117 protein-coding genes, 1 tRNA gene and 1 pseudogene (1 of these 119 running past the window's edge) are annotated in these 108,484 nt (G+C 69.3%); 59 read left to right on the top strand and 60 right to left on the bottom strand.

The window, feature by feature from the left end; translation table 11 throughout:
* The first annotated feature begins 14 nt into the window (after positions 1–14).
* Positions 15–938, top strand: a complete 924-nt coding sequence (locus LOS78_RS18000; protein WP_230377681.1) for a DMT family transporter — start codon at positions 15–17, stop codon at positions 936–938.
* Here LOS78_RS18000 and LOS78_RS17995 read toward each other — a convergent pair.
* A complete protein-coding gene (locus LOS78_RS17995; protein ID WP_230377680.1) occupies positions 893–1,486 on the bottom strand; it encodes a glutathione S-transferase family protein in 594 nt (197 codons plus the stop codon). The two genes, LOS78_RS18000 and LOS78_RS17995, sit on opposite strands and share 46 nt — an antisense overlap.
* Before the next feature lie 60 nt (positions 1,487–1,546).
* On the opposite strand from LOS78_RS17995, the gene LOS78_RS17990 reads away from it, so the two are divergent.
* Complete coding sequence (locus tag LOS78_RS17990; RefSeq protein WP_028713333.1) at positions 1,547–2,245, top strand: YafY family protein; 699 nt, start codon at positions 1,547–1,549, stop codon at positions 2,243–2,245.
* On the opposite strand, the gene LOS78_RS17985 is transcribed toward LOS78_RS17990, so the two are convergent.
* The gene (locus tag LOS78_RS17985) at positions 2,223–3,644 is read right to left on the bottom strand and encodes an aminotransferase class V-fold PLP-dependent enzyme (RefSeq protein ID WP_230377679.1); all 1,422 of its coding nucleotides are present in this window, start codon (positions 3,642–3,644) and stop codon (positions 2,223–2,225) included. The two genes, LOS78_RS17990 and LOS78_RS17985, sit on opposite strands and share 23 nt — an antisense overlap.
* 73 nt (positions 3,645–3,717) lie before the next feature.
* Here LOS78_RS17985 and LOS78_RS17980 point away from each other — a divergent pair, with 73 nt between their 5' ends.
* From LOS78_RS17980 to pdeM, 5 genes are read left to right on the top strand one after another with little or no spacing between them, the layout of a single operon-like run.
* The gene (locus tag LOS78_RS17980) at positions 3,718–4,191 is read left to right on the top strand and encodes an Lrp/AsnC family transcriptional regulator (RefSeq protein WP_230377678.1); all 474 of its coding nucleotides are present in this window, start codon (positions 3,718–3,720) and stop codon (positions 4,189–4,191) included.
* A 30-nt stretch (positions 4,192–4,221) separates the two neighbouring features.
* Complete coding sequence (locus tag LOS78_RS17975; RefSeq protein ID WP_230377677.1) at positions 4,222–5,211, top strand: ligase-associated DNA damage response exonuclease; 990 nt, start codon at positions 4,222–4,224, stop codon at positions 5,209–5,211.
* Positions 5,208–6,752, top strand: coding sequence for a cisplatin damage response ATP-dependent DNA ligase (locus tag LOS78_RS17970; protein WP_230377676.1), 1,545 nt, complete (start codon positions 5,208–5,210; stop codon positions 6,750–6,752). The genes LOS78_RS17975 and LOS78_RS17970 overlap by 4 nt, the downstream gene beginning before the upstream one ends.
* Positions 6,749–9,178 (top strand): ligase-associated DNA damage response DEXH box helicase, encoded by a 2,430-nt coding sequence (locus LOS78_RS17965; protein WP_230377675.1) that lies wholly within the window; start codon positions 6,749–6,751, stop codon positions 9,176–9,178. The genes LOS78_RS17970 and LOS78_RS17965 overlap by 4 nt, the downstream gene beginning before the upstream one ends.
* On the top strand, positions 9,175–9,822 hold the full coding sequence (gene pdeM, locus LOS78_RS17960) for a ligase-associated DNA damage response endonuclease PdeM (protein ID WP_230377674.1): 648 nt from the start codon (positions 9,175–9,177) through the stop codon (positions 9,820–9,822). The genes LOS78_RS17965 and pdeM overlap by 4 nt, the downstream gene beginning before the upstream one ends.
* Positions 9,823–9,882: 60 nt before the next feature.
* On the opposite strand, the gene LOS78_RS17955 is transcribed toward pdeM, so the two are convergent.
* The 11 genes from LOS78_RS17955 to LOS78_RS17905 form a co-directional block, all read right to left on the bottom strand.
* Entirely contained in the window at positions 9,883–10,614 is a 732-nt protein-coding gene (locus tag LOS78_RS17955) for an outer membrane protein (RefSeq protein WP_230377673.1), read from the bottom strand.
* 211 nt (positions 10,615–10,825) lie between these two features.
* A complete protein-coding gene (gene gyrB, locus LOS78_RS17950; RefSeq protein ID WP_028713341.1) occupies positions 10,826–13,264 on the bottom strand; it encodes a DNA topoisomerase (ATP-hydrolyzing) subunit B in 2,439 nt (812 codons plus the stop codon).
* A gap of 230 nt (positions 13,265–13,494) precedes the next feature.
* Positions 13,495–13,830 (bottom strand): DUF1491 family protein, encoded by a 336-nt coding sequence (locus LOS78_RS17945; protein ID WP_230377672.1) that lies wholly within the window; start codon positions 13,828–13,830, stop codon positions 13,495–13,497.
* Positions 13,823–14,734 carry a GTPase Era gene (era, locus tag LOS78_RS17940; RefSeq protein WP_028716199.1) on the bottom strand — a complete coding sequence of 304 codons (912 nt, stop codon included), beginning with the start codon at positions 14,732–14,734 and terminating at the stop codon, positions 13,823–13,825. The genes LOS78_RS17945 and era overlap by 8 nt, the downstream gene beginning before the upstream one ends.
* On the bottom strand, positions 14,731–15,420 hold the full coding sequence (gene rnc / locus LOS78_RS17935) for a ribonuclease III (RefSeq protein WP_230377671.1): 690 nt from the start codon (positions 15,418–15,420) through the stop codon (positions 14,731–14,733). The genes era and rnc overlap by 4 nt, the downstream gene beginning before the upstream one ends.
* A 44-nt stretch (positions 15,421–15,464) precedes the next feature.
* On the bottom strand, positions 15,465–16,265 hold the full coding sequence (gene lepB, locus LOS78_RS17930) for a signal peptidase I (RefSeq protein ID WP_028713345.1): 801 nt from the start codon (positions 16,263–16,265) through the stop codon (positions 15,465–15,467).
* Between the two features lie 66 nt (positions 16,266–16,331).
* Positions 16,332–16,748 (bottom strand): holo-ACP synthase, encoded by a 417-nt coding sequence (acpS, locus tag LOS78_RS17925; RefSeq protein ID WP_028713346.1) that lies wholly within the window; start codon positions 16,746–16,748, stop codon positions 16,332–16,334.
* Between the two features lie 48 nt (positions 16,749–16,796).
* Positions 16,797–17,531, bottom strand: a complete 735-nt coding sequence (locus LOS78_RS17920) for a pyridoxine 5'-phosphate synthase (RefSeq protein WP_230377670.1) — start codon at positions 17,529–17,531, stop codon at positions 16,797–16,799.
* Positions 17,532–17,560: 29 nt separating this feature from the next.
* The gene (locus tag LOS78_RS17915; RefSeq protein WP_230377669.1) at positions 17,561–18,382 is read right to left on the bottom strand and encodes a 4-(cytidine 5'-diphospho)-2-C-methyl-D-erythritol kinase; all 822 of its coding nucleotides are present in this window, start codon (positions 18,380–18,382) and stop codon (positions 17,561–17,563) included.
* Between the two features lie 3 nt (positions 18,383–18,385).
* Positions 18,386–20,236 carry a tetratricopeptide repeat protein gene (locus tag LOS78_RS17910; RefSeq protein ID WP_230377668.1) on the bottom strand — a complete coding sequence of 617 codons (1,851 nt, stop codon included), beginning with the start codon at positions 20,234–20,236 and terminating at the stop codon, positions 18,386–18,388.
* A 95-nt stretch (positions 20,237–20,331) separates the two neighbouring features.
* Positions 20,332–21,978: an electron transfer flavoprotein-ubiquinone oxidoreductase gene (locus LOS78_RS17905; protein ID WP_230377667.1), complete on the bottom strand. Its 1,647-nt coding sequence runs from the start codon at positions 21,976–21,978 to the stop codon at positions 20,332–20,334.
* A 274-nt stretch (positions 21,979–22,252) separates the two neighbouring features.
* On the opposite strand from LOS78_RS17905, the gene greA reads away from it, so the two are divergent.
* Positions 22,253–22,723 carry a transcription elongation factor GreA gene (greA, locus tag LOS78_RS17900; RefSeq protein ID WP_024845767.1) on the top strand — a complete coding sequence of 157 codons (471 nt, stop codon included), beginning with the start codon at positions 22,253–22,255 and terminating at the stop codon, positions 22,721–22,723.
* 17 nt (positions 22,724–22,740) lie between these two features.
* Positions 22,741–23,688, top strand: coding sequence for a hypothetical protein (locus LOS78_RS17895; protein WP_230377666.1), 948 nt, complete (start codon positions 22,741–22,743; stop codon positions 23,686–23,688).
* Positions 23,689–23,737: 49 nt separating this feature from the next.
* On the opposite strand, the gene LOS78_RS17890 is transcribed toward LOS78_RS17895, so the two are convergent.
* Complete coding sequence (locus LOS78_RS17890) at positions 23,738–24,325, bottom strand: N-acetyltransferase (RefSeq protein ID WP_230377665.1); 588 nt, start codon at positions 24,323–24,325, stop codon at positions 23,738–23,740.
* A 98-nt stretch (positions 24,326–24,423) separates the two neighbouring features.
* Here LOS78_RS17890 and LOS78_RS17885 point away from each other — a divergent pair, with 98 nt between their 5' ends.
* Entirely contained in the window at positions 24,424–25,200 is a 777-nt protein-coding gene (locus LOS78_RS17885; protein WP_230377664.1) for an AzlC family ABC transporter permease, read from the top strand.
* Positions 25,197–25,529, top strand: coding sequence for an AzlD domain-containing protein (locus LOS78_RS17880; protein WP_028713354.1), 333 nt, complete (start codon positions 25,197–25,199; stop codon positions 25,527–25,529). The genes LOS78_RS17885 and LOS78_RS17880 overlap by 4 nt, the downstream gene beginning before the upstream one ends.
* On the opposite strand, the gene LOS78_RS17875 is transcribed toward LOS78_RS17880, so the two are convergent.
* Genes LOS78_RS17875 through LOS78_RS17860 form a run of 4 tightly spaced genes read right to left on the bottom strand, consistent with a single transcriptional unit; the run spans position 25,514 to position 29,108 of the window.
* Positions 25,514–26,161 carry a hypothetical protein gene (locus LOS78_RS17875; protein ID WP_028713355.1) on the bottom strand — a complete coding sequence of 216 codons (648 nt, stop codon included), beginning with the start codon at positions 26,159–26,161 and terminating at the stop codon, positions 25,514–25,516. The genes LOS78_RS17880 and LOS78_RS17875 overlap by 16 nt on opposite strands.
* Positions 26,162–26,184: 23 nt before the next feature.
* Complete coding sequence (locus LOS78_RS17870; RefSeq protein ID WP_028713356.1) at positions 26,185–26,337, bottom strand: aa3-type cytochrome c oxidase subunit IV; 153 nt, start codon at positions 26,335–26,337, stop codon at positions 26,185–26,187.
* A 60-nt stretch (positions 26,338–26,397) separates the two neighbouring features.
* Entirely contained in the window at positions 26,398–27,420 is a 1,023-nt protein-coding gene (locus LOS78_RS17865) for an MBL fold metallo-hydrolase (protein WP_230377663.1), read from the bottom strand.
* The gene (locus LOS78_RS17860) at positions 27,417–29,108 is read right to left on the bottom strand and encodes an acyl-CoA dehydrogenase (protein ID WP_230377662.1); all 1,692 of its coding nucleotides are present in this window, start codon (positions 29,106–29,108) and stop codon (positions 27,417–27,419) included. Before LOS78_RS17860 ends, LOS78_RS17865 begins: the two co-directional genes overlap by 4 nt.
* A 113-nt stretch (positions 29,109–29,221) precedes the next feature.
* Here LOS78_RS17860 and LOS78_RS17855 point away from each other — a divergent pair, with 113 nt between their 5' ends.
* A complete protein-coding gene (locus LOS78_RS17855) occupies positions 29,222–30,172 on the top strand; it encodes an L-threonylcarbamoyladenylate synthase (RefSeq protein WP_230377661.1) in 951 nt (316 codons plus the stop codon).
* 3 nt (positions 30,173–30,175) lie between these two features.
* Here the strand turns inward: LOS78_RS17855 and LOS78_RS17850 are convergent, their stop codons facing one another.
* A complete protein-coding gene (locus tag LOS78_RS17850; protein ID WP_028713360.1) occupies positions 30,176–30,748 on the bottom strand; it encodes a YqgE/AlgH family protein in 573 nt (190 codons plus the stop codon).
* Positions 30,749–30,856: 108 nt separating this feature from the next.
* Between LOS78_RS17850 and LOS78_RS17845 the strand changes: the two genes are divergently transcribed.
* A complete protein-coding gene (locus LOS78_RS17845; protein WP_028716227.1) occupies positions 30,857–31,639 on the top strand; it encodes a protein-disulfide reductase DsbD domain-containing protein in 783 nt (260 codons plus the stop codon).
* On the opposite strand, the gene LOS78_RS17840 is transcribed toward LOS78_RS17845, so the two are convergent.
* Both LOS78_RS17840 and LOS78_RS17835 read right to left on the bottom strand, forming a co-directional pair.
* The gene (locus LOS78_RS17840; RefSeq protein WP_230377660.1) at positions 31,636–32,445 is read right to left on the bottom strand and encodes a uracil-DNA glycosylase family protein; all 810 of its coding nucleotides are present in this window, start codon (positions 32,443–32,445) and stop codon (positions 31,636–31,638) included. The two genes, LOS78_RS17845 and LOS78_RS17840, sit on opposite strands and share 4 nt — an antisense overlap.
* A gap of 70 nt (positions 32,446–32,515) precedes the next feature.
* On the bottom strand, positions 32,516–32,917 hold the full coding sequence (locus LOS78_RS17835; RefSeq protein WP_028713363.1) for a hypothetical protein: 402 nt from the start codon (positions 32,915–32,917) through the stop codon (positions 32,516–32,518).
* Positions 32,918–33,071: 154 nt separating this feature from the next.
* Here LOS78_RS17835 and leuB point away from each other — a divergent pair, with 154 nt between their 5' ends.
* The 8 genes from leuB to LOS78_RS17795 all read left to right on the top strand — a co-directional run bounded on the left by leuB (position 33,072) and on the right by LOS78_RS17795 (position 38,132).
* On the top strand, positions 33,072–34,190 hold the full coding sequence (leuB, locus tag LOS78_RS17830) for a 3-isopropylmalate dehydrogenase (RefSeq protein ID WP_230377659.1): 1,119 nt from the start codon (positions 33,072–33,074) through the stop codon (positions 34,188–34,190).
* 60 nt (positions 34,191–34,250) lie between these two features.
* Entirely contained in the window at positions 34,251–35,204 is a 954-nt protein-coding gene (locus LOS78_RS17825; protein WP_230377658.1) for a DMT family transporter, read from the top strand.
* A 76-nt stretch (positions 35,205–35,280) separates the two neighbouring features.
* A tRNA-Pro gene (locus LOS78_RS17820) sits at positions 35,281–35,357 on the top strand.
* A 511-nt stretch (positions 35,358–35,868) separates the two neighbouring features.
* Positions 35,869–36,801 carry an IS5 family transposase gene (locus LOS78_RS17815; RefSeq protein WP_230375481.1) on the top strand — a complete coding sequence of 311 codons (933 nt, stop codon included), beginning with the start codon at positions 35,869–35,871 and terminating at the stop codon, positions 36,799–36,801.
* A 157-nt stretch (positions 36,802–36,958) separates the two neighbouring features.
* Positions 36,959–37,111 (top strand): hypothetical protein, encoded by a 153-nt coding sequence (locus LOS78_RS17810; RefSeq protein WP_230377657.1) that lies wholly within the window; start codon positions 36,959–36,961, stop codon positions 37,109–37,111.
* Positions 37,112–37,256: 145 nt separating this feature from the next.
* Positions 37,257–37,502: a type II toxin-antitoxin system VapB family antitoxin gene (locus LOS78_RS17805; protein WP_230377656.1), complete on the top strand. Its 246-nt coding sequence runs from the start codon at positions 37,257–37,259 to the stop codon at positions 37,500–37,502.
* The gene (locus LOS78_RS17800; RefSeq protein ID WP_230377655.1) at positions 37,502–37,927 is read left to right on the top strand and encodes a type II toxin-antitoxin system VapC family toxin; all 426 of its coding nucleotides are present in this window, start codon (positions 37,502–37,504) and stop codon (positions 37,925–37,927) included. Before LOS78_RS17805 ends, LOS78_RS17800 begins: the two co-directional genes overlap by 1 nt.
* Before the next feature lie 10 nt (positions 37,928–37,937).
* Positions 37,938–38,132, top strand: a complete 195-nt coding sequence (locus LOS78_RS17795) for a hypothetical protein (RefSeq protein WP_230377654.1) — start codon at positions 37,938–37,940, stop codon at positions 38,130–38,132.
* Here the strand turns inward: LOS78_RS17795 and LOS78_RS17790 are convergent.
* From LOS78_RS17790 to LOS78_RS17755, 8 genes are all read right to left on the bottom strand, one after another.
* Entirely contained in the window at positions 38,113–38,307 is a 195-nt protein-coding gene (locus LOS78_RS17790) for a hypothetical protein (RefSeq protein WP_010400642.1), read from the bottom strand. The genes LOS78_RS17795 and LOS78_RS17790 overlap by 20 nt on opposite strands.
* 461 nt (positions 38,308–38,768) lie before the next feature.
* The gene (locus LOS78_RS17785; protein ID WP_104491150.1) at positions 38,769–39,071 is read right to left on the bottom strand and encodes a type II toxin-antitoxin system RelE/ParE family toxin; all 303 of its coding nucleotides are present in this window, start codon (positions 39,069–39,071) and stop codon (positions 38,769–38,771) included.
* A complete protein-coding gene (locus LOS78_RS17780) occupies positions 39,061–39,327 on the bottom strand; it encodes a type II toxin-antitoxin system Phd/YefM family antitoxin (RefSeq protein ID WP_230377653.1) in 267 nt (88 codons plus the stop codon). The genes LOS78_RS17785 and LOS78_RS17780 overlap by 11 nt, the downstream gene beginning before the upstream one ends.
* The gene (locus tag LOS78_RS17775; RefSeq protein ID WP_104491152.1) at positions 39,328–39,624 is read right to left on the bottom strand and encodes a hypothetical protein; all 297 of its coding nucleotides are present in this window, start codon (positions 39,622–39,624) and stop codon (positions 39,328–39,330) included.
* 222 nt (positions 39,625–39,846) lie between these two features.
* A complete protein-coding gene (locus tag LOS78_RS17770) occupies positions 39,847–40,176 on the bottom strand; it encodes a hypothetical protein (protein ID WP_104491153.1) in 330 nt (109 codons plus the stop codon).
* Between the two features lie 2 nt (positions 40,177–40,178).
* Positions 40,179–40,412, bottom strand: coding sequence for a hypothetical protein (locus LOS78_RS17765; protein ID WP_104491154.1), 234 nt, complete (start codon positions 40,410–40,412; stop codon positions 40,179–40,181).
* A 3-nt stretch (positions 40,413–40,415) separates the two neighbouring features.
* The gene (locus LOS78_RS17760; RefSeq protein ID WP_230377652.1) at positions 40,416–40,901 is read right to left on the bottom strand and encodes a hypothetical protein; all 486 of its coding nucleotides are present in this window, start codon (positions 40,899–40,901) and stop codon (positions 40,416–40,418) included.
* On the bottom strand, positions 40,898–41,332 hold the full coding sequence (locus LOS78_RS17755; RefSeq protein WP_230377651.1) for a hypothetical protein: 435 nt from the start codon (positions 41,330–41,332) through the stop codon (positions 40,898–40,900). Before LOS78_RS17755 ends, LOS78_RS17760 begins: the two co-directional genes overlap by 4 nt.
* Before the next feature lie 229 nt (positions 41,333–41,561).
* On the opposite strand from LOS78_RS17755, the pseudogene LOS78_RS17750 reads away from it, so the two are divergent.
* Positions 41,562–41,978: pseudogene (locus LOS78_RS17750) on the top strand (aldehyde dehydrogenase family protein); the annotation flags it as partial.
* Between the two features lie 21 nt (positions 41,979–41,999).
* Here the strand turns inward: LOS78_RS17750 and LOS78_RS17745 are convergent.
* Positions 42,000–42,515, bottom strand: coding sequence for a rhodanese-like domain-containing protein (locus LOS78_RS17745; RefSeq protein ID WP_051416320.1), 516 nt, complete (start codon positions 42,513–42,515; stop codon positions 42,000–42,002).
* 175 nt (positions 42,516–42,690) lie between these two features.
* Here LOS78_RS17745 and pedF point away from each other — a divergent pair, with 175 nt between their 5' ends.
* The 9 genes from pedF to LOS78_RS17700 all read left to right on the top strand — a co-directional run bounded on the left by pedF (position 42,691) and on the right by LOS78_RS17700 (position 52,288).
* A complete protein-coding gene (pedF, locus tag LOS78_RS17740) occupies positions 42,691–43,377 on the top strand; it encodes a cytochrome c-550 PedF (RefSeq protein ID WP_028714065.1) in 687 nt (228 codons plus the stop codon).
* Between the two features lie 4 nt (positions 43,378–43,381).
* A complete protein-coding gene (locus tag LOS78_RS17735; RefSeq protein WP_072463921.1) occupies positions 43,382–44,173 on the top strand; it encodes a quinoprotein dehydrogenase-associated SoxYZ-like carrier in 792 nt (263 codons plus the stop codon).
* A complete protein-coding gene (locus LOS78_RS17730; RefSeq protein ID WP_230377650.1) occupies positions 44,170–45,114 on the top strand; it encodes a quinoprotein relay system zinc metallohydrolase 1 in 945 nt (314 codons plus the stop codon). Before LOS78_RS17735 ends, LOS78_RS17730 begins: the two co-directional genes overlap by 4 nt.
* Before the next feature lie 63 nt (positions 45,115–45,177).
* On the top strand, positions 45,178–47,028 hold the full coding sequence (locus LOS78_RS17725; RefSeq protein WP_072463923.1) for a PQQ-dependent methanol/ethanol family dehydrogenase: 1,851 nt from the start codon (positions 45,178–45,180) through the stop codon (positions 47,026–47,028).
* 67 nt (positions 47,029–47,095) lie between these two features.
* Entirely contained in the window at positions 47,096–47,716 is a 621-nt protein-coding gene (locus LOS78_RS17720; RefSeq protein WP_072463924.1) for a pentapeptide repeat-containing protein, read from the top strand.
* Positions 47,698–48,141 (top strand): hypothetical protein, encoded by a 444-nt coding sequence (locus tag LOS78_RS17715; RefSeq protein WP_104491160.1) that lies wholly within the window; start codon positions 47,698–47,700, stop codon positions 48,139–48,141. Before LOS78_RS17720 ends, LOS78_RS17715 begins: the two co-directional genes overlap by 19 nt.
* A gap of 41 nt (positions 48,142–48,182) precedes the next feature.
* Positions 48,183–48,911 (top strand): response regulator transcription factor, encoded by a 729-nt coding sequence (locus LOS78_RS17710; RefSeq protein WP_072463926.1) that lies wholly within the window; start codon positions 48,183–48,185, stop codon positions 48,909–48,911.
* A 39-nt stretch (positions 48,912–48,950) separates the two neighbouring features.
* Complete coding sequence (locus LOS78_RS17705; RefSeq protein WP_104491161.1) at positions 48,951–50,105, top strand: FIST signal transduction protein; 1,155 nt, start codon at positions 48,951–48,953, stop codon at positions 50,103–50,105.
* Entirely contained in the window at positions 50,105–52,288 is a 2,184-nt protein-coding gene (locus LOS78_RS17700) for a PAS-domain containing protein (protein ID WP_083539296.1), read from the top strand. Before LOS78_RS17705 ends, LOS78_RS17700 begins: the two co-directional genes overlap by 1 nt.
* A gap of 67 nt (positions 52,289–52,355) precedes the next feature.
* Here the strand turns inward: LOS78_RS17700 and LOS78_RS17695 are convergent.
* Together LOS78_RS17695 and LOS78_RS17690 are read right to left on the bottom strand one after the other, a co-directional pair.
* Positions 52,356–53,137, bottom strand: a protein-coding gene (locus tag LOS78_RS17695) for an IS5 family transposase (protein WP_085999836.1) whose coding sequence is annotated in 2 segments (ribosomal slippage) — positions 52,356–52,795 and positions 52,795–53,137 — 783 coding nt in all. Because the reading frame shifts where the segments join, the coding sequence is not laid out codon by codon here.
* 350 nt (positions 53,138–53,487) lie between these two features.
* A complete protein-coding gene (locus LOS78_RS17690; protein ID WP_256451362.1) occupies positions 53,488–54,564 on the bottom strand; it encodes a helix-turn-helix domain-containing protein in 1,077 nt (358 codons plus the stop codon).
* Positions 54,565–54,639: 75 nt separating this feature from the next.
* Between LOS78_RS17690 and LOS78_RS17685 the strand changes: the two genes are divergently transcribed.
* Entirely contained in the window at positions 54,640–54,921 is a 282-nt protein-coding gene (locus tag LOS78_RS17685; protein ID WP_230377648.1) for a transposase, read from the top strand.
* A 369-nt stretch (positions 54,922–55,290) separates the two neighbouring features.
* On the opposite strand, the gene LOS78_RS17680 is transcribed toward LOS78_RS17685, so the two are convergent.
* Positions 55,291–55,551, bottom strand: coding sequence for a hypothetical protein (locus LOS78_RS17680; protein ID WP_230377647.1), 261 nt, complete (start codon positions 55,549–55,551; stop codon positions 55,291–55,293).
* A gap of 229 nt (positions 55,552–55,780) precedes the next feature.
* Here LOS78_RS17680 and LOS78_RS17675 point away from each other — a divergent pair, with 229 nt between their 5' ends.
* From LOS78_RS17675 to LOS78_RS17630, 10 genes are all read left to right on the top strand, one after another.
* Complete coding sequence (locus LOS78_RS17675; protein ID WP_028713366.1) at positions 55,781–56,521, top strand: N-formylglutamate amidohydrolase; 741 nt, start codon at positions 55,781–55,783, stop codon at positions 56,519–56,521.
* Positions 56,522–56,749: 228 nt separating this feature from the next.
* The gene (pyk, locus tag LOS78_RS17670; protein ID WP_230377646.1) at positions 56,750–58,195 is read left to right on the top strand and encodes a pyruvate kinase; all 1,446 of its coding nucleotides are present in this window, start codon (positions 56,750–56,752) and stop codon (positions 58,193–58,195) included.
* Positions 58,196–58,235: 40 nt separating this feature from the next.
* A complete protein-coding gene (locus LOS78_RS17665) occupies positions 58,236–58,724 on the top strand; it encodes a hypothetical protein (protein ID WP_230377645.1) in 489 nt (162 codons plus the stop codon).
* A gap of 108 nt (positions 58,725–58,832) precedes the next feature.
* The gene (rpmI, locus tag LOS78_RS17660) at positions 58,833–59,033 is read left to right on the top strand and encodes a 50S ribosomal protein L35 (RefSeq protein WP_010398741.1); all 201 of its coding nucleotides are present in this window, start codon (positions 58,833–58,835) and stop codon (positions 59,031–59,033) included.
* A 12-nt stretch (positions 59,034–59,045) separates the two neighbouring features.
* Positions 59,046–59,405 carry a 50S ribosomal protein L20 gene (gene rplT, locus LOS78_RS17655; protein WP_011748559.1) on the top strand — a complete coding sequence of 120 codons (360 nt, stop codon included), beginning with the start codon at positions 59,046–59,048 and terminating at the stop codon, positions 59,403–59,405.
* 211 nt (positions 59,406–59,616) lie between these two features.
* On the top strand, positions 59,617–61,038 hold the full coding sequence (locus tag LOS78_RS17650) for a cytochrome P450 (protein WP_230377644.1): 1,422 nt from the start codon (positions 59,617–59,619) through the stop codon (positions 61,036–61,038).
* A complete protein-coding gene (locus tag LOS78_RS17645) occupies positions 61,035–62,444 on the top strand; it encodes a sodium:alanine symporter family protein (RefSeq protein ID WP_230377643.1) in 1,410 nt (469 codons plus the stop codon). Before LOS78_RS17650 ends, LOS78_RS17645 begins: the two co-directional genes overlap by 4 nt.
* A 3-nt stretch (positions 62,445–62,447) precedes the next feature.
* Complete coding sequence (locus LOS78_RS17640; protein WP_028713371.1) at positions 62,448–62,792, top strand: arsenate reductase family protein; 345 nt, start codon at positions 62,448–62,450, stop codon at positions 62,790–62,792.
* 71 nt (positions 62,793–62,863) lie between these two features.
* The gene (pheS, locus tag LOS78_RS17635) at positions 62,864–63,955 is read left to right on the top strand and encodes a phenylalanine--tRNA ligase subunit alpha (RefSeq protein WP_371824717.1); all 1,092 of its coding nucleotides are present in this window, start codon (positions 62,864–62,866) and stop codon (positions 63,953–63,955) included.
* 309 nt (positions 63,956–64,264) lie between these two features.
* Positions 64,265–64,747 (top strand): hypothetical protein, encoded by a 483-nt coding sequence (locus LOS78_RS17630; protein ID WP_230377642.1) that lies wholly within the window; start codon positions 64,265–64,267, stop codon positions 64,745–64,747.
* Between the two features lie 4 nt (positions 64,748–64,751).
* Here the strand turns inward: LOS78_RS17630 and LOS78_RS17625 are convergent, their stop codons facing one another.
* Entirely contained in the window at positions 64,752–65,063 is a 312-nt protein-coding gene (locus LOS78_RS17625) for a TM2 domain-containing protein (RefSeq protein WP_028713374.1), read from the bottom strand.
* A gap of 202 nt (positions 65,064–65,265) precedes the next feature.
* Here LOS78_RS17625 and pheT point away from each other — a divergent pair, with 202 nt between their 5' ends.
* A complete protein-coding gene (gene pheT / locus LOS78_RS17620; RefSeq protein ID WP_230377641.1) occupies positions 65,266–67,653 on the top strand; it encodes a phenylalanine--tRNA ligase subunit beta in 2,388 nt (795 codons plus the stop codon).
* Between the two features lie 59 nt (positions 67,654–67,712).
* Here pheT and LOS78_RS17615 read toward each other — a convergent pair whose 3' ends face one another.
* Together LOS78_RS17615 and LOS78_RS17610 are read right to left on the bottom strand one after the other, a co-directional pair.
* A complete protein-coding gene (locus tag LOS78_RS17615; RefSeq protein WP_230377640.1) occupies positions 67,713–68,015 on the bottom strand; it encodes a hypothetical protein in 303 nt (100 codons plus the stop codon).
* Positions 68,016–68,145: 130 nt separating this feature from the next.
* On the bottom strand, positions 68,146–68,847 hold the full coding sequence (locus LOS78_RS17610) for a glutathione S-transferase C-terminal domain-containing protein (RefSeq protein ID WP_230377639.1): 702 nt from the start codon (positions 68,845–68,847) through the stop codon (positions 68,146–68,148).
* A gap of 91 nt (positions 68,848–68,938) precedes the next feature.
* On the opposite strand from LOS78_RS17610, the gene mscL reads away from it, so the two are divergent.
* Complete coding sequence (gene mscL / locus LOS78_RS17605) at positions 68,939–69,373, top strand: large conductance mechanosensitive channel protein MscL (protein WP_028713378.1); 435 nt, start codon at positions 68,939–68,941, stop codon at positions 69,371–69,373.
* A gap of 156 nt (positions 69,374–69,529) precedes the next feature.
* Positions 69,530–69,988, top strand: a complete 459-nt coding sequence (locus tag LOS78_RS17600) for an Lrp/AsnC family transcriptional regulator (RefSeq protein ID WP_028713379.1) — start codon at positions 69,530–69,532, stop codon at positions 69,986–69,988.
* Between the two features lie 57 nt (positions 69,989–70,045).
* Here LOS78_RS17600 and rpsU read toward each other — a convergent pair whose 3' ends face one another.
* Entirely contained in the window at positions 70,046–70,252 is a 207-nt protein-coding gene (rpsU, locus tag LOS78_RS17595; protein ID WP_011748553.1) for a 30S ribosomal protein S21, read from the bottom strand.
* Between the two features lie 124 nt (positions 70,253–70,376).
* Between rpsU and LOS78_RS17590 the strand changes: the two genes are divergently transcribed.
* Together LOS78_RS17590 and LOS78_RS17585 are read left to right on the top strand one after the other, a co-directional pair.
* Positions 70,377–71,063, top strand: a complete 687-nt coding sequence (locus LOS78_RS17590; RefSeq protein WP_028716230.1) for a COQ9 family protein — start codon at positions 70,377–70,379, stop codon at positions 71,061–71,063.
* 11 nt (positions 71,064–71,074) lie between these two features.
* Positions 71,075–72,052, top strand: a complete 978-nt coding sequence (locus LOS78_RS17585; protein ID WP_036696982.1) for an NAD(P)H-quinone oxidoreductase — start codon at positions 71,075–71,077, stop codon at positions 72,050–72,052.
* Positions 72,053–72,282: 230 nt separating this feature from the next.
* On the opposite strand, the gene LOS78_RS17580 is transcribed toward LOS78_RS17585, so the two are convergent.
* Positions 72,283–72,912, bottom strand: a complete 630-nt coding sequence (locus LOS78_RS17580) for a ribonuclease T2 (protein ID WP_230377638.1) — start codon at positions 72,910–72,912, stop codon at positions 72,283–72,285.
* Between the two features lie 160 nt (positions 72,913–73,072).
* Here LOS78_RS17580 and LOS78_RS17575 point away from each other — a divergent pair, with 160 nt between their 5' ends.
* On the top strand, positions 73,073–73,825 hold the full coding sequence (locus LOS78_RS17575; RefSeq protein ID WP_028713383.1) for a DUF1013 domain-containing protein: 753 nt from the start codon (positions 73,073–73,075) through the stop codon (positions 73,823–73,825).
* A gap of 44 nt (positions 73,826–73,869) precedes the next feature.
* Here LOS78_RS17575 and LOS78_RS17570 read toward each other — a convergent pair whose 3' ends face one another.
* Together LOS78_RS17570 and LOS78_RS17565 are read right to left on the bottom strand one after the other, a co-directional pair.
* Entirely contained in the window at positions 73,870–75,342 is a 1,473-nt protein-coding gene (locus LOS78_RS17570; protein ID WP_230377637.1) for an NAD-dependent succinate-semialdehyde dehydrogenase, read from the bottom strand.
* Positions 75,343–75,621: 279 nt separating this feature from the next.
* Positions 75,622–76,605: a P1 family peptidase gene (locus LOS78_RS17565; protein WP_230377636.1), complete on the bottom strand. Its 984-nt coding sequence runs from the start codon at positions 76,603–76,605 to the stop codon at positions 75,622–75,624.
* 139 nt (positions 76,606–76,744) lie between these two features.
* Here LOS78_RS17565 and msrA point away from each other — a divergent pair, with 139 nt between their 5' ends.
* Entirely contained in the window at positions 76,745–77,329 is a 585-nt protein-coding gene (gene msrA, locus LOS78_RS17560; RefSeq protein WP_084637843.1) for a peptide-methionine (S)-S-oxide reductase MsrA, read from the top strand.
* Positions 77,330–78,199: a 50S ribosomal protein L11 methyltransferase gene (locus tag LOS78_RS17555; RefSeq protein ID WP_230377635.1), complete on the top strand. Its 870-nt coding sequence runs from the start codon at positions 77,330–77,332 to the stop codon at positions 78,197–78,199. It abuts the gene before it with no gap.
* Between the two features lie 130 nt (positions 78,200–78,329).
* Here the strand turns inward: LOS78_RS17555 and LOS78_RS17550 are convergent, their stop codons facing one another.
* Together LOS78_RS17550 and LOS78_RS17545 are read right to left on the bottom strand one after the other, a co-directional pair.
* Positions 78,330–78,524, bottom strand: coding sequence for a DUF1127 domain-containing protein (locus LOS78_RS17550; protein ID WP_028713387.1), 195 nt, complete (start codon positions 78,522–78,524; stop codon positions 78,330–78,332).
* Between the two features lie 238 nt (positions 78,525–78,762).
* Positions 78,763–79,482: a 16S rRNA (uracil(1498)-N(3))-methyltransferase gene (locus tag LOS78_RS17545; protein WP_230377634.1), complete on the bottom strand. Its 720-nt coding sequence runs from the start codon at positions 79,480–79,482 to the stop codon at positions 78,763–78,765.
* Between the two features lie 16 nt (positions 79,483–79,498).
* On the opposite strand from LOS78_RS17545, the gene ubiA reads away from it, so the two are divergent.
* The 3 genes from ubiA to LOS78_RS17530 all read left to right on the top strand — a co-directional run bounded on the left by ubiA (position 79,499) and on the right by LOS78_RS17530 (position 83,176).
* Positions 79,499–80,470, top strand: a complete 972-nt coding sequence (gene ubiA, locus LOS78_RS17540) for a 4-hydroxybenzoate octaprenyltransferase (RefSeq protein WP_230377633.1) — start codon at positions 79,499–79,501, stop codon at positions 80,468–80,470.
* A 62-nt stretch (positions 80,471–80,532) separates the two neighbouring features.
* Positions 80,533–82,815, top strand: a complete 2,283-nt coding sequence (locus LOS78_RS17535) for an OmpA family protein (RefSeq protein ID WP_230377632.1) — start codon at positions 80,533–80,535, stop codon at positions 82,813–82,815.
* A gap of 28 nt (positions 82,816–82,843) precedes the next feature.
* The gene (locus tag LOS78_RS17530; RefSeq protein WP_028713391.1) at positions 82,844–83,176 is read left to right on the top strand and encodes a hypothetical protein; all 333 of its coding nucleotides are present in this window, start codon (positions 82,844–82,846) and stop codon (positions 83,174–83,176) included.
* Between the two features lie 158 nt (positions 83,177–83,334).
* Here the strand turns inward: LOS78_RS17530 and LOS78_RS17525 are convergent, their stop codons facing one another.
* From LOS78_RS17525 to LOS78_RS17510, 4 genes are all read right to left on the bottom strand, one after another.
* Positions 83,335–84,519 (bottom strand): amino acid aminotransferase, encoded by a 1,185-nt coding sequence (locus LOS78_RS17525; protein ID WP_230377631.1) that lies wholly within the window; start codon positions 84,517–84,519, stop codon positions 83,335–83,337.
* Positions 84,519–85,379 carry a 3-mercaptopyruvate sulfurtransferase gene (sseA, locus tag LOS78_RS17520; protein WP_028716235.1) on the bottom strand — a complete coding sequence of 287 codons (861 nt, stop codon included), beginning with the start codon at positions 85,377–85,379 and terminating at the stop codon, positions 84,519–84,521. The genes LOS78_RS17525 and sseA overlap by 1 nt, the downstream gene beginning before the upstream one ends.
* A gap of 65 nt (positions 85,380–85,444) precedes the next feature.
* Positions 85,445–85,915 (bottom strand): SsrA-binding protein SmpB, encoded by a 471-nt coding sequence (gene smpB, locus LOS78_RS17515; RefSeq protein WP_028713394.1) that lies wholly within the window; start codon positions 85,913–85,915, stop codon positions 85,445–85,447.
* A 47-nt stretch (positions 85,916–85,962) separates the two neighbouring features.
* Complete coding sequence (locus tag LOS78_RS17510) at positions 85,963–86,433, bottom strand: low molecular weight protein-tyrosine-phosphatase (RefSeq protein WP_230377630.1); 471 nt, start codon at positions 86,431–86,433, stop codon at positions 85,963–85,965.
* An 88-nt stretch (positions 86,434–86,521) separates the two neighbouring features.
* On the opposite strand from LOS78_RS17510, the gene LOS78_RS17505 reads away from it, so the two are divergent.
* Positions 86,522–88,183, top strand: coding sequence for a thiamine pyrophosphate-binding protein (locus tag LOS78_RS17505; protein WP_230377629.1), 1,662 nt, complete (start codon positions 86,522–86,524; stop codon positions 88,181–88,183).
* Positions 88,184–88,338: 155 nt separating this feature from the next.
* Here LOS78_RS17505 and LOS78_RS17500 read toward each other — a convergent pair whose 3' ends face one another.
* From LOS78_RS17500 to LOS78_RS17475, 6 genes are all read right to left on the bottom strand, one after another.
* Positions 88,339–89,763, bottom strand: a complete 1,425-nt coding sequence (locus LOS78_RS17500; protein ID WP_230377628.1) for an inorganic phosphate transporter — start codon at positions 89,761–89,763, stop codon at positions 88,339–88,341.
* Entirely contained in the window at positions 89,760–90,230 is a 471-nt protein-coding gene (locus LOS78_RS17495; protein ID WP_230377627.1) for an NUDIX hydrolase, read from the bottom strand. Before LOS78_RS17495 ends, LOS78_RS17500 begins: the two co-directional genes overlap by 4 nt.
* Complete coding sequence (gene arfB / locus LOS78_RS17490; protein ID WP_028713399.1) at positions 90,227–90,658, bottom strand: alternative ribosome rescue aminoacyl-tRNA hydrolase ArfB; 432 nt, start codon at positions 90,656–90,658, stop codon at positions 90,227–90,229. The genes LOS78_RS17495 and arfB overlap by 4 nt, the downstream gene beginning before the upstream one ends.
* A gap of 66 nt (positions 90,659–90,724) precedes the next feature.
* Positions 90,725–92,776, bottom strand: a complete 2,052-nt coding sequence (pbpC, locus tag LOS78_RS17485; RefSeq protein WP_230377626.1) for a penicillin-binding protein 1C — start codon at positions 92,774–92,776, stop codon at positions 90,725–90,727.
* Positions 92,777–92,914: 138 nt separating this feature from the next.
* The gene (locus tag LOS78_RS17480; RefSeq protein WP_230377625.1) at positions 92,915–94,093 is read right to left on the bottom strand and encodes a YcjF family protein; all 1,179 of its coding nucleotides are present in this window, start codon (positions 94,091–94,093) and stop codon (positions 92,915–92,917) included.
* 9 nt (positions 94,094–94,102) lie between these two features.
* The gene (locus LOS78_RS17475) at positions 94,103–95,470 is read right to left on the bottom strand and encodes a YcjX family protein (protein WP_028713402.1); all 1,368 of its coding nucleotides are present in this window, start codon (positions 95,468–95,470) and stop codon (positions 94,103–94,105) included.
* 97 nt (positions 95,471–95,567) lie between these two features.
* Here LOS78_RS17475 and hrpB point away from each other — a divergent pair, with 97 nt between their 5' ends.
* Positions 95,568–97,976 carry an ATP-dependent helicase HrpB gene (gene hrpB / locus LOS78_RS17470; protein WP_230377624.1) on the top strand — a complete coding sequence of 803 codons (2,409 nt, stop codon included), beginning with the start codon at positions 95,568–95,570 and terminating at the stop codon, positions 97,974–97,976.
* 40 nt (positions 97,977–98,016) lie between these two features.
* Here the strand turns inward: hrpB and LOS78_RS17465 are convergent, their stop codons facing one another.
* From LOS78_RS17465 to LOS78_RS17430, 8 genes are all read right to left on the bottom strand, one after another.
* Entirely contained in the window at positions 98,017–98,565 is a 549-nt protein-coding gene (locus LOS78_RS17465; RefSeq protein ID WP_230377623.1) for an HdeD family acid-resistance protein, read from the bottom strand.
* Between the two features lie 153 nt (positions 98,566–98,718).
* Positions 98,719–99,612: a methionyl-tRNA formyltransferase gene (fmt, locus tag LOS78_RS17460; RefSeq protein WP_028713405.1), complete on the bottom strand. Its 894-nt coding sequence runs from the start codon at positions 99,610–99,612 to the stop codon at positions 98,719–98,721.
* Positions 99,613–99,636: 24 nt separating this feature from the next.
* The gene (locus tag LOS78_RS17455) at positions 99,637–100,515 is read right to left on the bottom strand and encodes a dienelactone hydrolase family protein (RefSeq protein WP_230377622.1); all 879 of its coding nucleotides are present in this window, start codon (positions 100,513–100,515) and stop codon (positions 99,637–99,639) included.
* Positions 100,500–102,137, bottom strand: a complete 1,638-nt coding sequence (locus LOS78_RS17450) for an alpha/beta-hydrolase family protein (RefSeq protein ID WP_230377621.1) — start codon at positions 102,135–102,137, stop codon at positions 100,500–100,502. Before LOS78_RS17450 ends, LOS78_RS17455 begins: the two co-directional genes overlap by 16 nt.
* A gap of 321 nt (positions 102,138–102,458) precedes the next feature.
* Complete coding sequence (locus tag LOS78_RS17445) at positions 102,459–102,695, bottom strand: Lrp/AsnC ligand binding domain-containing protein (RefSeq protein WP_028713408.1); 237 nt, start codon at positions 102,693–102,695, stop codon at positions 102,459–102,461.
* Between the two features lie 31 nt (positions 102,696–102,726).
* Positions 102,727–104,103: an MATE family efflux transporter gene (locus tag LOS78_RS17440; protein ID WP_230377620.1), complete on the bottom strand. Its 1,377-nt coding sequence runs from the start codon at positions 104,101–104,103 to the stop codon at positions 102,727–102,729.
* A gap of 57 nt (positions 104,104–104,160) precedes the next feature.
* Positions 104,161–104,811, bottom strand: coding sequence for a murein L,D-transpeptidase family protein (locus tag LOS78_RS17435; protein ID WP_028713410.1), 651 nt, complete (start codon positions 104,809–104,811; stop codon positions 104,161–104,163).
* Complete coding sequence (locus tag LOS78_RS17430) at positions 104,808–105,992, bottom strand: MalY/PatB family protein (RefSeq protein ID WP_230377619.1); 1,185 nt, start codon at positions 105,990–105,992, stop codon at positions 104,808–104,810. Before LOS78_RS17430 ends, LOS78_RS17435 begins: the two co-directional genes overlap by 4 nt.
* A 77-nt stretch (positions 105,993–106,069) precedes the next feature.
* Between LOS78_RS17430 and def the strand changes: the two genes are divergently transcribed.
* The 4 genes from def to LOS78_RS17410 form a co-directional block, all read left to right on the top strand.
* Positions 106,070–106,591 (top strand): peptide deformylase, encoded by a 522-nt coding sequence (gene def, locus LOS78_RS17425; RefSeq protein ID WP_230377618.1) that lies wholly within the window; start codon positions 106,070–106,072, stop codon positions 106,589–106,591.
* Positions 106,584–107,141 carry a peptide deformylase gene (locus LOS78_RS17420; RefSeq protein WP_028713413.1) on the top strand — a complete coding sequence of 186 codons (558 nt, stop codon included), beginning with the start codon at positions 106,584–106,586 and terminating at the stop codon, positions 107,139–107,141. Before def ends, LOS78_RS17420 begins: the two co-directional genes overlap by 8 nt.
* A gap of 54 nt (positions 107,142–107,195) precedes the next feature.
* On the top strand, positions 107,196–107,393 hold the full coding sequence (locus LOS78_RS17415; protein ID WP_230377617.1) for a hypothetical protein: 198 nt from the start codon (positions 107,196–107,198) through the stop codon (positions 107,391–107,393).
* Between the two features lie 177 nt (positions 107,394–107,570).
* Positions 107,571–108,484 carry the 5' portion of a pyridoxal phosphate-dependent aminotransferase gene (locus tag LOS78_RS17410; RefSeq protein WP_230377616.1) on the top strand. It continues 190 nt past the right edge of the window, so only the first 914 of its 1,104 coding nucleotides appear in the window; its start codon is at positions 107,571–107,573; its stop codon lies off the right edge, out of view.

The raw sequence follows: 108,484 nt of genomic DNA, 5'->3' as shown, positions 1-108,484 counted from the left end.
GCAGGGGGGGCGAGATGGATTTCAGGGCCATTCTGATGGGTTTCGGCTTCGCGGTCCTCTGGGCCTCGGCCTTCACCTCGACACGCATGATCGTCACGGCCGCGCCGCCGCTGACCGCGCTGGTCATTCGCTTCGGCCTGTCCGCCCTGGTGGCGATCCCGCTGGCCCGCGCCATGGGCCAGAGCTGGCGGCTGAGCCGCGGCGAATGGCGCACGGTGGTCCTGTTCGGCCTGTGCCAGAACGCGCTCTACCTCGGGTTCAGCTGGGTCGCCATGCAATATGTCGAGGCCTCGGTCTCGGCCATCATCGCCTCGATGATGCCGCTGGTCGTCGCCTTCCTGGGCTGGCTGCTCTATGCCGAGCGGCTGCGCCCCATCGCCGTGGCCGGGCTGGTCGCGGGTGTGGCCGGCGTCACGCTGATCATGGGGGTGCGGCTGCAGCACGGGCTGGACGTGCCCGGGGTGATCCTGTGCCTGATCGGCATGGTGGCGCTGACCTTCGCCACGCTGGCGGCGCGCGGGGCCGGGGGCAGCCGCAACATGATGATGATGGTGGGCCTGCAGATGGCGGTGGGCGCCGTCCTGCTGCTGGTCCCGGCGGTGCTGATGGAATGGGGTCGCCCGGTGGCGTGGAGCGCGGGCCTGCTCTGGGCCTTTGCCTATACCGTGGCCGTGCCGGGCATCGGCGCGACCTTGCTGTGGTTCCGGCTGGTGAACCGCATCGGCGCGGTGCGGGCGGCGACCTTTCACTTCCTGTCGCCGATCTTCGGCGTCGCCATCGCCGCGGTGATGCTGGGCGAGCGATTCGGCGCCTCGGACGTGATCGGCGCGATGATCGTGGCGGCGGGCATCCTGATGGTGCAGCTGGCCAAGCTGCCCGCCGCGGCCGCGTCTCAGCCGTCGCCCTCGGCCGCGCGTGCCATCGAGGGGCGGGACTGAATCCGCCGCGCCCAGGCGTCGACGGCGGGCGTGCGCGGCATGCTTTCGCCGAAATACAGGAACAGGCCTGCGACCAGCAGGTCGGCGGCCGACAAATCGCCGCCCAGCAGGTAGGGCTGCCCCGACAGCACCTCGTCCAGCCGCTGCAGGGCGGTGTCGTAGTCGCGCAGGGTCGCGGTCAAGGCCGGATGCTCGATCCTGAAGAAGCTCAGGATCGCGACCGGTTCCAGCACGCCCTGATACCAGCTGAGCCAGCTGAGATACTGGCCGCGCCTCGGGTCGCCCGGCAGCGGGCCCAGCCCGGCCTCGGGAAACATGTCGGTCAGGTAAAGCACGACGGCGCCGCGCTCGCGCACCCAGTCCTCGCCGTTGACCAGATAGGGCACCTTGCCCTCGGGATGCGGATTGGCCGGATCGCGCCCGCCCGAGCCGTCCTGGCGCGGGATGGTGACGGTGCGGATATCCACCTTGTCCCTGATCCCCAATTCGTCCAGCAGCACGAGGATGCTGGAAGAGCGGCTTTTCGGGGCATGGTATAGGGTCAGCATCTTGGCCTCCTTTGGTTGCGGGGGCATGATGGGGCCGGCCCCCTGACAGAAGGTGACAGCATGTCCCGCACCGACCGGCTGATGCGCCTGATGGACGCGATGCGCCGCCTGCCCGCGCCGGTGACCGCCGCGCGGCTGGCCGAGGAGACCGGCGTCTCCCTCCGCCAGCTCTATCGCGACATCGCCACGCTGCGCGCCGGCGGCGCGCTGATCGACGGCGAGGCGGGGCTGGGCTATACGCTGACCGAGGACCCCGCCCTGCCGCCGCAAAGCTTCTCGCGGCTGGAGATCGAGGCGCTGCTGCTCGCCATCTCGGGCCTGCGCACGCTGGGCGATCCCGAACTGACCCGCGCGGGCGAGGATGCCATGGCCCGCATCATCGCCACCCTGCCGGAAAGCCAGGGCCGCCATGCCATGCACGCCACCATGCGGCTGTTCCGCGAGCCGGCGCAGCGTCCCAGTCCGCAGGTGGACATGGCCCTGCTGCGTCAGGCTTTGTGGGAAGAGCGCAGCCTGATCATCGACTATCTGGACCTGCAGGGCCGGGCCAGCACGCGCGAGATCTGGCCGCTGGGCATGTCCTACAGCGACAATCACATGATGCTGCTGGCGCATTGCCGGCTGCGGCAGGATTTCCGCACCTTCCACATCCCGCGCATCCGGGCCATGCGGCCGGGCGGAGAAAGCTTCCGGCCCCGCCGCGTGGCCCTGGTGCGCGACTATGTCGCCTGCCGCGCTACTCCGCCGCCACCGGGGTGAAGATCGCCGTGGCGCGGTCGCAGCGGTAATGCGCCAGGTGATCCGGCGCGCGTTCGGCCAGGTCGCAGACGGCGTCCAGGATCGCCTCGATTTCGGCAAGCGGGGCGGCCCAGCACAGGTTCAGCCGCACGAAACCGGGCTTCTCGATCTCGTCCCCGGCCAGGATGGCGGCGCGCAGCCGGGCCGAATCCTCGGGGCCCAGCCCCAGCAGGTGATGGACGTAAGGCCCGGCGCAGGCGCAACCGCCGCGCGCCTGCACGCCGTAAAGGTCCGACAGCATCCGCGTCGCCAATTGCTGATGGACAAAGCCGCCCCGCCCGTCGCGGATGCGGAAGCTGAAGAAGGGCAGGCGCGGCGCGTCCGGATTGCCCAGCAGCTCGATCCTCGGATGGTTCCTTAGCCGCGCCATCCCCAGCGCCAGCCATTCGGCATTGCGCGCGTCGATGGCGTCCTGACCCACGGCGGCCTTGGTCAGGAAGACCAGCGCGGCGCGGATGTCGCCGATCACGTTCGGGGTGCCGCCTTCCTCGCGCGCCTCCAGCGACAGGGCATAGTCGTGGCTCTCGGGCGATACGAAACGCACCGTGCCGCCGCCGGGCAGGCTGGGGCGGTCGGCGATCACCGCCTCGCGGCGCAGGATCAGGACGCCCGAGGCGCCCGGCCCGCCGATGAACTTGTGCGGCGAGATCACCACCGCATCCATGCCCAGCCGCATGTCGATGGGCAGATAGGGCGCGCCGCCGGCATGGTCCCAGACCACCTTGGCCCCAGCCGCCTTCAGCAAGCGCGTCACCTCTGCCACGTCGGTCAGCGTGCCGGTGACATTCGAGGCGGCCGAGAAGCTGCCGATCACCGGCCCCTCGGCCCGCACCAGCGCCTGCTGCAAAGCCGCCAGATCCGGCCCGCCGGTGGCGGCTTCGGGGATGGTCACGACCTCGGCGCCGCTTTCGCGCCAGGGCAGGATGTTCGAGTGATGCTCGTAAGGTCCGATCAGCACCGTCGTGCCGGGCCCCGCGCCCAGCAGGTGCACCAGCCGGTTGATGCCCTGCGTTGCGCCCGCGCCGGTGAAGATCACCGCATGCTCTGCCCCGGCATGGGTGATCGCGCCGATCGCCTCGCGTGCGGCGCGGCGCATCCGGGTCATGGTGCCGCCGCAATGGCTGGCCTCGGTATGGCTGTTGGCATACCAGGGCAGGACGTTTTCCATCACCCAGTCCTCGATGGGCCGCAGCGCCCGGCCCGAGGCGATGTAATCGGCATAGATCATCCGCCGCGGCCCGAAAGGGCCGTCGATCACCGCGTCGCGGCCGATCACGCCGTCATGGATCACCTGCATCGGATCGTTGCCCAGCCGGGCGAGGTAGCTGTCGAAAGGCGGCATCGGGTTCCTCGTCTTCATGCGCGCATCTTGACCCGCAAAGGCCGAGGAATCATTCTTAATATCAGCCGATATCCTGTATTTTGGTTGTCAAATGAACGATAAAACTTTCTTGATTGATGAAATCGACAACCGCCTGCTGGCGCTGCTGCAGCGCGATGCCAGCCTGTCGCAACGCGAGCTGGCCGAGCGGGTGGGCCTGTCGCAGAACGCCTGCTGGCGGCGCTTGCAGCGGCTGACCGAGGCCGGGGTGCTGCAAGGCAGCCGCGCGGTCATCGACGCCGCGGCGCTGGGGCTGGGGCTGACGGTGTTCATCATGATCCGCACCCGCCATCACGACGACGCCTGGGCGCGGCGCTTTCGCGCCCGGATCGAGTCGCTGCCGCAGATCACCGAGTTCCACCGCATCGGCGGCGAATGGGACTACATGGCCAAGGCGGTGGTGGGCGGCATGGCGGGCTATGACGCGCTTTACAAGCAACTGATCGCCGACATGGATCTGGAACGCGTCACCGGCGTTTTCTCGATGGAGACGATCTTCGAGGGCCGGCCGCTGTCCCCGGCTTGATTTTCACGAAATGTTCTACATCTTCGGATCATGCGCGCCGATTCCATCCTGTTCCCGACCGAAGCCGGCCTTTTCTGCCCAGAAGGCGGCTTTCATATCGACCCGCTGAAGCCGGTCGAGCGCGCGCTGATCACGCACGGCCATTCCGACCATGCCCGCTTCGGCCATGGCGCGGTCATGGCCACGGCCGAAACGCTGGAGATCATGCGGCTGCGCATGGGCGACGGCTTCGCGGGCTCGGTCCAGGTGGCTGAAGGGGAAACCCGCATCGGCGGCGTCACCGTGGGATTCCACCCGGCCGGGCATGTGCTGGGCTCAAGCCAGATCGCCGTCGAGGCGGGGGGCTGCCGCATCGTCGTCTCGGGCGATTACGCGCGCCAGCCGAACCCGACCTGCGCGCCCTTCCAGCCGGTGCCCTGCGACGTCTTCGTGACCGAGGCGACCTTCGGCTTGCCGGTGTTCCGCTTTCCCGACCCGGCGACGCAGGTGGAAAAGCTGCTCTCCAGCATGGCCGAGTTTCCCGACCGCCCGCATCTGGTCGGCGCCTATGCGCTGGGCAAGGCGCAGCATGTCATCGCCCTGATGCGAGAGGCCGGCTATGACGCGCCCATCGCCATCCATGGCGCGTTGAAGGTGCTGTGCGATTTCTATGCGGCCCGCGGCGTCGATCTGGGCGCACTGGTGCCGGCCACCGCCGAGGATGTGGCAGCGCAGCTGGTGATCGCGCCGCCCTCGGCCTTCGCCAGTCCCTGGGTGCAGCGGTTCCGCGACCCGGTGATCGGCTTCGCCTCGGGCTGGATGGCGGTGCGGGCGCGGGCGCGGCAGCGCGGGGTGGAACTGCCCCTGGTCGTCAGCGATCATGTGGACTGGCCGGCGCTGACCGCGACGCTGGCGGAACTGGCGCCCGCCGAGGTCTGGGTCACGCATGGCGCCGAGGACGGCGTGATCCGCTGGTGCGAGCTGGCGCAGATCCCCGCCCGGCCGCTGCGGCTGGTGGGTTACGAGGACGAGGCGGAATGAAGGCCTTTGCCGCCCTGCTGGAACGGCTGGCCTTCACGCCGGCGCGCAATGCCAAGCTGCAGCTTTTGCAGCACTATCTGGAACGCACGCCGGACCCGGATCGCGGCTGGGCCCTGGCGGCGCTGACCGGCGATCTGGAACTGCGCCGGGTCACGCCCTCGCTTCTGCGCGGGCTGGCGGCCGAGCGGGTCGACGACCAGCTTCTGGCGCTGAGCTATGATTTTGTCGGCGACCTGGCCGAGACCATCGCGCTGATCTGGCCCGAGGGGGCCGAGGATGATCCTTCGCTGTCCCAGGCGGTGGCGCTGCTGCAGGGCACCGGCAAGGCGGCGCTGCCCGGCGCCATTGCCGCGATGCTGGACCGGCTGGGCCCGTCCGAGCGGCTGGCCTTCCTGAAGCTCGCCACCGGCAACCTGCGCGTCGGCGTCTCGGCCCGCATGGCGCGGATGGCGCTGGCGGGGATGGGCGCGCCCTCGGTCCCCGAGATCGAGGAGATCTGGCACGGGCTCGCGCCGCCCTATGGGCCGCTGTTCGGCTGGCTGGGCGGCGGGACGCGGCCGGACAGCGCGGCGCTGGCGCCGTTCCGCCCGGTGATGCTGTCCACGCCGACCGATCTGGACGAGCTGCGCGCGCTGGACCCCGGCGCGTATTTCGCGGAATGGAAATGGGATGGCATCCGCGTGCAGGCGGTCAGCGAAGGCGGCATGCGGCGGCTGTATTCCCGCACCGGCGAGGACATCTCGCATGCCTTTCCCGACGTCGTCGAGGCGATGGAGTTCGAGGGCAGCGCCGATGGCGAGCTGATCGTGCGCCGCGAGGGCGAGGTCGCGCCCTTCGGCGAGCTGCAGAAGCGGCTGAACCGCAAGACCGTCGGCAAGGGCCTGCTGTCCAGCCATCCGGCGGGTTTGCGGCTTTACGACCTGCTGCTGTGGGAGGGCCGCGACCTGCGCGCCGAGCCGCTGGAGATGCGCCGCGCGGTGCTGGAGGCGGTGGATTTCGGCACCCGCATCGACATCTCGCCGCTGCTGGATTTCGCCACCTGGGAGGATCTGGCCGCGCTGCGTGCCGATCCGCCCGCGGCGGTGATCGAGGGGGTGATGATCAAGCGCCGCGACAGCGCCTATGTCGCCGGCCGGCCGCGCGGGCCCTGGTTCAAGTGGAAGCGCGACCCGATGGTGGTCGATGCGGTGCTGATCTATGCGCAGCGGGGCCATGGCAAGCGTTCGGGCTTTCATTCCGATTTCACCTTCGGCCTGTGGGATGGCGGCGAGCTGGTGCCGGTCGGCAAGGCCTATTTCGGCTTTACCGATGTCGAGCTGCGCGAGCTGGACCGTTTCGTGCGCCAGAACACCGTCGAGCGTTACGGGCCCGTCCGGGCGCTGGCGCCGAAGCTGGTGGTCGAGGTGGCCTTCGAGGGGCTGAACCGCTCGACCCGGCACCGTTCGGGCGTGGCAATGCGCTTTCCCCGCATCAGCCGCATCCGCTGGGACAAGCCGGCAGCCGAGGCGGACCACTTGGAAACGCTCGAGGCGATGCTGTGATCCTGCCGGCCGCGTTCCAGGACTGGTTCGCCCGCCAGGGCTGGCAGCCGCATCCGCATCAGCTGGCGCTGCTGGCCGCCGAGGGGGACAGCCTGCTGATCGCGCCGACCGGCGGCGGCAAGACGCTGGCGGGGTTCCTGCCCTCGCTGGTGGAGCTGGCGCAGGCGGCGCGGCCGGATGGGTATTTGGAAAACAGAGAAGGCCGAAAGGGCCTGCATACGCTCTATGTCTCGCCGCTGAAGGCGCTGACCGCCGATATCGGCCGCAACCTGGCGCGGCCGGTGGCGGAGCTGGGGCTGGGGGTGCGGGTCGAGGACCGGACGGGCGATACCGGCCAGAGCCAGCGCCGCCGCCAGCGCATCGATCCGCCCGAGATCCTGCTGACCACGCCCGAGAGCCTGGCGCTGATGCTGAGCTATCCCGAGGCGCCGGCGATCTTCGGCGGCTTGCGCCGGGTGGTCCTGGATGAATTGCATGCCTTGGCGGAAAGCAAGCGCGGCGACCAGCTGATGCTGGGGCTGGCCCGGCTGCGGCGGCTTGCGCCCGGGTTGCGGGTGGCGGGACTGTCGGCGACGGTCGAGGATCCGCAGGCTTTGGCGGGATTCATGGCGGGCGCGCAGCCGGTGACGGTGGTCGAGGCCGATCCCGGCCCCGATCCCGACATCGCCATGCTGCCCACCGCCCGGCCCGCGCCCTGGTCGGGCGGCGGCGGGCATCATGCCATCCCCGAGGTGCTGGCGGCGATCCGCGAGGCCCGCACCACCATCATCTTTATCAACACCCGCGCCCAGGCCGAGCTGTTCTTCCAGGCGCTCTGGGCCCAGAATGACGAGAACCTGCCCATCGGCTTGCACCATGGCAGTCTGGCGCGCGAGCAGCGGGCCCGGGTCGAGGCGGCCATGGCGGCGGGCGAGTTGCGCGCCGTGGTCGCGACCGGCAGCCTGGACCTGGGCATCGACTGGGGCGCCGTCGATCTGGTGATCCAGGTCGGCGCGCCCAAGAACGTCAAGCGGCTGGTGCAGCGCATCGGCCGGGCGAACCACCGCTATAACGCGCCCTCGAAGGCGCGGATCGTGCCGGCGAACCGCTTCGAGCAGATCGAATGCGTCGCGGCGCTGGAGGCGGTGCGCGAACGCGACCTCGATGGCGATCCGCGCGGACCGGGGCCGTTGGACGTGCTGTGCCAGCATATCGGGCTTACCGCCTGCGCTGCGCCCTTCGACGCCGATGCGCTTTATGCCGAGGTGGTGACGGCCGGCCCCTATCGCGGCCTGACGCGGCCGGATTTCGATGCCTGCCTGGATTTCGCCGCGACCGGAGGCTATGCCTTGCGTGCCTATGACCGCTGGCAGCGGCTGATGCTGCGGGACGGGTTGTGGCAGCTGCGCGACCCGCGGGCGGCGAAGCTGCTGCGGATGAATGTCGGCACCATCGTAGAGGCCGAGATGGTGAAGGTCCGGCTGCGCGGCCGCGGCGGCGTGCCGCTGGGCGAGGTCGAGGAGGGCTTCGCCGCCAGCCTGACCCCCGGCGACAGCTTCCTGATCGGCGGCCGGGTGGTGCGCATGGACGCGATGCGCGAGATGGTGATCGAGGTCACGCCAGATCCCACCCGGCAGCCCAAGATCGCGGTCTATTCCGGCGTCAAGCTGGCCATGTCCACGCAGCTTTCGCATCGCGTGCTGGCGCTGATCGGCGATCCGGCGCGGCATGGGGCCTTGCCGGAGCAGACCCGCGACTGGCTGGATCTGCAGGCCCGGGTCTCGGCCCTGCCCGAGCCGGGGCTGCTGCTGTCGGAAAGCTTTCCCCATGCCGGGCTGTGGCATTTCGCGCTTTACGGTTTCGCCGGCCGCAATGCCCTGCAGACGCTGGGCCTGCTGCTGACCCGCGAGATGGAGGAGGAGGGGCTGGGTCCCCTGGGTTTCCTGTCCACCGATTACGCGCTGCTGGTCTGGTCGCTGGATCCGCTGCGCGATCCGCCGCCGCTGCTGGATCGGGCGCGGCTGCGGGCGGGCCTGGGCGACTGGCTGGGCGGAAATGCGGTGATGAAGCGCACCTTCCGCAATGTCGCCACCGTCGCCGGGCTGATCCAGCGCAACATGCCCGGGCAGCGGAAAACCGGGCGGCAGGCGACGTTTTCCAGCGACATCCTTTACGACACCTTGCGCAAATACGATCCCGGCCACCTGCTGCTGCGCATCACCGGCGAGGAGGCCGGGCGGGGCCTTGTCGATTTCGGCCGGATCGAGGAAATGCTGGACCGCTCGCCCCGGCGCGAGCATCGGATGCTCGACCGGGTCTCGCCCATGGCCGCGCCCTTGCTGCTGGAGGTCGGCCGGGTGCCGATCCGCGGCGAGGGGCGCGAGCGGCTGGCGCAGATCGAGGCCGAGGCGCTGATGGCCGAGGCCGGGCTGGAAGGGATCGCATGAGCGGATACGCCTTTGATTTCCATGGTTTGCGGCTTGAGGCGCGGGCCTCGGGCGCGCTGTGGTGGGCCGATGGTGGCTGGCTGATCGTGGCCGACCTGCACCTGGGCAAGTCCGAGCGTCTGGCCCGGCGCGGCGGTCCGCTTTTGCCGCCCTATGAAGGGCTGGCGACGCTGGAGCGGCTGGCGGCCGAGATCGCGGTTTTGCAGCCGCAGCGCGTCGTCAGCCTGGGCGACGGTTTCGACGATCTGGCGGCGGCCGAGGCGCTGGACCCGCTGGTGGCGGCTTCGCTGGCGCGGCTGGCGCAGGGGCGGGGCTGGCTGTGGATCGCCGGAAACCACGATCCCGGCGCGCCGTCGGGCATACCGGGGCGGGTGGCGGACAGTGCGACCCTGCGCCGCGTCGCGTTGCGGCACGAGCCGGCGGAAGGCCCTGACATCGCCGGGCATTTCCATCCCGCCGTGCGGCTGGCGGGCGAGCGCCGCCGCGCCTTTCTGATCGGGCGCGACCATCTGCTGCTGCCGGCCTTCGGCGCCTATACCGGCGGGTTGATGCATGACGATCCGGCACTGCGCGCGCTGGTGCCGCAGGGGCTGGCCGTTGCCTGCGGGGCCCGCGCCATCGCCATGCCGCTGGCCCGGCGCTGACGAAAAAGGGCCGCCCGAAGGCGACCCTTTCAATCCGTGGAGCCGGATCAGGACGGCGGATCAGAACTTGAAGTTCAGACCCAGTTTCACATTGTGGAAATCCGGGGTGGCGCGGGTCGAGGCGCCGAGGCCGTCTTCCAGGGTTTCCTTGCCGAAATTGGCATATTCGTATTCGCCGGTCAGCGACAGGCGTTCGGTCAGCTTCTTCTCGGCACCCAGGCCGACGATGTAGCCGGTCTTCGAATAGGAGTCGTTGACGGCGATCGGGCCATGGTCCCCGTCGCCCTCGACGCGGTAGTCGACCTTGGCGCGGGCGACGCCGACGATCCCGTAGACCAGGATGTCATTGCCGGTCAGATAGCCGGTCTTCATGCGCAGGGCGAGAACACTCTTGATCTCCGATTCGGCCTCGTAGCCGCCGGTCGAGAAGCTGTCCTCGATCTTGCCGCCTTCATAGCCCAGTTCGGGGCCGAAGACCCAGCGGTCCCTTTGCCAGCGATAGCCGAGACGCAGGCCGGCATTCGCCCCGCTGATCTCCAGCGAAGCGGGGGTGCCGACTTCGGGCTGGTCCACGCCGACCTCGTCGTCGCCGCCGAAGGCATAGCCCAGCGTCAGACCGGCATAGCCGCCGGCCCAGTCGCCAACCGGGGCGGCCTCGATGACCGGGGCCACGACGCCGGTGTCAACGACCGGGGGGGTATAGCCGCCCGCATTCGCAGCCAGAGCCGAGCCAAGGACCAGCGAGGCCGCGACCGCGGCGGCGCGAGGGGTCTTAACACAAACAGCGCACATGTCCACATCTCCTATAGATGGTGATGCCGGCAGGGCGCAGCGTCCCGAGGCATCGAATTTCCTAACTGCTAGCCCTGCAACCGGCAGGCTGCAAGAACGGCGTCGCGATGGGGTCACTCTGTCGCGCAATGCGCGGCATGATGGCAACAATAAACCATAGGTTGTAACAAGAAACGATGATTCGCCTGTGGCGATTTGACGACGGTGCGACTCAGATGTCCAGATTTTCCACGCTCAGCGCGTTCTGCTGGATGAAATCGCGACGCGGTTCGACCACATCGCCCATCAGCTTGGTGAAGATGTCGTCGGCCTCGCTCAGATCCTCGATTCGCACCTGCAGCATGGTCCGCGCCGCCGGGTCCAGCGTGGTCTCCCACAGCTGTTCCGGGTTCATCTCGCCCAGGCCCTTGTAACGCTGCAAGGACAGGCCCTTCTCGCCTTCCAGGAAGATGGCCTGCAACAGGCTGATCGGTCCGTGGATGGGGATGTCGCGGTCCTTGCGGATCAGATGCGCGGTCTGGCCATAGATCTCGTGCAGCGCATCGGTCATGGCGCCCAGCCGGCGGCTTTCGGCGCTGCGCAGCATCGGCCCGTCCAGGGTGCGGCTTTCCTCGACCCCGCGCAGCAGCCGGGTCAGGCGGATGCCGGCATCCTGAGTCGGGCGGCCGGTCCAGCCGCGCTCGTATTCCTCGGCGATCATGTCCAGGCGCTGCGCCACGGCATTGGCCACGCCCTGCGCATCGGCATCGACCCGGCCCTGCACCAGCGCGCCGGCGATGGCGGCCTGTTCGGTGATATGCGCCGGGTAATGCGTCGGATAGGCGCGCAGCACGCGCCGCGCGGTGCGGGCCTCTTCGACCACCCGGGCCAGGTCGGCGCCGCTGAGGGTTTCGCCATTGCCCAGCCGCAGGCTGGCGCCGTCGATGCCCTGCTCGATCAGGTAATCCTCCAGCGCCGCCTCGTCCTTCAGATAGACCTCGGACCGGCCGCGGCTGACCTTGTAGAGCGGCGGCTGGGCGATATAGAGATGCCCGGCCTCGATCAGCTCCGGCATCTGCCGGAAGAAGAAGGTCAGCAGAAGCGTGCGGATATGCGCGCCGTCCACGTCGGCATCGGTCATGATGACGATCTTGTGGTAGCGCAGCTTGTCCAGGTTGAACTCGTCCCGGCCGATGCCGGTCCCCAGCGCGGTGATCAGCGTGCCGATCTGGTCGCTGGACAGCATCCGGTCGAAGCGCGCCCGTTCCACGTTCAGGATCTTGCCGCGCAGGGGCAGCACCGCCTGGTTCTGGCGCGAACGGCCCTGCTTGGCCGAGCCGCCGGCCGAGTCGCCCTCGACGATGAACAGCTCTGACAGCGCCGGGTCCTTTTCCTGGCAATCCGCCAGCTTGCCGGGCAGGCTGGCCACGTCCATCGCCGTCTTGCGCCGGGTCAGCTCGCGGGCCTTGCGCGCCGCCTCGCGGGCCAGCGCCGCCTCGATGATCTTGCCGAGGATCGACTTGGCCTCGGCCGGGTTTTCCTCGAACCATTCGGCCAGCTTCTCGCCCACCAGCCCCTCGACCGCCGGGCGCACCTCGGAGGAGACGAGCTTGTCCTTGGTCTGGCTGGAGAATTTCGGGTCCGGCACCTTGACCGACAGCACGCAGGTCAGCCCCTCGCGCGCGTCGTCGCCGGTGAAATCGACCTTTTCCTTGCGGACCTGGGCGTTCGACTGGGCGTAATTGTTGATGACGCGGGTCAGCGCGCCGCGGAAGCCGGCCAGATGGGTGCCGCCGTCGCGCTGCGGGATGTTGTTGGTGAAGGGCAGCACCGTCTCGTGATAGCTGTCGTTCCACCACATCGCCACCTCGATGCCGATGCCGTTCTTCTCGCCCTGGATGAAGATCGGCTCGGGCATGACCGGGGTCTTGGAACGGTCGATGAACTTCACGAATTCCCGCACGCCGCCTTCATAGTAAAGCTCGGTCCGCAGCGGTTCGGCATGGCGCTCATCCTCCAGGATGATGCGCACGCCCGAGTTCAGGAAGGCCAGCTCCCGCAGCCGGTTCTCCAGCACCTTGAAGCTGAAGTCGCGGTTCGAGAAGGTGCCGTCCGGCCGGTCCTCCTTGGACGAGGCGAGGAAGCGCACCTCAGTGCCCTTCTCGCCGGGCCCGGCCTCGCCGACGACGCGCAGGTGCTCGACGGTGTCGCCGTTCTCGAAGCGGGCGTAATGTTCCTTGCCGCCCCGCCAGATGCGCAGCTCCAGCCAGTCCGACAGCGCGTTCACCACCGAGACGCCGACGCCGTGCAAGCCGCCCGAGACCTTGTAGCTGTTCTGGTCGAACTTCCCCCCGGCATGCAGCTGGGTCATGATGACCTCGGCCGCCGAGACGCCCTCGGTCGGGTGCATGTCCACCGGAATGCCGCGGCCGTTGTCGCGCACCGAGACGCTGCTGTCGGCATGGATCTTCACGCGCACGAAATCGGCATGACCGGCCAGCGCCTCGTCGATGCCGTTGTCCACGACCTCATAGACCATGTGATGCAGGCCCGAGCCGTCGTCGGTATCGCCGATATACATGCCGGGACGCTTGCGCACCGCTTCCAGGCCCTTGAGAACCTTGATGGAATCGGCGCCGTAATCGGAGGTCTGGGGGGCGGGTTCGGTCATTGTCTTCTTATCCTGCCTTGGACCCGCATCTTATAGTGTGCGCCGCACGGAATGTCACGGGAAAGCCACAAGATTTAGCGGTTCGTGCGGCATGCGCACGGCGTCACGCTTCCAGCGCACGGAAGCGGTCCAAACCCCGGCTTCTTTGCTCCCCAAATACCCATGCTGCCCGTCAAGCCGGACGAGTCCGCCGACCCTTTCACCGTTTTCCAAATACTCATTCGGGCGGTTCAAGCCAGCCCGTCCTCGTCCAGCAGGGTGCGGCCGTCGCGGCTCTCGATCTCGATCACCCACAGGTCGGGGTCGCGGGCGGCATTGCGGGCGATCTCGGCGTCGATCTCGGGCTCACCGGCCTCGTTCAGCCGCAGCCAGATCCGCCGGTCGGTCTCGAAATCCCATTCGCGGATCCACAGGCTGGCGCGGCCGTCCAGCGTGGCGCATTTCACCATCACGCTGCCCGCGGTGTCGTCGCCGTGCCGGGCGACATAGGCCGGGATGTCGGCCAGCCCCAGCCGGCGCAGATAGGCCGCGACCCAGATGCCGGCGGCCAGCCGCGGCTCAGGCATCGCCGTCGCGGAAGTCGAGGCCCATCTCGTTATAGCGCTCGGCTTCGTCCAGCCAGTTCTCGCGCACCTTCACCTGCAGGAACAGGTGGACGGGGCGGCCCATGAACTCGGCCAGCTCGGCCCGCGCCGCCTGGCCCACGGCCTTGATCGTCTCGCCGCCCTTGCCCAGGACGATGCCCTTGTGGCCGGGGCGGGCGACATAGACCACCTGCTCGACCCGGGCCGAGCCGTCCTTCTTCTCCTCCCAGCGTTCGGTTTCCACCGTCAGCTGATAGGGGATTTCCTCGTGCAGGCGCAGGGTCAGCTTCTCGCGGGTGATCTCTGCGGCGATCATGCGCATCGGCAGGTCGGCCACCTGGTCCTCGGGGTAAAGCCAGGGCCCCTCGGGCACTTCCTGCGCCAGCCAGTCCAGCAGGTCGTCGCAGCCATAGCCCTTTTCGGCCGAGATCATGAAGGTGCGGGTGAAGTCGAAAGCCGTGTTGAGCTGCTGCGACAGCGCCAGCAGCGCCTCGGACTTCACCCGGTCGATCTTGTTGATGACCAGCGCCACCGGGGTCTGGCCGGCATGCTGGCGCAGGCTGTCGATGATCGCCTGCGCGCCGTCGGTCAGCCCGCGATGCGCCTCGATCAAGAGCAGGATCACGTCGGCATCGGCCGCGCCCCCCCAGGCCGCCTTGACCATGCTGCGGTCCAGCCGCCGGCGCGGGCGGAAGATGCCGGGCGTGTCGACGAAGACGATCTGGCTCGCGCCGCGCATGGCGATGCCGCGGATGCGGGCGCGGGTGGTCTGCACCTTGTGGGTCACGATCGAGACCTTGGCCCCGACCATGCGGTTCAGCAGGGTGGATTTCCCGGCATTCGGCTCGCCGATCAGGGCGACGAAGCCCGCGCGTGTTTCGCTCATGTCGTTCTTTCGATCTGCTCGAGCAGCGCGGCGGCGGCCGCCTGTTCGATGCTGCGTTTGGTGCCCTTGCCGCGGGCGGCGGCCTCGCGGCCGTCGTCCAGCCGGACGGTGATCTCGAATTCCGGGGCGTGGTCCGGGCCCGTGCGCGCGGTCTGGAGATAGCGCGGCGGGGTCATGCCCTGCGCCTGCGCCCATTCCTGCAGCGCGGTCTTGGCGTCGCGGGCGTCGCTTTCGACATTCTTCAGCCGGCTGGACCAGAGCCTCAGCACCATGCTGCGCGCGGCCTCGAAACCGGCATCCAGATAGACGGCGGCGATCACCGCCTCCATGGCGTCGGCCAGCAGCGCCTCTTTCCGCCGGCCGCCCGACATCATCTCGGACCGGCCCAGCTTCAGCACCTCGCCCAGCCCGATCTCGCGGGCGATGGCGGCGCAGGTCTCGCCCTTGACCAGCGCATTGTAGCGCGGCGCCAGCTGGCCCTCGGTCGCGGCGCGGTCGGCCGAGAACAGCGCCTCGGCCATGGTCAGGCCCAGCACCCGGTCGCCCAGGAATTCCAGCCGCTGGTTGTCGGGCCGGGTGGCGCTGGCGATCGAGCCATGCGTGAGCGCGCGGCGCAGCAATTCGGGGCGCGAGAATTCATGCCCCAGCCGTTCCGAGAATGCGCGCAGGTCTGCAGAAATCTTCATGTCCCGATCCTGCCACGGCGCGGGGCGCCGCGGCAATTCTTCCCTTAGTTCACGGCCTTCAGGAACCGGTCCGGACGCCAGGTCCAGAAATACAGAAGCGATTTCCCGGCCGAGGAGAACATGATCCGGTCGGCGCGGCCGATCAGGTATTCGGCCGGCACCATGCCGACCCCGCCCACCGCGGCCGGCCAGCGCGAGTCGCCGGAATTGTCGCGGTTGTCGCCCAGGAAAAAGTAATTCCCCTCGGGCACGGTGAACTCGGCCGTGTTGTCGCCGGGACCGTTGTCGAAGATGTTCAGCACGTCATGCGTCAGCCCGTTCGGCAGCGTCTCGGTATGGCGGTCCTTTTCGCAGGCCGCGCCCTCGGGCACCGGCTCGTTGCGGCATTTCGGCAGGGTCTGCTGCGGGCCCTGCGGCGCGTAGGGTTCGGTGAAGGTGCCGGCGGGCTGCTGCGGCACCTCCTGCCCGTTGATCCACAGCACGCCGTTCTTCATCTGGATGCGGTCGCCGGGCAGGCCGATCACCCGCTTGATGAAATCGTCGCCCCGCGTCGGGTGGCGGAAGACCACGACATCGCCGCGCTCGGGTTCGGAACCCAGGATGCGGCCCGAGATCGGGCAGAGCGCGAAGGGGCAGGAGACCCGCGAATAGCCATAGGCCATTTTGTTCACGAACAGGAAATCGCCGATCAGCAGCGTGTCCTTCATGCTGCCCGAGGGAATCCAGAACGGCTGGAAGAACAGGGTGCGGAACACCCCCGCGATCACCAGCGCCCAGAAGATGGTCTTGACGGTTTCCCAGATGCCCCCATCCTTGCGGGCTACGCTTTTCGCCATGGATGCCATTCCCTTCATCGGCAAGTCGCGCGTTCATGGGGTGCGGGGGACGGCAAAGTCAAGCCGTGCCCGTCCTCATGCCGTCGTCTTCACGCTGTCGGGAAGCGCCTCGATCACCACGAAGGCCTGCGCCCAGGGGTGGTCGTCGGTCAGCGTCACATGCACATGCGCGCGATGGCCGGAGGGCGTCATCGCCGCCAGCCGCTCGGCCGCCCAGCCCGTCAGCTGCATGGTGGGCTGGCCGGTCGAAAGGTTCCTGACCGCCATGTCCCGCCAGCTGATGCCCATGGCGAGCCCGGTTCCCAGCGCCTTGGAACAGGCCTCCTTGGCGGCCCAGCGTTTGGCCAGGGTCGCGGCTTCCTGCCGGCGGCGGCGGGCCAGCGCCAGCTCGGTCTCGGTGAAGACCCGCTGCCGGAAGCGGTCGCCGTGGCGGTCCAGCACCCCGGCGATGCGGTCGATGTTGCAGAGGTCCGAGCCTATGCCGAGAATCATGCGCCTGGTTGGTCCTGTGGTGACATGGGTATTTGGGCAACGAAGAAATCAGGGGCGGGCCGCGTCCATGCGGCGGCGCATCTCGCGGATCGCCGGGCCGAGGCCGAGAAAGACCGATTCGGCAATCAGGAAATGGCCGATGTTCAGCTCGCGCAGTTCGGGGATGGCGGCGACAGGGCCGACCGTGTCGAAGGTCAGGCCATGCCCGGCATGGACCTCGAGCCCCAGAAGATGCGCCTGTGCCGCGCCCTTGCGCAGGGCTTCCAGTTCCAGGTCGCGTTCGGCCAGCCGCCCCTCGGTGTCGAAATCGCAATAGGCGCCGGTATGCAGTTCCACCACCGCGGCGCCGATGCGGGCGGCGGCCTCGATCTGCTCCTGCTCGTGGCCGATGAACAGCGACACCCGGCAGCCCGCCTCGCGCAGGGGGGCGATGAAATCGGCCAGGTAGCTTTCGTTGCCGGCGACGTCGAGCCCGCCCTCGGTGGTGCGCTCCTCGCGCTTTTCGGGGACGATGCAGACGGCATGCGGGCGGTGGCGCAGGGCGATGGCCTGCATTTCCGCCGTCGCGGCCATTTCCAGGTTCAGCGGCAGTTGCAGCGCAGCCATCAGCCGGTCGATATCCGCGTCCGAGATATGGCGCCGATCCTCGCGCAGATGCGCGGTAATGCCGTCGGCGCCGGCCTCTTCGGCCAGTTCCGCCGCGCGCACCGGGTCGGGCCAGGGCGTGCCGCGGGCGTTGCGGATGGTGGCGACGTGGTCGATGTTGACGCCGAGGCGCAGCATGGTTTCCCCTCTCGGATTTTTACGGCAGGTTAGAGCTTTGCCGGCGCAAGTCCAGATGCGGCCACCCACCAGCCGGGATTTGCCGCGGCGATGCGGGCGCGGGCGGCCTCGGCCGCGGCCGCGCTGGCGAAAAGCCCGAAGCAGGTCGCGCCCGAGCCGGACATGCGGGCAAGCGCCGCGCCTTCGGCCCGGATCGCGGCGAGGCAGTCCGAGATTGCCGGCATCAGGGCGATGGCCGGCGCCTCGAGATCGTTGCGGCAATCCTGCAGGAAGGCGATCAGCGCGCCGGCGTCGGGAAAATCCGGCAGCGGTTCGGGCATGGGCGGATTGTGGCGCCGTGCCAGCGCCCTGAACACGGCGGGGGTCGGCAGGCCGCGCCCCGGATTGACCAGCAGCACATGAAGCGCCGGCAGGGGCGGCAGCGGCGTCAGGATCTCGCCCAGGCCCCGCATCCGCACCGGCCGGCTGGCAAGGCAGGCGGGCAGGTCGGCGCCCAGCGTTTCCAGCCGCGCGGGCCCGGCCTCCAGCGCGCGCAGCACCGCCGCCGCATCGGCCGAACCGCCGCCGAGGCCCGAGGCCACCGGCAGGTTCTTTTCCAGGGTGATCCGCGCCTCGCGCCCGGCCAGACGCGCGGCGCGCAGGCAAAGGTTGTCGGGCTCGGCCGCGAGGCCCTGGGCGAAGGGGCCGGTCAGGCTGAGCGACAGGGGGCCCGGCGCGACCGTCACCACGTCGCCCAGCTCCAGGAACACCACCAGCGAATCGAGCAGGTGATAGCCGTCCGGGCGGCGGCCGGTGACATGCAGGGTCAGGTTCAGCTTGGCGGGGGCCGCCTCGCGCCGGGGCAGGGGCATGGTTCAGTCGGCCCGGGCAGGGTCCGGCGAGCGGGTTTCGGGGGCGCGCGGTTCGGGCAGCTTGCCGCCATTGGCCTTTTCCTCCTCCAGCACCGCATCCAGCCCGCGCTCGAGCTTGGCGCGGATGCGGCTGGCCTCGGCCTCGGTTTCCGGCTTCAGCGACAGGGCGCGGTGCCATTGGATCTCGGCCTCGCGCTTGCGGCCGACCATCCAGTAGATGTCGCCCATATGGTCGTTGACCAGCGAATCGCTGGCCATGGCTGCGACGGCCCGCTCCATCGGCGCCACGGCTTCCTGATAGCGGCCGAGGCGGAAATAGGCCCAGGCCAGCGAATCGAGGATATAGCCGTCATCCGGCCGCAGTTCGACCGCGCGCTGGATCAGCTTCAGGGCCTCGTCCAGCTTTTCGTTGCGGTCCACCAGGCTGTAGCCCAGATAGTTCAGCACCTGCGCGGAATCGGGGCGGATCTTCAGCGCGGCGCGGAAGTCGGCCTCGGCCTTGGGGAACTGGCCCGCGCGTTCCAGCGCGATGCCGCGGGCATAGAGCGGGAACCAGCGCGCCTCGGGATTGTCCTCGCCGATGAGGCTCAGCGCCTTGTCATAGGCCGGGACCGCCTGGCCGAACTTGTCCTGCTGGCGCAAGAGGTCGCCAAGCGCGATCCAGCCCTGCGCCAGCTCGGGATGGGCGGCGGTCAGCGCCAGCGCGGCCTTTTCGGCATCGGCCAGCCGCTCGGCCCGGGCCAGCGCGTCGATGCGGGTCAGCTCGGCGACGGGGCGCATGTCGCCCAGTTCGCGCAGCTTCTCGAATTCGCGCTCGGCAAGGTCGAACTGGCCGAAACCCTGCAGGAGCTGCGCCGCCAGCAGCCGCGCCTCGCCCAGGTCGGGGGCGAGATATTCGGCCAGCCGGGCATGGATCAGCGCCAGCGGGTCGGGTTCGTCGCTGGTCGCCAGAACCGAGCCGAAGGTCAGGAAGACCTGCGCGATGCCGTCCGAGGGCGTGCGGATCGAATCGAAGGGCAGCGTCTCGCCCCGGGCCATGCGGTCGCGCAGGGCGACCAGATGCGGCTCTTCCGTGAAGCCCGGCGTGGCTTCGAGCATGGCGATGGCATCCCTGTTGCGCTCAAGCTGCGACAGCACCTGCGCGCGGGCCACGACGCCCAGGATATGCGCCCCTGTGGCCGGATCGGCCAGCAGCAGCTCGGCGCCCTCGAAATCGCCGACCCGTGCCTTGGCCAGCGCCAGGTGATAGTTCACCATCGGCCCGGCGCCGCGCAGCTCGGCCAGTTTCTTGAAGGCGGAAAGCGACGCGCCCGCCCGGCCGGCGCCCAGCAGTGCCCAGGCCCGCATCATGCCGTCGACCAGCATGCCGCCGCCGGGCGCGCCGGCCTCGTCCTCGGGCGGGGGGGCGGCGTCGATGGCGGCCAGCAGCGCGTCCCAGCGACCGGCGCGAGCCATCTCGGCGCGCTGCACCAGCCGGGCCAGCTCGGTGGCGCGGCCCTGGTCGGACATGGTGCCGGCCAGGGCGGTGGCACGCTCCATCTCTCCGGCCGAGATCAGCGCGACCATGGCGCTGTCCTGCAGATAGCCGTCGCTGTCATCCTGGGCCAGCGCCTGCAGATAGTAATGCGCGGCGCGGGCATAGTCGTTCTGGATCGCCGCCATGCGCGCGGCCAGATAGGGGCCGGAAAGACCGCGCAGCTCGGGCGCCGGCGCGGCCGGGCGGTGCGCCGGCCGCTCGCCGTTCGGGGGCGCGGGCTGTTCGGCCTGGGCCAGCATGGGCGCGGCGAGGGCGCCCTGCGGCAGCGGCAGGGCGATCAGCGCGATCAGCGCCATGGGGATCAGTCTTGTGGTCACGGCTTGGGCCCATGTCTCGGCGATTGCGCCAGCGACCCTAGCCGCCGCAGCGCGGATGGGCAACGCCGCGACCGGCGCGGCGCACGCCTCTGCGATCACATATTCGGGTAGTTCGGCCCGTCGCCGCCCTGTGGCGTTGTCCAGTTGATGTTCTGGCTGGGGTCCTTGATGTCGCAGGTCTTGCAATGCACGCAGTTCTGGAAGTTGATCTGGAAGCGCGGGCCGCCCTCGCCCTCCAGCACCTCATAGACCCCGGCCGGGCAGTAGCGCGTCGCTGGCTCGGCATAGACCGGCAGGTTCACCTGGATCGGGATCGCGGGGTCCTTCAGCTTCAGGTGGCAGGGCTGGCTTTCCTCGTGATTGGTGAAGCTGAACGCCACGTTGGTCAGCCGGTCGAAGGACAGCTTGCCGTCGGGCTTCGGGTAGTCGATGGGCTGGAAATCCGCCGCCTTGCCGGTGGCCTGCGCATCGGTCTTGCCGTGCTTCCACGTCCCCAGCGGGTTCCAGCCGGTGAGGTTCGCCACCCACATGTCGAAGCCGCCGAGCGCCAGGCTGGCCCAGAGCCCCAGCTTCGACCAGAGTGGCTTGACGTTCCGGACCGGCTTCAGGTCGCGGGCGATGGGGCCCGAGCGCAGGTCGGCCTCGTATTCGGCCAGCTCGTCACCCGCGCGCCCCGCCGCGATGGCCGCCGCCGCCGCCTCGGCCGCGGCGATGCCGGACAGCATGGCGTTGTGGTTGCCCTTGATGCGCGGCACGTTCACCAGCCCGGCCGAGCAGCCCAGCAGCGCCGCCCCCGGCACGGTCAGCTTCGGGATCGACTGCCAGCCGCCCTCGGAGATCGCCCTTGCGCCATAGGCGACGCGCTTGCCGCCCTCCAGCAGCTCCGCGACCAGCGGATGGTGCTTGAAGCGCTGGAACTCCATATAGGGATAGAGATAGGGGTTGGCATAGTTCAGGTGCACGACGAAGCCGACCAGCACCTGGTTGCCCTCAAGGTGATAGATGAAGCTGCCGCCGCCGGCGTTCTTGCCCAAGGGCCAGCCCATCGTATGCGTCACCGTGCCGGGCCTGGCCTTGGCCGGGTCGATCTCCCAGATCTCCTTCATGCCGAGGCCGAATTTCTGCGGCTCATGGCCGGCCGAGAGGTCGTATTTGCCGATCAGCTCCTTCGCCAGCGACCCGCGCACGCCCTCGGCGATCAGCACGTATTTGCCGCGCAGCTCCATGCCGGGCTCGTAGCCCGGGCCGGGGGTGCCGTCGGCGTTGAGCCCCATCTCGCCGGCGACGACGCCGACGACGCGGTCGCCCTCGTAGACCAGCTGCGAGCAGGCCATGCCGGGGAAGATCTCGACCTCCAGCGCCTCGGCCTGCTCGGCGAGCCAGCGGCAGACATTGCCCATCGAGACGATGTATTTGCCGTGATTGTTCATCAGGGGCGGCATCGGCCAGTTCGGGACGCGGACCTGGCCATGCGGGCCGAGGATGTAGAAATTGTCCTCCTTCACCTCGGTGGTGACCGGGGCGCCCTTGTCCTTCCAGTCCGGGATCAGCTTGTCGAGGCCGGCGGTGTCCAGCACCGCGCCCGAGAGGATATGCGCGCCGATCTCGGAACCCTTCTCCAGCAGCACCACGGAAAGCGCGGGGTTCACCTGCTTGAGCCGGATCGCCGCCGACAGGCCCGCAGGCCCGCCGCCGACGATCACCACGTCGTAATCCATGGATTCGCGTTCGATCTCAGACATGGCTCGGCCTCCAATCCCCTGGCTCTTGACTCTGCGCCGAACACCTAACGCGTAACATTCTTGCGGGCAATCGGAACGCGACGAACAATTGCAATTCTGCGACCTTTCTGCGCGAGGTCTCGCGGATGGCCTCCGCCGGGGCTTGAAACAGGGCCCGGAACCGGCCACGATGCCTTTCGGATTTCAGCGGACGCCCCCGGCCCAAGGTCGGGGGCGTTCCAACACCTTGTTTCGCGTTGACTGGCGTCGCACCGTTGCGACCGGAAGGACTGGAATGGAAAAGATACCGATGACCCGCGCGGGCTATGACCAGCTGGACGAGGAATTGCGCGAGCTGCGCTCGGTCCAGCGTCCGGCGGTGATCCGCGCCATCGCCGAGGCGCGCGAGCACGGCGACCTGTCGGAAAACGCCGAATACCACGCCGCGCGCGAGAAGCAGAGCTTCGTCGAAGGCCGCATCAAGGAGCTGGAGATGATTCTGTCCCGCGCCGAAGTCATCGACCCGAGCCGGCTGAACGGCTCGATCAAGTTCGGCGCCACCGTCACCCTGCTCGACGAGGACAGCGAAGAGGAGCGCACCTATCAGATCGTCGGGGAGGCCGAGGCGGATCTGGAGCGCGGGCTGCTGAACATCCGCTCGCCCCTGGCCCGCGCCCTGATCGGCAAGGACGAGGGCGACAGCGTCGAGGTCGTCACGCCGGGCGGCGGGAAATCCTATGAGATCATCTCGATCCGCTATGTCTGAAGGATGGGGCCGGGCGCATGAACTCGCTTGATCCGCTGCGCAGGCTGGCCATCGAACAGGCACGCGGCCGCGTGCTGGCCGTCGGCGCGGCGTCCAGCCTGGCCTGGCTGGCGCTGGCCGGGCTGTTCGCGCTTTTCGGTCCCGAGTCGGAAGGGACCGGGGCGGCGGGCTGGCTGCTCTGGCTGGTCGGCCTGTTCCTGCCGCTGGCGCTGATCTGGCTGGCGGTCTGGGCGGCGCGCAGCTTGCTGGCGCTGCGGCAGGAGGCCGAGGAGCTGCGCGCCATGCTGGCCCGGATGCAGGACGAGGACGCTGCGGCCGAGCCCATGGCCGAGCCGCGCCCCGTCGCAGCCGCGCCCGCACCCGCCCCGGCGGCGCGGCGCAATGCCATTCCCGCGCCGCCGCGGCCGGCGGCGGACACGCGCCAGGCCACGCTGGAGCTTGATTCGCCGGCGGCGGCCGAGCTGACCCCGACCGAGCTGTTCTATGCGCTGAACTTCCCCGACGGTCCCGAGGATCGCGAGGCGATTCGCTGCCTGCGCCTGGCGCTGGCGGATCCGGGCATGGCCCGGCTGATCCGGGCGGCGCAGGACGTGGTCACGCTGCTGGCCGGGCAGGGGGTCTATATGGACGAGCTGGCGCTGGCCGAGGCCGATCCCGCGCTGTGGCGCCGCTTCGCCGAGGGCGCCCGCGGCGAGGCTGTGGCGGCGCTGGCGGTGATCCGCGACGAGGCCGCGCTGGCCACCGCGGGGACGATGCTGCGCGCAGACGAGGTCTTCCGCGACGTGGCCCATCATTTCCTGCGCCATTTCGACCGGCTGCTGAGCCGCAAGGCGCAGGACGGCGATCCGCAATTGCTGGCCGTGCTGGCCGAGACCCGCTCGGGCCGGGCCTTCACCTTGCTGGCGCAGGTGACCGGCATGCTGGGCCAGGCCGGGGCAGAGGCCGAGGCGGCGGAGGGGTCCTGAAGCCCGGGGGCGCGCGCGGGTCGCCTTGCGCCCCAGGCGGGCGGCGTGGCTAAAGCGGCAGCCGCAGCACATGGGCCGGCGCCGACCAGGGCCAGCCCAGCCTTTGCCGCGCCAGCGGGCGGAAGCCCATCGCCTGCCATGCCGCCAGCCCGTCACGGTTGCCCGCCTGCACCTCGGCGCGCAGGGCCGGATGGCCCAGTGCGCTTGCATGGGCGGCGGCGCACCGGATCAGGGCGCGGGCGATGCCCTGCCGCCGCCATTGCGGCAGCACGGCGATGCCGTCCAGCACCAGATCCGAGGTCGCCGCACCGGGACGGTAGAGCCCCGCCGCCAGATGCCGCAGCCGCCCGCGCGCCGGGCCCCAGACCGCGACGAAGCCCTCGGCGCTGGGGTCGAGAAAGCCGCCGCCCGCCCCGCGCAGCCCGACGATCCCGACCAGCCGTCCCGAGGGCGCCAGCGCCACCAGCGCCCGCTCGGCCCGCATCGCGGCGCGGATCAGCGCCACCCCCTGCCGCGCCGCCACCGGCAGCGGCAGGACCTGCGCGCCGAAATGGCGCCAGTAAAGCGCCGCCGCCGCGCCCTGCAGCTCGGGCGGGATGCCGCGCAGGATGCGGGGCGGGATCTGCGGTCCGGGCATGGCGGTCCCTTCAGGTTCTTGTATGGAGGTTCTTGTATCGGGCCGCGGTTTTGGCCAATGTGCCGCCAGCCATATCCCGAACATGAGCCGTTTTCACCATGTCCGCGCAAGCCGATCTTGCGGCCCCTTCCCGCCTGACCCCCGAGCAGAGCCGCGCCCTGCAGCGCAGCCCGGCGCAATGCCTGCGCCATGGCTTCCTGCAGGCGCTGCCCTTCATCCTTGTGCTTCTGCCCTTCGGCATGCTGTTCGGCGTGGTCGCCAGCGATGCGGGGCTGGACCTGCCGCAGATCCTGGGCTTCACCGTGCTGGTGCTGGCCGGGGCCTCGCAATTCACCGCGGTGCAGCTGATGACCGATCACGCGCCGGCGCTGGTGGTCATCGTCTCGGCCATCGCGGTCAATTTGCGCATGGCGATGTATTCGGCCTCGCTGGTGCCCTGGCTGGGCGGGGCAAGGCCGCGCGACCGGGCCTGGATCGCCTATGTGCTGATCGACCAGAGCTATGCGCTGGCGATCCAGCATTATGAAAAGCATCCCCGGCTGAGCCTTGAGCAGCGCATCGGCTATTTCCTGGGCGCGGTGCTGGCGACTTGTCCGTTCTGGCTGCTGGCCACGCTGCTGGGCGTCTGGCTGGGCAAGGCCATCCCCGAGGACTGGGCACTGGATTTCGCCATGCCGATCACCTTCCTGGCGCTGATCGCGCCGATGCTGCGCAGCCCGGCCCATGTCGCGGCGGCGCTGGTCGCGGTGCTGGGCTCGCTGGCCTTCGCCTTCCTGCCCTCGGGGCTGGGGCTGTTCGTGGCCGCGCCGCTGGCCATGCTGACCGGCGCCGGGGTCGAGGCGCTGATGGAACGCAGAAACGGAGCCCGCCCGTGACCGGCTACAGCAATGCCACCATCTGGCTGATCATCCTTGTCCTGGCGCTGGGGACCTATGGCTTGCGCTGGTCCTTCCTGGGCGTGCTCGGCGGCCGGCCGATGCCGCTCTGGGCGCAGCGGTTGCTGCGCTATACCGCTGTCGGGGTGCTGCCGGCCATCGTGGCGCCGCTGGTGGTCTGGCCGGCGGCGACGCATGGCGCGCCCGATCCGGCGCGGATGATCGCGGCGGTCGTCGCCGTGGCGGTGGGGGTCGCGACGCGCAACGTGCTGGCGGCCATCCTGTCGGGGATGGCCACGCTTTACACGGCGCTTTATCTCATCACGTGAAGGCGGCCGTCGGCGCCATAGCCGGCGATGGTGCCGCTTTTCTGGCGCAGGAGCACGTCGTGGTTGTTGGCGGGATCGCCGTCCATGTGCTTCTTGGAGGTCACGCCCGGCAGGGTCAGGAACCAGTCGCGCAGCTTGAGCACCGAGAAGCCGGTCGGCGCGGCCTCGAAGCCCGGCACGCGGCTCAGCGCCTTGCCGGTGTTGACGGCGCAGAAGCTCTTGTTCGAGGCGCCCTGCCGCTCGACCGAGCGGATCGCGGCATCGGCGACGGCCAGCGGCACGCGGACCGTGTCCTCGGCCACCCAATAGGTCGAGCGCGCGTGATAATCGATGTAGAAGTTCTTGAAGTTCGGCGTGATGCCGTAAAGCACGTCGTGCCGTTCCGGGATCGCCGGATGTTCCCAGCTGCCGGCGGGGTCGTAGATCACCCGCTGGCTGCCGTTGATCATCAGCGCGGAATGCCCGCCCTCGCCGCGCGGGATGCCGATGACGCTGAACAGCGTGATCGAGGGCGGCTCGTCCGAGACATAGCGCGCGCGCCGGATGGCCTCGTCGCTGGCCCATTTGTTGTCTGCCCCGCAAGCCGCAAGCGCGGCCGGCAGCGCCAGCGCAAGGAAGGCACGCCTTTGCATTTCTGGTCTTTCCCCGGTCAGGATCAGGCGTTGGTCAGCGCCAGGAACACCAGCACGGCGATGGCAAGGATGCTGACCCAGGTCGCAGCCTTGATGAAACCGGCAAAGGTCGCCTGCTGGGCGCGGATGTCCATTTCGCCATGCTTGTGTTCGGTGATTTCGTGATGCGAGGCCATGATCCTGTCCGTAACGATGCGATGCGTCGGGCGCAGGGATAGCGCAAGGCGGCGTCCGTGTCACGCCCCCCAAAGCACCGCGCCGGACCCGGTCTTGCCCATGGGCCACACCCGGCCGGTCGCGCGCAGGTGGTTGATATGCCCGACCGCCTCGGCCAGCGCCAGGCCGAATTCGGGCTTGGCGATCTGCCGGCGATAGAGCAGCGGGAAGCAGTCCACCACGCTGTGCGGTTGCTGGCGCAGCCCGTCCAGCAGGCGGTCCAGCGCCGCGCGCTGGTTCTCGGCCAGTTGCCGCAGCCGGGTCGGCAGGCCGCGATAGGGCAGCTTGTGACCGGGCAGCACCAGCTGCTCGGGCCGGGCGAATTCCGCCAGCCGCGCGCAGCTTTCCAGCCAGTCGCCCACGGTATCGGCCTCGGGCTCGGTCGGATAGACGCCGAGATTGGGCGAGATCGTCGCCAGCATCTGGTCGCCGCCGATCACCAGATCGTCGTCCAGAGACCACAGCGTCACATGTTCCGGCGCATGGCCATGGCCCATGCGTACGATCCAGCGCCGCTCGCCGAATGTGACCTGCTGCCCCTCCCACAGCCGGCGATAGCCGGGCGGCAGCGGGGCGCAGACATCGGCGCTGTTGAAAGGACGCTCGTGGCTGCGCTCCTCGATCAGCTCGGGCGGCATGCCGGCCCCGCGCCAGAAGGCGATCGCCTGCGGGGTCGGGCGTTCCTGCACGTCGAGGATGCCCATCCGCGCCGTCAGCCAGGCCGAGCGCGAGGTCCAGAGTTCGGCCCCCTGCGCCTGAAACCAGCCGGCAAGGCCCATGTGGTCGATATGGTGATGGGTGGCGATCAGCCGGCTGACCGGCGCCCCGGCCAGCGGGCCCTGCAGGATGCCCTGCCAGATGCCGCGGGTGCGGCGGGTGTCCAGCCCGCTGTCCACCAGCGTCCAGCCATCCGCGTCGCGAAGGGCGTAGACATTGACCGTATCGGGCTTGAACGGCAGCGGAAGCTGGAACCAGAACACGCCGGGGGCGATCTCATGCGCCTCGCCCTCGGCCGGCGGGTTATGGGTCTCGCTGCGTATCACCCGGCCATTTGACCCAGCAGCGCGGCATCGTCAAGCGCCGCCAGATCGGCCAGCCCGGCCCGCGCAGCCGCCAGATCGGCGGCGAAATGCGGCAGGATGCGGGTGATGTAGATCCGCGCCAGCGCCTTGCTGCCGCCGCCGGTCGCGGCGCGCAGGTGGTAATGCGCCCCCAGCACCCGGGCAAAGGCCGACAGATAGGGCACCGCGCCGGCGAAACGGTCGTCCATGCCCAGCTCCAGCAACTCATGCGTGGCCTCGCGCAGGGTCTCGGCGGCTTGCCAGAGCTGGTTGGCCAGCTCGGGCTCGGCCGATTGCGCGGCCTTGGCGCCGTCGAGGATCTCGTCCAGCAGCGCCATGGCCGCCGCGCCGCCGTCCGAGAGCTTGCGCCCGACCAGGTCCATGGCCTGGATGCCGTTCGTCCCCTCGTAGATCGCGGTGATGCGCACGTCGCGCAGATACTGGGCGGCGCCGGTTTCCTCGATATAGCCCATGCCGCCATGCACCTGCACGGCGGTATCGGCGACGCGGATGCCGATATCGGTGCCATGCGCCTTGGCGATCGGGGTCAGGAAGGCTGCGCGCGCGGCCCATTCGTCCGAACCGGTGGCCCGCGCCATGTCCAGCGCCACCGCGCAGCCCAGGCAGATGGCGCGCGCCGCAAAGACCTCGGCCCGCGATTCCGCCAGCATCCGGCGCACGTCGGGATGGCGGATGATCGGGCCCATCTGCACCCGCTCGGCGGCATAGGCCACGGCCTGCTGCAGCGCCGCCTCGGCCTGGGCCACGCCCTGCACGCCGACGCCCAGCCGGGCGCAGTTCATCATGGTGAACATGGCGGCCATGCCCTTGTGCTCTTCGCCGACGATCCAGCCCTTCGCGCCCTCGAAGCTCATGACGCAGGTCGGGCTGCCGTGGATGCCCAGCTTGTGCTCCAGGCTGACGACGCGAAGGTCGTTGGCGAGGCCGGGCTTGCCCGCCTCGTCGGGGATGAACTTGGGCACCATGAACAGGCTGATGCCGCGGGTGCCCGCGGCCCCGTCGGGCAGGCGCGCCAGCACCAGATGGCAGACGTTTTCCGTCACGTCGCTGTCGCCCCAGGTGATGAAGATCTTCTGCCCGGTGATGCGATAGCTGCCGTCCCCGGCCCGCTCGGCCCTGGTGGTCAGCGCGCCCACGTCCGAGCCCGCCTGCGGTTCGGTCAGGTTCATGGTGCCCGACCATTCGCCCGAGATCAGCTTGGGCAGATACAGCGCCTTGAGCTCGTCGCTGCCGTGATGCTCCAGCGCCTCGATCTGGCCCTGGGTCAGCAGCGGATTCAGCTGCAGCGCCAGGCAGCCCGAGGCGATCATCTCGTTCACCGCCATGTTCAGCGCCTGGGGCAGGCCCATGCCGCCATGTTCGGGGTCGGCGGCAAGCCCGATCCAGCCGCCCTCGGCCAAGGCGCGGAAGGCCTCGGCATAGCCGGGGGATGAGCGCAGCTTGCCGTTCTCCAGCCGCGCGGGGGTCAGGTCGCCGGCGCGGTTCACCGGCGCGACGACTTCGGTCGCCAGCTTGCCGGCCTCGGTCAGGATGGCGGACATGGTCTCGGCCGTCGCCTCGGCGAAGCGGTCGGTGCCGGACAGGTCCGGAAACGACACGACCCGGTTCAGGATGAACGCGATCTGATCGACGGGGGCTTGATAGGCCATCCGCACTCTCTCCCTCTGGCGCCTTGGCAAATCCGGCTGCGGCGCGTAACTGATGCCTTGGTTTCGATCATATTTGCCGCCCCGCGTCCATCAACCACAACCCGACGTAACGAATGCAGACCCTGATCCTAGGCCACGATCCCCGGGGCGTGCGCGCCGCCGCCGACCTGCTGGCGCAGGGCGAGCTGGTCGCCATCCCGACCGAGACGGTCTACGGCCTGGCCGGCGACGCGCGCGACGCCCGCGCCGTCGCGCGCATCTACGAGGCCAAGGGCCGGCCCAGCTTCAACCCGCTGATCGTGCATCTGCCGGACCTTGCCGCGGCCGAGCGCATCGCGGTCTTCGATGATGCGGCGCTGGCGCTGGCGCGGACCTTCTGGCCCGGCGCGCTGACGCTGGTGCTGCCGCTGCGGCCGGGGGCCGGCATCGCCTCGCTGGTGACGGCGGGGCTGGACACGGTGGCGATCCGCGTGCCGGCGCATCCGGCGGCGCAGGAGGTGCTGCGCGCTTTCGGCGGGCCGTTGGCGGCGCCCTCGGCCAATCCGTCGGGGCGGATCAGCCCGACCTCGGCCGCCCATGTCGCGGATCCCGAGACCGGGCTGGGGGGGCGCATCGCGGCGGTGCTGGATGCCGGCGCCTGTCCGGTCGGGGTGGAATCCACCATCGTCGGCTGGGTCGGGGGCCAGCCCGCGCTGCTGCGCCCCGGCGGCGTCGCGGCGGAAGAGATCGAGGCGGTTCTGGGCCGGCCGCTGGCCCGGCCCGAGGCCGATCCCGACGTGCCCACCGCGCCGGGGCAGCTGACCAGCCATTACGCGCCGCGCGCCAGCCTGCGGCTGCATGCCGGGGCCGCGCGGCCGGGCGAGGTGCTGATCGGCTTCGGCCCGGTGGCGGGCGAGATGACGCTGAGCGAGACGGGCGATCTGACCGAGGCCGCGGCGCGGCTGTTCGACCTGCTGCGCCGCGCCGACGAGCTGGGGCGGCCCATCGCCGTGGCGCCGGTGCCGGAACGGGGGCTGGGCGCCGCGATCAATGACCGGCTGCGCCGCGCCGCCGCGCCGCGCTAGGCGTCAGGCATGGCCGGCGCTGGGCGACAGCATCAAGGGGTCGATGCCCAGCGATTTCAGCGCCGCGCGCCATTTTCCGGAATTGTCGGGGCCGAAGATGATCTCGTCGCCGCGGTCCGAGGTCAGCCAGCCGTTGTCGCGGATTTCCGAATCAAGCTGACCCGGCCCCCAGCCGGCATAGCCGAGCGCCAGCATCGCCGGCTGCGGCCCGTGGCCATGCGCGTAATCCTCGAGAATGTCGCGGGTGGTGGACATGGCGAGGTCATCGGCGATGCGCATCCGGTTTTCGTCAAGCTGGATGTCGCGGGGCACGCGATGCAGCACGAAGCCGCGCCCCGGCTCGACCGGGCCGCCGAAGCGCACGGGAATGTCCAGCGCATTCGCGTCCGCATGGATGCCAAGCTGCGCCAGCAGGTCGGAAAAGCCGATCTCGGGCAGTGGCCGGTTGACCACCAGCCCCATGGCGCCGTCCTCGGAATGGGCGCAGACCAGGATCACCGACTGTTCGAAGCGCGGGTCGCGCATGCCCGGCATGGCGATCAGCATCTTGCCGGTCAGGTTGCTCGACTGGTCCATGATCTGCTCCGTCCTTTTCCCTAAAGATCGGTCCTGCCGGCTGTTTTAGCAAGGGATTGTCGCTATTGTGACTTCACGCCGGGGGCGGGGGGCGACTAGAACGGCGCCATGAAGACCCTTGCCCTGCTATTCCTGACCGCCGCGCCGGCTTTGGCGCAGGACCTGCCGCCCGGGCTGGTCTCGGCCGAGCTTCTGCCCGGCTGGATCACCGCCGAGGGCGAGCGCATGACCGCGCTGCACCTGCGGCTGGAGCCGGGCTGGAAGACCTATTGGCGCAGCCCCGGCGATGCCGGCGTGCCGCCGCGCTTCGACTGGGGCGCCTCGCGGAACCTGGGCGAGGTGCGGCTGCTCTGGCCGCGCCCCGAGGTGATCGAATCGGGCGGCGAGCGGACGCTGGGCTATCACGAGGAACTGGTCCTGCCGATCGAGATCGCCCCCGCCCGCCCCGGCGCGCCGGTCGAGCCGAGGGCCGTGGTCGATTTCGGCATCTGCCTGGACATCTGCGTGCCGGTGCAGGTGGCCTTGCAGGCCGGACCGCCCGGCCCAACGCCCGATCCGCGGATCGAGGCGGCCATCGCCCGCCAGCCCGAAGCCTCGGACCGGCAGCCGGAATGCCGCATCGCCCGGATCAAGGACGGCATGCAGGTCACCGCCACCCTGCCCGCGGCGGAAAGCGCCCGCGGCGACGAGGTGGCGATGGAGCTGGCCGATGACGAGATCTGGGTCTCGGCCCCGGAAACCCGCGAGGCGGGCGGGCGGCTGATGGCGCAGGCGGATTTCGTCGCCGCCTCGGGCAAGCCGTTTCCGCTGGATCCGGAGGCGCTGCGGGTGACGCTGATCGGCCCCGACGACGCGGTCGAGTTCGAGGGCTGCCGCGAGGTGGCCGACTAGCCGTCGAGCCGGGCTGCCAGCGACAGCAGGTCGGCCCAGGCATCGCGCTTGGCCAGCGGCGTGCGCAGCAGATAGGCTGGATGCGCCATCGGCAGCGCCGGCAGGCCGAAGGCGGTCGTCCAGGTGCCGCGCAGCTTCAGGATGCCCTGCTGGTTTAGCGCCGCGATGCAGGGCGTGTTGCCCATCAGCACCAGCAGCTGGGGCTGGACCAGCTCCACATGACGGCGCAGGAAGGGCAGCATCATGGCGATCTCGGCCGGCTCGGGGCGGCGGTTGCCCGGCGGGCGCCAGGTCAGCACATTGGTGATATAGAGCGCGCGTTCCGCATCCACCGCCTTGCGCGACAGGCCGATGGCGTCGAACATCAGGTCCAGAAGCTGGCCCGCGCGGCCGACGAAGGGGCGGCCCTGGCGGTCCTCCTCCTCGCCCGGGGCCTCGCCGATGATCATGACGCGCGCCGCCGGATTGCCGTCGCAGAAGCAGAAATTGCGCGCGCCCTTCTTCAGCTCGATCCCGTCGAAGGCTTCCTGCGCGGCGGCAAGTTCGTCCAGGGACGTCGCGGCGGTCGCCATGGCCTCGGCGCGGGCGACCAGGTCCTCGGCCGCGTCCCTGGCCTCGTCGCGCGGTGCCGGGGCGGCGGCCGGCGGCGGGGCGGGGGGCGGCTCGGCCCGCTCGGGCATGACATAGCGGTCGAGCGGCGCGTCGAGGCAGGGCTCGTCCGCGCCCAGCTCGGCCTGCCATTGCAGAAGCGCCAGCGCCGTCTCGGCATCCAGCGCGAATCCCCTGAAGGTCGGATCGGCGGTCATGGCCGCAGGCTAGGCCGCGGCGTGGGCGCGGGCAAGGTGCGACGCGCGATTGCGCGGCCACGCCGCGGCTTTATTGCGATTGCGTCAGCGGCGTCGTGCCGCCGCCCATGCCGACCAGCCGCTGGATCAGCGGCTTCGCCGTCGGCCCGATGCGGTCGCAGGCGCCCGGATCGTCCAGAAGCTTGAAGGCCGGCCCGTAATAGGTCCGGTCATAGGCCGAGGCGTCCAGACCCAGTTTCGCCGCCAGCAGATCGCCCGTGCCGGTGATCAGCGTCCATTCCCCGTCCGTGATCGGGTAATCCGGGCAGTTCGAGGTGATGACGTTCACATTCGCCAGGTCCGCGATCAGCGACTTTGCCTCGGCCTCGGACAGGCCCGAGACATCGGGAAGCCTGACGGTGATGCCGCCGTCCGCCAGCGCCGCGCCTGACACCAGGACCAGCGTGCCGGCCAGAGCCGCGAGTGCCTTCATGGATTGCTCCCTTGCTTGTTCTGGGCGTTCGGTTTGCCCGCCCATCCCGCCCGATCCGCCCAGCCGGCGCAACCCAATTCGCCGTGAACTTGACGCAGCGGAGCCGCAAGGCTAGGCGGGTCGCCAAGTGCCAGAAGCATAGAGGATGCCTGCGATGACGACCTATTCCCTGCTGATCCTGCCCGGCGACGGCATCGGCCCCGAGGTCATGGCCGAGGTGCGCAAGGTCATCGGCTGGTTCGAGAAGAACCGCGCCCTGTCCTTCGACGTCAGCGAGGATCTGGTCGGCGGCGCAGCCTATGACAAGCACGGCAAGCCCCTGGCGGACGAGACCATGGCAAAGGCGCAGGCGGTCGATGCGGTGCTGCTGGGTGCCGTTGGCGGGCCGAAATACGACGACCTCGACTTCTCGGTGAAGCCCGAGCGCGGCCTGCTGCGCCTGCGCAAGGAGATGGACCTGTTCGCCAACCTGCGCCCGGCCCAATGCTTCGACGCGCTGGCGGATTTCAGCTCGCTCAAGCGCGAGGTGGTGGCCGGGCTCGACATCCTGATCGTGCGCGAGCTGACCTCTGGCGTCTATTTCGGCGAGCCACGCGGCATTTCCGACGACGACACCCCTGGCAACGAGGGCGGCCGCGTTGGCGTGAATACCCAGCGTTACACCAGCGGAGAGATCCGCCGCGTCGCGCGCTCGGCCTTCGAACTGGCCCGCAAGCGCGCTGGCCGCGTCTGCTCGATGGAAAAGGCCAATGTGATGGAATCCGGCATCCTCTGGCGCGAGGAGGTGCAATGGGTCCATGACAACGAATATCCCGATGTCGAGCTGTCGCACATGTATGCCGACAACGGCGCCATGCAGCTGGTGCGCAATCCGCGCCAGTTCGACGTGATCGTGACCGACAACCTGTTCGGCGACATCCTGTCGGATGCGGCGGCGATGCTGACCGGCAGCCTGGGCATGCTGCCCTCGGCCAGCCTTGGCGCGCCGATGGCGAACGGCCGGCCCAAGGCGCTTTACGAGCCGGTGCACGGTTCGGCCCCCGACATCGCCGGGCAGGGCAAGGCCAACCCGATCGCCTGCATCCTGAGCTTCGCCATGTGCCTGCGCTATTCCTTCGATCTGGGCGCCGAGGCCGACCTGCTGGAAAAGGCCGTCGAGAAGGTGCTGGCCGACGGCCTGCGCACCGGCGACCTGATGGGTGCCGAGGGCGGCAAGCCGGTCTCGACCGCCGAGATGGGCGACCATATCGTCGCGGCGCTTTCGGCGCTGTAATCGGCCGGCCGCGCCTGTCCCGGGCAGGCGCGGCCCCATCGCGGAGCGTCGGAGGGGCGCATGACGGCGGGCAATATCAAGGGCGCGCTGCTCGCCCTTCTGTCCATGGGGCTCTATTCCACCCATGACGTGATCATCAAGCTGCTGGGCGAGAGCTACCCGGCGCTGCAGATCCTGTTCTTCTCGGCGCTGCTGTCCTTTCCGCCGCTGGCGGTGCTGCTGCTGCGCGATCCGACGCATGGCACATTGCGGCCGCGCAACCCGTTCTGGGTCGGGCTGCGTTCGCTTTGCATCGTCGCCTCGGGGGTCGGGGGGTTCTACGCCTTTTCCGTGCTGCCCCTGGCGCAGGTCTATTCCATCCTTTTCGCCGCGCCGCTGATCGTCACTGTGCTGTCGGTGCCGCTTCTGGGCGAAAAGGTCGGGCTGCACCGCTGGCTGGCGGTCTGCGCCGGGCTTTGCGGGGTGCTGATCGTGCTGCGACCCGGCGCGACCCCCCTGGGCCTCGGCCATCTGGCGGCCTTGATGGGGGCGACGGCGACGGCGCTTTCCGCCATCGCCGTGCGCAAGCTGGGCCGGTCCGAGCGGACGGTGATCCTGCTGCTTTGGCCGATGATCGGGAATTTCCTGCTGACCGGCGCCTCGCTGGGCTTCGCCTATCGCCCGATGGAGCTGGGGGACCTGGCGCTGACCGGGGTGATCGCGGCCCTGGGCCTTGCGGCGGGCTTCCTGCTGATCCTGGCCTATCAGGCCGGCGAGGCGGCCAATGTCGCGCCGATGCAATATTCGCAGATGCTCTGGGCGGTGGCCTATGGCTGGTTCCTGTTCGGAGAGCGCCCGGACGGGCCGACGGTGCTGGGGGCGGGGCTGATCATGGGCTCGGGCCTCTACATCCTGATGCGCGAGCGGCTGGGCGCGTCGCGGCTGCGCCCGGCGACGCGGGCGCGCTTTGGCAGCGATGCGGTGACCGCGCCGCGCTGGAGCCTGCTGCAGCGCCTGCTGCGCGAGCGGGGCTGAGGCGGTTTTTCTGGGGCTGAACCGCAAGATTCCCCCTTGCATTCCGCCGTCCCAGGGGCTACCTGCCCCACACGGTCGGAGCGTAGCGCAGCCTGGTAGCGCACCTGCTTCGGGAGCAGGGGGTCGGAGGTTCGAATCCTCTCGCTCCGACCAGTTTTCGCTTGATCAGAGGCAGATAGTTCTGCCTTTTTGATCGCGGAAGTTGCCTCTTGAAGAGGCCCGTCTTTCCCCAAGGCATTGGAATCTATCAGCATAGTGCTGCGCGAACCCTGCGAGTGCTCAGGGAGCTCGATTGAGTACTACTATCGGCGTTGACGGCGGTAGGGTGCCTCGCGATACAGCAGCGCAATCAAGCGCTCATAATGGGCGCTGGTTCGTCTGCTGCGCGGCGCCTCTGCTCTCAGATCGGTGATAAGGGCGGGCTGCGGCCAGTACGAACGACCTCTTTTGGGCCGTGGAGACCGTACGGTTCAACGAATCCATGAACGCAGAAGCTGACTCCGTCGAGTGATGATTTAGAGCTGCACGTAAGTTACTAAGGCATCTAAGTGCAGAGGTCAGCAATCTCGCGGTCAACGATGCGGAATCGATCTTTCACCTCGGCTCTGTTGCACAAATCCCGTCAGGGATTCAGATCGTGAATCCAGGGTGGTAGCTGTGATGTATGAGCAGACCCACACCGCCAACCTACAGGACCAGAAACTGGCCAGCCTACAATGAAGCGCTCAAGCGCCGGGGCTCGCTGACGATCTGGTTCGACCCCGAGATGAGCTGGGATGCCGTGCCGACGGGGAGGCGTGGCCGCCAGCAGACCTACAGCGATACTGCCATTCAGAGCTGCCTGACGATGAAGGTGCTATTCGGCATGGCGCTCCGGCAGACGACCGGGTTCGTCGAGAGCCTGCTGCGTCTGGTTGGCCTCGACGGGACGGTGCCTGACTTCAGCACACTGTCCCGCCGCCAGAAGACCTTGGCTGTGAACATCCCGTATCGCGGCTCCAAAGGGCCGCTGCACCTGCTGATCGACAGCACAGGAATCAAGGTCGAGGGCGAAGGCGAGTGGCACGCTCGCAAGCATGGTGGCCCCAAACGGCGGGTCTGGCGCAAGATCCACCTTGGGATCGACGAGGAAACGCTAGAGATCCGGGCTGTCGAGATCACCGGGAGCAACGTCGGCGATGCGCCGATCCTACCTGACCTTCTCGACCAGATCCCGGAGGACCAGGAAATCGGTAGCGTCACGGCAGATGGCGCCTACGACACGCGCAAGTGCCACGATGCGATTGCAGATCGCGGAGCCCATGCCGTCATCCCACCGCGCAGGAACGCGAAGACCTGGAAGACCATCACCGCTGGAGCCGTCGCGCGCAACGAGGCCCTCCGGGCGTCCAGGTATCTCGGCCGCACCCTGTGGCGACGATGGAGTGGATACCACCGCCGGAGCCGCATCGAGACGAAGATGCATTGTGTCAAACTGCTGGGCCAGCGGCTCATGGCAAGGGACTTCGACCGTCAGGTCGCCGAGTTCCAGATCCGCATCGCCGTCCTGAACGGCTACACCGCGCTCGGCATCCCGGTCACGGAAGCTGTAGGATAAGTCTGTCCGGGGAGGGGGTAACCGCGCCCATCACCTGAGTTATGCAACAGAGCCCGGTTCAGCCGCCGGGTGCTGGTTGCCGACGCGGGGGATGGCAGGGCGTTGCGGATTCCGTGCTGAGCAACTGTCCCGGTGCGGTGACCTTGGCGGTCACCGCATGATCGGGTCAGCCGCGCTGGCCCCGATTTTCACGGTTCTGGTCCTGCTTTTGCTGACCGCCCCGCTGGTCCTGGTCACCCTGGGGCTGGCGATTGGGATCTTTTTGATAAAATTCCATAATCTCACCGATCCTCATTTGTTCGGGACATGAAGAGCGACTGGCGCAGCCTCGTCGACACCGATGCCTGCAGCGACGCCGCCTCTGGGATCGACGGCGGCCATGTATCGAAATTCATCCTCCTTGCAAAAGTATATACCTAATTATATATATAAGATATACTGTGCAGGATAGACAAATGGCAATACTTATCAAGGGCGATGAGATCGACGCGCTAGTCGCCAAATACTGTGCCATGACCGGCGTAAAAAACAAATCCGAGGCGGTGCGCAAGGCGCTTGCCGCGCAAATCGAGGCGCTTGCCGCCGAGGAACGGCTTGTGGATCGGGTTGGGAAGATCCAGCGCCGCGCGGCCGAGGCGGGTTTCGTCAGCATGGGCGAAGACCTGAAGCCGTTCTTTGACGAGCAATGGAGCGAGGACTGATGTTCCTGGACGCAAGCGCGGTGGTTGCGGTGCTGCTGAACGAGCCGGAAGCGCCCGGGTTGCTGAAAGCGATGGAGGCCTCGCGCGGCACGCTGCGGTTCTCGCCGGTCGTGCGGATGGAAGCGACGCTCGCCCTGGTCCGGGCGAGGGTGCAGGCTCGCGGCAAGGGCCCGGCGGCAGCCGAGGACTTTGCCGCGGCGGCCGAGCTGGTGGACGGGTTCATCGAGGCGGCGGAGGCGCAAGAGATGCACGTCACCACGGGGATGGGGAAGGAAGCGATCCGGGCGTTGTCGATCTACGGCAAGCAGGTCGGCCACCCGGCGCAGCTGAACATGGGCGACGCCCTGTCCTACGCCTGCGCCAAAGCCTACCGTTTGCCCTTGCTTTACAAGGGCGGGGATTTTTCGGAAACCGATATGGCGTGAGGGATCAGCCATGAAGCTCTACGTTGCGACGTTCTGGACGGGCCATGCCTGGGCCGATCTGCACGATGATCCGCGGCCGTTCCGCGCCGCCTCGGTCGCGGCCGATTCCGCATTACTGGCGGGGAAGAGAACGACCAGGCTGCGGCCGGTTGAAGTTAAAGCGGCCCCCGAAGGGGCCGCATTGGTCAGAGACCGAAAAGCTTGATGATGAAGGCTGTCAGGCCAGCGATGGCGCCGACGAGGCCGGTGGCGACGGCCAGCGGATACCAGCGGGCCTCGGCATTGATCTTCGAGGTTTCCGCGATCAGCTTGGCGATCTCGGCCCGCATCTTATCATCGGCAAGGGACTGTTCGGCGGTGGTCATGTCGGCGTCGCTCATTGGATGCTCCTTGTGAAATGTAAGCGATGAGACCGAAGATTGCGAGGCTCTAGCCGCCCCGAACGGTCGCAGGCATGCGAACACGCTGAGTCAGGGACGGCCCGGCACGGGCCGCTTGCAAGGCCGCGCTCGCGCGGCCGCCGTCCTTGACCAGTGTGGTAGAATGACAAGATCCGTGTGGTGGTGGATAGGTCCGGCCCCGGCCGGCGCCTGACGCTGGCCGGGTTAGCAGCCGGACGCGACCGATGGCGCGACGGTTCTGCCGCGCAGCGGGCCCGGCGCGGCCTTAGCGCCGCGCCGTTGCCGGCGTTCTGGCTTGCCAGGGCGACGGCGCCGGCGAACACCAGGAACAGGGCAAAGAAAGAGCCGCCCCGAGGGGGCGGCCACGCTGCGCCTGGTCTGATGATCCTGCGTGGATCCTCCCGAAACTATCTGCCGCTTCTCAAGGTCCAGAATGGACGTCAGCTTTTGGGTCGATCATCGCGCCGTGCGCTTGCAGCTTTATACACCTCGCTTCGTTCGCGACGACCAACTGCGACCACTGTGACGGTAATTTCTGCATCCTCTACGCGATAGACGAGTCGGTAGCCGGCGCTGCGGAGCTTGATCTTGTAATGATCTTCCAGACCATGCAGCGCATCAGCAGGAACACGGGGCTGCTCCAGACGTTCGGCCAGCTTCTTCCGAAACTGCTCCCGAAGCGTGGCACCGAGCTTTTTCCACTCCTTCAGTGCGGATGGCAGGAACTTAAGCTCAAAGGTCATCGAGGCCCACGCTGATCGGCGTTTCATCCGCCCGGGCCTTAATGACATCGACAAGCGCCAGGTCGTCCAGCCGCTCCATCATCGCCTCGTAAACATCGGCCGGGACCATATAAGCCATGACGCGATTGTGGTTCAGCACGGCGACGGCCTCGCCTTGCGCCTGATCCATGATTGCGGTCGGGCTTTTCTTCAGATCAGAGACACTGACCGCAATCTGGGCTTCAACACGTTGCATATTCAATCTCCACAAGGTCATTCATTGAGCGATGAGCAGGCTGACCGAGGCAGCGATCAAGGACAGCAAGACCACCCCTGTTTGCCATCTCGGCAATTCGGCGAGCAAATCGTCCGGAAGCCAGCTATCCGGAGCGAAGCGCACCAGCATTTCCAGTGCGATCTGGGCGAGGACGCCCACGATCAACGCCGCATTCGCCGCTGACCCCAGGACCGTGTCAAACCTCCAGCCGTCTGTATACGTCAGGCGAAGGATGGCGAATGCTCCCAGAGCAAACAGCGCGAGCTTTGCTAGCGCACCTTTTTCAGAATCCGTCATATCAAGCCTCTTTTCATGCTAAAATTGATACCATATTTCGAACCAAATGCAACACGGCAATGCCCTGCTTCTGGCCATGCAGCGGGCCCGGCGCGGCCTTAGCGCCGCGCCGTCGCCGGCGTTCTGGCTTGCCAGGGCGACGCCGCCGGCGAACACTAGGAACAGGGCAAAGAAAAGAGCCGCCCCAAGGGGGCGGCCAGTCATCCTCACCACAAGGATATTTCAGAGCGTGTTGCGGCGCTCGATGCGATCGAGCCGGGCAAGCTGATTATTCACGTCCATCAAGGCGCGGGTCGTCCAGTCCCCGACGCGATTGCCTCGGCCCGGCCGCCCGAAGCGGTTAGGGTGTCCATCAAGCATGAGCTGGCGCAGGGATAGCAGGACAGCCCTATCCAGCTCGACCGCGACCAGTTGGCCGGGAAACCGCTGCACATGGCGGGTGCAGGCGTCGTAGTGCTGCCGGCTGCACCGCAACGTGCGTTCCAGCTTCCACGCATGGGCGATCCACTCGGGCAGGGTCCAGTCAAGGCGTCTCCATGGTTGTGCAGGCATGTTCAATCTCTGGCTCGCCCTCGGGGATCGACCTGCCAGCCAGACGCAATGCGAATGATCGAGGCGTCCGGGCCGTGCTGGTCGATGAAAACCCGGTCGGCCTCGATGCCGCGCGCGCGGTGCAGATCGGCCGCGCGGTGGCCGCTCGGCCGGCGGCACCAGGTGCCGGCGGCCGCGCCACAGGCCGGGCAGGCAACGGCAAGGACAGGGTGTCGGAAGGCGGTGAAATCGGCCATGTCTTACGTCCTTTCCTGATGCTCTTGCATCCGGTGCCCGTGCTTGTTGCGCGGCACCTGGTCGAAGGGGATTGTGTCCAGCGTGAAGCACCCGACAGAATAGCCGTGCAGGAAATCCAGCAGATATGTCGGGTCGGCGGGGTAGGGCGCGCGGTTCCATGCGGCCAGCAGGACCGCGCGCTCCTTGTCGGTCAGGGCGGCAAGCCTGCGCCGGGCCTCGCGCCAGCGGGCGGCGCGGGCATCACGGGTTCGCTGCTGGCTTTCCGCCCACCGGATGGCACGGTCCTGCATAACCTCATCCTCGCCGGGCTGTTCCTCCGCGATCTGTTCGGCGAAGAGGGGCAGGGCATCGCGTTCGAGACGCTGCTTGCGGCGCAGTGCAGCGCGCTTGCGGCTGCTATCGGTGAAGGGATGGCGGGGATACCTGATAAAGCGCATGTTTCTCACCCTCGATGAGCGGGGCGCTTGCGCGCCCCGCGCCTCGGTCACTCCATACCTTCGGGCCGCCAAGCGTCGATCCGCGCGGCCTGCGCCTCGGTGACGCCATGGGCCTTGCGGGTGGCATCGTCACTGAACAGGGTTTCCAGCTTCGCGGCCTTCTCGGCCTTTTTCAGCTTGGCGAAGGTTGTTGCGGTCGGGTGATCTTCCGGCAGGTCCAGCAGGTCGCGCCAGAGTTCGTTCAGGTAAGGCCCGCCGACGCGGCTGAAGAAATTGGCGGCGGTCGGGGTCCAGACTTCGCGGATTTGCGGGGCTATGGCCTTGTCGATCAGGGCGGAAAGCTGCTCGTCGCCGCCCCGAAACAGGGCGGCAAGGCAACGGATCAACTCGCCGCGCGTGTGATCCTGCCCCTTCTGACGGAAGGTCCGGAAGGACTTGGCCAGGTCCTTGCCATACATCTCGCGCGGCTCCTTCCTGCGCATAGATGCGATCCAGCTTGCGTTGCTCGATCTCGTAATAGCCGACATAGCTGTCCCGGATCGGCTCGGCCCATTTCCAGCCATCGGCAATGATGGTGCCGGCGTGAGCTTCCAGCTTGGCCGTGAACAGTTCGTGCAGCAGGGCCTCGTCCTCGAAATAGGACTGGTCGGCAAAGAGGTCGGTGGTGACGCGCCCGCCCTCGGCCTCATAGGCTTCATCGACCGCGGCAAGGCCGAGCTGACCCTGGCGGCCGAGGGCAAGCTGCATCCCGATGCCGCGCCGGGCGGGCATTTCGTGCTGCCGACGCTGTTTTCCGAGGTCGATCCCGGCCATGCGCTGGCCCAGCAGGAGATCTTCGGCCCCGTGCAGGTGCTGATCCCCTTCCAGGACGAGGCCGAGGCGGTCCGCATCGCCAACGGTACCGAATACGGGCTGGTCGCCGGCATCTGGACCCGCGACGGCGCGCGCCAGCTGCGGCTGGCGCGCAAGATCCGCAGCGGCCAAGTCTTCGTGAACAATTACGGCGCCGGCGGCGGCATCGAGCTGCCCTTCGGCGGGGTCGGCAAATCCGGCCATGGCCGCGAGAAGGGTTTCGAGGCGCTCTACGGCTTCACCCGCCTCAAGACCGTGACCGTCGCGCATGGCTGACCCCCCGCCGGGCGGCGGCGATCAGCGCGACCAGCTGCCGCGATGCGGCTCGGGCCGGATCTCGACCAGCGGCAGGCCGGCATCCGCCCAGGCATCGACCCCGCCGGGGAACCAGCCCAGGTTGACATAGCCGCGCCCGGCGATGCGCCTGGCGGCGTTCCAGCTGAGCCAGCAATCCGACTTGCAGAACAGGATCAGCCCCGCCTTGCGGTCGCCGCCGGTGATCCGCTCCAGGCTCGCATCCAGATAATCGCTCTGCCATGGCTCCAGCCGGCCCCAGCCGACCACCGGCAGCCAACGCGCGCCGGGGATCGAGCGGTGCCGCTCGGGCAGGATCCATGTGCCGTCGGCGCCGATCCCGAAAACCCGGGCGCCCATCACGTCGACCGGGATCCAGCCCTGGCCGATCAGCGCCCGCACCTGCGCAAGGTCGAGCGTCCTCGCCCCCGGCACCGCTTCGGGAACCGGGGCGCGATAGCCGTCCAGGCGATAGCCGCTTTCGTCGAACAGCACTGGCTGCTCGGCCGCGACGGCCAAGGGGAAAACCCCCGCCAGAAGCAGGAGAAATGCCCCGATTCCGGGGCGGGACCGCAGGCTCCGGGCCCTGCGGAGGGTGCGCAATACGACCATGGCACAATTTACCCTTTCTCGATCTCAAGGAAATTTGACCAGGACGCAACGCACAACGGATACGCGCGAAGGACTTTGGAACATGACCCGCAGGATAAGCAAGACCTTTCCTCTTGCCGTCTCACTCGCTCTCTGGGCATCGATGGCGCTTGGCCATGGCGACACCGCCCCGCAGGCGGTCGACACCGCCGGCCTGCCCGAACTTCCGGCCGAGATGGCCAGCGAAAACCCCTGGCGCGAGGCGGACGGCGCGGTGCTGTTCAAGGCCGTCGAGATCGGTGCCAAGGGCTTCAACAGCAATTGCGCGCGCTGCCACGGGCTCGAGGCGATCTCGGGCGGGCTGGCGCCGGACCTGCGCTTCCTCGAGGCCAGCGCCTTCGGCGACGAATGGTATCTGGACCGCATCCTGCACGGCTATGAGCAGAACGGCGCGGTGAAGATGCCGCCCTTCGAGGGCATCCTGAACCAGCAGGCGATCTGGGCGATCCGCACCTATATCGAGACCCGCCCCGATGCCGACGCGCTGGCGGAGAAAAGCACCGAGATCGCGGCGCTTTACGACAAGGTCAAGGCGCTGCCGCTCGATGCCGGGGCCGATCAGGCCCAGGCGCTGGCCGCCGAGCTGGAAAGCGCCGGCAGCGGCTTCGAGGCGCTTTCGGGCGCGCCGCGCGCCGTGACCGTGCTGGACCAGGCGGCGCACATGCTGCGCAGCGGCGCCTCGCATGCGCCGGCGGCCGCCGAGCTGATCCATGGCGTGCTGAGGAACTAGGGCCATGGCGCTGCTGACGGACAGGTTGCCCGGCGCCGCCTCGCCCCCGCTGCTGACCGGCAGGACCGGGCCGGCCGCCGTGGGGGGCGATGCGTTCGACAGCGGCATGTGGCCGTCGCACCGGCAGGAATTCCTGGGCGACCCCGCGGCCTGGCGCAACGATCCGGCCGTCGCCGTCCTGGCGCCGCGCGCGGCCGAGGATTCCCGCCATGTGCCCTTCCTGATCGACGCCACCGCCGTCGCGCAGCCGATCCGGCGCATCGTCGTCACCATCGACTACAGCCCCTTTCCCAAGGCCATCGTCTTTCGCCCCGGCCGCGCCCTGCCCCTGCTGGGCTTCGGCGTGAAATACGAGGTCGGCGGCGCCCTGCGCGCCTCGGCCGAGACCGGGGCCGAGACGGGGGCGGGCGAATGGCTGGTCGGCGCGGCCTATGTCAGCGCGCTTGGCGGCGGATGCAGCGCGCCCGCCGCTGCGCACCACCGACCCGACTGGCAGCAGGGCTTCGGCGAATTGCGCGCCCGGCTCTGGGCCGAAACCGGGCGACTGCGGCTACGGCTGCGCCATCCGCAGGACACCGGCCTGGCGGACGGCATCCCGGCGCATCACCTGACCGAACTGGCTCTGCTCGACGCCGCCGGGGCCGAGATCGCCGCGCTGGAGCTGCACGAGCCGCTGGAGGAGAACCCGGCGCTGACTTTCCTGCTGCCGCCCGACCTGGCGCGCGGGCCGGTCGCGATCCGGGCGCGCGACAACCTGGGCTATGCCTTCGCGGGCCGGGTGGAGGACGCGCCATGAGCCTTTCCCGCCGGGCGCTGCTGGCCGGGGCCGCCGTCCTGACGCTGCCCTTGCCCATCTTCGCGCAGCCGCGCAGATATGGCCTGCAGCCAGTCGAAGTTGCAGACGGAATATGGATGATCGAGGGCCGGCGCGAGGTCTTCACCCGCGAGAACGGCGGCGACATCGTCAACGTGGCGCTGCTGGCGACCGATCAGGGCGCGCTGGTCGTCGACAGCGGCTCGACCGCCGCCATGGGGGCCGAGATCCGCGCCTTTGCCGACCAGCGGCTGGGCGGGCTCGTCGCGACGATCAACACCCACCATCACCCGGACCACTGGTTTGGCAACGCGCCGCTGGCCGACCGGCCGGTTCTGGCGCTGGCGGCGACATCCGCGACCTGCCGCGAATATGCCCAGGATTATGCCGAGACGCTGTATTCGATCCTCGGCAGCTGGATCTCGGGGACCCGGACCATGCCCGCGACCGGCGAGGTCGAGGCCGGCCCGCGCGCCATCGGCGGCCGGACCCTGCGGATGATCCCGCTGGCCGGCCACACCGCCGCCGATTTGGCCATCCTCGATGAGGCGACCGGCGTGCTGGTCGCCGGGGATCTGGTGTTCCTGGACCGCGCGACCAGCCTGCCAGACGCGGATTTCGCGACCTGGCTGGCGGCGCTGGACCGGCTGGAAGGGCTCGGCCCCGCCGGGGTGGTGCCGGGGCATGGCCGCTTCCACCGCGCGGGCGAAGGCATCGCGCAGACCCGCGCCTATCTGCGGGCGACGCGCGACCGGCTGGCGATGGCCGCCGATCTGGGGCTGACGCCAATCGAGGCGATGGCCGCTGGCCCCGTCCCCGAATTCGCCGGGCTGGGCGCCAATCCCGAGGAATACCTGCGCTCGGTCGTCCGCCGCTTCGGCGACCATGAAACCCTGGCGCTGCCGGTCGTCGGCGGCGCCTGAAGCAAGGACCGACAAGGCATCAGACGCGGGCAACCCGTCGTTCATGTATATGGAGGAGACTGCATGAATCGCTTTCTGAAACTGACCTCGGCCAGTGTTCTGGCCCTCGCCTGCGTCGCGGCGATGGCCCATGCCGAGACCAGCCCCGTCACCTGGGAGGACATCCTGAACGACGCCGAGACCACCGACGACGTGCTGATGTATGGGCTGGGGGTGGGTGCGCAGCGCTATTCCGCGCTCGACCAGATCAATGCCGAGACGGTCAAGCACCTGCGCCCGGCCTGGTCGTTTTCCTTTGGCGACGAAAAGCAGCGCGGCCAGGAAACCCAGGCGCTGGTGCATGACGGGGTGATCTACGTCACCGGGTCCTATTCCCGGATGTGGGCGCTGGACGCCAGGACCGGCAAGCGGCTGTGGAAGTTCGAGGCCCGCCTGCCCGAGGACATCCGCCCCTGCTGCGACGTGGTGAACCGCGGCGCGGCGATCTATGGCGACAAGGTCTTTTTCGGCACGCTGGACGCCAGCATCTATGCGCTGAACAAGGACACCGGCAAGGTCGTCTGGCGCAAGAAGTTCGAGGACCACAAGATCGGCTACACGATGACCGGCGCGCCGACCATCGTGAAGGACAAGGAGACCGGCCGCGTCATGCTGATCCACGGCAGCTCGGGCGACGAGTTCGGCGTGGTCGGCAAGCTCTATGCCCGCGATGTCGAAACCGGCGAGGAGATCTGGATGCGGCCCTTTGTCGAGGGGCACAAGGGCACGCTGGCTGGCGCGGAGGGCACCGTCACCGGCGATCCAGCCGCGCCGAGCTGGCCGAACAATCCCGACGGCAGCAAGGTCGAGGCCTGGAGCCACGGCGGCGGCGCGCCCTGGCAATCGGCCAGCTACGACCCCGAGACCAACACCATCGTCGTCGGCGCCGGCAACCCCGCCCCCTGGAACACCTGGGCGCGCACGCCGGGCGACAGCCTGTATACCTCGGGCCAGGCCTATGTCGATCCCTCGAACGGCGAGCTGGTCGGCTTCTACCAGCACACACCGAACGACGCCTGGGACTTTTCCGGCAACAACGAGATCATCCTGTTCGACTACAAGGACAAGGACGGCAAGACCCATCGCGCCGGCGCCCATGCCGACCGCAACGGCTTCTTCTATGTCACCGACATCGAGGCGCTGTCGAAGCGCGGCGGCGAGATCAACCGGCCGACGGCGCTGCTCAACGCCTTCCCCTTCGTCGACGGCATCACCTGGGCCAAGGGCATCGACCTGAAGACCGGCCGCCCGATCGAGAACGAGGGCCAGCGCCCGCCCCTGCCCGCCGAGGGCGAGACCAAGGGCGCCAGCATCGAGGTCTCGCCCCCCTTCCTGGGCGGCAAGAACTGGAACCCGATGTCCTACAGCCAGAAGACCGGGCTGTTCTATGTGCCGGCGAACCACTGGACCGAGGATTACTGGACCGAGAACGTCACCTATCAGGCCGGCGCCGCCTATCTGGGCCAGGGCTTCCGCATCAAGCGGCTTTACGACGACCATATCGGCACGCTGCGCGCCTTCGACCCGACCACCGGCGAGAAGAAATGGGAGCACAAGGAGGAATTCCCGCTATGGGCCGGCACGCTGGCCACGGCCGGCAACCTGGTCTTCACCGGCACCTCGGACGGTTTCGTGAAGGGCTTCAACGCCGAAACGGGCGAGGAGCTGTGGAAGTTCAACACCGGCTCGGGGATCGTGTCGTCCCCGATCACCTGGGAAATGAACGGCAAGCAATACCTGGGCATCGCCTCGGGATATGGCGGCGCGGTGCCACTCTGGGGCGGCGACATGGCGACGCTGACCACCCAGGTCAGCCAAGGCGGTTCGTTCTGGGTCTTCGAGATCCCGGACGAGCTGCTGACTGCCTCGAAGTGACAGGCAACTGACCGGCCGGGCAGGTCGTCCCTGCCCGTCCCCACACCCCGAACCGAGGGAAAATCCCATGCTCAGAAGCCTGACCATCCTAGCCGCCCTGGCCCTCGCCTCCGGGGTCCATGCGGCCAATTCCGAACAGACCGGCGGCGGCTGGCCGGTTATCGTCGACGAGCCGCCCCCGCGAGAAGGGCCGCTGGTCATCGGCACCTGCGAGATCCGCGCCGGCGCCGCCTGCCCCGGCGCCGACCTCCGCCACGCCGACCTGCGCGGGCTGAAGCTGAACGGCATCGACCTGAAGGGCGCGAACCTGATGCGCGCCAACCTGTTCGGGGCCGAGCTGAAGGGCGCCGACCTGACCGGCGCCGACCTGCGCGGCGCCAACCTGCAGATGGCCCAGCTGCAGGGCGTGGTCATGCGGGACGCCGACCTGACCGGCGCCAACCTGGACTATACCCGGCTGGCCGGCGCCGACCTGTCGGGCGCGAACCTGACCGCCGCCACGCTCGAAGCGGCCATGGCGCCCAAGTCGAAATTCGTCGGCGCGAAGCTGATCGGCGCGAACTTGATGGAGAGCAAGTTCTACAACGCCGATTTCGCCGAGGCGCTGCTGGAGGGCAACCACGCCCCCTATGCCATCTGGGAGGGGGTGCATATGGAGCACTGCACGGGATGCCCCGTGGACTGGTGATCCTGGCCTCGGCAGCGCTGGCGGCCACGCCGGCGCCGGGGCTCGACCTGGCCGCCGCGCTTCGCGCCTGCCGGGCCGAGCCGGACGCGGCCCTGCGGCTGGCCTGCTATGACCGGCTCGCCGCGCGGAAGCCGGCGCTGGAGCATCGCGGCGCCGGCAACCGGGTGCTGCCGCGCTTCGACCTGGACGGGCCGGCGCGGCTGGTCTTCGAAAGCATGGATGCTATCATGGTGGTCTATCTGCTGGACGCATCGGGCGCGGTGATCCAGAATCTGCATCAGGCTGGGGCCGGCTCGGGCTCGTTCCTGATCGAGAGGCCGGGGCGCTACGGCATCCAGGTCAATGCCTCGGGCGGCTGGCTGATCCGGCTGGAGGACCCGGGGCGACGGCATCCCGCGCTTCACGGCCCCGCCGCCCGCCCCTAGACTCGACCCATTCCAGCCGAGGCAGCCAGATGAGCAGAACCATGGAACAAGCCCAGCAACCCCCGCCGCCGATCCGGCCGCTGAACACGGCGCTGATCGTGGACGATCACCCGCTGTTCTGCGACGCGCTGTCGATGACGCTGACCGGCCCGGTGGGCATCGCCCGGGTCGAGGCCGTGGGCAGCCTGGCCGAGGCGCTGGACCGCATGGCGCGCGAGCCGGTGCCCGACGTGATCGTGCTGGACCTGCACCTGCCCGACGTGAACGGGCTGGAAGGCGTGGTGCGCATGCGCCAGGCGGCGGCCGAGCGGCCGATCATCGTGGTCTCCTCCATGGACGAGCGCCGGGTGGTGCGCGGCGCGCTGCTGGCCGGGGTCAGCGCCTATGTGCCCAAGCACGCCCCGCGCGAGGCCTTCCGCGAGGCCTTCGCCGCCATCGCCCGCGGCGAGGTGCATGCCAGCCGGCTGGCGCTGGACAATGCCACCCCCAGCCTGGCCGAGGAGGCGCTGGCGCGGCTCGCCTCGCTGACCCGGCAGCAGGCGCGGATCCTGCAGCTGATCAGCACCGGGCTGCTGAACAAGCAGATCGCGCATGAGCTGTCGATCGCCGAGACCACGGTCAAGGCGCATGTCACCGCCATCATGCGCAAGCTGCGGGTGCAGACCCGCACCCAGGCGGTGCTGTTCGCCCAGGACATCAGCTTCAACGCCATGACCGCCGAGGCGAGGGCCGAGATCGCAGGCCATGACAGCGAGGGAGTGAACCGCTAAGCCTGACGGAGGAGGCGCGACAGCGGAAGGGAGGCCGGGGTGAGCGCAGCGCAGGATTGCATCGCGCGGGCCAGCGCGCCGGCGCAGGACGCCGACGTGACCGGCCGGCTGGCGCGGGGCCTTGGTCCCGGGCCCTTCGCGCTGGTCATGCTCTTTGTCTCGCCCCGGGCCGACGTCGCGCGCATCGCTGCCGAGACCGCGGCGCGCCTGCCCGCCGCCCATGTCGTCGGCTGTACCACCGCCGGCGAGATCTCGGAGGCGGGCTATGACGAAGGCGCGGTGCTGGCGCTGGGATTCCCCTCGCGACTTTTCGCAGCTGAGGTGCTGGAGCTGACCGACCTCGACCGCCTGTCGCGCAGCGCCGCGGCGGCGGCCTTCCTGCAACTGCGCCAGGATCTCGCGGGTGCGCAGGCGCATCTGCCGCATGAATTCGCCCTGCTGCTGGTCGACGGGCTGTCGCTTTGCGAGGACGACCTGGCCTCGGCACTGGCGGCCGGCTCGGGCCATGTGCCGCTGATCGGCGGATCGGCCGGGGACGGGCTGCGATTCCGGGAAACGCTGGTCCTGCATCGCGGCCGGGCGCTGCGCAACGCGGCGGTGCTGTCGGTGCTGCGCGGGCTTTGCCCGGTGCGGGCGCTGAACATGGACCACCTGCACCCGACCGAGCGGCGCATGGTGGTAACCCGGGCCGACCCCGCCGCCCGCATCGTGCAGCGCATCAATGCCGAGCCGGCGGCGCGTGAATACGCCCGCATCCTGGGCAAGGATCCGGCGCTGATCGACTACCTGACCTTTGCCGCGCATCCGCTCGCCGTGCGGGTCGGCGGCCGCTATCACGTGCGGGCGGTGCAACGCGTGCTGCCTTCGGGCGAGTTGCTGTTCTTTTCGGCCATCGACGCGGGCGTGGTGCTGGCGCTGACCGAGCCCGAGGACCTGCCCGCGCATCTGGACCGGCGGCTGTCGCAGCTGGCCGGGCCGGTGCCGCCGGTGGCGGTGCTGGGCTTCGACTGCGTGCTGCGCCGCATCGAGGCCGAGCAGAAGCAGCTGGGCGGTGCCGTTTCGGAAGTGCTGCGCCGGCATCGCGTCTGGGGCTTTTCCACCTATGGCGAGCAATTCGGCCCGCTGCATGTCAACCACACCCTGACCGGCTGCGCGATCTACCCGCCGGGGACGCAACTGGCGGAGCCCGGCTGATGGCGCGCATCTCGGACTGGCTCATCGACCGTAACGACGATGCCGGGCAGAACCTGGAGAAGCTGCTGGTCATCGCCGAGGTGCTGATGCGCCATTCCGAGGAGCGCCGGGACGAGAACAACGCCGCCTTCGAGGAATTCCGCCGCGCCGCCCTGCTGGAGGAGCGCGTCCGCCAGCGCACCTGCGATCTCGAGGCGACGCTGGAGCGGCTGAATGCCGCCAATGCCACCGCCGAGCGCGCCCGCCGCGACCTGTCGCAGGCCATCGAGGCGATCGAGGAAGGCTTCGCGCTGTTCGACGCCGAGGACCGGCTGGTGCTGTGCAACAGCCGCTTCTGCGCCGACCTGCCGGATGTGCGCCCGGCGCTTGTCCCCGGCATCGGCTTCGCGGCCTATGTCGAGCTGCTGGGCCGGTCGCGGCAGGTGCTGCTGCCCGAGGGGCTGACCGCCGACGGCTGGATCGCCCAGCGGATGCGGCGCCACGAGCAGCCGCAGCATTTCAACATCGGCCTGACCGGCGACCGATGGATCCAGGTCAGCGAGCAGCGCACGCTCGACGGCGGCACGGTGGTCCTGCATACCGACGTGACCCGCATCATCCGCACCGAGCGTATCGAGCATGGCAAGCTGCTGGACAACCAGGCGCGGATGATCCGCGCGACGCTGGAGCATATCAACCAGGGCGTCGGCATCTTCGACGCCTATGGCGCGCTGATCGGCTGGAACCAGCGGCTCGCGGACCTGCTGGAGATCCCCGCGGCGCTGATGCATCGCGGGCTGAGCTTCGAGCGGCTGGCAGTGCGGATGCTGTATCAGGCCCGCTTCAACGAAGGCTTCTCGGCCTCGCAGCTGCGCGAATGGGTGCGGATGCGCGGCGCGCGCCTGCCCCTGTCCTTCGAGCTCTGGCACGCCTCGGGGGTCATCCTGGACGTGCATGGCCGCGAGATGCCCGAGCGCGGCTTCGTGATGTCCTTTACCGATGTCACGCGCGAACGGCTGGCGATCCATTCCATGCTGCGGGCCAAGGCCACGCTGGAAGCCCGCGTCACCGCCCGGACCGAGGAGTTGGCCGCGGCGCTGGCCAATGCCGAGCGCGCGAATTCCGCCCGCGTGCGCTTCGTCGCGGCGGCCAGCCACGACCTGCTGCAGCCGCTCTCGGCCGCCAAGCTCTTCGTCGCCTCGGCCCGCGACGATGCCGGCGACAGCGCCCTGCGCGCCACGCTGGAAAAGGCGCATAACGCGCTTCTCAGCGTCGAGGGCATCCTGGGAGCGCTGCTGGACCTGTCGCGGCTGGAATCCGGCGGCACCGAGATCGAGATCGCGCCCCTGTCGATGGAGCTGCTGCTGGCGCAGCTGACCGACGAATTCGCGCCGCTGGCCGCCGCCAAGGGCCTGGGACTGCGCATCATGCCCTGCCAACTGGCGGTGGAAAGCGACGCGGCCTATCTGCGGCGCATCCTGCAGAACCTGATCGGCAATGCCATCCGCTACACGCAAGCCGGGCGGGTGCTGGTCGGCGTGCGCCGCCAGGGCGGCAGCCTGCGCATCGAGGTCCACGACACCGGCCCCGGCATCGCGCCCGAGCACCAGCAGGCGATCTTCCGCGAGTTCCACCGCGTCGAGGGCACCGCCTCGGCCGCGCAGGGCATGGGGCTGGGCCTGGCCATCGTCGAGCGCGCCTGCGCGCTGCTGGACCACCGGCTGCGGTTGCATTCGGTGCCGGGCCGCGGCACCCGCTTCTCGGTCGAGCTGCCCCTGGCGCATGACCTGCCCCGCGCCGGCAGCAAGGCCCCCGCCGCCACGCCCCCGCCCGAGGCGGGCATGGACCGCATCGTGCTGCTGGTCGAGAATGACGAAGACCTGCGCAGCGCCATCGCGCAGCTGCTGGAACGCCGCGGCGTCGAGGTGGTCGAGGCCGCCAGCGGCAGCGAGGCGCTGACCCTGGTCGAGGAGATGGGCGTCATCCCCGACATCTACCTCTTGGACCAGCAGCTGGGCGACGGCCCCAGCGGCGTCGAGACGGCGCAGGCGCTGCACCGCCGCTTCGGCTTGCGCCCGACCCGCATCATCACCGCCGACCGCAGCCCCGAAACCCGGCGCGCCGCCGGCCAGGCCGGGCTGCAGATCCTCTTCAAGCCCATCGACCCCGAGACGCTGGAGGCCTTCGTCTGCCAGCCCGGCTGAGCCGGCGCCGAAGCCTCAGCCCGCGGCGCGGCGACCGATGTTGTGTGACACGAATATCTGCACTAGGTCATGTTGACAAATGGCGGAGCCAGAGCCTGATGCAGGCGACGTCGACGAAGCCAAGGAAGCTTTCGGCGGTTTTGTCGTAGCGGGTTGCAAGGCGGCGGCTATTTTTCAGCTTGTTGAAGCAGCGCTCGACCATGTTGCGCAGGGTGTAGATGGTCATGTCGACAGCCTTGCGCACCCTTCGGTTCCTTCGCATCGGTATCATGGGCAGGGCGTTGCGGCTCTCGATGTCTTCCCGAATTTTATCAGAGTCATAGCCCCTGTCGGCGACCAGAACTGCTGGTTGCGGCAGGTTGTCGGCCATCACCATATCATAGCCGGTGTAGTCGGAATCCTGCCCCGGCGTGATCTCGGTCCTCATCGGGAGGCCTGCGCCGTTGACGCGGAGATGGATCTTGGTCGAGAAGCCACCTCTCGAACGGCCAAGAGCCTCTTTCGGAGTCCCCCTTTTGCGCCCGCCGCATGATGATGGGCGCGGATCACAGTGCTATCAACCATCTGGAGCTTGTCTGGCGCGATCCCAGCGTGGTTCAGCGCATCCAGGATATCCTCCCACAGTCCCGCCAAAGTCCAGCGGCGGAACTGACGGTAGACCGAGGACCACTTGCCAAACTCTTCGGGCAGATCGCGCCATGGCGCACCAGTCCTTGCGATCCAGAATATACCATTCAGAACAAGACGATGGTCCGCAGGTTTCCGCCCGTTAGGGTGCCGGACGGCACGAATGAAGCCCTCGAAGAAGGTCCACTCATCGTCGGATATCAGGTTGCGTGCCAAGTTCATCTCCCACGTAGAGATGAGCTTGAATCATAGGACGACTGCCAGAGGAATCCCTTTTGTCAACACGACCTAAGGCGGAAGACATCGGAGGACGTCGGAAGACCCCGGATGCGAAGTGGTGCGAAGATCCGCGAAAGCCCAACCAATTGGGCAAAGAAAGCCATCTTTAGAAAAGTATCGGACAAGTCGCTTCCCTCGGTGATAAGCGATGTGTCCTGTGGCACCCTGTTTTCTGGTGGGACCCAATCTCTGGATGTCGATGTGTACTGTCCCCATTCGACGTCTATATAGTCAAACGCCGTGAATGGTCCGGGACCTGCTCTAACGATAAACTCCCTGCCGAGGTCGTTTGTTTATACTATATATAGATGCTTATGCCCTGCCGGTGCATCTCGCAACGCCCCACCTGGACTGTGGATAGGATGGGTTGGGTGCCCTATGTTCGCTTCGATGATCAGGATGCAAAGGGCCATGCGCAAGTCTCCGAACACGTTCATGGCTTCCAGGACCGCACTTTCGTTGATGCCCAGCCAGCCTGCGAGTTCGAATGCTGCCGAACGCATAGCTCGTTCGGTGATCGCGCCGCCCGAGCAATGATGGTCCAGGCGCTCAAGGAAGCATGGCCCGGCGATCTGCCGGATGACCTGGGGGCTGATCCAGCTCACATCATCGGGGTTGCCATTCGGTCCGGCCCCGCCGACACTTTTTTCTTTGCAATTGGCTGGGCCATGAGGCCCAGCCATAGAGGAACTGTCGTCGGCCCGCTTGCGGGCCGGCCGTTCATTGGCGGAGGAACCGCTACAGATTTCAGGATTCTTTAGAGTTGTATTTAGTATCGCCGGAATCTCGGATTCCGACACGCCGGAAGAATCTGCGCGACATGACAGGATCTCGGCCAGTTGGTCATAGACGAATCGGATTTCCGCCAGGTGGCCCTCAAGCAGAGCAACTGACCGAAAACCGGCGTAGCGCCTTGGCCAAGCCGCGAAGGCTTGCAGGAACGATCCAAGGGCAGGATGCCGCGGATCCAGTTCGACCAGGCGCTCGATGGCGCGCCGAACATCACGCTTCAGCGCCGAGCATTCCAGCCGCAGGGCCTGCATCCTCCGGCTCTCGGCCTGGCGGTCGCGGTCACAGGCGATCAGTTCGCCCACACGCAGGATGAGCGGCCGGAAATTAATTCCCAAACGCCGCCCACCGCTCAATTCCGCCCCGGATCGTCGCCCATCGGCCGCGGTGTCGATCAGCACCAGGTCAAGCGCCTCCAACTGCCGCTCATGGGCGCGCAAGGCACGGTCCGTGATGCCTATCTCCGCGGCCATATCCTGCTGCGCGCGATAGCAAACCGGATCGCGGTGTGGATCGGTCCAGTCACTTACCGATGTGGATCGCATCATGCGCAGGAGTGCATCTCGCCGGGCAAGGCCGATGCCGATGTCTGAGGTGGTGCCGGTTTCTGAGACAGGGGCATAAGGTGGATCGACCGATGAAAAGGACGATCCAGCATGAAGACACGCAGACGGTTTACGGCCGAGTTCAAGGCCAAGGTCGCGCTTGAGGCGATCCGCGGCGAGCGGACGATTTCGGAGTTAGCCACGAAACACCAGCTTCATCCCAACCAGATCACGCAGTGGAAGCGGCAGGCCATCGAGAGCCTGGCCAAGGCGTTCGACGACAAGGCTTCCGACGCACAGGTCGGCCGGGAGGCCGAGGTCACGAAGCTGCACGCCAAGATCGGCCAGCTCGTCGTCGAGCGCGATTTTTTGGCCAAAGCCTTCGATCGCTGAGCCTGGATCGGAGGAGAATGATGATTGATCCCGATCACGAACGGCTCTCGATCCGTCGCCAGGCCCCACTGTTTTCACGCATTTCTTTCCCTCGTTGAAGGCAGGACTACCTGACCCCTGCCATCGCTTGGTGTGGCGTTTCAGAGAGTCCTGCCTTTTTTCATGAGGCGATCATTCTGCCTCTCGTCTTACGCCCCATCAAAGTCATGGCTCCATGCACCGGTGACGGACCATGGCTACCAATAACGCTTGGCACCCGGCGCCGTCGCTCCCGGCCTTTTGCAGATCTACGACGCTCTCAAAAGCTGCGCCGGGGCATTCCTTAAAGCTGTTTCCTTGACGGTGGCGGCAAGGCCGCACATGCCCCGCTCAAAGGCGGTGACGCTGCCAGAACTGTCCCGCGGCGCCGGCAGAGCCGTAACGATGTGAACGGAGTGGCGGTTTGCCGGTGATGCCGAGCAGCACGCCGCCGGTTCCGTGCGGCAGGCGTTCTGCGCGCAATGCCGCGATCTGCCCGGCAAGGCCCTCATCGTAGGTTACAGTCCAGCTGCCGAGCGCGATTTTCCGGGCCGGCAGTGCCGTCGTTTCCGTTGGGCTGACGCTGTGATCGTCAGCGAGGGTCGAGGACATGCGCATCCGGGGCATGGACCAGAAGACCCCGAAGGCCCACATCCGGGCGATCAGGGATTCGCAGCGTTTCCGGATCCTCTGTCATAGCGTGCGGCGCCGGGTCGCAACCCGCTGCGACAGGCGGAAAGGTCTTCCTGTCCGCCATCCTCCTTGCTGCAGCCGTCTTGTTCTGGCTGTGAAACTCAATGAGTCTGGAACCCGAAGCTTGCTGCGGAAAGGCGATGGACGGATGACGGCACAGCCCTATTCAACGATCGGAGAGGACCGGCCCTCGCGCTGGCTGATCACCTGCGATCATGCGACGAACCGCGTGCCGGACTGGATCGCGGGCGGCGATCTGGGCATCGCGCCAGAGGACATGGCGCGCCACATCGCCTATGACGTCGGCGCCGCCGGGCTGACGCGCGCGCTGGCCGAGCGCCTGGACGCGCCGGCGATCCTGTCGGATTTCTCTCGGCTGGTGATCGACCCGAACCGCGGCGAGGACGATCCGACCCTGCTCATGCGCATCTATGACGGCACGGTGATTCCCGCGAATCGCCGCATGGACGCGGCCGAGCGCGAGCGGCGGCTCGAGCGGCTCTACCGTCCCTATCACGCCGCCTATGCGCGGCTGGCGGCCGGGCGGCCGGACCGGGCGATCTGCGCCATCCACAGCTTTACCCGCCAGCTGCGCGGCCGGCCGCGCCGGCCCTGGGCGGTGGGGGTGCTCTATTCGCATCGCGACAAGCGGCTGGGCCCGGCCCTGGTGCGCGAATGCCGCGACCTGGGCTGGATCACCGGCGAGAACGAACCTTATTCCGGCCATCTGGATGGGGATTCCATCGACCGCCACGCCCTGGCGCATGGCCGTCCGAACGTGCTGATCGAGGTCAGGAACGACCTGATCGCGGACGAGGCCGGCCAGCAGCTCTGGGCCGACCGCCTGGCCTCGGTGCTGGCGGGTTTCCTGGCGCGGCACCGGGTCTGAGGTTGCCGCCGCGGTCCCTCCGATGCATCGGCCATCTTCAAGGCATGAATGGTCGGCTGTCGGGCGAACACGAAAGGGCGGCATGGGCGGCTTTGCCCGATGATGATGGGGCCGACCGGCAATGAGTTCGGGCACAAAGCCAATCGCAAGGCCAAGCACAGTTGCCGCAGACCGGCCAATAGGCCATAAACGCAGCGACGGTAGCGCAAACATCCGCGGGAGGAACGCATGAGACGGCATCGCAAGGTCAAGATCGTGGCAACGCTTGGGCCGGCCTCCAGCGATTTCGCCACCATCCGCGCCCTTTTCGAGGCCGGCGCGGACGTGTTCCGCCTGAACATGAGCCACGGCACGCATGAGGAGCAGCGCGCCCGCTACGACATCATCCGCAAGGTCGAGGCCGAATCGGGCCGGCCCATCGCGGTGCTGGCCGACCTGCAGGGCCCGAAGCTGCGCGTCGGCACCTTTGCCGAGGGGCCGCATGATCTGCAGGACGGGCAGGTCTTCCGCTTCGACCTCGATCCGGCGCCGGGCACCGCCAGCCGCGTGCAGCTGCCGCATCCCGAGATCTTCGCGGCGCTGGAACCCGGCGCCGAGCTTCTGGTCAACGACGGCAAGATCCGCCTGCGGGTCGAGGCCTGCGGCTCGGATTTCGCCGATTGCGTGGTGACGGCGGGGGGCGCGATCTCGAACCGCAAGGGGGTGAACGTGCCCGACGTGGTGCTGCCGCTGGCGGCGCTGTCGGACAAGGACCGCGACGACCTGGAATTCGCCTGCGGGCTGGGCGTGGACTGGCTGGCGCTGTCCTTCGTGCAGCGCCCCGAGGACGTGATCGAGGCGCGCGAACTGGCCAAGGGCCGCGCCGCCATCCTGTCCAAGATCGAGAAACCCGCCGCCGTGCGCGCGTTTTCCGAGATCCTGAAGGTCTCGGACGGGATCATGGTGGCGCGCGGCGATCTGGGGGTCGAGCTGCCGGTGCATTCGGTGCCGCCGATCCAGAAGCGGCTGGTGCGCGCCTGCCGCGCGGCGGCCAAGCCGGTGATCGTGGCGACCCAGATGCTGGAATCGATGATCGAAAGCCCGATGCCGACCCGCGCAGAGGTCTCGGACGTGGCCACCGCCATCTACGAGGGTGCCGATGCGGTGATGCTCTCGGCCGAAAGCGCGGCCGGCGCCTATCCGGTCGAGGCGGTGGCGACCATGGACAATGTCGCGCGCTCGGTCGAGAGCGACCCGACCTATCGCGACATCATCGAAAGCTCGCGCAGCGCCAGGCGCCAGACCGTGGCCGATGCCATCGTCGCCGCGGCGCGCGAGATCGCCGAGACCACCGACATTTCCTGCATCTGCGCCTTTACTCAATCCGGCACCACCGCCAGCCTGACGGCGCGCGAGCGGCCGCGGGTGCCGATCGTCGCCATGTCCTCGGAACAGGGCACGCTGCGCCGGCTGTGCCTGACCTGGGGCACGCATTGCGTCAAGACCCCCTCGCTGGAACGCTTCAAGCAGGCGGTGGTGAACGCGGCCAAGGCGGCGCGGGATTTCGGCTTTGCCGACGAGTCGAACCAGATCGTCGTCATGGCCGGCGTGCCCTTCAACGTGCCGGGCACCACCAACATCCTGCGCATCGCGCCCTGCGACGAACGCTTGATCTACCGCACCGATCCGGAATAAGCCGCGGGTTCAAAGAGATCCGCAACGGAAAGGTGATCCGATGATCGACATCCTGCTGCTGGCCGGCGTGGCGCTTTGCGCCCTCTCGGTCCTTCTGGCCATCCTGTCGGTGGCGCGCACGCAGGCCCCCCGAGGTGCCGCGATCCTGCTGGTGCTGGGCATTGTGCTGCTGCTGGCGGGCGGCTGGCTCGATCAGCGGCCCTTCGGCATCCAGTCGCTGCAGGAAAGCTGGCAGCGGCTGGTGAACGGCGAGGTGACGACCGGCACCGACCCGGTCACGGCGCCCGCGCCCGAGGCCCCGGCCGAGGAAGCCCCGGCCGGCGAGGCCGCGCCCGAGACCCCGGCGGTGGAAGCCCCGGCGGAGACGCCTGCCGCCGAGGCCCCTGCGGCCGATCCCGCGCCGGAAGCCCCCGCCGCGGAGGAGCCTGCCGCCGCCGATCCCGTTGTCGAGGATCCCACCGCCGACACCCCGGCTGCGGATGCGCCGGCGGCAGAGGACGGGGCCGAGGCTCCGGCCCAGGGCCAATAACCCTTGCCAATCCGTGCGTGCCCGCTTATAGGGCACGCTTCCACCCGCGCGGCCGGCCGAGATGGCATTGCCGAGTCGCGCGTTCACTCTGACCGCAAGGAGAGTAAAATGCCGAAGATGAAGACCAAATCGGCCGCCAAGAAGCGGTTCTCGATGACGGCCACGGGCAAGGTCAAGGCCGGCCCGGCCGGCAAGCGCCACGGCATGATCAAGCGCTCGACGAAATTCATCCGCGACGTGACCGGGACCATGATCCTGTCCGACGCGGACGCGAAGATCGTCAAGAAATACATGCCCTACAACCGCTAAGGAGAACCGGACATGGCACGAGTCAAATCGGGTAAGATCACCCACGCCCGCCACAAGAAGGTTCTTGACGCGGCGAAAGGCTATTACGGCAACCGGTCGCGCAACTTCCGCACCGCGACCCAGGCCGTCGACAAGGCCAACCAATACGCGACCCGCGACCGCAAGACGCGCAAGCGCAATTTCCGCGCGCTGTGGATCCAGCGCATCAACGCCGCCGTCCGCGCCGTGGATGCCGAGATGACCTATTCGCGCTTCATCGCCGCGCTGGCGAAAGCCGGGATCGAGGTGGACCGCAAGGTCCTGGCCGATCTGGCCGTCCACGAGCCCGAGGCCTTTGCCGCCGTGGTCGCGCAGGCGAAAGCCGCCGCCTGATTCCGGGCCAAGGCTGAAACGGACAGGACCCGCGCCGCGAGGCGCGGGTTTTTTCGTTGCCGGCGGCGCGCGGGTCCGGGGGCTCTGCCCCCACGCCGCACCGGCCCCTCGGCGGGGCCGGTGCGGCGTTCCCCCGGGATATTTGGGCAAGAAAGAAGCTTTCGGCATCGGCCGCCGGGAACCTCGGTCGCCTTGGCGGGTTTGGCCGCTGATGTCTCTGGACCCGTCGCCCGACCGCTACCCCGCCCGCGTGCCCCTGCATCGCCAGCCGATGGGGGTGCTGGCCAGCGCCATGACCGCGCGGCGCAACGTGCTGGAACTGATCCCCGAGATCGCCGTGCGCCAGCCCATGGTCTCGGGCAAGACCGGCAAGCGCTGGCACATGGTCATGGACCCCGAGGCGCTGCGCCGGGTGCTCAAGGACCGGGTCGAGGATTATCCGAAATCGCTGGTCACCCGGCTGATCCTGGAGCCTGCCATCGGCAATTCCATGTTCGTGGCCGAGGGCGCGCATTGGCGCTGGCAGCGCCTGGCCGCTGCGCCGGCCTTCGCCCAGCGCCATGTCGAGGCGCTGGCGCCGGTGATGACCGCCGCCGCCGAGGCCAGCGCCCGGCGGCTGGCGGCGGCGCAGGGCCCGGTCGATGTCTTTGCCGAGACCGTGGCAGCGACCTTCGAGGTGATCTCGGACGTGACCTTTTCCGGCGACGAGGGCTTCGACCGCGACGCGGTGCATCAGGCCATCGACGCCTATATTGCCGGCGCGGCCCGCATCTCGGTCCTGGACATCCTGGGCCTGCCGGGCTGGATTCCGCGGCCCGGGCGGCTGGTCTCCGGCGGCGACCTGCGGCGGATGAAGCGCGTCGCCGACGAGGCGATCCGCGCCCGGGCGCGCTCGGGTCCGCGCCCGGTGCCGGACCTTCTGGACCTGCTGCGCGCCGGCGAGGACCCCGAGACGCATCGCCGCATGACCCCGGCCGAGCTGCGCGACAACCTGCTGACCTTCATTGTCGCCGGGCACGAGACCACGGCCTTGACGCTGGCCTGGGCGCTTTACCTGCTGGCCTTCGACCCCGAGGTGCAGGACCGCGCCGCGCGCGAGGCCCGGGCTGCGCTGGCCGGCCGGGCCGCCACCGCAGACGACCTGCCGCGCCTGACCTATATCCGCCAGGTGGTCGAGGAGGCGCTGCGGCTTTACCCGCCCGCCGCCTTCCTGTCGCGCACCGCCCGCATCCACGACAGCCTGGGCGGGCGCGAGGTGCGGCCGGGCGACACGATCATGCTGCCGATCTATGCGCTGCATCGCCACCGGATGCTCTGGGACGATCCCGACCGCTTCGACCCCGGGCGTTTCGCCCCCGGCGTGACCCGCGACCGCTTCGCCTTCCTGCCCTTCGGCGCCGGGCCGCGCATCTGCATCGGCGCCAGCTTCGCCCTGCAAGAGGCGGTGATCATCCTCGCCACGCTGGTCTCGCGCTTCCGCTTTGCCCTGACGGCGCGCCGGCCGCAGCCGCGCATGATCCTGACCCTGCGCCCGCATGGCGGGGTCTGGCTGCAGGTCGCGCCGCGGCAGGCGGGTTGCGATGCTCACGCATCCGTTACACAATCCCCCGGCGAACGGGGGACACGACCATGACCGGCATCATCGACTTCCTGAACACGATCTTCTGGGGCTACGTCCTGATCTATGGCCTGCTGGCGGTGGGGATCTTCTTCACCATCCGGCTGGGCTTCATCCAGATCCGGCATTTCGGCGAGATGTTCCGCTGCGTGCTTGGCTCGCGGACGGCCGACAAGGACGGCATCTCGCCCTTCCAGGCGCTGACCGTCAGCCTGGCCAGCCGCGTCGGCACCGGCAATATCGCCGGGGTGGCGGTGGCGATCACGCTGGGCGGGCCGGGCGCGGTCTTCTGGATGTGGATGGTGGCGCTGGTCGGCATGGCCACGGCCTATGCCGAATCGACCCTGGCCCAGCTTTACAAGGAGCACGGGCCGAACGGCATGTATCGCGGCGGCCCGGCCTTCTACATCAAGAAGGCGCTGGGGCAGGGCTGGCTGGCGGTGATCTTCGCCGTGGCGCTGATCATCGCCTTCGGGCTGATCTTCAACGCCGTGCAGTCCAATTCCATCGCCGAGGCGGTCGCGGGCGCCTTCGGCATCGACAAATCCGTGGTCGGCATCGCCATCGCGGCGCTGACCGGGGTGATCATCTTCGGCGGCATCCCGCAGATCGCCCGGGTGGCGGAATATGTCGTGCCCTTCATGGCCGGCGCCTATCTGCTGGCGGCGGCCTGGGTGCTGGTCGCCAACATCACCCTGGTGCCCGGGGTGATCGGCCAGATCATCGGCTCGGCCTTCGGCCTGCAGGAAGCGGCGGGCGGCGCCGCCGGCGGCATCGCCGCCGCCATGCTGAACGGCGTCAAGCGCGGGCTGTTCTCGAACGAGGCCGGCATGGGCTCGGCCCCGAACATCGCCGCCGTCGCCGTGCCCGATCCGCATCACCCTTCCAGCCAGGGCTTCGTGCAGGCGCTGGGCGTGTTCATCGACACCATCCTGGTCTGCACCGCCACCGCGATCATGATCCTGCTGTCGGGCGCCGTGCCCTCGGCCGAGTTGACCGGCGTCGCCCTGACCCAGGCGGCGCTGGGCGAGCATTTCGGCGGCTTCGGGCATTATTTCGTCGCCATCGCCATCTTCTTCTTCGCCTTCACCTCGATTATCGGCAATTACGCCTATGCCGAGAACGCCATCGTCTTCCTGGGCCATGGCAGCCCGGTGCCGGTGATCGCGCTGCGCATCGGCGTCATGGCCATGGTGATCTGGGGGGCGATCCAGACCGTACAGACCGTCTTCGACTTCGCCGATGCCTCGATGGGGCTGATGGCGACGATCAACCTGATCGCCATCGTGGCGCTTTCCGGCACCATCGCCTATGTCACCCGGGACTATCTGCGCCAGCGTGCCGAAGGGTTGAACCCGACCTTCCGCCTGGCCGACCATCCCACAGTGGCGCCGGGCGCCAGCGCCTCGATCTGGAAATAGGACATGATCACCATCTATCACAAGCCGACCTGCTCGACCTCGCGCAAGGTGCTGCAGATGATCCGCGACGCCGGGCACGAGCCCGAGATCGTCGATTACGCCCGCGACGGCTGGACCCGCGGCCAGCTTCTGGGCCTGTTCGCCGCCGCCGACGTGACCCCGCGCCAGGCCCTGCGCGTCAAGGGCACCGATGCCGAGGCGCGCGGCCTGCCGGAAGCCAGCGACGAGGACATCCTGGCCGCCATGGTCGAGAACCCGCTGCTGGTCGAGCGGCCCTTCGTCTGCGGCCCCGGCGGCGTGCGGCTGTGCCGCCCGGCCGAGCGGGTGGCCGAGACCTTCGCCCGCTAAGGGCCTCCCCCGGGCTTTTCCCTGCGGTCTCCGCGTGCTAATCGGCCCGCGAACCGCAAGGAAACCTGCCCATGTCCGACCAGTCCGACCTGACCGCCCTTCGCCAGTCCTATCTCGACCGCATCGCGACCGCCGCCGACGGCGAGGCGCTGGAACAGGTGCGGCTGGCCGCCCTGGGCAAGAAGGGCGAGATCAGCGGCATGATGAAGGAACTGGGCCGGATGACGCCCGAGCAGCGCCAGACCACCGGCGCGGCGCTCAACCGCCTGAAGGACGAGATCGACGCCGCGCTGCGCGCCCGCAAGCAGGGGCTCGAGGATGCGGCGCTGGACGCGCGGCTGAAGCAGGAATGGCTGGACGTGACGCTGCCCGGCCGGCCGCGGCCGCAGGGCACGATCCACCCGATCAGCCAGGTGACCGAGGAAGTCACCGCGATCTTCGCCGACATGGGTTTCCGCGTCGCCGAGGGCCCGCAGATCGAAAGCGACTGGTTCAATTTCGACGCGCTGAACATCCCGCCCGAGCATCCCGCCCGGCAGGAGCACGACACTTTCTTCATGGCCCGCGCGGCGGACGACCCGCGCCCGCCGCATGTGCTGCGCACCCATACCTCGCCGGTGCAGATCCGCGCCATGCAGGCCAGCGGCGCGCCGATCCGGGTGATCTGCCCGGGCCGGGTCTACCGCATGGATATGGACCAGACCCATACGCCGATGTTCCACCAGGTCGAGGGGCTGGCGCTGGGCAAGGGCATCTCGATGGCGAACCTGAAATGGACGCTCGAGGAATTCTGCCGCGCCTTCTTCGAGGTGGACAAGGTCGAGCTGCGCTTCCGCGCCAGCCATTTCCCCTTCACCGAGCCCTCGGCCGAGGTCGATATCCGCTGCTCGTGGGAGGGCGGCAAGCTGACCATCGGCCAGGGCGAAAGCTGGCTGGAGATCCTGGGCTCGGGCATGGTGCATCCCAAGGTGCTGGCGGCGGGCGGCATCGACCCCGAGGAATGGCAGGGCTTCGCCTTCGGCATGGGCATCGACCGCATCGCCATGCTGAAATACGGCATTCCCGATCTGCGGGCGTTCTTCGAAAGCGATCTGCGCTGGCTGCGGCATTACGGCTTTGCTGCGGGGGATGTGCCCAGCGTGGCGGGCGGTCTGTCGCGCTAAGCCGCTCGGGATTGCTTCAAGTCTGAGGCGTTAACGTGAACGGTGAGGGCGTCCGTGCGCCGATCTGCGGGCCTTTCTCGGCCCTGCCGCGAATCGCGTGCCAGCCGCTGCAGCGCCGCTTGCCGCCACGCCCGGCACAACCGGAACCGTGTCCACTGCGTCCTCCGTTCCCGCCTAGCCGCAATCTGCGACGGCCGGGCTCGGCAGCAAGCCGCAGCCCACGCCCCTGTCAGATGACAGCTCTGCCGCGCGCCGCTATCTTGCGCCCGACCGCGAGTCACCGCACCAAGCCAGCAGCAAAGGGCCAGCATGTCGAACCCCACCACGCTCACCGCCTATGCCTCGGCCTTCATGGCCTCGATCAGCCTGTTCGGCCTTGTCGATGCCGGGCGGGTGGCTGAAGGGGCGCCGGTCGCCTCGGCCATCACCCAGGCCTATCTGTTGCCGGTGCTCGGCATTGCTGCGGCAACCTTCCTGGCGGTGACCATCATCACGCTGTCGCGCGGCTACCTGACCCGCCCCCATCGCTGGAACGACGAGCGGACCGAGCGCGCCGTGCTCGAGGTCGGGTTGGCCGCCGCCTGTTATTTCGGGGTGCTGGCGCTGATCGGCTATTTCCTGGCGCTGATGGCGCCGGGCTGGATCTCCGGGGCCGCGCCGGGGCTGGCGCGGCACTGGCCCTGGTTCCTTGCCGCGCCTTGCCTGGGTTTCGGCATCCTCGGCCACCGGCACAAGCCGGCCTGGCTGGCGGCGGCGGCGGTCTTCGTCACCTTGGGCCTGTTTACCGGCTGAAAGCTCAGCGCAGGCCCGAGCCCAGCCGCCGGCGGATCTCGTCCTTGTCCTCCTGGATCATGCCGGGGATCAGGAACAGGTCGACCAGCGCCCACAGGCAGACCAGCCCGACCAGCGGCCAGCCGATCAGGATCGGCGCCGTCAGCCAGCCCAGACCCCACAGCGCCAGCATGATGAGGCCGCTGGCCCAGCGGCCCAGATACATGCGATGCGCCCCGAAGCCCCAAAGCAGGATCGCCAGCAGATAGGCAACCAGCGGCGATTTCGCGTCATTCGCGACCCTCTGTTCGATCAGCAGTTCCCGTTGCGTGTCCATTGGCTCCCATGCCCATGTTAATCCTGTTCACATATAGGTCGCCGCGCAGCCCCGACAAGGCCGGGCGGCCGGCGTGCCCTTTCCCGCACGATCCCCGGCAAATGCTGGAAAACCCGCCTCGGGCGGGCAGGGGCGGTGCACGACCCTACCAATCCGCCGCGCCATGCGCTAAGGGACGCCCAAACCGACGGAGCCCTCGCCCATGAAATTCACCCTCTCCTGGCTCAAGGAGCATCTCGACACGACCGCCAGCCTCGACGAGATCACCGAGGCGCTGACCGATCTCGGCCTTGAGGTCGAGGGCGTGACCGATCCGGCCGCGAAGCTGAAGACCTTCACGCTCGCCAAGGTTCTGGAGGCGGTGCAGCACCCCGATGCCGACCGGCTGCGGGTCTGCAAGGTGCTGACCGACGAGGGCGAGAAGCAGATCGTCTGCGGCGCCCCGAATGCCCGCGCCGGCATCACCGTGGTGCTGGCCAAGCCCGGCGACTACGTTCCCGGCATCGACGTGACCCTGGGCGTCGGCAAGATTCGCGGCGTCGAGAGCCATGGCATGATGGCCTCGGAGCGCGAACTGGAGCTTTCCGACGAACACAATGGGATCATTGAACTTCCCTCGGGCGGGGTGGGCGAGAAATTTGTCGACTGGCTGGCCGCGAACCGGCCCGAGGCGGTCGATCCGGTCATCGAGATCAAGATCACCCCGAACCGCCCCGATGCGCTTGGCGTGCATGGCGTCGCCCGCGATCTGGCGGCGCGCGGGCTGGGCCGGCTGAAGCCCGTGGCCGATGTCACCGTGCCGGGCACGTTCCCCAGCCCGATCAGGGTGGTGATCGCGCCGGAAATGGCTGAAAAGGCGCCGTTTTTCAGCGGCCGGGTGATCCGCGGCGTCAGGAACGGCCCCTCGCCGGACTGGCTGCAGAAGCGGCTGACCGCCATCGGGCTGCGGCCGATCAACACGCTGGTGGACATCACCAACCTCTTCACCTTCGACCTGAACCGGCCGCTGCACGTCTTCGACGCCGACAAGGTCAAGGGGGACCTGACCGTGCGCGCCTCGGCCGAGGGCGAGGAACTGCTGGCGCTGGACGGCAAGACCTATGCCTTCGCGCCCGGCACCATGATCATCGCCGACGAGGCAGGGCCGGAAAGCATCGCCGGCATCATGGGCGGCGAGCATAGCGGCTGCTCGGACGGGACGGCGAACGTGTTCCTGGAAAGCGCCTATTGGGACCCGATCGCCATCGCCGCGGCGGGCCGGGCGCTGAAGATCAATTCCGACGCCCGTTACCGCTTCGAGCGCGGCGTGGACCCGGCCTTCACCCGGCCGGGGCTGGAACTGGCGACGCGGATGATCCTGGAGCTTTGCGGGGGCGAGGCCTCCGAGGTGGTGACGGCGGGCACGGTGCCCGACACCCGCCGCAGCTACCGGCTGGAGCCGGCGCGGGTCAGCAGCCTGGTCGGCATGGACATTCCCGAGGACGAGCAGCGCGCCACGCTGACCGCGCTGGGTTTCCGACTGGATGGCGATCAGGCTTTCGTCCCGAGCTGGCGCCCCGATGTGCAGGGCAGCGCCGATTTGGTCGAGGAGGTGGCGCGCATCGCCTCGCTGACCAAGCTGCAAGGCCAGCCGCTGCCGCGCCCGCAGGCAGGGGTGCCGCAGCCGGTGCTGACGCCCTTGCAGCGCCGCGAGCAGGCGGCGCGGCGCATGGCGGCGAGCCTCGGCTATAACGAATGCGTCACCTACAGTTTCATCGATGCACAGGCGGCGGCGCTGTTCGGCGGCGGCTCGGATGCCGTCCGCATCGAGAATCCGATCAGCAGCGAGATGACGCATATGCGCCCCGACCTTCTGCCCGGCCTGCTGGCGGCGGCGGCGCGCAACCAGGCACGCGGCTTTGCCGACCTGGCGCTGTTCGAATGCGGCCCCGTGTTCAGCGGCGGCGAGCCGGGCGAGCAGGACCTGCATCTCTCGGGCATCCTCGTCGGCTCTATCGCGCCGCGCGACCCCTATGCCTCGCGGCGCAAGGTGGATATCTACGACGCCAAGGCCGATGCCGAGGCGGTGCTGCAGGCCATCGGCGCGCCCGCCAAGGCGCAGATCAACCGCAAGCTGGACGGCTGGTGGCATCCGGGCCGGGCGGGGAACATCGCGCTGGGGCCGAATGCGCTTGCGACCTTCGGCGAGATCCATCCGCGCGTGCTGCGGCATTTCGGCATCAAGGGCGCCGCGGTCGGCTTTACCGTGCGCGTGGCCGCCGTGCCGCTGCCCAAGGTCAGGACGCCCTCGCGCCCGGCGCTGGTGCTGTCGGACCTGCAGGCGGTCGAGCGCGACTTCGCCTTTGTCGTGGATGCGCAGGTCGAGGCACTGACGCTGGTGAACGCGGCTGCCGGCGCCGACAAGGCGCTGATCGAGCGGGTGACGGTCTTCGACCAGTTCACTGGGCTGGAGGGCGGCAAGAAGTCCATCGCCATCACCGCGCGTCTGCAGCCGCGGGAAAAGACCCTGACCGATGCCGAGATCGAGGCGGTCAGCGCGAAGATCGTCGAGAAGGTCGGCAAGGCCACCGGCGGGGTGCTGCGGGGCTAGACCCGGGGCGTCCCCCGGTCAGGATGGGTCAGGCCGGGGACGGACCCCGGCCTTTCCCCTCAATCATCATCGTCGTCGTCGTCATCGTCGCGGCCATGCCAGCGGCGTCCGCGGCGGTCATCATCATCGTCGTCTCGGTCCCAATGGCGATGGGCGCGATACCCGCCGCCCTGATCCCGACCAGGATGTCGCCAGCCAGGCTGCACCGGCCGGTCGTCCCATCCGGTCAGGCTGCGGATCAGCAGGTTTTCCAGCGAGGGAGGGTGAGAACGCCTTGGTCCGTCATCGTCAGCCTGCGCGATACCGGGCAAGGACATCGCCGAGAACGTGGCGGCGGCAAGAAGTTTGTGCAAGGATTTCATCTGTCCGTCCTCTGAGCTGCAACATCAACCGTTGCGGCAGGTTTACGGACGGCGGGACGGATTATTCCCCGGCCTTCGGGATTTTACGCCCGGCGGTGCGCCCCGCCCGGCTGGCGGGGCGCTTTCGATGTCAAGCAGCGCCGACCTCGATCCCCCTTTGCACCGCCGGTCGGGCCAGGAAGCGGTCCAGATAGGCCTGGACATTGGCAAAGCCGTCCATCCCCGTTTCCTTCTCGGCCTCGTAATTCACCCGCACCGTGCGCAGCCAGGGACCGACCGCCATGTCGGCGATGGAATAGTCGCCGGTGATCCAGTCGCGGCCCTGCAATTGCCGGTCGAGCACGCCCAGAAGCCGCCGCGCCTCGTTGTAATAACGGGTGCGCGGGCGGGGGTCCTCGATCTCGCTGCCCTTGTAGCGGTGGAAATAGCCGACCTGGCCGAACATCGGCCCGACGCCGCCCATCTGCCACATCAGCCACTGGATGGTATGATAGCGCGCCGCGCCCGAGGCGGGCAGGAACTTGCCGGTCTTGTCGGCCAGATAGATCAGCATGGCGCCGGTCTCGAACAGGCCGATCGGCCGGCCGTCGGGACCGTTCGGGTCGATCATCGCCGGGATCTTGTTGTTGGGGTTCAGCGACAGGAATTCGGGGGTGAACTGATCCTCGGGGTCGCCGATGCTGATGCGGTGGGCGTCATAGTCCAGCCCGCATTCCTCGAGCATGACCGAGGTCTTGATGCCGTTCGGCGTGTTCAGCGTATAGAGCTGGATCACCTCGGGGCGCCGGGGCGGCCAGCGGCGGGTGATCGGGAAATCGGAAAGTGCCGTCATGTCGTTTCCTGTGCTGACTATGTTGCAAGGGGCAATCGTGATATGGCAGCCTGTGCCGGAACGCGCGCAACAGGCTGGAAAAGGTAAGCCCATGTTCAAGGAATTCAAGGAATTCATCGCCCGTGGCAATGTCATCGACCTGGCCGTCGGCATCATCATCGGTGCAGCCTTCACGGCCATCGTGAATTCGCTGGTGGCCGACCTGATCAACCCGATCATCGGCCTGTTGACCGGCGGGACCGATTTCAGCGGGCATTACCTCGTGCTCAAGGGCGAGGTTCCGCCCGGCGCCAGCCTGCAGGTGGCGCGCGATTCCGGCGCCTCGGTCTTTGCCTATGGCGCCTTCCTCTCGGCGGTCATCAATTTCCTGATCATCGCCTGGGCGGTGTTCCTGCTGGTCAAGGCGGTCAACAGGGTGCAAAGCGCCGCGGTCCGCAAGAAAGAGGACGAGGCCGCGCCCGCCGGCCCGACGCAGGAAGAGCTGCTGATGCAGATCCGCGACGAGCTGCGCGCCAACCGCGCCTGAGATCGCCCCTTCGGGATAGTGCGGCGGCGCGGCCTGCGGGTCGCGCCCTCGTCGTTTCGGGCCTTGGCGATTTTCGCTTATGCGGGCGGCCGTGGCGCGCTATTGTCGAAGAAACCGGCGCCGCAGGGCGTCCGCGAGACAGGGATCGCCCCGATGATCGAGCTTGACGCAACGGATCGCCGCATTCTGTCGGTCCTGCAGCGCGACGGACGCATGACCAATGCCGACCTGGCCTCCGAGGTCGGGCTCTCGGCCAGCGCCTGCCACCGCCGCGTGCAGCGGCTGGAGGAACTGGGGGTGATCCGCGGCTATGTCGCGCTGCTCGACGCGCGCAAGCTCGAGCGCCCGACCACGGTCTTTGTCGAGATCACCCTTTCGGGCCAGGCCGATGAACTGCTCGAGGCTTTCGAGCGCGCCGTGCGCACCATTCCGGATGTGCTGGAATGTCACCTGATGGCGGGGTCGGCGGATTACCTGCTGAAGGTGGTGGCGCAGGATACCGACGATTTCGCCCGCATCCACCGCCAGCGGCTGGCGAAACTGCCGGGGGTCCAGCAGATGCATTCCTCGTTCTCGCTGCGCACGGTGGCGCAGACCACGGCGCTGCCGGTGTGAATAGAAAACCCCCGCGCCGGGCGCGGGGGTTTTCCTGAAACGAACGTGTCGCTCGTCTTACAGCGCGCCTTCGCGTTGCGCTTTCTTGCGCGCCAGCTTGCGGGCGCGGCGGACGGCCTCGGCCTTTTCACGGGCCTTCTTGACCGAGGGTTTCTCGAAATGCTGCTTGAGCTTCATTTCACGAAACACCCCCTCGCGCTGAAGTTTCTTCTTCAGAGCACGAAGCGCCTGTTCGACGTTGTTGTCGCGAACACTTACCTGCATGTGGTTGTCACCACCTTCCTAGGTTAGAGTTGATCTGATTGCAGGACGCGGCCTTCTAGCAAGGCGAATCGGCTTTGTCCAGATTTTCCGGGCCGGGTCCGCGTGATGGAGGAAGGAGAGCGCCATGACGGATGAACGCGAGCGGCTGGTCGAGGCCGCGCTGTCGCATGTCATCTTCGAAGGCATGGGCGAAAAGGCCATTGCCGAGGGCGCCCGCGACATCGGCATGAACCCGGCGCTGGCGCGGGTCTATCTGCCGCGCGGCGGCGCGGATCTGGCCGCCGCCTATCACCGCAGGGGCGATGCCGCGCTGCGCGACTGGCTGGCCGCGCATCCGCCCGAGGGGCGGTTCCGCGACAGGGTCTCGGCGGCGGTGATGCATCGCCTGTCGCTCAGCAACCGCGAGCTGGCGCGGGCCGGGGCGGCGATCCTGGCGCTGCCGCAGAACGCGGCCCTGGGCGCGCGGCTGGTCTGGGAGACGGCGGATGCGATCTGGGACGGGCTGGGCGACCGGTCCGAAGACGTGAACTGGTATTCCAAGCGCGCGACGCTGTCGGCGGTCTACGGCGCGACGGTGCTCTACTGGCTCGGCGACGATTCGCCCGAGGCCGAAGAGACGCGCAGGTTCCTCGACCGCCGCATCGAGGGCGCGATGCGATTCGAGACCCTCAAGGACCGTCTCGGCGCGCTGCCCGGGGTTTCGGCGCTGGCCGGGCTTGCAACGGGCTGGATCAGGCGGCCAGAAAATCGCAATCTGCCCGGAGAGTTGCGCGCAGGCCCGCGCGCCCGGACAGAAGGAGGCGATGGGTGATTCCCGATGTGATGCAGGCGGTCGAGATCTCGTCTCCGGGCGGGGCGGAGGTGCTGCGGCCGGTGACCCGGCCGGTGCCGGTGGCCGGACATGGCCAGATCCTGATCCGCGTCGCCTGGGCCGGGGTGAACCGCCCCGATCTGCTGCAGCGCGCCGGCTCCTATGCGCCGCCGCCCGGCGCCTCGGACCTGCCGGGGCTGGAATGCGCCGGGGAGGTGGCGGCCGTCGGCCCGGGGGTGACGCGCTGGAAGCCGGGCGACCGCGTCTGCGCATTGCTGCCGGGCGGCGGTTATGCGGAATACGCCACCTGCCCGGCCGAGCACGCCCTGCCGATCCCCCAGGGCTTGTCGCTGCGCGCCGCCGCTGCGCTGCCGGAAACCGCCTTCACGGTCTGGTCCAATGTGGTCATGCGCGGCGGGTTGCAGCCGGGCGAGCGGTTCCTGGTCCATGGCGGCTCCTCGGGCATCGGGACCATGGCGATCCAGACCGCCCGGGCGCTGGGGGCACGGGTCTGGGCGACGGCGGGCTCGGCCGGGAAATGCGCGGCCTGCGAGAGGCTGGGCGCCGCGGCGATCAACTATCGCGAGGAAGATTTCGTCGCCGTGCTGCGCAAGGCCGGCGGCGCCGACCTGATCCTGGACATGGTGGGCGGCGACTACATCGCCCGCAACATCCGGTGCCTGGCCGATGACGGCCGGCTGGCGATGATCGCCTTCCTCGCCGGACCCAAGGCCGAGATCAACTTCGCGCAGATCATGGCGCGGCGCCTGACCGTGACCGGCTCGACGCTGCGCCCGCAATCGGACCTCGCCAAGGCGCGGATCGCCCGGGAATTGCAGGAGCGGCTCTGGCCGCTGATCGAGGCGGGTGCGGTGCGTCCGCTGATCGACAGCGCCTTTCCCTTGCGCGAGGCGGTCGAGGCGCATCGCCATATGGAAAGCAGCAACCATATCGGCAAGATCCTGTTGCAGGTCTCGGCCGAGGATTGAGCCCTTCGGTGCCAACGGCGCGGCCCGAGGCCTCCGGCGGGGATATTTGAACAAGAAAGAAGCGCACACACCCCGCCCGCCGCAGCAAAGGTCGGGGTGTGGCTTCTCTCTTGACGGTCATCGGCGTCCCCGCCTGTACCGTGAAGCCAGACTGACAGGAAATCCTTGCGATTCGGTTAACGGCTTCTTTCTTGTTCAAATATCCCCGCCGGAGGCCCGCCGCCGCGCCATCACCGCGGCGCCGGCATCAGGAAACTGCCCGGGCAATCGCGCCGGATGTCCGGGGCGCAGGCCCGGGGCTCGAGTTCGCGGGTCAGGCAGATGCGGACCTCCTGCAGGGCGCGGCTGCGGCAGGTGACGGTGATTCCGTCACGGGCAAGACCGGGGTTCGCCTCGATGAAGGCGTCCTCGACGACCGTCGCGGGCAGGGTGGCGTCGCGGTCGAGCCGGCGCAGCGGCTCGGGAATCGCGATCGCGTCGGCGGCCTTGCGGGTCAGCGCGAAATAGTCCCCCGCCGGCAGGCCCGAGCAGCGGCCGTGCTTTTTCCATTGATACCAGGCCAGCCCGCCCGAGCCCATCACATCCGCCATGGCCCGGGTCTCGCGCCGCGTGGGGTCGTGGGCATCGGTCGGGCAATCCTCGGGCCAGCCGCGCTCGTATTGCGGCCAGAGGCCATGGACGATGAAACCGGTGCGCCGTCCGCTCTCGCATTGATCGGCGCCTTCCGCATCGCCTTCCGCCCGGCACCAGCTGGGCGACCAGCTCAGCGACAGGACGTAATAGTCGAAACGTCCGGCGGCGTCCTGGGCCAGGGCGGCGGGGGCAATCAGCAGCGCGGCAATCAGGGCAAGGGCTTTCATGCTCGCGAACCTAGCGCCGGGCCCGGCGCCGCGCCATGAAATTCAGGCTTTATTTTGACCTTTTCTGGCCCTATATAGCCCGTCAATCCCCCGAAAATGGAATGGCAGCCGCCGAAAGCCGTTTTCCCCGGCCGGAAGAGATATTGTTAAGGAGAAGGTCATGAACAAGCCGCTGATGGCCAAGGCCACCGCCGTCTGGCTGGTCGACAACACGACGCTGAGCTTCAAGCAGATCGCCGATTTCTGCGGCATGCACGAGCTTGAGGTGCAGGGCATCGCCGATGGCGACGTGGCCGCCGGCGTCAAGGGTTTCGACCCGGTCGCCTCGAACCAGCTCGACGCCGCCGAGATCGAGAAGGGCCAGAAGAACCCGCTCTACAAGCTGAAGCTCAAGCACAACCCCGCCGCCGAGGGCGAGGAGAAGCGCCGCGGCCCGCGCTACACCCCGCTTTCCAAGCGCCAGGACCGGCCCGCCGCCATCCTGTGGCTGGTCAAGTTCCACCCCGAGCTGGCCGATGCGCAGATCGCCAAGCTGGTCGGCACCACCAAGCCGACCATCGCCTCGATCCGCGACCGGACGCATTGGAACATCCAGAACATCCAGCCCATCGACCCGGTGGCGCTGGGGCTGTGCCGGCAGTCCGAACTGGACGCCGCCGTGCAGAAGGCCGCCAAGCGCAAGGCCGCCGAGGGCGGGGCGATGACCGACGACGAGCGCCGCAAGCTGCTCTCGACCGAGACCTCGCTGGCCATGTCGGACGAACCGCGCCTGCCCAGCTCGATCGCCGGGCTGGAGAATTTCAGCCTCAGCAAGAACGATGACAAGCCCGAGCAGGACGACAACCTGGATGCGGACAGCTTCTTCAACCTGCCCGAGGCGGATGACGACGAGGACGAGGACGACCGCCGCTGATCGCGAAAACCCGGAGCCTGGCTCCGGGGTTTCTTTCTGGCCGGTCAGATCGACAGGCAGATGTATTTCATCTCAAGGTAGTCCTCGATGCCGTGGCGCGAGCCCTCGCGGCCGAGGCCGGATTGCTTGACGCCGCCGAAGGGCGCCACCTCGGTCGAGATGATGCCGGTGTTCACGCCGACGATGCCGTATTCCAGCGCCTCCTGCACGCGGGTGATCCGGCCGATGTCGCGGGCATAGAAATACGAGGCGAGGCCGAAGATCGTCGCATTGGCGCGCTCGACGGCCTCTTCCTCGGTCTCGAACTTGAAAAGCGGCGCCAGCGGGCCGAAGGTCTCCTCGGTCGCCACCTTCATCCTGTCGGTGATGCCGGTCACGACCGTCGGGTCGAAGAACAGCCCGTCGCGCGGCTTGCCGCCGGTGACGACGGTGGCGCCGCCCTCCACCGCGTCCTGGATATGTTCCTGGACCTTTTCGACCGCGTCCCGGTTGATCAGCGGGCCGGTGGTCACGCCTTCCTCCAGCCCGTCGCCGACGCGCAGCTTGTCCACCGCCGCCGCCAGCCGCCTGGCGAATTCGTCATAGACCCCGGCCTGCACATAGATGCGGTTGGCGCAGACGCAGGTCTGGCCGTTGTTGCGGAATTTCGAGGCCATGGCGCCCTCGACCGCGGCGTCCAGATCGGCATCGTCGAAGACGATGAAGGGCGCATTGCCACCCAGCTCCATCGAGCATTTCAGCACCTGGTCGGCGGCCTGGCGCAGCAGGATGCGGCCGACCTCGGTCGAGCCGGTGAAGGTCAGCTTGCGGATCAGCGGGTTCTCGCAGAACTCCTTGCCGATATCCGAGGACCGCGACGAGGTCACGATGCTGAACAGCCCCTTGGGCACGCCCGCGCGTTCGGCCAGCACCGCCAGCGCCAGCGCCGAAAGCGGCGTCTCGGCAGCGGGGCGGCCGACGAAGCCGCAGCCCGCGGCGATGGCCGGACCGCATTTGCGGGTGATCATCGCGTTCGGGAAGTTCCAGGGCGTGATCGAGCCGACCACGCCGATCGGCTGGCGGATCACCGTCAGGCGCTTGTCGGGCTGGTGGCCGGGAATGGTCTCGCCATAGATGCGCTTGGCCTCCTCGCCGAACCATTCGATGAAGCTGGCGCCATAGGCGATTTCGCCCTTAGCCTCGGGCAGGGGCTTGCCCTGTTCGGCAGTCAGGATGCGGCCCAGGTCGTCCTGGTTCTCCATCATCAGGTCGAACCATTTGCGCATGATCTGGGCGCGCTCCTTGGCTGTGCGGGCGGCCCAGCCCTTCATCGCCTCGGCCGCGGCCGAGATGGCGCGGGCGACCTCGGTCCGGGACAGGTCGGCGACCTCGGCGATCACGTCGCCGCGGGCCGGGTTCACCACCGGGAAGGTCTTGCCGTCATCGGCGTCCACCCATTCGCCGGCGACATAGGCGCGGGTCTCCAGCAGCGAGGGGTCTTTCAGCAGCATCTTCAGGTCGGTCGCGGGCTTGTTCATGGCGGGGCTCCTTCCAATCCGGTCGCCTTGCAGGCTTGCGCTTTTGCCGGGGCAACGCAAGCCGCAGCTTCCGCGTCCCGCGGCTCGAGGAATTGTGATGAACCTGATCGGGTTTTCCGGCGTTGCACCCTCATCGTCAGGTTTTCCCTCTTGGCGTGTGTGACTGGGGACGGCGCTTCTCTCTCGCGCCGTCCCTTTTTCTTTCTTGTCCAAATATCCCGGGGGAGCGGCTCGCCCGCCCCGTCCAGGGGCGGACGAGCCGCGGGGGCAGAGCCCCCTTTATCCTCGGCTCCAGCAGGGCTGCAGATCGCCCGGGCGCGGCCGGGCCGCATGGATGCCGCGCGCGATGGCGCGGGCCAGCGTGCAGGCGGCGGCATGGCCCAGCCGGAAGGGCGTCAGCGCCGGATCGGGCAGGGGCTTGGCGCCGGTCGAGACGGCAAAGACCAGATCGCCGTCGAAAGGCGTATGGCTGGGCACGATGGCGCGGGCCATGCCGTCCTGCGCCGCGGTGGCCAGCCGCGTCAGCCCGGCCTTGTCCAGCGCCGCGTCGGTGGCGATGATGGCGATGGTCGTCGCCTCGCCCAGCCGTTTCGTGGGGTCCGGCTCATGCGCGGCGGGGTAGGGGCCGGACAGGCCGAGCCCGCCGAATTCCGCGCCGAGCTCCCAGGGCGCGGCCCAGAACTGCCGGGATGCGCCCGCCGTCACCGATCCCAGCGCGTTCACCACCACCAGCGCGCCCAGGGTGATGCCGTCCTCCAGCACCGCCGAGGCCGAGCCGAGCCCGCCCTTCCAGCGATGCGTCATCGCCCCGGTGCCGCCGCCCTCGCTGCCAAGCGCGAAATCGACCCCGGCAGCCTCCAGCGCCCTGCGCCCAAGCGCGGGATAGGGGTTCGTGGGCCAATCCTTGTCGCCGCCGTTCAGCAGGTCGAAGACGATGGCGCCGGGCACGATGGGCACGCGCACCGGGCCCACCTGAAAGCCCCTGCCCATGGCGCGCAACCCCTCCGAGACGCCGTCGCAGGCGGCAAGCCCGAAGGCCGAGCCGCCCGACAGCACCAGCGCATCGACCCCGCCGACCAGCTTGTCGGGGGCCAGCAGCTCGGTCTCGCGCGTGCCGGGGGCGCCGCCCATGACATTGACGCCGCAGGCGAAGGCCGCCTCGCCCAGCAGCACCGTCGTGCCCGAGCGCAGCCTGTCGTCGCGGGCATTGCCGACCCGCAGGCCGGAAACATCGGTGATCAGGTTTCGCGGTCCGGGACGCATCGGGGCCTCATGCAAGCGGGATCGGCCCGCAGTCTGCACGACGCCCCCCGCCGCCCGCAACCCGGGGCCGCATTCCGGCGTTGCAGGACGGCGACGCCGCGCCTACCTAAGGCGGCAGGACATGCGAAAGGACGCAACCATGAATGCCCCCATTCACAGGATCTTCGGCCGCCCGCTGGATGCCGAAATACCGAAAGGCTACGATCAGGCGATCTTCGGCATGGGTTGTTACTGGGGCGTCGAGCGGCTGTTCTGGCAGCAGGAGGGCGTCTGGCTGACCGAGGTCGGCTTTGCCGGCGGCACCGCCGAAAATCCCAGCTACAAGCAGGTCTGCGCCGGCGGCACCGGCCATGCCGAGGTGGTGCGCGTGGTCTATGACAGCTCGCGCGTCAGCTATGAGCGGCTGTTGCAGATCTTCTGGGAAAACCACGACCCGACCCAGGGCAACCGACAGGGCAATGACGTGGGTTCGCAATACCGCTCGCTCATCATGGTGTTCAACGACAGCCAGAAGGCGGCGGCGGAACTCAGCAAGGCCGATTACGGCAACCGGCTGGCGGTGCAGGGCTATCCCGACATCACCACGCAGATCATTCCCGCCGGGCCCTTCTGGCGGGCCGAGGACGATCACCAGCAATATCTCGACCGTTATCCCGATGGCTATTGCGGCTTGCGCGGCACGGGTGTCAAAGCCCCCCTGACCGATACAGCCGAGGGATATTGAATGCCGACCTGGACCGCGCTGACCCACACCATCGGCCGCGAGGCGGCCGAGGCGCTTGCCGAGGCGGGCGAGGAGCTGACCCCCGAACCCGTAGGCACCGGCGTCTTCGAGATCGAGGACGGCTCGAACCGCTGGGAGGTGGGGCTTTACTTTACCGAGGCCCCCGACGAGGTGGGGCTGGCGCTGCTGGCCGCGGCCTGGGACGCCGAGCCCTTCGCGGTCTCGGAACTGCCCGAGGTGGATTGGGTGGCCCATGTCCGGCGCGAGCTTTCGCCGGTCGAGGCCGGACGCTTCTTCGTCCATGGCGGCCATGACGCCGACAAGGTGCCCGAGGGCGCCGAGGCGCTGCTGATCGAGGCGGCCATGGCCTTCGGCACCGGCCATCACGCCACGACCAAGGGCTGCCTGCTGGCGCTGGACCGGATGATCGCCGAGGGCGTCGAGCCGCAGCGCATCGTCGATATCGGCTGCGGCACCGCGGTGCTGGCCATGGCGGCGACGCGGTCCTTCCCGGTGATCGTGCTGGCCGGCGACATCGATCCGCAGGCGGTGGACGTGGCACGCGCCAATGTCATCGCCAACGGGCTGGACGGCCGCGTCGAATGCGTCGAGGCGGTGGGATTCGACCATCCGCTGATCGAGAGCGCGGCGCCCTTCGACCTGGTCTTCGCCAATATCCTGAAGCAGCCGCTGATCGACCTGGTGCCGGACATGGCGCGCCATGTCGCGCCGGGCGGCAGGGCGATCCTGTCGGGCATCCTCGCCACCCAGGCGGACGAGGTGATCGCGGCCTATGCCGCGGGCGGGTTGGTGCTGGAGCGGCGCGACGACTTCGGCGAATGGTCCACCCTGGTCGTCAGGCGCGGCTGATCGGGGCAAGCGCCCCGCAGAAAATACTGAAGGCGGCCTTGCGGGCCGCCTGGTCGTCTTGCCCCTCCGGGCCGGGAAAAGGTCTGCCCCGGGGTTTCCGCGCAGCCGTTTTCGCGTCTTCAACCGCTGCTTAGCGGGCGCGCGCAATCCGTTCGATATCGCCGCGGCACAGACCGATATCGTCCAGCTCGCGATCCGAAAGACGGCTCAGCGCGTTTTTCGTGATGCGCGCATCGTTCCAAGCCGACAGGGCCGCCCAGAATTTCGAGCCAATACCGAGAGAGCCCGCCCCGCCATGGATGCGGTTCGTGTCAATCGCCGACATAGTTTTCACCTTGAGATCATTGCCCGCTCATCGGGCGCTTCGTTGATGCATCAGCATATAGGCCGGGCAATTTGCGAAAACCACGGACAAAGCGGCATCTCTGCCATGCAGCGCGTGCATAAGGCGCCGGAATACTTAACTTTTTGCGGCAAGACCTCCTAACCGACGCTGCGGCGCAATATTCTCCTGCCGCGGGGTGGTTTGCTGCGGAAAGATTGCGCGATTCAGCCCGGTTCGCTCAACGCCAGTCACCCAGCGCCGCCTGCCACAGCGCCAGTGACGCCACGGCAGCCGTGTCGGCGCGCAGGATTCGCGGCCCAAGCGCGATGCGCGTGACGCAATCCATGGCCGAAAGCCGCTTGCGTTCCGATTCGGACCAGCCGCCCTCGGGGCCGATCAGAATCGCCCAGGGACCGCGCGGCAGGGCGGACAGCACCTGCGCCGGTCCCGCCAGCGCCTCGTCGGCCCAGAGGATGCGCCGCCCGGCGTCCCAGCCGTCCAGCAGCCGCGACAGCGGCACCAGTTCGCCGACCTCGGGGACGAAGGTGCCGCCGCATTGCTCGGCGGCCTCGACGGCATGGGCCTGCAGGCGGTCCTGGCGGATGCGTTCGGAATTGGTGTGGTCGGTCTGCACCGGCAGGATGCGGGCGGCGCCCATCTCGGCCGCCTTTTCCACGATGAAATCGGTGCGCGCCTTCTTGATCGGGGCAAAGACCAGCCACAGGTCGGGCGGGTCCAGCTGAGGCGCGGTCCGGCGCAGCGCCTCCAGCGCGCCGCCCCGCTTGGCGATGCGCCCGATCCGCGCCAGCCATTCGCCGTCCCGCCCGTTGAAGACCAGGATCTCGTCCCCCGGGGCCTGCCGCATGACCGAGGACAGGTAATGCGCCTGGTCGGGATTCAGCTCGATGCCTTGTCCCTCGGCCAGCGGGTGATCTATGAACAGTCTGATTTTCGCCATGATGGGGCGCAGCCTAATGCAGACCGACCGTCAGACGCCAGAGGGGCCGAGGCCAGAGGACCACAGCACCGTTGCCGACGCGCCGCCCGACAACTGGGTGGACCGCTACGCGCCGCCCGGCTGGAGGCCGTGGCTGCGCCTGTCCCGCGCCGACCGGCCGATCGGCACCTGGCTTCTGCTGCTGCCCTGCTGGTGGGGCATCGGGCTGGCGATGATCGCCGACCGGCCGGAATGGCGCGACCTGTGGATCGCGGTGGCCTGCGGCGTGGGCGCGGTGCTGATGCGCGGCGCCGGCTGCACCTGGAACGACATCACCGACCGCGACATCGACGACAAGGTGGCGCGCACCCGCTCGCGTCCCATCCCCTCGGGGCAGGTGACGGTCCGGGGCGCGCTGGTCTGGCTGGTGGCGCAGTCGCTGGCCGGCTTCGCCATCCTGCTGACGCTGGGCGGCGCGGCCATCGCGCTGGGCGTGGCCTCGCTGGCGCTGGTCGCGATCTATCCCTTCGCCAAGCGGTTCACCTGGTGGCCGCAGGTCTTTCTGGGCCTGGCCTTCAACTGGGGCGCGCTGCTGGCCTGGGCGGCGCATACTGGCAACCTGGCCCCGGCGCCGGTGCTGGCTTACCTGTCGGGCATCGCCTGGACGATCTTCTACGACACCATCTATGCCCATCAGGATGCCGAAGACGACGCGCTGATCGGCGTCAAGTCGACCGCGCGGCTGTTCGGCCGCGACACGCCGCGCTGGCTGGCGGGCTTCGGCACCGGCTCGGTGCTGCTGCTGGGGCTGGCGGTGATGGCCGCGGCGCCCGAGGGGCTGGGCCTGACGCTGGGTCTGCTGGGCGTCGCCGGTTTTGCCGCGCATCTGGCCTGGCAGCTCTGGCGCTTCGACATGACGGACAGCGCCGGCTGCCTGCGGCTGTTTCGCAGCAACCGCGATGCCGGGCTGGTGGTTGCGCTGTTTCTTGCCTTGGCCGGTCTGTTCTGATTGCGGAAATCCGGCGCAGGCATTACATGCGGCGGGTCGGAAACAGCCCGAAGGTCCCCCTGATGGCCAATCCCCAGCGAACCGCAAGGCGCACCGCGCGCCGGGGTTCCCTTGTCGCAGCCAGCCTGATCGCCCTTGTCGCGGCCGGCGGCCTGTCCTTTCTGGGCGCCCGCGCGGCCGCCGATTTCATCGAGACCAGCACGGCCCAGGATCTGCGCGCGGCGCTGGCCGATTACGACTGGCTGCAGGTCAGGACCGACGGGCTGCAGGTCCAGCTCGAGGGGATCGCGCCCGACGAGGTTCAGCGGTTCCGCGCCCGCGCCCGGGCCGCGACGGTGGTCGATGCGGGGCGGGTGGTCGACAAGATGCAGGTCGCGGCCAGCGCCGAGCGCGCCACCCCCGCCTTCGAGATCGAGCTTCTGCGCAATGACGAGGGCATTTCCATCATCGGCCTGGTGCCCGCCGGTCTGGACCGCCCGTCGCTGGTCGAGCGGCTGAAGCGCCAGACCGGCGCGGCCGAGGTCTCGGACCTGATGGAGAGCGCCGATTACCCTGTCCCCGAGGGTTGGGAGGACGCCTTTGCCTTCGGCCTCAAGGCCGCGCAGCTGGCCAAACGGGCCAAGGTCTCGATCGCGGCGGGCGAGGTCTCGATCCGCGCCCTCACCGACAGCCCGCGCGAAAAGCGCGAGCTTGAGGCGGCGCTGAACCGCGCCAAGCCCGCGGCGGTGACGCTCGTGGCCGATGTCACCGCGCCGCGCCCGCTGATCGCGCCCTTCACCCTGCGCTTCGTCAAGGATGCGACCGGCACCCGCTTCGACGCCTGCGCTGCCGATACCGAAACTGCGCGCGACCGTATCCTGGAGGCGGGGCGCGAGGCCGGCGTGCCGGGCGAGCCGCAATGCACGCTGGGCCTTGGCGCGCCCTCGCCGCGTTGGGCCGATGCCGCCGTGCCCGCGATCCGCGCCATCGAGGCGCTGGGGGCCGGTTCGGTCACGCTTTCGGACACCGACGTGGCGCTGTTCGCCCCCGCCGAGGTCGAGGCCGCGCGCTTCGACGAGGCGGTCGGCCGCCTGGAGGCGGCGCTGCCCCCGGCCTTCACGCTGAGTGCCCGGCACGAAAAGCCCGGCGAGGCCGAGGCGGGGCCGGCCGAGTTCTCGGCCGTGGTCGATCCGGGCGGCGTCAGCCTGCGCGGCCGCATCACCGACGAGCGCATGCGCGACGCGGTGGAAAGCCTGGCCCGGGCGCGGTTCGGGCAGGTCGACAGCGCCCTGCGGACCGACGCCTCGGTGCCCGAGGGCTGGACCCTGCGCGCCATCGCCGCACTTGAGGCGCTGGACGGGCTGGAGCGCGGCAATGCCACGGTGAGCCGCGATCTGGTGCGGATCAGCGGCGTTTCGGGCAACCAGACCGCCTCGGACGGGGTGGCGGCGCGGCTGGCGCAGCGGCTGGGGGCCGGGGCGCGCTACGAGCTGGCGATCCGCTATGACCGGCGCATGGACCCGCTTCTGGGCCTGCCTTCGGGCGTCGAATGCGTGGACCGGCTGAACGCCGCGATGCAGGAATCCGAGATCGGCTTCGAGCCGAACAAGTCGGTGATCGCCGGCGATCCCGGCCCGACCCTGGCGCGGCTGGCCGAGACCATGCAGCCTTGCGCGGAATTCCGCATCGAGATCGGCGGCCATACCGATTCGCAGGGCTCGGAGGCGTTCAACGCCGAACTGTCGCGCTCGCGCGCGCAGGCGGTGCTGGCGGCGATGACCGAGGCGGGCATCGACACGGCCAACCTGACCGCCAAGGGCTATGGCGAAAGCCAGCCCATTGCCGAGAACGACACCGAGGCCGGGCGCGAGGCCAACCGGCGCATCGAATTCACCCTGCTGGCCGACGATCCGGTGGTGACCGAGGCGCTCGAACCGGCCGCGCTGGTCAAGGGGGTGACCGACAGCCCCGAGGCGGTGGCGGCCCGGGCCGCGGCTGCCGCGCGCCATGCCGCGACCGCCGCCATCGGTCCGGCGCTTGGCGTGCCGACCGATCCCGAGGCGGCGCTGTTCGCCGCGACCGAACCGCTGCGGCTGCTGCTGTCGGGCATCGATCCCGCGCGCGTCGCCAGCCGGCCGGCGCAAGAGGCCGCGCTGCCGGAACTGCCGGCGCTGCGGGCCGCCACCCTGCCGGCCGCCGGCCTGCTGCCGCCGCCCGGCGAGGCGGTCGAGCCCATCGAGGCCGCCACCCGCCCGGCGCTGCAGGCGCTGCAGGGCGCCGCGGTCGAGGCCGCGACCATGCCGGTGCGCGATGCGCTGCATGTCAACCGCCCGCTGCCGCGCCCGGAAGCGCCTTCCGAGCCCTGATCCGCAACCTCTTGCCCGAAGCCTCTGCATGAACCGCACCGAATTCATCCTCGCCACCGCGATCATCCTGTTCGCCGCCTTCATGCTGGGCTGGTTCGCAAGCTGGCTGATCCACCGCCTGTCCCGCGTCACCCGCGCCGAGATGGGCGAGCTGGAGAACATGGCCCAGCAGCTGCACGAGGCCGAGGAGGCGCGCGACCGCGCCGTGGACGAGCTGGAAACGCGCGAGGCCGATCTGGTCGCCCGGCTCTCGACTGCCGAGGCGGAGCTGCGGGCGGCGCAGGGGCAGCTGCGCGAAAGCCTGACCGAGATCGAGGAATTGCGGGACTATATCGACCGCAAGCTGGGCCGGAAGGGCTGAGCGGCCGCCCGGCGGCACCGCCGGACCGGGGCTTTGCCCCGGACCCCAGGGTATTTGGAAAACAGAGAAAGCCGGGGCTTTCGGCGCGGGGTCGGACATGGCGAACCGCCGGGCGGGCCGGCGGTCGCGGGTTCAGCGGGTCGGGGCCGGCGGTCGGGTCAGACCCCAGCCTCGATGATGGCGCGGGCCAGGATCGGGATGGTGTCCTGGTTGAGCCCGGCGATGTTGATGCGCGAATCGCCCACCATGTAGATGCCGAATTCCTCCTTGATGCGCTTGACCTGCTCGGGCGTGGCGCCGAGGCGCGAGAACATGCCGCGATGCCGGGCCACGAAGCCGAAGCGGTCCGAACCGGAAAGGTCGCGCAGCTCGCCCGCCAGCTGCTCGCGCAGCTTGAGCATGCCGCCGCGCACCGCCTCCAGCTCGGCCATCCAGTCGGCGCGGAGCTCCGGCGTGTTGAGCACGGTCGAGACGATCTTGGCGCCGTGGAAGGGCGGGAAGGAATAGGTCTGCCGGTTCAGGAAGGCCATGGCGCCCTGCGCCAGGTCGCGGGTCGCCGCATCGGCGCAAAGCGCCAAGAGGCAGCCGGTGCGTTCGCGGTAGATGCCGAAGTTCTTGGAGCAGGAGGCGGCGATCAGCACCTCGGGGATGCGCGAGGCGATCAGCCGGGTGCCGGCTGCATCCTCTTCCAGCCCGTCGCCGAAACCCTGATAGGCCAGGTCGATCAGCGGCAGCGCGCCGGTCCTTTCCAGGATCCCGGCGACCTCGGCCCATTGCTCCAGCGTCAGGTTGGCGCCGGTCGGGTTGTGGCAGCAGCCGTGCAGCAGCACCACATCGCCTTTTTTCGCCGCCGAGATGTCGGCCTTCATGCCCTCGAAATCGACGCCGCGGGACTCGGCGTCGAAATAGCGGTAGGTCTGCACCGGCAGGCCCATGAAATTCATGATCGAGACATGGTTGGGCCAGGTCGGGTCGGAGACGAAAACCCGCAGGTCGGGATTCGCCATCCGCGCCAGTTCCAGCGCCTGCCGGATGGCGCCGGTGCCGCCGACCGTGGCCAGCGCCGCCGTGGTCTCGGGCTTGTGGAGGTCGCCGAGGATCAGCTCGGCCATGGCCTTCTGGAAATCGGGCTCGCCCGACAGGCCGGCATAGGTCTTGGTGGTCTCGGTCTCCAGCATCCGCTGTTCGGCGGCGTGGACGGCGCGCATGATCGGGGTGTGGCCGCTGGCATCCTTGTAGACCCCGACGCCCAGGTCGATCTTGCCCTGGCGGGGATCGGCCTTGAATTCGCCCATCAGGGCCAGGATCTTGTCGGGGGCCTGCGGTTTCAGATTGCCCAGCATCACGCGTCTCCGGTTGCGATTTTAAGGTCGGGGAAGCTGCCCCATTCGGCCCAGCTTCCGTCATAAAGCGAATGGTCCCGGTGCCCGATGCGTTCGAGCGCCAGGAACAGCGAGGCCGCCGTCACCCCCGAGCCGCAGGTGGTGATGACGGGTTTCGACAGGTCCACCCCGGCGGCCTCGAACTCGGCGCGCAGCGCGTCGGGCGCCTTCAGCGTGCCGTCCGGGTTGTAGAGCTTGCCGAAGGGCAGGCTTTTCGAGCCGGGGATATGGCCCGAGCGCAGGCCGGGGCGCGGCTCGGGCGCCTCGCCGCGGAAGCGTTCGGGCGAGCGGGCATCGACGATCTCGTGATCGCCCAGCTTGCTGGCGGCGGCGACCTGGGTCACGTCGCGCACCAGCGCCGCCTGGCGCTGCACGGTGATGTGACGGTCGCGCAGGATCGGCGGCATGTCCTCGGTCTCGCGCCCCTCGGCCAGCCATTTGCCGAAACCGCCGTCCAGCACCGCCACGTCCTGCTTGCCCATCAGCCGGAATGTCCACCAGACCCGCGCCGCCGGGCGCACCGGCGAATTGTCGTAGATCACGACCTGGTGGCCGTCGCCGATGCCCATGGCGCGCATGCGGCTGATGAACATCTCGGGCTGCGGCGCCATGTGCGGCAGCTCGCTGCGCTTGTCGGCGATCTCGTCGATGTCGAAGAAGCGGGCGCCGGGGATATGCGCGGCCATGTATTCCGCCCGGGCGTCGCGGCCCGGTTCCAGGAACCAGCTGGCGTCGATGATGCGCAGGTCGGGATCGTTCAGATGGGCCGCAAGCCAGCCGGTCGAGACCAGCACTTTCGGATCGTCGGAATCGGTGGACATCGGCCTTCCCCCCGCGCGCGCAGAAACGACACCGATGTAACCGCAGCCGCGCGGGGCGGCAAGGCTTAACCCTGCTTCAGCAAACGCTGTTTCTGCCGGTTCCAGTCGCGCTTGGCGGCGGTTTCGCGCTTGTCGGCGACCTTCTTGCCCTTGGCGACGCCGATCTTCAGCTTCACCATGCCGCGGTCGTTGAAATACATCACCAGCGGCACCAGCGTCATGCCTTCGCGCCCGACCGCCTGCCAGAGGCGGGCCAGTTCCTTGCGCGAGACCAGCAGCTTGCGGCGGCGCCGTTCCTCATGCCCGAAGACGCCGGCCTGCTTGTAGGCGGCGATATAGGAATTGATCAGCCACAGCTCGCCATCCTCGACCGAGGCATAGCTTTCGGCGATGTTCGACTGGCCGGTGCGCAGGCTTTTCACCTCGGAGCCGGTCAGCACGATGCCGACCTCGAGATCGCTTTCGATGAAGTAGTCGAAGCGTGCCCGGCGGTTCTCGGCGATGATCTTGTAGTTCGGGTCGGATTTCGTGGCCATGATCGGGCAGAGATAGGGCCGGGCGCCGCGCCTGTAAAGCCCGGGCCTCAATCCGGCCCGAGGAGCAGCCGCAGCAGTGCCTGCGTCCCGGCGGTCACGTCGTGCCAGGTGGTTTCGAAACCCGCCGCCTCGCCGAAATAGGGGTCGGCGACCGATTGCCCCGCGCGGCCCGGCACATGGTCCAGCAGCAGCGACAGCCGCGCCCGCCCGTCCAGCGGCGCAATGCGGCGCAGGTCCGCGAGGTTTTGCCGGTCCATGGCGACGATATGGTCGAAGCGGCGGAAATCCTCGGCCGCGACCTGCCGGGCGCGCAGGGTCGAGATGTCGATGCCGGCCCGCGCCGCCACCGCCTGCGCACGGCGGTCCGGGGCATGGCCCAGATGCCAGTCGCCGGTCCCGGCCGAATCGATCAGCAGCCCCGCGCCCGCACGCTTGGCGGCGGCGCGCAATGCGGCCTCGGCCAGCGGCGAGCGGCAGATATTGCCCAGGCAGACGAAAAGGACCGATGGCGGCGGCATGTTCGACCTCGATTGACCGGCGCCATCTTGCCAGTTCCGCGCAAGCTGGCCCAGACTGCCCGGAAGGAAAAGCAGGGAGGCGGCGGCAATGCGGCATGGCGGGCAGATTCTGGTCGATGCGCTGAAGGCGAACGCGGTCGGGCGGGTGTTCTCGGTCCCCGGTGAAAGCTTTTTGGCGGTGCTCGACGGGCTTTACGCCTCGGGCATCCAGAATGTCGTCTGCCGGCACGAGGGCGGCGCCGCGATGATGGCCGAGGCGCAGGGCAAGCTGACCGGGCGGCCGGGCGTGGCGTTCGTCACCCGCGGCCCGGGCGCGACCAATGCCAGTGCCGGGGTGCATGTGGCGCGGCAGGATTCGACGCCGATGATCCTGTTCGTCGGCCAGATCGCCCGCGCCGACCGCGACCGCGAGGCGTTTCAGGAGGTCGATTACCGCGCCATGTTCGGCCCCTTGGCGAAATGGGTGGCCGAGATCGACCAGACCGAGCGCATCCCGGAATATGTCTCGCGCGCCTTCCACCTTGCCATGTCGGGCCGGCCCGGTCCCGTGGTGCTGGCGCTGCCCGAGGACATGCTTTCCGCCCGGGCCGAGGTGCCGGACCCGGCCCCTGCCGTGCCGCCGCTTTCCGCCGTCGCCGGCGAATCCGTCGCCGCCATCGCGCAGGCGCTGGCCGGGGCCGAGCGGCTGCTGGTGGTGCCGGGCGGCACGCTGTGGTCGCAGGCCGCCGCCGACGACCTGGCGCGCTTCGCCGAAGGCTGGGGCCTGCCGGTCGCGGTGCCCTTCCGCCGCCAGGGGCATATGGACAATGCGCATCCGAACTATGTCGGCGACCTGAGCGTCGGCATGAACCCGGCGCTGGGGCAGGCGCTGTCGCAGGCGGATTGCCTGCTGTCGCTGGGCGCGCGGCTGGGCGACACGCTGACCCGCGGCTATGAGCTGATGGACCCGGTGCGCCCGCATGCGCGGGTGATCCACGTCCATCCCTCGCCGGACGAACTGGGGCATCTCTGGCGGCCCGATCCGGGGCTGGTGGCCGATCCGCGTGCGGTGGTGGCGGCGCTGGCGGCGCTGCCCGCACCACGGCGCTGGGACGATTGGACCGCCGGGCTGCGCGCGGGTTACGAGGCCTGGCAGCAGCCCCGGCCCACCCCCGGCGCGGTGCGGATGGAGGCAGTGATGCGCTGGCTGTCCGACCATCTGCCGCCCGACGCGATCATCGCCAACGGCGCCGGGAACTATGCGGCCTTCATCCATCGCTATTACCGCTTCCGCCGCTGGGGCACGCAGCTGGCGCCGACCTCCGGCTCGATGGGCTACGGTCTGCCCGCCGCCATCGCCGCCAAGCTGCAGCACCCCGATCGCATCGTGGTCTGTATGGCCGGGGACGGCTGCCTGCAGATGACGGTGAACGAGCTTTCCACCGCCGCCCAGCATGGCGCGGCCGTCATCGTCATCGTGGCGAATAACGGCCATTACGGCACGATCCGCATGCATCAGGAACGCAGCTATCCCGGCCGCGTCTCGGGCACGGCGCTGGCCAATCCCGATTTCGCGGCACTGGCCCGCGCCTATGGCGGCCACGGCGAGCGGGTCGAGCGGCAGGAGGATTTCGCCGATGCCTTCGCCCGCGCGCAGGCCGCCGGAACGCTGGCGGTGCTGGAGCTGATGCTCGACCCCGAGGCGCTGAGCGCCGGCGCCACGCTCTCCGAGACCCGCGCGGCGGGCGAAGCGGCGCTGCGCCGGGCCTGACGGGGAAAGCGGGCGGCCAAGCCGGCCGGGGGCCGAGGGGCGGCGGGCAGGTCGCGGCCCGGATCGGCTGCGCGCAGGCGGGGCTGGTCCTTCGGGGCGCCCTTCGGCCCGGACGATGCTCGGGGGAACGGCGCTTTCCCCGGGAAGGGCCGGCCCTAGAACCCGCCGATCCAGACCAGCGCGGCGGCCAGCGTCGCGGCTACCGGCACCGTGATCAGCCAGGCCCCGAGGATCATCCGCATGTAGGAGCGGCGCACCAGATGCCGCCGCCGGCGTTCCTCGGCCGGCAGGGGGGCATGGCCGGCCGCCAGTCGCCGGTCGCGCCATTCGCGATAGAAGCCGATCCCGAAGACGCCGCCCACCGCGACATGGGTGGTCGAGACCGGCAGGCCGAGCAGCGAGGCCCCCAGCACCGTCGCCGCCGTCGCCAGCGACACGCAAAGCGCGCGCGAGGCGTTCAGCCGGGTGATGCGGCTGCCGACCATATGCACCAGCCGCCGCCCGAACAGCAGCACCCCCAGCGCGATGCCAAGCCCGCCCAGCAGCAGCACCAGCCGCCCGCGCAAGGCGTTGTCCCCGCCCGCCGACATGCTGTCGAGGATGATGGTGAGCGGCGCCGCCACGTTCGAGGTGTCGTTCGCGCCATGGGCAAAGCCCATCACCAGCGCCGCGGCGACCAGCGGCACCGCCAGAAGCTGCTTCATCGCCAGCCGTCCGCCGCCTCCGCCCCGCGACAGCCGGTCGATGCGCCGCCGCGTATAGACCCAGCCCAGCGTGCCGCAGGCCAGCACCAGCACCGCGTTCGCCGCCAGCCCCGAACCCTGCCAGGCCAGCTCGACCACGCCGGCCAGCATGGCCGAGGCCAGCCCGACGATCACCGGCATCCAGATGCGGGCGGCGGCGACGCGGTCCGCGCGGTCCAGGACCAGGCCGCGCAGCAGCGCCATCAGCCCCGCCGCCGCCAGGCCCGAGACCAGCGGCGACACGATCCAGCCGAAGGCGATCATCGCCATGGCCGGCCAGTTCACCGCCCCCAGGCCAAAGCTCGCCATGCCCGCCCCGGCGATGGCGCCGACCACGGAATGGGTGGTGCTGACCGGCGCGCCAAGCCAGGTGGCCAGGCTGATCCAGCTGCCCGCCGCCAGCAGCGCCGCCAGCATCATCCGCGCCGTCGCCTCGCCCGCGCCCAGCGTGCTGCCGACCAGACCCTCGGTCAGGGTGGCGGTGACGGCGCTGCCGGCGATGACCGCGCCCAGCACCTCCATCGCCGCGACCGAGAGCAGGCCGGCGGTCATGCCGATGGCGCCCGCCCCTACCGCCGGCCCCAGCGCGTTCGCCACGTCGTTGCCGCCGATCGACAGCGCCAGATAGGCAGCGACGGCCATGCCGGCCGCCAGGATGCCGATCGCCGGCTGGCCGGCGAAGAAGCCGGTGCCGACATAGCTGGCGGCGGCGATGAAGATCAGCGCCAGCCCCAGCCGCAGCAGGGGCCGCGCCGAATGCAGCACCGCCCGCTCGGTATTGGTGACGCGGCTCAGGTCCTTGTCGAGCGTGCGGTATTCGCGGGGTTCGCGCCTCATTCCGGGGGGGACCGGCGCTTGGCCGCGGGCAGGCCGCGCAGCAGCTGCTTCAGCCCGGTCTCGGCCACCATGCGGGCGGCATCCTCGGGCGTGAACCAGCGGCGCTTGCGCTCATGCGCCTCGGGGAAATCCCGTTCCAGCCCGTCGACGTAAAGCGGAAAGACCCGCACCTCGACCGGGATGGCGAAGCCGCGATCCTGATCCTTGTCATAGTGATAGCGGCCGATCTCGGCCTCGCCGACGCGGCCGCGGACGCCGGCTTCCTCCCATGCCTCCTGCCGGGCGGCATCGGCCAGGCTGCGGCCGGGCATGGGCCAGCCCTTGGGCACGATCCAGCGCCCGGTGCCGCGGCTGGTCACCAGCAGCACGTCGCCGGTCGCCTCGTTCAGGCACAGCGCCGCGACCTGCATGTCGGGCGGGCGCCGGCCGATCAGCCGCGCCAGCCTTTCGCGGAACTCGACGATCATGCCGGATCCTCCGCGTCGCGGATGCGGCCCCGCGCCGCCTTGACCTCGCCGCGCTGGGTCTTGGCGGCCAGCCGGCGGCGCTGGCTGCCCAGCGTCGGACGGGTCGGGATGCGCTTGCGCGGCGCGACCAGCGCCTGGCGGATCAGCTCGGCCAGCCGCTCGCGCGCCAGCTCGCGGTTGCGGGCCTGGCTGCGGGTTTCCTCGGCCCGGATCAGCACCGCGCCGTCCTGGGTCCAGCGCCGCCCGGCCAGCCGCTTCAGCCGCGCCTTGACCGGCGGAGCCAGGTGCGGCGAACGCTCGGCCTCGAAGCGCAGCTCCACGGCGGTCTCGACCTTGTTCACGTTCTGCCCGCCCGGCCCCTGCGAGCGGGTGAACTGTTCGGACAGCTCCCATTCCTGGATGGTGATCTGGTCGTTGATGCGCAGCATGATGCGAATATGTCGCAAATCCCGGTTAAGAAAAGGTCAAGCGAATCACGAAACGCGCAAATTGCGTCAGTGAAGCCGTATTGCCGCAGTCGCCGAGGCGCCATCCGCATCCACCACCGTCAATTCGGCAAAGCCCGGGCCGGGATGCGGCAGGCTGGCCATGGGTTGCGGCTGGGCGATGGCGGCGGGCGCGCCGTTCAGAAGGAAGGTCCAGGGCCCGCGCCCGCCCCGCGCCTTGGCGGTCAGCGGCCCCTGCGCCTCGATCTCGGCCCCGTCCGGCGGATAGGTCAGGCGCAGCGCATCGGGGCTGGCGGGGCGGGCCGCCATGGCGCTGGCCGCGCCCGGCGGGGCAAAGCGGCGCAGGGGCAGGGGCAGGGCGCTGTTCGGCAGGGTCAGCGTCTGCGGCGGAGGCGGCGGCAGCGCCACCGCGGGCAGGGCGTCGAACAGGTCGAACAGCACCGGCGCCGCCAGCTCGCCGCCGAAGGCGCCGGGCACCGGCGTGCCGTCCGGCCGGCCCAGCCAGACCGCGCCGACCCGCGCGCCGTCGAATCCCACCGCCAGCGCGTCGCGATGCCCGTAGGAGGTGCCGGTCTTATAGGCCATCGGCCGCAACCGCGCGCCATGCGGGGCGGGGTTCTGGCTCAGGATATGGCCGACCTGCCAGGCCGCGACCGGGCCGAACATCGGTGCGGCCCGCTCTTCGCCCCCGCCCGGCAGGGCCGAAAGCGTGACGGCCCGCCCGCCCCGGGCCAGCGCGGCATAGCCCTCGGCCAGCCCCTCCAGCGTGACGCCGGCGCCGCCCAGCACGATGGCCAGCCCCGGGGCCTCGCCCGGCAGGCGCAGATCGACCCCGCCCCGGCGCAGCGCCTGGGCGATGCGGTTCGGCCCCACCGCCTCGGCCAGCTTCACCACCGGGATGTTCAGCGACCAGATCAGCGCGTTCCTCAGGCTGACGGTGCCGCGGAAATGATGGTCGAAATTCTGCGGCTGCCAGCGGCCGAAGGCGGTGGGCCGGTCCTCGATCAGCGTCTCGGGATGCGCCAGCCCGTCGTCGAAGGCGAGGCCATAGACGAAGGGCTTCAGCGTCGAGCCCGGAGAGCGCCAGGCCCTCGCCATGTCCACGAAACCGGCCGAGGCGCCATCCGTCCAGTCCGCCGCGCCGACCTCGGCCAGGATCTCGCCCGTCCGGTGATCGGCCAGCACCACGGCCGCCGAGAGCCGCCGCCCGGCGCTGCGCACGGCGCGCGAGGCCAGCTCCTCGGCCCGGCGCTGCAGGCGCGCGTCGATGGTGGTCTCGATCCGCGCCGCGCCGGGATTTTCCCGCACCAGCCGCGCCGCCAGCAGCGGCGCCAGCGCCGGAAAGGCGCGGCGCATCCGCGGCACCGGCTCCTCCATCGCCGCCCGCGCGTCGGCATCGGAGATCAGCCCGGCCCGCGCCGCCCGCCCCAGAACCCGGTCCCGCGCCGTCTTGGCGGCCAGCGGGAAACGGTCCGGCCGCCGGGTCTCGGGCGATTGCGGCAGCGCCACCAGCAGCGCCGCCTGCGCGGGGGAGAGCCGCCGCGGCTCCTTGCCGAACCATTGCAGGCTGGCGGCGCGGACCCCTTCGACATTGGCGCCATAGGGGGCAAGGCGCAGGTAAAGCTCCAGGATCCCGCGTTTCTCCAACCGCCGCTCCAGCGCCAGCGCCAGCCGCATCTGCCGCGCCTTGCCGGCCCATTGCCCGGTCGGCCCCTCCTCGATCAGCCGCGCCACCTGCATGGTCAGGGTCGAGCCGCCCGAGACCACCCGCCCATGCCGCGCCGCCTGCCAGCCGGCGCGCAAGAGCGCCCGCGCATCGATCCCGGCATGGCGCTGGAACCGCCGATCCTCCCAGATCATCAGCATGTCGAGAAACAGCGGATCGACCGGCCCCGCATCCAGCCGCCAGCGCCCGTCCGCGACCTGGAACGCCCGCAGCAGCGTGCCGTCCCGCGCCGCGACCTCGACCCCGACCGCCACCTCCAGCCGGGGCAGGGCGGTGGCATCGACCCAGGCGTCGAAGCGATCCCGCGCCCCGGCCCCGATGCCCAGGACCAGGACGGCAGCCATCAGCGACAGGGCGAAGCGGCGCGATCTCATGCCCCATCAATACGCCAGACGCGGCCGGGAAAGAACTCGCCTTCTTCGCTCTCCAAATGTTCATGCGACCGTGCCGCTGCCCGGATGTCGCCGCCTTTCACCGTTTCCCAAATACTCACGCGGCGGCGCAACCCGCGGCTACTTCGCCTCCTCCTCGCCGAAGAGCCCCTTCAGGCCCCGCGCGATCAGATTGCCGACCCGGGGCCGGGGCTGGTGCAGGAAGGGCAGCGGCCGGCAGACCTCCATCGCCGCGATGCCGACGCGGGCGGTCAGGGCGCCGTTCACCACCCCCTCGCCGAAGCGTTTCGAGACCTTGGCGAGCAGGCCGCCGCCGGCCACGGTATGGATCAGGTCGTCGCCGGCGGCGACGGCGCCGGTGGCGATCAGATGCGTCATCACCGTGCGCGCCAGCCGCCAGCCGCCGACGGCGCCGGCGCGGCCGCCATAGATCTCGGCCATGCGGCGGATCATGCGCAGGTTCGCCGCCAGCGCCGCGATCACGTCGGCCAGCGCCAGCGGGATCAGCGCGGTGGCGGCGGCGACGGTGCGGGCGGCGGCCTCGATCTCGCGCCGGGCCTCAAGGTCCAGGGCCGCCAGCAACTCGGTCTCGGCCAGGGCGATCAGCGTTTCGGCATCATAGGCGTCGGGCTTGCGCTCGCGCAGCCGGGTCAGGCCCCATTCCAGCTCCGGCCGGGCGCGATACAGGCCCTCCATCCGCGCCACCACATGCTGCGCGGCCTTCAGGTCGCCCGAGGCCAGCGCCGCCCCCGCCTCGCGGTTGATGCCGTCGATGGCGGCAAAGCGCGACCAGGCGCGGTATTCGCGAAACGCCATCCCCAGCGCCGCGAGGCAGAACAGCACCATCAGCGCGATGCCGATCCAGCCCAGCAGCGGATAGCTGTTCAACAGGCCGGTCAGGTAGCGCAGCGCCGCCACGGACAGCAGAAAGGTGAACAGCGCCACCCCGGTATTGATGAAGAAGCGCGTCAGCCGCGACGGCCCGCGCCCGACCAGCCGCGCCACCAGCTGCATGGTGCGCGGCTGCGGCAAGGGCGGCGCCAGCCCGTCGTCGATCATCGGCGCATCGGCGGGCGAGGGCGCGGGTTCGCCCTCGCGCCACTCGGCCCGCGGCGCCTTGCGGTCGCGCTGGTCGGGGCGGGTCGGAGCCACGGCCAGGGGACCGGGCCGCTCCGGTCCGGCACCAGGACTCGGGGCGGCGCCCGTCGCCTGCGCGGGGCTGGCGGCCGCGGCCTGTTCGCCCTGCGCCTCGCCCATCTCCTTCAGCACCGGCCCGCGCCGTTTCGGAGGTTCAGCCATGGCGCTCTCCTATAGCCTGTCGCCGATCAGGAACTCGGCCGCGCGGTCCAGCCGGATATGCGGCGGCCCGTCGCCCGGCCGCAGCGTGCCGGGGGCCGGGGCGAAATCCATGATCGCGTAATCGCCCTCCAGCCAGCGGGTCGCGCCCTGGCTTGCCGGCACCAAGAGCTCGGCCGGATTGGCGGGCAACTCACCCGGATAGAAGGCCGCCTGCCGCCCGTCCATCAGCGTGCCGCGCACCGCGGGCAGCTCCTCGCCTGCCTCTCGGATCATCTCTTCGGTGGTGGTGCGCAGCGAGGCGATGGACATGGCCTCGGTCCGCGCGCCCGAGAAATCGGCGCGGTCGCGGGCCTCGCGCAGCATGGCGGCGGTGATCGCGGTCAGGCGCGGATGCTGGATGTGGTGCAGGTGATCGGCCTTGGTCGCGGCGAACAGGATCCGCCCCACCCGGCGCGAGCCCAGCAGCTGCGCCAGCCAGCCGGCGCGGCCGGGGCGGAAGGCGGTCAGGATGTCGGCCATGGCGCGGCGCATGTCCTCGACCGCCTGCGGCCCGGCATGGATGGCGCCCAGCACGTCCATCAGCACCACCTGCCGGTCGATGCGGGCGAAATGGTCGCGGAAGAACGGCTTCACCACCCGCGCCTTGTAGGCGCCGAAACGGCGCGCGAACTCACGACCCAGAGGCGTCGCCCGCATCTCGTGCGGCAGCGGCGTGAAGGTCAGCGCCGGCGAGCCGTCCAACTCCCCCGGCATCAGGAAACGGCCGGGCGTGCAGTCCGACCAGCCCGCCTCGCGCGCCAGGTGCAGGTGCCTCGTATAGGACGCGGCCAGCGCCTGCGCCGCCGTCTCGTCAAAGCGGGCCGGGTCGGTGGCGGCCAGCGCGGCGCGGAAATCCTCGGCCCCCGGACGGCCGGCCATACGGTCCAGCACCTCCTGCGACCATTGGTCGAAATCCTTCTCCATCAGCCGCAGGTCCAAGAGCCACTCGCCCGGATAGTCCACGATGTCCAGATGCAGCACCTGCTGGCCGCGCCAGCCGGCGATCAGCCCGCGCGGCTGGATGCGCAGCGACAGGCGCAGCTGGCTGACATGGCGGGTGCCCTCGGGCCAATGCGGGTCGGGGCCGGTCATCGCCGCCAGATGCCGCTCGTAATCGAAGCGCGGCACGGTGTCGTCGGGCTGCGGCTGCAACCACGCCGCCTTCAGCGAACCGTCGGCCGCGGCCCGCAGCGCCGCCATGCGGCCGCGGTCCAGCAGATTCGCCACCAGAGAGGTGATGAACACGGTCTTGCCGGCCCGCGACAGCCCCGTCACCCCCAGCCGGATCACCGGGTCCGAGATGCCCAGGCCCTGCATCAGATCGTCGGCGATACCCATTCCGTCCCTCGCTTTGGCCGGGTCAAGATAGGCAGGCCGGCGGCGGATGTGTAGGGGCACCTCTTTTCGCCCCGACGGCGCTTTGCCATAAGGCGGCATGGATCTGCCCATCGACGCCGTATTGCCCGACCTGACCGCCGCGCTGGCCGCGCATGGCCGCGCCGTGCTGATGGCGCCGCCGGGGGCGGGCAAGACCACCCGCGTGCCCTTGGCGCTGCTGCCCGCCATCCCCGGCCGTATCGTCATGCTGGAGCCGCGCCGCCTCGCCGCCCGCGCCGCGGCCGAGCGCAAGGCCGAGACGCTGGGCGAGCCGCTGGGCCGCACCGTCGGCTATCGCATCCGCGGCGAGGCGGTGCCGGGCGCCCGCATCGAGGTGGTGACCGAGGGCATCCTGACCCGGATGATCCAGTCCGACCCCGAGCTTTCGGGTGTCGGCTGCGTGATCTTCGACGAATTCCACGAGCGCAGCCTGAACGCCGACTTGGGCTTGGCCCTGACATGGGAGGCGCGGCAGGCGCTGCGGCCCGACCTGGCGCTGCTGGTGATGTCGGCGACGCTGGATGCCGAGCCGGTCGCGGCGCTGATGGAGGGCGCGCCGGTCATCCGCTCGGAAGGCCGGGCCTTTCCGGTCGAGACGCGCTGGCTGGACCGCCCCTTGCCTGCGGGCGCCCGGCTGGTCCCCGAGGCGGCGCGGCTGATTGCCCAGGCCGAGGCGGCGACGCGCGACACCGGCGGCACCATCCTGGCCTTCCTGCCGGGCGAGGGCGAGATCCGCCGCGTCCAGGCCATGCTGGACGTCGATGCCGAGGTGCTGCCGCTTTACGGCGCCATGGATTTCAAGGCGCAGCGCGCCGCCCTGCAACCCCCGGGCGGGCGGCGGCGGATCGTGCTGGCGACCGCGATCGCGGAAACCTCGCTGACCATTCCCGACGTGAAGGTGGTGGTCGATGCCGGCCGGGCCCGGCGGGCGCGCTTCGATCCCGGCTCGGGCATGTCGCGGCTGGTGACCGAGCGCGTCAGCCGCGCCGAGGCCGAGCAGCGCCGGGGCCGTGCCGGCCGCGTCGCGCCGGGCATCTGCTATCGCATGTGGGCGCGGGCCGAGGAAGGTGCGCTGCCCGCCTTCGCCCCGCCCGAGATCGCCGTGGCCGACCTGGCCGGGCTGGCGCTGGAACTGGCGATCTGGGGCTCGGACGGGCGCGACCTCGCCTTCCTGACCCCGCCGCCCGAAGCGGCGCTCTCCGAGGCGCGGGCGCTTCTGCGCGACCTCGGCGCGCTGGACGGCAGCAATCGCATCACCCCGCATGGCCGGCGTCTGGCGCCGCTGCCGCTGCATCCGCGGCTGGCGCATATGCTGGTCACGGCCGGGCGCGAGGCCGCCGACCTCGCCGCGCTGATGGCCGAGCGCGACCCGCTGACCGGTGCCCCCGCCGACCTGGCCCTGCGGCTGGCGGCGATCCGCGACCTGCGCGCCTATCAGGACCGCCACCCCTGGCCGGTCAATCCCGGCATGCTGCACCGCATCCGCGACGAGGCGAAGCGCCTGCGCCGCATGGCGGGCGAGGGCGCGGGCCTCTCGCCCGGCGCCATGGCGGCGCTGGCCTATCCCGACCGCATCGGCCTGCGCCGCAAGGGCGGGCAGCCGCGTTATGTGCTGTCGGGCGGCAAGGGCGCCATCCTGCCCGAGGGCGACGCGCTGGCCGCCGAGCGGCTGATCGTGGCCACCGACCTCGATGGCGATACGCGCGAGGCCCGCATCCGCATGGCGGTGGCGGTGCGTGAGGACGAGATCCGCGCCCTGTTCCCCGACCGCATCGAGACCGCCGAGCTGGTGGAATGGTCCCGCCGCGACAACCGCGTCATCGCGCGGCGGCAGGAACGCCTCGGGGCGCTGGTTCTGGCCGACCGGGCGCTGGACGATCCCGACCCGCAGGCGCTGGCCCGCGCCGCCTTCGAGGGGCTGCGGGCCAACGGGCTGACCTGGAGCCCCGGCGCCGCGCGGCTGCGGGCGCGGATCGCGCTGATCCCGGAACTGGGCCCGGTCGATGACGACAGCCTGCTGGCCGATCCCGACTGGCTGCTGCCCTGGCTCGGCAAGGCCCGGACTCTGGCCGACCTGCGCGGGCTGGAGCTGGCCGAGGCGCTGAAGGCGCGCATCGGCTGGGACGGCCAGCGCCGGCTGGATCAGGCGGCGCCGGCGCATTTCGTCACGCCGCTGGGCCGCAGGGTGCCCATCGACTACGACCACGAGACACCCTCGGTCGAGCTGAAGCTGCAGGAACTGTTCGGCCTGTCGCGCCATCCGGTGGTCGGCAACCGGCCCCTGCGCATCACCATGCTGTCGCCCGGCGGCAAGCCCGTCGCTGTGACCACAGACCTGCCCGGCTTCTGGGCCGGGGGCTACGCCGATGTCAGGAAGGACATGCGCGGCCGCTATCCGCGCCATCCCTGGCCGGAAAACCCGGCTGAGGCCGACCCGACCACCCGCGCCAAGCCGCGCGGCACCTGACCATTTCACCGTTTCCCAAATACTCCGGCAACCGCGCAACCTAGGCCGTCCGCAACCCCCTCAACCGGAAGGCCAGCACGATCATCGCCACGCCGATCAGCAGCGCGAAGAGGCCGATCAGCCAGGCGATGCCCAAGAGCCCTGCGGCCGGCACCAGCGCCATCAGCACGCCCCAGACGACCAGCAGCAAGCCGCTGAGCCCCAGCGCCCATTCGCCCTCGATCTCGTCCCGCAGCCGGATGGCGGCGATGATGCGGAAGACGCCGGCGACCACGCCCCAGGCGGCCATCCAGAGGATGAAGGCCAGCGCCGTCGCCTCGGGCCAGAACAGCGCCATCAGGCCGATGAGGATCGACAGGACGCCGTCCAGCGCCCAGGCCCACCAGCGGTCATCCGCTGCCTTGCGCCGGAAGGCCGTGACGATCGCCATCGCCCCGTCGAAGATCGCATAGGCGCCAAAGACCAGCAGCAGTGCATAGACGGTCAGCCCCGGCCAGATCAGCGCCATCAGGCCGAACAGGATCGCCGCGATGCCGCGCAGCAGCGGCACCCACCAGTGAGCGGCCATCACCCGGATCAGGTTTTCCATGATAGTCGTCCCCCTTTTTCAGGCCCATTTCGGGATCGCCGGATCGAAAAGCCTCGCACCCGGCCTGACAGGGAAAGGTTAACATGGGGTTGCGCGGAACGGCCCGCGCGGGGCTCAACAACCGAAAGTTGTGGCGGATTTGCTACAATGCCGTCAGTCCAGCCGCTCGGGCAGGCTCATGCCGCGCAGGATCTCGGCCGCCGGCATCGGGCGCTTGCCTTCGCGCTGCGCCTCCAGCACCTCGATGGCGCCCTCGCCGCAGGCGATGGTGAAGCCCGACAGCACGCGGCCCGGCGCGCCAGAACCGGCGGCAAGGCGCGAACGCAGCAGTTTCACCCGCTCGCCCCCGATCAGGCACCAGGCGCCGGGAAAGGGCGAGAGGCCGCGGATCTGCCGGTCCACCTGCGCCGCCGGCCGGGTCCAGTCGATCCGCGCCTCGGCCTTGTCGATCTTTTGCGCATAGGTCACGCCTTCGGCCGGCTGCGGCCGGGCGGGCAAGGGCAGGCGGTGCAGCGTCTCGACGATCAGCGCGGCGCCCATCTCGGCCAGCCGGTCGTGCAGGTCGGCGGTGGTGTCCCCGGGGCCGATGGCCGTGCGCGCCTCGGCCAGCACCGGGCCGGTATCCAGCCCCGCCTCCATCTGCATGATGGCGACGCCGGTTTCCGCGTCGCCGGCCATGATCGCCCGATGGATCGGCGCCGCCCCCCGCCAGCGCGGCAGAAGCGAGGCGTGGATGTTCAGGCAGCCCAGCCGCGGCGCCTCCAGCACCGGCGGCGGCAGGATCAGCCCGTAGGCCACCACCACCGCCACATCGGCGGCGAGCGCGGCGAAATCCGCCTGGTCCTGCGGCGCTTTCAGCCGCTCGGGCGTGCGGACCGGCAGGCCCAGTTCCTCGGCGGCGCGATGCACGGGCGAGGGGCGGGGCTTCTGTCCGCGCCCCGCCGCGCGGGGCGGCTGGGAATAGACCGCGACGACCTGGTGCCGCGCGGCGATGGCCCGCAGCGCCGGGACCGAGAAATCGGGTGTGCCCATGAAGACGACGCGCATCTCTGCCCTCCTTGTGTCGGGACCTCATATCCCGGGCGCCGGCGCGGCAAAACCCTGCATGAAGGCGCGGATGTCGCGGGTGGCCTGCGCCCGCGCCCGCGCGTCGAATTCCAGCGGCGAGAGCGACGAGCGTTCGCGCTGGTCGAAGCCGTGATTGATGCCGGGATAGGTGATGACGGCCAGATGCGCGCCCCGGGCGACCAGATCCTCGCCCATGCGGCGGCAATCGGCGGAATCGGTGATCGAATCCAGCTCGGCCAGCAGCATCAGCCCCCGCACATGGCCGGGCCAGGGCCCCTTTGCGGCGCCGTTCAAGAGGCCGCAATAGGGGTAAAGCAGCACCACCGGGCCAAGCTGCGCGGCCAGGCTGTCGCGCGGGATGGGCCATGCGGTCAGGCCGGGCGGCGGCTCGTCCTCGCCGATTGCGCGCAGCAGTTCCATCGCCGTCCAGCCGCCATGCGAGGCGCCGAGCAGCGCCACATCCGAGGCGTCGATATCCGGCATCCGCCGCAGCGCCGCCAGCGCCACGGCCAGGTCTCCGGCGCGTTCGGCCCCCGGCAGCACCTGCCCGGCGCAGAGCGCGCGCCAGGCCTGCGCCTTGTCCAGCAGCCGCGGCGCATGGCTGTCGAGGATCAGCGCCGCCCGGCCCATGGCCACGAATTGGCGCGCCCAATAATCCATGTTGTCATGCACCCCGTCGCAGCCCGACAGCAGCACCGCGGCGGGGTGCGGGCCGGGACCCTCGGGCCGCAGGATGCGCCAATGCGGCTCAAGCCGGGCCAGCCGCTCGGCCGGGGTCTCGGTCGCGGGCTGCCAGCCGGCATAGTTGCGCGCCGTGTTCAGCCCCAGCGCCAGCGCCACCAGCCCCAGCATCGCCAGCGCGAGGATCAGCCGTTTGCGCATCCGAGCCTTCCGTCCCGGCCGCAGATCGCCTTGAGCCTTTCGGTATCGGCTGCCGACCAGCCCTCGGGCGCGGTGACGGCGATCCAGCCGTCGATATAGTCGCGGGCGTGATAGGTATGGCCGAAGCCCGGCGGCGCCGAGGTCGAGACCAGCATGTCCACCGCCAGCTGCAGCTGCGTCACCACCGGGGTGAAGCGCAGCCGGGGCGAGATATCGGGCGCCGGCGCCTCGCGCATCCATTCCGGCGCCCGCCACAGCGAGGCCGGATCGTAGAACACGATCGGATCGCTGGCATATTGCAGAAACAGGATGCGCAGCCGCCCCCAGGGCCGGCCCGAACGGTCGGGCGGCGCGTATTGGCTGGCATAGCGGATCACCTCGCCCTCATCCATCTCGGGCAGGACGAAGCGGCTGCCGGGCTGGCGCGCGCCGTTGGCCTGCCGCCACAGCGTCGAGGGGAAGGGCGGCCCGACCCAGAAGGCGCCGGCGACCGGCTCGTTCATCATCTGGAACGGGTTGAAGGCATACATGGACGACCAGGCGCCCAGCGAGATGCCGTGCAGATACAGGCGCGGCCGGCGGTCCGCCGGCAGGTGGCGCCAATGTTCATAGACCGCGCGCATCAATGCCGTGGTCTGGTCGAGCCCGGCCTCGGTCTCGAAGATCAGGGCCAGCGGGCTTTGCATATAGGAATATTGCACCGCCACCGTCGCCACGTCGCCGCCATGCATGTATTCCAGCGCGTCATAGCTGGCCGGGTCCATCCAGCCGGTGCCCGTGGGGCTGGCCAGAACCAGCACCTTGCGGTCGAAGGCGCCCACGCGCAGCATCTCGTCCAGCGCCGCCTTGGCGCGCACCTCCGGGTCCTTGTCCTGCGCCAGGCCGACATAGATGCGCAGCGGCTCTTTCGCCGGCCGGCCGGTGAAGCCCGAGATGGCGCGGGCGCGCGGCCCGCCCAGCACGAAGTCGCGCCCCGGCTTGCCCATCAGCTCCCAGTCGATGCCGGAGGCGACCGAGCCGGCCTGCCACGGCTCGGCGGGCGGAGGGACATTCGGGTCGGTCAGGTGCTGGGCCGCGGCATAGGAACTGTCGGCGATGCGCATCGCCCCGTTCACCACCCCGTCGCGGGTCAGCGTCACCACGATCAGCGCCGCCAGCAGCAGGCCCAGCACATTGGCGCTGCGCACCGGGATATAGCGCGCCAGCCGCAGCCGCAGCAGGTCGAACAGCGCCTGGATCGCCTTGCCGATCACGAACAGCGCCAGGAACACCGCCAGGGCCAGGGCCAGCATCTTGGCGGTGTTGTTCACCTCCAGGTCCGGCATGCCCATGCGGGCGCGGATGCTGTTCTGCCATTCTCCCGACAGGATCACCCCGCGGCCCAGCAGCACCAGCACCGGCACGGCCAGCACCGCATGGGCGATGCGCGCCGGCCGGCCCTTCAGCACCGGCAGCTCCAGCGCCCGCCACAGCGCCAGCAGGAACTGGGTCATCACATAGCCCGCCGCCATCGAGACCCCGGCCAGCACGCCCTGCATCAGCCAGTCCCGCGGGATCAGCGAGGGCGTGAGCGAGGCGGCAAAGAACAGCAGGCCGGCAAGAAGGGGCAGCACGGAAAACATCACTGGCCTGACCGTCTCTCGGGCTTGGCCCGCCGGGGGCGGCGGGCGGGTTTCGGGAACGGGACTTCGGGCGCGGGACGCGGGGATTTCGCGAAGGCGCCGTGCCGCCGCCCGTTCGGGCCGAGGTTAAGCGGCTGCCGCGGCAAAGAAAAGGCCGCGCAGCAGCCCGTCGCAGCGTCATCGGCGCGAACCCGGCGCCGGCCCGCCAGCGGCGGCCTGCGGCGGCGGGCGGGCGGGAGCGGCATTGCCCGCCCGTTCGGCGGATGCCCGGACCACGCGCGGGGAGCAGGCTTTCCGGGCCGCGGGCCCGGTGGGGCCGGGCTAGAACGCCTTGAAGGTGATCGTGGTCAGCGTCCGCACGATATGCGGGATGTCGAACAGCTTTTCGGACAGGTAATGCCCGACATCCTGATCCTCGGGGACGTAGATCTTGGCCAGCAGGTCGTAATCGCCCGAGGTCGAGTAAAGCTCGCTGACGATCTCGCGATCGTAGATCGCATCGGCGACCTCGTAGGTCTTGCCGGGCGAGCAGCGGAACTGGACGAAAACCGGGCGCATGGCGAACCTCTCGATCTCTGGCGCGGCCAGACTAGACCGGGCGCGCGGCGCGGGTCCAGTCCCCGCGCGCCAGCCCGCGCCAGAAGCGGCGCATCAGCAGCACGGCGGCAAAGGTCAGCCCGGCGACCAGGCCCAGCCACAGGCCGGCCGGGCCGATCCCGGCCACGAAGGCCAGCCCGTAGGCCACCGGGATGCCGATCAGCCAATAGCTGATGGCCGCGATCACCATGGGCACGCGCGTGTCCTGCACCCCGCGCAGCAGCCCGAGACCGATCACCTGCATCGCATCCATCAGCTGGAACAGCCCGGCATAGAACAGCAGCCCGGCGGCCAGTTCGATGATCGCCGGGGTCTCGGGATGGGCCGCGTCCAGATAGAGCCCGACCAGCTGGCGCGGGAACAGCTCGAAGGCCGCCATGGCCAGCAGCGCGATCACCACCGAGACCGCCGTCACCGTCACGCCCGCGTCGCGCATCCAGAGGGCGTCGCCCCGGCCCTTGGCCTGGCCGACCCGCACCGTGGCGGCGTTCGACATGCCCAGATGCAGCATGAAGGTCAGCGAGGCCAGTTGCAGGGCGATGCCATGCGCGGCAAGCTCGCGCGTGCCGATCCAGCCCATCATCACGTTCGAGCCGACGAACAGCCCGCCCTCGGCCACCATGGTCAGGCCGATGGGCAGGCCCAGCAGGAACACGGCCCGGATCGCGGCCCGGTCCGGGCGCCAGAACCGCTGGAAGAGGTGATACTTGCGCGCCACCGGCAGCCAGGCCGCATAGGCGGCGATCGCCAGCAGCCCGGCATATTGCACGGCCACGGCGGCGATGGCCGCGCCGCGCACCCCCAGCTCCGGCGCGCCCAGATTGCCGAAGATCAGCACCCAGTTCAGCACGATCACCAGCGGCAGCCCGGCCAGCGTGATCCACAGCACCACCTGCGTGCGCTCCATCGCCGCGAGATAGCTGTTCAGCGTCAGCTGGCACAGCACCGCGATCAGCCCGACGCCCTCGATGCGCAGATAGTCCTGGGCCAGCAGGGCCACCTCGGGCGCCTGGCCGACGGCCAGCAGGATCGGTTCGGAATACCACATCGCCGGCAGCACCAGCACGCCGTAGAGAATCGACAGCCACAGCGCCATGCGCGCCGCGCGGCGCACCTCGACCTCGTCCTTGCGCGCGATGGCGGCGGCGATCACCCCCATGACGCCGATGCCGAAACCCATGCCCAGGAAGAACAGGATGTTGAAGAAGGACACGGCGATGACCAGCGCCGCCAGTTCCGTCACCCCATACCAGCCCATCATCACCGTATCGGCGACATGGATGGCCATGCGGGCCAGATGGCTGCCGACGAGCGGCAGTCCAAGCGCGAGGGTCGCGCCGAGATGGGGGGCGTAGCGGCTGAACGTCATGCGCCCTGCCTTATCCTTGGGCAGGGCCTGCGGCAAGCCGTCACGCCGGGGCAGGTTTCAGGGCCGGATCTCGACCTCGGTGCCGATGCGGGCATGGGCGAAGATTTCCTCGATCTCGGCATTGTCGACGGCGATGCAGCCGGCGGTCCAGTCGCCCTTGACGCGAAAGCCGTCGGGGATCTGGTTCGGCTGGCCGTGGATCATGATGTCGCCGCCCGGGCTGACGCCCAGCCGGCGCGCCGCCTCGCGGTGGCGGGCCTGCGGATAGTCGATGCCCAGCGACAGGTGATAGGCGCTTTGCCGGTTCAGCCGGTCGATGCGGAAGATGCCCTCGGGCGTGCGGCCGTCGCCCTCGCGGCTCTTGTCGCCCTCGGGCGCGAAACCCAAGGCGATGCGGAAGGTCCGGGGTGGGCCGCTTTCCTGCCAGACGGTCATGCGCCGGGCGGATTTCTCGACCAGGATGCGCCGGACGGGCGAGGCGATGGGTGCCTCCGGCATTGTCGGCGGGCGCTGGAAGACCGGCGGCAGGGTGATGCGCGGCAGCCGGAACTCGGGCAGGCGCAGATCGGGCAAGCCCGGCCAGTGCCAGCCCGCCGCCGGCGGCTGGGGCTGCGGCTGCGGCGCGGGCTGCGGCGCCCAGATCAGCCACAGCCCCCAGAGCACCGCCGCCAGGCACAACGCCGAGAAGATCCCGCCCAGCCGCTTCATTGCAGGTCGCGGAACGCCTCTTGCAGCCGCGCCACGGCCTCGGCCACCCGGGCGCGCGGCGTGGCGAGGTTGAAGCGCAGGAAGTCCTCGCCCCCGGTGCCGAAACTGCCGCCGTGGTTCGCGGCGATGCGGGCGCCCTGCTCGACGCGGCGGGTGAACTCGGCCCGTTCCATGCCGGTGCCCGAGAAATCGACCCAGGCGAGATAGGTTGCCTGCAAGGGCATCGAGCGCAGGCCGGGAATGGCGTTCACGCCGTCGTCGAACAGCCGCCGGTTGCCGTCCAGATAGCCGGTCAGCGCATCGACCCAGGCCGCGCCCTCGGGCGAATAGGCGGCGGCGACCATGCCCGGCCCGAACAGCCCGGGCGAGATGCCCAGGGCCATCAGCCGGGTTTGCAGGCGCTTGCGCAGCCCCTCGTCGCCCACGATCATGTTGCCGATATGGGCGCCGGCGATGTTGAAGGTCTTGGTGGCGGCGGTCAGCGTCACCAGCCGCGGCGCGGCCTCGGGCGCGACGGTCGCCAGCACCGAATGGCGCGGGCTGCCGGGCAGGACCAGGTCGTGGTGGATCTCGTCCGAGACCAGGATCAGGTCATGGGCGGCGCAGAAATCGGCGACCTGACGCAATTCCTCGGCGCTCCAGACCCTGCCGCCGGGATTGTGGGGCGAGCACAGGATCAGCATCCGCTCGCGCCCGGTCAGCAGCTTCTGCCAGCCCTCCCAGTCCATGCGATACTGCCCGTCATGGATGGCCAGCGGGAACTCGGCCACCTCGCGGCCCGACGCGCGGATCACCCGGGCGAAGGCGTGATAGACCGGGGTCATGATGATCACCCGGTCGTCCGGCCGGGTGAAGGCATCGACGCAGACCGCCGTGCCGTTGACCAGCCCGTGCGCCGAGAGGATCCATTCCGGCTGCACTTGCCAGCCGTGGCGCGTCTCCATCCACCAGCGGATCGCCTCGACATAGGCCGGGTTGGCGCCGGGATAGCCATAGACGCCATGCGCCGCCATCGCCTCGACCGCGCGCTGCACCGAGGCCGGCGGGCGGAAATCCATGTCTGCGACCCACATCGCGATCCCGTCCTGGGGCGAGACGCCGTAGATCGCCTGCATGTCGTCCCATTTGGAACAGGCGGTGCCGGTGCGGTCGATGATTTCGTCGAAATCGGGCTGGGCCATGGTTTCCCCTCGTTTTCCGTCGCCGTGCAGCATAGCGGCTTGTTGCGCAAGGCCAAGGCTTGCCCTAGATCACGGTCATGACCTTGCGCAGCATCATCCTCCACCCCGATCCGCGGCTGAAGAAGCCCTGCGAGCCCGTGGCCCGGATCACCCCCGAGATCGAGACCCTGGCCGCCGACATGCTGGCCACCATGTATGACGCGCCGGGCGTGGGCCTGGCCGCGCCGCAGATCGGCGTGCTGTCGCGGCTTTATGTCATGGATTGCGAAAAGGACCCCGAGGCGCCGCGCAACCCCGTCGTCATGGTCAACCCCGAAGTGACCTGGACGTCCGAGGCGCTGAACACCTATGAGGAGGGCTGCCTGTCGATCCCCGACCAATATGCCGACGTGACCCGCCCGGCCCAGGTCCGGGTGCGCTGGCTCGGCCTCGACGGCAAGACGCATGAGCGCGAGTTCGAGGGGCTCTGGGCCACCTGCGCCCAGCACGAGATCGACCACCTCGACGGCAAGCTGTTCATCGACTACCTGAGCCCGATCAAGCGCCAGATGATCACCCGCAAGATGGTCAAGCTGAAGCGCGAGCGGAACCGTGCCTGAGCCCCTGTCGGGCCAGGACGCCGCGCAGGCGTCCGGGGGGCCCGACCCCGCCGCGCTGGCCGCTCGCGGGCGCATCCGCCCGATCCTGCTTCATCCCGACCCGGCGCTGCGCCGCCTCTGCGATCCGGTCGGCCGGCTCGGCTGGGACCAGGTCTCGCAACTGGCCGCCGACCTGCTGGCGACCATGTACGACGCCGGCGGCCGCGGCCTCGCCGCGCCGCAGATCGGCGAAGGCTGGCGCATCTTCGTCATGGATCACGGCTGGAAGGAGGGCGCGCCCTTGCCCCGCGTGGTCATGGACCCCGAGATCGCCCCGCTGGGCGGCGAGGTCGCGACCATGGAGGAAGCCTGCCTCTCGATCCCCGGCCGGCCGATGGCGGTGACGCGGCCGGTCACGATCTCGATGCGTTGCTTCGACATGAGCGGGGCGCTGCAATTGCTGACCCTGAACGGCATCGAGGCCCGCATCGCCCAGCACGAGGCCGACCATCTCGACGGCCGGCTGATCCTCGACGCGCTGGACGGCGGGGAAGAGTTCGCCGCGCGTTAAGCCGGCCTTAGCCATTTCGCGCTAGACCGGGGGCGAAATCGCCGGAGTCGCCGCTTGTCCCTGCTGCCCGAAATCCTCTGCTTTCTCCTCGGCCTGTGGCTCGGCCGGCGGTCGAGGCGCGCCCATGGACGGCGGCACGAACAGCCCCGCGACGAATGGCTGGCCTATGGCCAGGGCACCGGCATCCATGTCCGGCGCGATTCGCGGCGGGCGGACAGTCCGGGGCGGATCTACCTGCACTCGCCTCCTTGACCCGGCAGATCGCATCTCTGCCGGGCTGCCGATTGCGCAGGACGATGCCGGGCCCAGCAGGCGGGGGCCGATCGGGCTTTGCCGGCGGCCGGATGCGGCGAGGCGCTGCGCCGGGCGGCCAGGCCATCGGGACGCGCGCCCTTGCGCGCCGCGCGGGATTGCGGTTTCTGTGGCGGCATGACCCGGTTCCGCTTTGCCCCCATCGCCGCCGCGCTGCCCGCGACGGTCCCCTTCACCGGCCCCGAGACGCTGGAGCGCCGCCGCGGCGCGCCGTTCCGCGCCCGGCTGGGCGCCAATGAGAACGGCTTCGGCCCCTCGCCCAAGGCGGTCGAGGCCATGGCCCGGGCATCGGCCGAGATCTGGAAATACGGCGACCCGGACAGCCACGACCTGCGCCATGCGCTGGCGGCGCGGCACGGGGCGGCACCCGAAAACGTCATGGTGGGAGAGGGGATCGACGGGCTTCTTGGCCTGCTGGTGCGGCTGATGCTGGCGCCGGGCGAGGTGGTGGTGACCTCGGACGGGGCCTATCCGACCTTCAACTACCATGTCGCGGGCTTCGGTGGCCGGCTGGTGAAGGTGCCCTATCGCAAGGATGCCGAGGACCCCGAGGCGCTGGCCGCCGCCGCGCATCGCCATGGCGCCCGGCTGGTCTATCTTGCGAATCCCGACAATCCCATGGGCAGCTGGCATCCCGGTTCCCGGATCGAGGTCATGCTGGACGAGCTGCCCGAAACCGGCCTGCTGGTGCTGGACGAGGCCTATGCCGAATTCGCCCCGGCGGAGGCGATCCCGCGCATCGATCCCGAGGACGCGCGGGTGATCCGCTTCCGCACTTTCTCCAAGGCCTATGCCATGGCGGGCGCGCGGGTGGGCTATGCCATCGGCCCGGCCGAGCTGATCGCCGGCTTCGACCGCATCCGCAACCATTTCGGCATGAACCGCACGGCGCAGATCGGCGCGCTGGCGGCGCTGGAGGATGCGGACTGGCTGGCGCATGTCCGCGCCGAGGTCGCCGCCGCCCGCGACCGCATCGCTGCCATCGCGCAATCGAACGGGCTGACCGCCCTGCCTTCGGCGACGAATTTCGT

Source organism: Paracoccus sp. MA (genome assembly GCF_020990385.1).
Taxonomy (GTDB): Bacteria; Pseudomonadota; Alphaproteobacteria; order Rhodobacterales; family Rhodobacteraceae; genus Paracoccus.
This window is presented reverse-complemented; position numbering and strand designations above follow the sequence as displayed.

Excerpts from the sequence above, each read along its gene's own strand:
- LOS78_RS17855 (WP_230377661.1), top strand. The coding sequence starts at position 29,222 with ATGCAGACCCTGATCCTAGGCCACGATCCCCGGGGCGTGCGCGCCGCC.
- LOS78_RS17545 (WP_230377634.1), bottom strand. The coding sequence starts at position 79,482 with ATGGCGAAAATCAGACTGTTCATAGATCACCCGCTGGCCGAGGGACAA.
- msrA (WP_084637843.1), top strand. The coding sequence starts at position 76,745 with ATGAATGCCCCCATTCACAGGATCTTCGGCCGCCCGCTGGATGCCGAA.
- LOS78_RS17615 (WP_230377640.1), bottom strand. The coding sequence starts at position 68,015 with ATGAAATCCTTGCACAAACTTCTTGCCGCCGCCACGTTCTCGGCGATG.
- LOS78_RS17895 (WP_230377666.1), top strand. The coding sequence starts at position 22,741 with ATGAACTCGCTTGATCCGCTGCGCAGGCTGGCCATCGAACAGGCACGC.
- LOS78_RS17835 (WP_028713363.1), bottom strand. The coding sequence starts at position 32,917 with ATGAAGGCACTCGCGGCTCTGGCCGGCACGCTGGTCCTGGTGTCAGGC.
- LOS78_RS17795 (WP_230377654.1), top strand. The coding sequence starts at position 37,938 with ATGAAGCTCTACGTTGCGACGTTCTGGACGGGCCATGCCTGGGCCGAT.
- LOS78_RS17680 (WP_230377647.1), bottom strand. The coding sequence starts at position 55,551 with ATGTCCTCGACCCTCGCTGACGATCACAGCGTCAGCCCAACGGAAACG.
- LOS78_RS17440 (WP_230377620.1), bottom strand. The coding sequence starts at position 104,103 with ATGACGTTCAGCCGCTACGCCCCCCATCTCGGCGCGACCCTCGCGCTT.
- LOS78_RS17785 (WP_104491150.1), bottom strand. The coding sequence starts at position 39,071 with ATGACCTTTGAGCTTAAGTTCCTGCCATCCGCACTGAAGGAGTGGAAA.
- LOS78_RS17990 (WP_028713333.1), top strand. The coding sequence starts at position 1,547 with ATGTCCCGCACCGACCGGCTGATGCGCCTGATGGACGCGATGCGCCGC.
- pdeM (WP_230377674.1), top strand. The coding sequence starts at position 9,175 with ATGAGCGGATACGCCTTTGATTTCCATGGTTTGCGGCTTGAGGCGCGG.
- LOS78_RS17720 (WP_072463924.1), top strand. The coding sequence starts at position 47,096 with ATGCTCAGAAGCCTGACCATCCTAGCCGCCCTGGCCCTCGCCTCCGGG.
- LOS78_RS17445 (WP_028713408.1), bottom strand. The coding sequence starts at position 102,695 with ATGCGCCCGGTTTTCGTCCAGTTCCGCTGCTCGCCCGGCAAGACCTAC.
- ubiA (WP_230377633.1), top strand. The coding sequence starts at position 79,499 with ATGCAGACCGACCGTCAGACGCCAGAGGGGCCGAGGCCAGAGGACCAC.
- LOS78_RS17575 (WP_028713383.1), top strand. The coding sequence starts at position 73,073 with ATGAACAAGCCGCTGATGGCCAAGGCCACCGCCGTCTGGCTGGTCGAC.
- LOS78_RS17505 (WP_230377629.1), top strand. The coding sequence starts at position 86,522 with ATGCGGCATGGCGGGCAGATTCTGGTCGATGCGCTGAAGGCGAACGCG.
- rpsU (WP_011748553.1), bottom strand. The coding sequence starts at position 70,252 with ATGCAGGTAAGTGTTCGCGACAACAACGTCGAACAGGCGCTTCGTGCT.
- LOS78_RS17675 (WP_028713366.1), top strand. The coding sequence starts at position 55,781 with ATGACGGCACAGCCCTATTCAACGATCGGAGAGGACCGGCCCTCGCGC.
- rnc (WP_230377671.1), bottom strand. The coding sequence starts at position 15,420 with ATGAAGATTTCTGCAGACCTGCGCGCATTCTCGGAACGGCTGGGGCAT.
- LOS78_RS17735 (WP_072463921.1), top strand. The coding sequence starts at position 43,382 with ATGGCGCTGCTGACGGACAGGTTGCCCGGCGCCGCCTCGCCCCCGCTG.
- LOS78_RS17665 (WP_230377645.1), top strand. The coding sequence starts at position 58,236 with ATGATCGACATCCTGCTGCTGGCCGGCGTGGCGCTTTGCGCCCTCTCG.
- leuB (WP_230377659.1), top strand. The coding sequence starts at position 33,072 with ATGACGACCTATTCCCTGCTGATCCTGCCCGGCGACGGCATCGGCCCC.
- LOS78_RS17945 (WP_230377672.1), bottom strand. The coding sequence starts at position 13,830 with ATGCCTGAGCCGCGGCTGGCCGCCGGCATCTGGGTCGCGGCCTATCTG.
- greA (WP_024845767.1), top strand. The coding sequence starts at position 22,253 with ATGGAAAAGATACCGATGACCCGCGCGGGCTATGACCAGCTGGACGAG.
- LOS78_RS17700 (WP_083539296.1), top strand. The coding sequence starts at position 50,105 with ATGGCGCGCATCTCGGACTGGCTCATCGACCGTAACGACGATGCCGGG.
- LOS78_RS17585 (WP_036696982.1), top strand. The coding sequence starts at position 71,075 with ATGCAGGCGGTCGAGATCTCGTCTCCGGGCGGGGCGGAGGTGCTGCGG.
- pbpC (WP_230377626.1), bottom strand. The coding sequence starts at position 92,776 with ATGAGATCGCGCCGCTTCGCCCTGTCGCTGATGGCTGCCGTCCTGGTC.
- acpS (WP_028713346.1), bottom strand. The coding sequence starts at position 16,748 with ATGATTCTCGGCATAGGCTCGGACCTCTGCAACATCGACCGCATCGCC.
- LOS78_RS17850 (WP_028713360.1), bottom strand. The coding sequence starts at position 30,748 with ATGGACCAGTCGAGCAACCTGACCGGCAAGATGCTGATCGCCATGCCG.
- LOS78_RS17890 (WP_230377665.1), bottom strand. The coding sequence starts at position 24,325 with ATGCCCGGACCGCAGATCCCGCCCCGCATCCTGCGCGGCATCCCGCCC.
- LOS78_RS17730 (WP_230377650.1), top strand. The coding sequence starts at position 44,170 with ATGAGCCTTTCCCGCCGGGCGCTGCTGGCCGGGGCCGCCGTCCTGACG.
- def (WP_230377618.1), top strand. The coding sequence starts at position 106,070 with ATGACCTTGCGCAGCATCATCCTCCACCCCGATCCGCGGCTGAAGAAG.
- LOS78_RS17810 (WP_230377657.1), top strand. The coding sequence starts at position 36,959 with ATGATCGGGTCAGCCGCGCTGGCCCCGATTTTCACGGTTCTGGTCCTG.
- LOS78_RS17975 (WP_230377677.1), top strand. The coding sequence starts at position 4,222 with ATGCGCGCCGATTCCATCCTGTTCCCGACCGAAGCCGGCCTTTTCTGC.
- LOS78_RS17985 (WP_230377679.1), bottom strand. The coding sequence starts at position 3,644 with ATGAAGACGAGGAACCCGATGCCGCCTTTCGACAGCTACCTCGCCCGG.
- fmt (WP_028713405.1), bottom strand. The coding sequence starts at position 99,612 with ATGCGCGTCGTCTTCATGGGCACACCCGATTTCTCGGTCCCGGCGCTG.
- LOS78_RS17815 (WP_230375481.1), top strand. The coding sequence starts at position 35,869 with ATGAGCAGACCCACACCGCCAACCTACAGGACCAGAAACTGGCCAGCC.
- LOS78_RS17955 (WP_230377673.1), bottom strand. The coding sequence starts at position 10,614 with ATGTGCGCTGTTTGTGTTAAGACCCCTCGCGCCGCCGCGGTCGCGGCC.
- LOS78_RS17725 (WP_072463923.1), top strand. The coding sequence starts at position 45,178 with ATGAATCGCTTTCTGAAACTGACCTCGGCCAGTGTTCTGGCCCTCGCC.
- sseA (WP_028716235.1), bottom strand. The coding sequence starts at position 85,379 with ATGTCCACCGATTCCGACGATCCGAAAGTGCTGGTCTCGACCGGCTGG.
- LOS78_RS17915 (WP_230377669.1), bottom strand. The coding sequence starts at position 18,382 with ATGCCCCTGCCCCGGCGCGAGGCGGCCCCCGCCAAGCTGAACCTGACC.
- smpB (WP_028713394.1), bottom strand. The coding sequence starts at position 85,915 with ATGGCCACGAAATCCGACCCGAACTACAAGATCATCGCCGAGAACCGC.
- LOS78_RS17685 (WP_230377648.1), top strand. The coding sequence starts at position 54,640 with ATGAAGACACGCAGACGGTTTACGGCCGAGTTCAAGGCCAAGGTCGCG.
- rplT (WP_011748559.1), top strand. The coding sequence starts at position 59,046 with ATGGCACGAGTCAAATCGGGTAAGATCACCCACGCCCGCCACAAGAAG.
- pyk (WP_230377646.1), top strand. The coding sequence starts at position 56,750 with ATGAGACGGCATCGCAAGGTCAAGATCGTGGCAACGCTTGGGCCGGCC.
- LOS78_RS17430 (WP_230377619.1), bottom strand. The coding sequence starts at position 105,992 with ATGGCCCAGCCCGATTTCGACGAAATCATCGACCGCACCGGCACCGCC.
- LOS78_RS17920 (WP_230377670.1), bottom strand. The coding sequence starts at position 17,531 with ATGCTGCGCCTCGGCGTCAACATCGACCACGTCGCCACCATCCGCAAC.
- LOS78_RS17805 (WP_230377656.1), top strand. The coding sequence starts at position 37,257 with ATGGCAATACTTATCAAGGGCGATGAGATCGACGCGCTAGTCGCCAAA.
- arfB (WP_028713399.1), bottom strand. The coding sequence starts at position 90,658 with ATGCTGCGCATCAACGACCAGATCACCATCCAGGAATGGGAGCTGTCC.
- LOS78_RS17770 (WP_104491153.1), bottom strand. The coding sequence starts at position 40,176 with ATGCCTGCACAACCATGGAGACGCCTTGACTGGACCCTGCCCGAGTGG.
- LOS78_RS17510 (WP_230377630.1), bottom strand. The coding sequence starts at position 86,433 with ATGCCGCCGCCATCGGTCCTTTTCGTCTGCCTGGGCAATATCTGCCGC.
- LOS78_RS17870 (WP_028713356.1), bottom strand. The coding sequence starts at position 26,337 with ATGGCCTCGCATCACGAAATCACCGAACACAAGCATGGCGAAATGGAC.
- LOS78_RS17530 (WP_028713391.1), top strand. The coding sequence starts at position 82,844 with ATGAACCGCACCGAATTCATCCTCGCCACCGCGATCATCCTGTTCGCC.
- pheT (WP_230377641.1), top strand. The coding sequence starts at position 65,266 with ATGAAATTCACCCTCTCCTGGCTCAAGGAGCATCTCGACACGACCGCC.
- LOS78_RS17565 (WP_230377636.1), bottom strand. The coding sequence starts at position 76,605 with ATGCGTCCCGGACCGCGAAACCTGATCACCGATGTTTCCGGCCTGCGG.
- LOS78_RS17840 (WP_230377660.1), bottom strand. The coding sequence starts at position 32,445 with ATGACCGCCGATCCGACCTTCAGGGGATTCGCGCTGGATGCCGAGACG.
- LOS78_RS17905 (WP_230377667.1), bottom strand. The coding sequence starts at position 21,978 with ATGTCTGAGATCGAACGCGAATCCATGGATTACGACGTGGTGATCGTC.
- era (WP_028716199.1), bottom strand. The coding sequence starts at position 14,734 with ATGAGCGAAACACGCGCGGGCTTCGTCGCCCTGATCGGCGAGCCGAAT.
- LOS78_RS17625 (WP_028713374.1), bottom strand. The coding sequence starts at position 65,063 with ATGGACACGCAACGGGAACTGCTGATCGAACAGAGGGTCGCGAATGAC.
- mscL (WP_028713378.1), top strand. The coding sequence starts at position 68,939 with ATGTTCAAGGAATTCAAGGAATTCATCGCCCGTGGCAATGTCATCGAC.
- LOS78_RS17640 (WP_028713371.1), top strand. The coding sequence starts at position 62,448 with ATGATCACCATCTATCACAAGCCGACCTGCTCGACCTCGCGCAAGGTG.
- LOS78_RS17995 (WP_230377680.1), bottom strand. The coding sequence starts at position 1,486 with ATGCTGACCCTATACCATGCCCCGAAAAGCCGCTCTTCCAGCATCCTC.
- LOS78_RS17580 (WP_230377638.1), bottom strand. The coding sequence starts at position 72,912 with ATGAAAGCCCTTGCCCTGATTGCCGCGCTGCTGATTGCCCCCGCCGCC.
- LOS78_RS17630 (WP_230377642.1), top strand. The coding sequence starts at position 64,265 with ATGTCGAACCCCACCACGCTCACCGCCTATGCCTCGGCCTTCATGGCC.
- LOS78_RS17800 (WP_230377655.1), top strand. The coding sequence starts at position 37,502 with ATGTTCCTGGACGCAAGCGCGGTGGTTGCGGTGCTGCTGAACGAGCCG.
- LOS78_RS17550 (WP_028713387.1), bottom strand. The coding sequence starts at position 78,524 with ATGTCGGCGATTGACACGAACCGCATCCATGGCGGGGCGGGCTCTCTC.
- gyrB (WP_028713341.1), bottom strand. The coding sequence starts at position 13,264 with ATGACCGAACCCGCCCCCCAGACCTCCGATTACGGCGCCGATTCCATC.
- LOS78_RS17465 (WP_230377623.1), bottom strand. The coding sequence starts at position 98,565 with ATGGAAAACCTGATCCGGGTGATGGCCGCTCACTGGTGGGTGCCGCTG.
- pedF (WP_028714065.1), top strand. The coding sequence starts at position 42,691 with ATGACCCGCAGGATAAGCAAGACCTTTCCTCTTGCCGTCTCACTCGCT.
- LOS78_RS17500 (WP_230377628.1), bottom strand. The coding sequence starts at position 89,763 with ATGAGGCGCGAACCCCGCGAATACCGCACGCTCGACAAGGACCTGAGC.
- LOS78_RS17885 (WP_230377664.1), top strand. The coding sequence starts at position 24,424 with ATGTCCGCGCAAGCCGATCTTGCGGCCCCTTCCCGCCTGACCCCCGAG.
- LOS78_RS17765 (WP_104491154.1), bottom strand. The coding sequence starts at position 40,412 with ATGGCCGATTTCACCGCCTTCCGACACCCTGTCCTTGCCGTTGCCTGC.
- LOS78_RS18000 (WP_230377681.1), top strand. The coding sequence starts at position 15 with ATGGATTTCAGGGCCATTCTGATGGGTTTCGGCTTCGCGGTCCTCTGG.
- LOS78_RS17450 (WP_230377621.1), bottom strand. The coding sequence starts at position 102,137 with ATGTTTTCCGTGCTGCCCCTTCTTGCCGGCCTGCTGTTCTTTGCCGCC.
- LOS78_RS17435 (WP_028713410.1), bottom strand. The coding sequence starts at position 104,811 with ATGAAGCGGCTGGGCGGGATCTTCTCGGCGTTGTGCCTGGCGGCGGTG.
- LOS78_RS17525 (WP_230377631.1), bottom strand. The coding sequence starts at position 84,519 with ATGCTGGGCAATCTGAAACCGCAGGCCCCCGACAAGATCCTGGCCCTG.
- LOS78_RS17860 (WP_230377662.1), bottom strand. The coding sequence starts at position 29,108 with ATGGCCTATCAAGCCCCCGTCGATCAGATCGCGTTCATCCTGAACCGG.
- LOS78_RS17755 (WP_230377651.1), bottom strand. The coding sequence starts at position 41,332 with ATGCGCAGGAAGGAGCCGCGCGAGATGTATGGCAAGGACCTGGCCAAG.
- LOS78_RS17710 (WP_072463926.1), top strand. The coding sequence starts at position 48,183 with ATGGAACAAGCCCAGCAACCCCCGCCGCCGATCCGGCCGCTGAACACG.
- rpmI (WP_010398741.1), top strand. The coding sequence starts at position 58,833 with ATGCCGAAGATGAAGACCAAATCGGCCGCCAAGAAGCGGTTCTCGATG.
- LOS78_RS17715 (WP_104491160.1), top strand. The coding sequence starts at position 47,698 with ATGCCCCGTGGACTGGTGATCCTGGCCTCGGCAGCGCTGGCGGCCACG.
- LOS78_RS17455 (WP_230377622.1), bottom strand. The coding sequence starts at position 100,515 with ATGCGCAAACGGCTGATCCTCGCGCTGGCGATGCTGGGGCTGGTGGCG.
- LOS78_RS17495 (WP_230377627.1), bottom strand. The coding sequence starts at position 90,230 with ATGATCGTCGAGTTCCGCGAAAGGCTGGCGCGGCTGATCGGCCGGCGC.
- LOS78_RS17775 (WP_104491152.1), bottom strand. The coding sequence starts at position 39,624 with ATGACGGATTCTGAAAAAGGTGCGCTAGCAAAGCTCGCGCTGTTTGCT.
- LOS78_RS17650 (WP_230377644.1), top strand. The coding sequence starts at position 59,617 with ATGTCTCTGGACCCGTCGCCCGACCGCTACCCCGCCCGCGTGCCCCTG.
- LOS78_RS17645 (WP_230377643.1), top strand. The coding sequence starts at position 61,035 with ATGACCGGCATCATCGACTTCCTGAACACGATCTTCTGGGGCTACGTC.
- LOS78_RS17875 (WP_028713355.1), bottom strand. The coding sequence starts at position 26,161 with ATGCAAAGGCGTGCCTTCCTTGCGCTGGCGCTGCCGGCCGCGCTTGCG.
- LOS78_RS17555 (WP_230377635.1), top strand. The coding sequence starts at position 77,330 with ATGCCGACCTGGACCGCGCTGACCCACACCATCGGCCGCGAGGCGGCC.
- LOS78_RS17980 (WP_230377678.1), top strand. The coding sequence starts at position 3,718 with ATGAACGATAAAACTTTCTTGATTGATGAAATCGACAACCGCCTGCTG.
- lepB (WP_028713345.1), bottom strand. The coding sequence starts at position 16,265 with ATGGCATCCATGGCGAAAAGCGTAGCCCGCAAGGATGGGGGCATCTGG.
- LOS78_RS17590 (WP_028716230.1), top strand. The coding sequence starts at position 70,377 with ATGACGGATGAACGCGAGCGGCTGGTCGAGGCCGCGCTGTCGCATGTC.
- LOS78_RS17825 (WP_230377658.1), top strand. The coding sequence starts at position 34,251 with ATGACGGCGGGCAATATCAAGGGCGCGCTGCTCGCCCTTCTGTCCATG.
- LOS78_RS17845 (WP_028716227.1), top strand. The coding sequence starts at position 30,857 with ATGAAGACCCTTGCCCTGCTATTCCTGACCGCCGCGCCGGCTTTGGCG.
- LOS78_RS17790 (WP_010400642.1), bottom strand. The coding sequence starts at position 38,307 with ATGAGCGACGCCGACATGACCACCGCCGAACAGTCCCTTGCCGATGAT.
- LOS78_RS17535 (WP_230377632.1), top strand. The coding sequence starts at position 80,533 with ATGGCCAATCCCCAGCGAACCGCAAGGCGCACCGCGCGCCGGGGTTCC.
- LOS78_RS17570 (WP_230377637.1), bottom strand. The coding sequence starts at position 75,342 with ATGAACAAGCCCGCGACCGACCTGAAGATGCTGCTGAAAGACCCCTCG.
- pheS (WP_371824717.1), top strand. The coding sequence starts at position 62,864 with ATGTCCGACCAGTCCGACCTGACCGCCCTTCGCCAGTCCTATCTCGAC.
- LOS78_RS17480 (WP_230377625.1), bottom strand. The coding sequence starts at position 94,093 with ATGGCTGAACCTCCGAAACGGCGCGGGCCGGTGCTGAAGGAGATGGGC.
- LOS78_RS17475 (WP_028713402.1), bottom strand. The coding sequence starts at position 95,470 with ATGGGTATCGCCGACGATCTGATGCAGGGCCTGGGCATCTCGGACCCG.
- LOS78_RS17780 (WP_230377653.1), bottom strand. The coding sequence starts at position 39,327 with ATGACCTTGTGGAGATTGAATATGCAACGTGTTGAAGCCCAGATTGCG.
- LOS78_RS17610 (WP_230377639.1), bottom strand. The coding sequence starts at position 68,847 with ATGACGGCACTTTCCGATTTCCCGATCACCCGCCGCTGGCCGCCCCGG.
- LOS78_RS17970 (WP_230377676.1), top strand. The coding sequence starts at position 5,208 with ATGAAGGCCTTTGCCGCCCTGCTGGAACGGCTGGCCTTCACGCCGGCG.
- hrpB (WP_230377624.1), top strand. The coding sequence starts at position 95,568 with ATGGATCTGCCCATCGACGCCGTATTGCCCGACCTGACCGCCGCGCTG.